General features: G+C 58.3%; 88 protein-coding genes, 14 pseudogenes and 1 riboswitch (1 of these 103 running past the window's edge). Of the genes and pseudogenes, 61 read left to right on the top strand and 41 right to left on the bottom strand.

Annotation, left to right across the window (positions count from 1 at the left end; translation table 11 throughout):
- The 4 genes from SB753_RS29070 to SB753_RS29055 form a co-directional block, all read right to left on the bottom strand.
- On the bottom strand, positions 1–177 hold the 5' end (the start) of the coding sequence (locus SB753_RS29070) for a sulfate ABC transporter substrate-binding protein (protein WP_410803175.1). 852 nt of this gene lie to the left of the window's left edge; 177 of the gene's 1,029 nt are visible here — the first part of the coding sequence; its start codon is at positions 175–177; its stop codon lies off the left edge, out of view.
- A gap of 511 nt (positions 178–688) precedes the next feature.
- Positions 689–1,846: an N-acetylmuramoyl-L-alanine amidase gene (locus tag SB753_RS29065; protein WP_410803173.1), complete on the bottom strand. Its 1,158-nt coding sequence runs from the start codon at positions 1,844–1,846 to the stop codon at positions 689–691.
- A gap of 97 nt (positions 1,847–1,943) precedes the next feature.
- A complete protein-coding gene (locus SB753_RS29060; RefSeq protein ID WP_410803172.1) occupies positions 1,944–2,963 on the bottom strand; it encodes a sterol desaturase family protein in 1,020 nt (339 codons plus the stop codon).
- A gap of 15 nt (positions 2,964–2,978) precedes the next feature.
- Positions 2,979–3,974 (bottom strand): beta-propeller fold lactonase family protein, encoded by a 996-nt coding sequence (locus SB753_RS29055; RefSeq protein WP_410803170.1) that lies wholly within the window; start codon positions 3,972–3,974, stop codon positions 2,979–2,981.
- A 919-nt stretch (positions 3,975–4,893) separates the two neighbouring features.
- Here SB753_RS29055 and SB753_RS29050 point away from each other — a divergent pair.
- The 3 genes from SB753_RS29050 (at position 4,894) to SB753_RS29040 (ending at position 7,698) form a co-directional block, all read left to right on the top strand.
- A complete protein-coding gene (locus SB753_RS29050) occupies positions 4,894–5,382 on the top strand; it encodes a MarR family winged helix-turn-helix transcriptional regulator (protein WP_410803168.1) in 489 nt (162 codons plus the stop codon).
- 176 nt (positions 5,383–5,558) lie between these two features.
- Positions 5,559–5,993 carry a tautomerase family protein gene (locus SB753_RS29045; protein ID WP_410803166.1) on the top strand — a complete coding sequence of 145 codons (435 nt, stop codon included), beginning with the start codon at positions 5,559–5,561 and terminating at the stop codon, positions 5,991–5,993.
- A 40-nt stretch (positions 5,994–6,033) separates the two neighbouring features.
- Positions 6,034–7,698: an MFS transporter gene (locus SB753_RS29040; RefSeq protein ID WP_410803164.1), complete on the top strand. Its 1,665-nt coding sequence runs from the start codon at positions 6,034–6,036 to the stop codon at positions 7,696–7,698.
- Between the two features lie 388 nt (positions 7,699–8,086).
- Here the strand turns inward: SB753_RS29040 and SB753_RS29035 are convergent, their stop codons facing one another.
- Positions 8,087–8,422: a hypothetical protein gene (locus SB753_RS29035; RefSeq protein ID WP_410803162.1), complete on the bottom strand. Its 336-nt coding sequence runs from the start codon at positions 8,420–8,422 to the stop codon at positions 8,087–8,089.
- A 209-nt stretch (positions 8,423–8,631) separates the two neighbouring features.
- Positions 8,632–8,720, top strand: a riboswitch (glycine riboswitch).
- 140 nt (positions 8,721–8,860) lie between these two features.
- Between SB753_RS29035 and SB753_RS29030 the strand changes: the two genes are divergently transcribed.
- From SB753_RS29030 to SB753_RS29020, 3 genes are all read left to right on the top strand, one after another.
- A complete protein-coding gene (locus SB753_RS29030; RefSeq protein WP_410803160.1) occupies positions 8,861–10,114 on the top strand; it encodes a D-amino acid dehydrogenase in 1,254 nt (417 codons plus the stop codon).
- 23 nt (positions 10,115–10,137) lie between these two features.
- Complete coding sequence (locus SB753_RS29025; RefSeq protein ID WP_410803158.1) at positions 10,138–10,509, top strand: DUF779 domain-containing protein; 372 nt, start codon at positions 10,138–10,140, stop codon at positions 10,507–10,509.
- 454 nt (positions 10,510–10,963) lie between these two features.
- The gene (locus tag SB753_RS29020; protein ID WP_410803156.1) at positions 10,964–11,596 is read left to right on the top strand and encodes a cation transporter; all 633 of its coding nucleotides are present in this window, start codon (positions 10,964–10,966) and stop codon (positions 11,594–11,596) included.
- A 462-nt stretch (positions 11,597–12,058) separates the two neighbouring features.
- Here SB753_RS29020 and adh read toward each other — a convergent pair whose 3' ends face one another.
- Positions 12,059–13,579 carry an aldehyde dehydrogenase gene (gene adh, locus SB753_RS29015; RefSeq protein WP_410803231.1) on the bottom strand — a complete coding sequence of 507 codons (1,521 nt, stop codon included), beginning with the start codon at positions 13,577–13,579 and terminating at the stop codon, positions 12,059–12,061.
- Positions 13,580–14,123: 544 nt separating this feature from the next.
- Here adh and SB753_RS29010 point away from each other — a divergent pair.
- From SB753_RS29010 to SB753_RS28990, 5 genes are all read left to right on the top strand, one after another.
- Positions 14,124–14,960: an AraC family ligand binding domain-containing protein gene (locus SB753_RS29010; protein WP_410803154.1), complete on the top strand. Its 837-nt coding sequence runs from the start codon at positions 14,124–14,126 to the stop codon at positions 14,958–14,960.
- Between the two features lie 83 nt (positions 14,961–15,043).
- Positions 15,044–16,141 carry a threonine aldolase family protein gene (locus tag SB753_RS29005; protein WP_410803152.1) on the top strand — a complete coding sequence of 366 codons (1,098 nt, stop codon included), beginning with the start codon at positions 15,044–15,046 and terminating at the stop codon, positions 16,139–16,141.
- Between the two features lie 280 nt (positions 16,142–16,421).
- Entirely contained in the window at positions 16,422–16,946 is a 525-nt protein-coding gene (locus tag SB753_RS29000) for a pyridoxal phosphate-dependent aminotransferase (RefSeq protein WP_410803230.1), read from the top strand.
- Positions 16,947–17,683: 737 nt separating this feature from the next.
- Entirely contained in the window at positions 17,684–18,799 is a 1,116-nt protein-coding gene (gene asd, locus SB753_RS28995) for an aspartate-semialdehyde dehydrogenase (RefSeq protein ID WP_410803150.1), read from the top strand.
- A gap of 368 nt (positions 18,800–19,167) precedes the next feature.
- Positions 19,168–20,322: an IS110 family transposase gene (locus tag SB753_RS28990; RefSeq protein ID WP_410803149.1), complete on the top strand. Its 1,155-nt coding sequence runs from the start codon at positions 19,168–19,170 to the stop codon at positions 20,320–20,322.
- A 376-nt stretch (positions 20,323–20,698) separates the two neighbouring features.
- Here the strand turns inward: SB753_RS28990 and SB753_RS28985 are convergent.
- Positions 20,699–22,272 (bottom strand): IS3 family transposase gene (locus SB753_RS28985; protein WP_410803147.1). Its coding sequence is split into 2 segments (ribosomal slippage): positions 20,699–21,804 and positions 21,804–22,272, totalling 1,575 coding nucleotides; the frame shifts between segments, so codons are not numbered across the junction.
- 216 nt (positions 22,273–22,488) lie between these two features.
- On the opposite strand from SB753_RS28985, the gene SB753_RS28980 reads away from it, so the two are divergent.
- A protein-coding gene (locus SB753_RS28980) for an IS5 family transposase (protein WP_410803228.1) occupies positions 22,489–23,260 on the top strand; the annotation gives its coding sequence in 2 pieces (ribosomal slippage) (positions 22,489–22,799 and positions 22,798–23,260; 774 coding nt in all).
- A gap of 39 nt (positions 23,261–23,299) precedes the next feature.
- On the top strand, positions 23,300–23,698 hold the full coding sequence (locus SB753_RS28975) for a GNAT family N-acetyltransferase (protein WP_410803145.1): 399 nt from the start codon (positions 23,300–23,302) through the stop codon (positions 23,696–23,698).
- Between the two features lie 486 nt (positions 23,699–24,184).
- Here the strand turns inward: SB753_RS28975 and SB753_RS28970 are convergent, their stop codons facing one another.
- From SB753_RS28970 to SB753_RS28955, 4 genes are all read right to left on the bottom strand, one after another.
- Entirely contained in the window at positions 24,185–24,970 is a 786-nt protein-coding gene (locus tag SB753_RS28970; protein WP_410803143.1) for a sulfite exporter TauE/SafE family protein, read from the bottom strand.
- Positions 24,971–26,593: 1,623 nt separating this feature from the next.
- On the bottom strand, positions 26,594–28,078 hold the full coding sequence (locus SB753_RS28965; protein WP_410803141.1) for an efflux transporter outer membrane subunit: 1,485 nt from the start codon (positions 28,076–28,078) through the stop codon (positions 26,594–26,596).
- A 12-nt stretch (positions 28,079–28,090) separates the two neighbouring features.
- Entirely contained in the window at positions 28,091–29,305 is a 1,215-nt protein-coding gene (locus tag SB753_RS28960) for an efflux RND transporter periplasmic adaptor subunit (RefSeq protein ID WP_410803139.1), read from the bottom strand.
- Positions 29,306–29,320: 15 nt separating this feature from the next.
- Positions 29,321–32,512: an efflux RND transporter permease subunit gene (locus SB753_RS28955; RefSeq protein WP_410803137.1), complete on the bottom strand. Its 3,192-nt coding sequence runs from the start codon at positions 32,510–32,512 to the stop codon at positions 29,321–29,323.
- A gap of 453 nt (positions 32,513–32,965) precedes the next feature.
- On the opposite strand from SB753_RS28955, the gene SB753_RS28950 reads away from it, so the two are divergent.
- The 3 genes from SB753_RS28950 (at position 32,966) to SB753_RS28940 (ending at position 35,895) form a co-directional block, all read left to right on the top strand.
- The gene (locus tag SB753_RS28950; protein ID WP_410803135.1) at positions 32,966–33,520 is read left to right on the top strand and encodes a c-type cytochrome; all 555 of its coding nucleotides are present in this window, start codon (positions 32,966–32,968) and stop codon (positions 33,518–33,520) included.
- A gap of 96 nt (positions 33,521–33,616) precedes the next feature.
- On the top strand, positions 33,617–34,849 hold the full coding sequence (chrA, locus tag SB753_RS28945) for a chromate efflux transporter (RefSeq protein ID WP_410803133.1): 1,233 nt from the start codon (positions 33,617–33,619) through the stop codon (positions 34,847–34,849).
- 614 nt (positions 34,850–35,463) lie between these two features.
- Positions 35,464–35,895 carry a response regulator gene (locus SB753_RS28940; RefSeq protein WP_410803131.1) on the top strand — a complete coding sequence of 144 codons (432 nt, stop codon included), beginning with the start codon at positions 35,464–35,466 and terminating at the stop codon, positions 35,893–35,895.
- 59 nt (positions 35,896–35,954) lie between these two features.
- Here SB753_RS28940 and flgB read toward each other — a convergent pair whose 3' ends face one another.
- From flgB to SB753_RS28900, 8 genes and pseudogenes are all read right to left on the bottom strand, one after another.
- Positions 35,955–36,446 carry a flagellar basal body rod protein FlgB gene (gene flgB / locus SB753_RS28935; protein ID WP_410803129.1) on the bottom strand — a complete coding sequence of 164 codons (492 nt, stop codon included), beginning with the start codon at positions 36,444–36,446 and terminating at the stop codon, positions 35,955–35,957.
- 133 nt (positions 36,447–36,579) lie between these two features.
- Positions 36,580–36,918: a flagellar hook-basal body complex protein FliE gene (gene fliE / locus SB753_RS28930; RefSeq protein ID WP_410803127.1), complete on the bottom strand. Its 339-nt coding sequence runs from the start codon at positions 36,916–36,918 to the stop codon at positions 36,580–36,582.
- Between the two features lie 421 nt (positions 36,919–37,339).
- The gene (locus SB753_RS28925; RefSeq protein ID WP_410803125.1) at positions 37,340–37,618 is read right to left on the bottom strand and encodes a DUF4148 domain-containing protein; all 279 of its coding nucleotides are present in this window, start codon (positions 37,616–37,618) and stop codon (positions 37,340–37,342) included.
- Positions 37,619–37,727: 109 nt separating this feature from the next.
- Positions 37,728–38,009 carry a DUF4148 domain-containing protein gene (locus SB753_RS28920; protein ID WP_410803124.1) on the bottom strand — a complete coding sequence of 94 codons (282 nt, stop codon included), beginning with the start codon at positions 38,007–38,009 and terminating at the stop codon, positions 37,728–37,730.
- A gap of 628 nt (positions 38,010–38,637) precedes the next feature.
- Positions 38,638–39,115: pseudogene (locus tag SB753_RS28915) on the bottom strand (IS110 family transposase); the annotation flags it as partial.
- Between the two features lie 383 nt (positions 39,116–39,498).
- On the bottom strand, positions 39,499–40,920 hold the full coding sequence (locus tag SB753_RS28910) for a heavy metal sensor histidine kinase (protein WP_410803122.1): 1,422 nt from the start codon (positions 40,918–40,920) through the stop codon (positions 39,499–39,501).
- Entirely contained in the window at positions 40,920–41,597 is a 678-nt protein-coding gene (locus SB753_RS28905) for a heavy metal response regulator transcription factor (RefSeq protein WP_410803120.1), read from the bottom strand. Before SB753_RS28905 ends, SB753_RS28910 begins: the two co-directional genes overlap by 1 nt.
- Before the next feature lie 1,221 nt (positions 41,598–42,818).
- Positions 42,819–43,973, bottom strand: coding sequence for a porin (locus SB753_RS28900; protein ID WP_410803118.1), 1,155 nt, complete (start codon positions 43,971–43,973; stop codon positions 42,819–42,821).
- 410 nt (positions 43,974–44,383) lie between these two features.
- Here SB753_RS28900 and SB753_RS28895 point away from each other — a divergent pair.
- Positions 44,384–44,631, top strand: a pseudogene (locus SB753_RS28895) (integrase core domain-containing protein); the annotation flags it as partial.
- Between the two features lie 283 nt (positions 44,632–44,914).
- Here SB753_RS28895 and SB753_RS28890 read toward each other — a convergent pair.
- Complete coding sequence (locus SB753_RS28890; RefSeq protein WP_410803117.1) at positions 44,915–45,856, bottom strand: LysR family transcriptional regulator; 942 nt, start codon at positions 45,854–45,856, stop codon at positions 44,915–44,917.
- A 329-nt stretch (positions 45,857–46,185) separates the two neighbouring features.
- On the opposite strand from SB753_RS28890, the gene SB753_RS28885 reads away from it, so the two are divergent.
- From SB753_RS28885 to SB753_RS28870, 4 genes and pseudogenes are all read left to right on the top strand, one after another.
- Positions 46,186–46,827, top strand: a complete 642-nt coding sequence (locus SB753_RS28885) for a LysR family transcriptional regulator (RefSeq protein ID WP_410803115.1) — start codon at positions 46,186–46,188, stop codon at positions 46,825–46,827.
- An 8-nt stretch (positions 46,828–46,835) separates the two neighbouring features.
- A complete protein-coding gene (locus SB753_RS28880; protein WP_410803113.1) occupies positions 46,836–47,168 on the top strand; it encodes a LysR substrate-binding domain-containing protein in 333 nt (110 codons plus the stop codon).
- A gap of 727 nt (positions 47,169–47,895) precedes the next feature.
- Positions 47,896–49,029: a porin gene (locus SB753_RS28875; RefSeq protein ID WP_410803112.1), complete on the top strand. Its 1,134-nt coding sequence runs from the start codon at positions 47,896–47,898 to the stop codon at positions 49,027–49,029.
- A 669-nt stretch (positions 49,030–49,698) separates the two neighbouring features.
- Positions 49,699–49,959, top strand: a pseudogene (locus SB753_RS28870) (transposase); the annotation flags it as partial.
- Between the two features lie 552 nt (positions 49,960–50,511).
- Here SB753_RS28870 and istB read toward each other — a convergent pair.
- Complete coding sequence (gene istB, locus SB753_RS28865) at positions 50,512–51,261, bottom strand: IS21-like element helper ATPase IstB (RefSeq protein WP_410803110.1); 750 nt, start codon at positions 51,259–51,261, stop codon at positions 50,512–50,514.
- Positions 51,262–51,277: 16 nt separating this feature from the next.
- A pseudogene (istA, locus tag SB753_RS28860) lies at positions 51,278–52,827 on the bottom strand (IS21 family transposase).
- Positions 52,828–53,249: 422 nt separating this feature from the next.
- Here istA (SB753_RS28860) and SB753_RS28855 point away from each other — a divergent pair.
- Positions 53,250–53,900: pseudogene (locus SB753_RS28855) on the top strand (IS110 family transposase); the annotation flags it as partial.
- 48 nt (positions 53,901–53,948) lie between these two features.
- On the opposite strand, the gene SB753_RS28850 reads toward SB753_RS28855, so the two are convergent.
- Entirely contained in the window at positions 53,949–55,523 is a 1,575-nt protein-coding gene (locus SB753_RS28850; RefSeq protein WP_410803109.1) for an integrase catalytic domain-containing protein, read from the bottom strand.
- A gap of 128 nt (positions 55,524–55,651) precedes the next feature.
- On the opposite strand from SB753_RS28850, the pseudogene SB753_RS28845 reads away from it, so the two are divergent.
- Both SB753_RS28845 and SB753_RS28840 read left to right on the top strand, forming a co-directional pair.
- A pseudogene (locus SB753_RS28845) lies at positions 55,652–55,948 on the top strand (transposase); the annotation flags it as partial.
- Positions 55,949–56,217: 269 nt separating this feature from the next.
- Positions 56,218–57,231 (top strand): IS110 family transposase, encoded by a 1,014-nt coding sequence (locus tag SB753_RS28840; RefSeq protein ID WP_410803107.1) that lies wholly within the window; start codon positions 56,218–56,220, stop codon positions 57,229–57,231.
- A 425-nt stretch (positions 57,232–57,656) separates the two neighbouring features.
- Here the strand turns inward: SB753_RS28840 and SB753_RS28835 are convergent, their stop codons facing one another.
- Positions 57,657–58,028, bottom strand: coding sequence for a HEPN/Toprim-associated domain-containing protein (locus SB753_RS28835; protein WP_410803106.1), 372 nt, complete (start codon positions 58,026–58,028; stop codon positions 57,657–57,659).
- Between the two features lie 756 nt (positions 58,029–58,784).
- On the opposite strand from SB753_RS28835, the gene SB753_RS28830 reads away from it, so the two are divergent.
- The 4 genes and pseudogenes from SB753_RS28830 to SB753_RS28815 all read left to right on the top strand — a co-directional run.
- Entirely contained in the window at positions 58,785–59,294 is a 510-nt protein-coding gene (locus SB753_RS28830) for a hypothetical protein (RefSeq protein WP_410803104.1), read from the top strand.
- 963 nt (positions 59,295–60,257) lie between these two features.
- On the top strand, positions 60,258–60,734 hold the full coding sequence (locus tag SB753_RS28825; RefSeq protein WP_410803102.1) for a hypothetical protein: 477 nt from the start codon (positions 60,258–60,260) through the stop codon (positions 60,732–60,734).
- A 260-nt stretch (positions 60,735–60,994) separates the two neighbouring features.
- A pseudogene (gene istA / locus SB753_RS28820) lies at positions 60,995–62,301 on the top strand (IS21 family transposase); the annotation flags it as partial.
- A gap of 458 nt (positions 62,302–62,759) precedes the next feature.
- Positions 62,760–62,930: pseudogene (locus tag SB753_RS28815) on the top strand (XRE family transcriptional regulator); the annotation flags it as partial.
- A gap of 727 nt (positions 62,931–63,657) precedes the next feature.
- On the opposite strand, the gene SB753_RS28810 reads toward SB753_RS28815, so the two are convergent.
- Positions 63,658–64,218 (bottom strand): hypothetical protein, encoded by a 561-nt coding sequence (locus tag SB753_RS28810; RefSeq protein ID WP_410803100.1) that lies wholly within the window; start codon positions 64,216–64,218, stop codon positions 63,658–63,660.
- Positions 64,219–65,035: 817 nt separating this feature from the next.
- Here SB753_RS28810 and SB753_RS28805 point away from each other — a divergent pair.
- From SB753_RS28805 to SB753_RS28785, 5 genes are all read left to right on the top strand, one after another.
- Positions 65,036–65,716 (top strand): hypothetical protein, encoded by a 681-nt coding sequence (locus SB753_RS28805; RefSeq protein WP_410803098.1) that lies wholly within the window; start codon positions 65,036–65,038, stop codon positions 65,714–65,716.
- Entirely contained in the window at positions 65,713–67,680 is a 1,968-nt protein-coding gene (locus SB753_RS28800; protein WP_410803096.1) for a hypothetical protein, read from the top strand. The genes SB753_RS28805 and SB753_RS28800 overlap by 4 nt, the downstream gene beginning before the upstream one ends.
- A gap of 11 nt (positions 67,681–67,691) precedes the next feature.
- Positions 67,692–68,765, top strand: coding sequence for an ATP-binding protein (locus tag SB753_RS28795; RefSeq protein ID WP_410803094.1), 1,074 nt, complete (start codon positions 67,692–67,694; stop codon positions 68,763–68,765).
- Positions 68,766–68,798: 33 nt separating this feature from the next.
- On the top strand, positions 68,799–70,157 hold the full coding sequence (locus tag SB753_RS28790; RefSeq protein WP_410803092.1) for a hypothetical protein: 1,359 nt from the start codon (positions 68,799–68,801) through the stop codon (positions 70,155–70,157).
- Between the two features lie 247 nt (positions 70,158–70,404).
- Positions 70,405–71,829: a hypothetical protein gene (locus SB753_RS28785; RefSeq protein WP_410803090.1), complete on the top strand. Its 1,425-nt coding sequence runs from the start codon at positions 70,405–70,407 to the stop codon at positions 71,827–71,829.
- A 440-nt stretch (positions 71,830–72,269) separates the two neighbouring features.
- Here the strand turns inward: SB753_RS28785 and SB753_RS28780 are convergent, their stop codons facing one another.
- Positions 72,270–72,566 carry a helix-turn-helix domain-containing protein gene (locus tag SB753_RS28780; protein ID WP_410803088.1) on the bottom strand — a complete coding sequence of 99 codons (297 nt, stop codon included), beginning with the start codon at positions 72,564–72,566 and terminating at the stop codon, positions 72,270–72,272.
- Positions 72,567–72,760: 194 nt separating this feature from the next.
- Between SB753_RS28780 and SB753_RS28775 the strand changes: the two genes are divergently transcribed.
- The 5 genes and pseudogenes from SB753_RS28775 to SB753_RS28755 form a co-directional block, all read left to right on the top strand.
- Positions 72,761–73,174, top strand: a complete 414-nt coding sequence (locus SB753_RS28775; protein WP_410803086.1) for a hypothetical protein — start codon at positions 72,761–72,763, stop codon at positions 73,172–73,174.
- A gap of 160 nt (positions 73,175–73,334) precedes the next feature.
- Positions 73,335–73,997 carry a type IV toxin-antitoxin system AbiEi family antitoxin domain-containing protein gene (locus SB753_RS28770; protein ID WP_410803084.1) on the top strand — a complete coding sequence of 221 codons (663 nt, stop codon included), beginning with the start codon at positions 73,335–73,337 and terminating at the stop codon, positions 73,995–73,997.
- 585 nt (positions 73,998–74,582) lie between these two features.
- Positions 74,583–75,026 carry a hypothetical protein gene (locus SB753_RS28765; RefSeq protein ID WP_410803082.1) on the top strand — a complete coding sequence of 148 codons (444 nt, stop codon included), beginning with the start codon at positions 74,583–74,585 and terminating at the stop codon, positions 75,024–75,026.
- 303 nt (positions 75,027–75,329) lie between these two features.
- Positions 75,330–75,644, top strand: a complete 315-nt coding sequence (locus SB753_RS28760) for an IS3 family transposase (protein WP_062608513.1) — start codon at positions 75,330–75,332, stop codon at positions 75,642–75,644.
- A pseudogene (locus SB753_RS28755) lies at positions 75,641–76,273 on the top strand (IS3 family transposase); the annotation flags it as partial. The gene SB753_RS28760 and the pseudogene SB753_RS28755, both read left to right, overlap by 4 nt.
- Before the next feature lie 38 nt (positions 76,274–76,311).
- On the opposite strand, the gene SB753_RS28750 reads toward SB753_RS28755, so the two are convergent.
- The 4 genes from SB753_RS28750 to SB753_RS28735 form a co-directional block, all read right to left on the bottom strand.
- Positions 76,312–78,393, bottom strand: coding sequence for a recombinase family protein (locus tag SB753_RS28750; RefSeq protein WP_410803079.1), 2,082 nt, complete (start codon positions 78,391–78,393; stop codon positions 76,312–76,314).
- Positions 78,390–78,683, bottom strand: a complete 294-nt coding sequence (locus SB753_RS28745; protein WP_143055850.1) for a hypothetical protein — start codon at positions 78,681–78,683, stop codon at positions 78,390–78,392. The genes SB753_RS28750 and SB753_RS28745 overlap by 4 nt, the downstream gene beginning before the upstream one ends.
- Positions 78,684–78,694: 11 nt before the next feature.
- A complete protein-coding gene (locus tag SB753_RS28740) occupies positions 78,695–79,156 on the bottom strand; it encodes a helix-turn-helix domain-containing protein (protein ID WP_410803077.1) in 462 nt (153 codons plus the stop codon).
- A gap of 209 nt (positions 79,157–79,365) precedes the next feature.
- Positions 79,366–79,635 (bottom strand): DUF5372 family protein, encoded by a 270-nt coding sequence (locus SB753_RS28735; RefSeq protein WP_090839195.1) that lies wholly within the window; start codon positions 79,633–79,635, stop codon positions 79,366–79,368.
- Positions 79,636–79,658: 23 nt separating this feature from the next.
- On the opposite strand from SB753_RS28735, the pseudogene SB753_RS28730 reads away from it, so the two are divergent.
- Both SB753_RS28730 and SB753_RS28725 read left to right on the top strand, forming a co-directional pair.
- Positions 79,659–79,862 (top strand): annotated as a pseudogene (locus tag SB753_RS28730) (integrase core domain-containing protein); the annotation flags it as partial.
- On the top strand, positions 79,859–80,662 hold the full coding sequence (locus tag SB753_RS28725) for a porin (protein ID WP_410803075.1): 804 nt from the start codon (positions 79,859–79,861) through the stop codon (positions 80,660–80,662). The pseudogene SB753_RS28730 and the gene SB753_RS28725, both read left to right, overlap by 4 nt.
- Before the next feature lie 570 nt (positions 80,663–81,232).
- Here SB753_RS28725 and SB753_RS28720 read toward each other — a convergent pair.
- Complete coding sequence (locus SB753_RS28720) at positions 81,233–82,090, bottom strand: LysR substrate-binding domain-containing protein (protein WP_410803073.1); 858 nt, start codon at positions 82,088–82,090, stop codon at positions 81,233–81,235.
- An 81-nt stretch (positions 82,091–82,171) separates the two neighbouring features.
- On the opposite strand from SB753_RS28720, the gene SB753_RS28715 reads away from it, so the two are divergent.
- On the top strand, positions 82,172–83,557 hold the full coding sequence (locus SB753_RS28715) for an FAD-dependent oxidoreductase (RefSeq protein ID WP_410803071.1): 1,386 nt from the start codon (positions 82,172–82,174) through the stop codon (positions 83,555–83,557).
- 81 nt (positions 83,558–83,638) lie between these two features.
- A complete protein-coding gene (locus SB753_RS28710; RefSeq protein ID WP_410803069.1) occupies positions 83,639–84,559 on the top strand; it encodes an alpha/beta fold hydrolase in 921 nt (306 codons plus the stop codon).
- A 71-nt stretch (positions 84,560–84,630) separates the two neighbouring features.
- On the opposite strand, the gene SB753_RS28705 is transcribed toward SB753_RS28710, so the two are convergent.
- From SB753_RS28705 to SB753_RS28690, 4 genes and pseudogenes are all read right to left on the bottom strand, one after another.
- Positions 84,631–84,912 carry a hypothetical protein gene (locus SB753_RS28705; RefSeq protein WP_410803067.1) on the bottom strand — a complete coding sequence of 94 codons (282 nt, stop codon included), beginning with the start codon at positions 84,910–84,912 and terminating at the stop codon, positions 84,631–84,633.
- Positions 84,913–85,201: 289 nt separating this feature from the next.
- A pseudogene (locus SB753_RS28700) lies at positions 85,202–85,963 on the bottom strand (porin); the annotation flags it as partial.
- A gap of 47 nt (positions 85,964–86,010) precedes the next feature.
- Positions 86,011–86,100 (bottom strand): annotated as a pseudogene (locus SB753_RS28695) (hypothetical protein); the annotation flags it as partial.
- A 186-nt stretch (positions 86,101–86,286) separates the two neighbouring features.
- A pseudogene (locus SB753_RS28690) lies at positions 86,287–86,517 on the bottom strand (IS110 family transposase); the annotation flags it as partial.
- A gap of 574 nt (positions 86,518–87,091) precedes the next feature.
- Between SB753_RS28690 and SB753_RS28685 the strand changes: the two are divergent.
- The 3 genes from SB753_RS28685 (at position 87,092) to SB753_RS28675 (ending at position 92,280) form a co-directional block, all read left to right on the top strand.
- Positions 87,092–89,230, top strand: a complete 2,139-nt coding sequence (locus SB753_RS28685; RefSeq protein WP_410803065.1) for a hydantoinase/oxoprolinase family protein — start codon at positions 87,092–87,094, stop codon at positions 89,228–89,230.
- On the top strand, positions 89,227–90,933 hold the full coding sequence (locus SB753_RS28680) for a hydantoinase B/oxoprolinase family protein (protein WP_410803063.1): 1,707 nt from the start codon (positions 89,227–89,229) through the stop codon (positions 90,931–90,933). Before SB753_RS28685 ends, SB753_RS28680 begins: the two co-directional genes overlap by 4 nt.
- A gap of 264 nt (positions 90,934–91,197) precedes the next feature.
- Positions 91,198–92,280, top strand: a complete 1,083-nt coding sequence (locus SB753_RS28675; RefSeq protein ID WP_410803061.1) for a helix-turn-helix transcriptional regulator — start codon at positions 91,198–91,200, stop codon at positions 92,278–92,280.
- On the opposite strand, the gene andR is transcribed toward SB753_RS28675, so the two are convergent.
- Positions 92,264–93,229 carry an anthranilate 1,2-dioxygenase regulatory protein AndR gene (andR, locus tag SB753_RS28670; RefSeq protein ID WP_410803059.1) on the bottom strand — a complete coding sequence of 322 codons (966 nt, stop codon included), beginning with the start codon at positions 93,227–93,229 and terminating at the stop codon, positions 92,264–92,266. The two genes, SB753_RS28675 and andR, sit on opposite strands and share 17 nt — an antisense overlap.
- Before the next feature lie 211 nt (positions 93,230–93,440).
- On the opposite strand from andR, the gene andAc reads away from it, so the two are divergent.
- The 4 genes from andAc to andAa are packed head-to-tail and all read left to right on the top strand — an operon-like array spanning position 93,441 to position 96,740.
- Entirely contained in the window at positions 93,441–94,712 is a 1,272-nt protein-coding gene (gene andAc, locus SB753_RS28665; RefSeq protein ID WP_410803057.1) for an anthranilate 1,2-dioxygenase large subunit AndAc, read from the top strand.
- A 13-nt stretch (positions 94,713–94,725) separates the two neighbouring features.
- Entirely contained in the window at positions 94,726–95,199 is a 474-nt protein-coding gene (gene andAd / locus SB753_RS28660; protein ID WP_410803055.1) for an anthranilate 1,2-dioxygenase small subunit AndAd, read from the top strand.
- Positions 95,200–95,209: 10 nt separating this feature from the next.
- Entirely contained in the window at positions 95,210–95,533 is a 324-nt protein-coding gene (andAb, locus tag SB753_RS28655) for an anthranilate 1,2-dioxygenase ferredoxin subunit AndAb (protein ID WP_410803053.1), read from the top strand.
- Complete coding sequence (gene andAa / locus SB753_RS28650) at positions 95,523–96,740, top strand: anthranilate 1,2-dioxygenase system ferredoxin--NAD(+) reductase (protein WP_410803051.1); 1,218 nt, start codon at positions 95,523–95,525, stop codon at positions 96,738–96,740. The genes andAb and andAa overlap by 11 nt, the downstream gene beginning before the upstream one ends.
- A gap of 42 nt (positions 96,741–96,782) precedes the next feature.
- Here andAa and SB753_RS28645 read toward each other — a convergent pair whose 3' ends face one another.
- Together SB753_RS28645 and SB753_RS28640 are read right to left on the bottom strand one after the other, a co-directional pair.
- Positions 96,783–97,595 (bottom strand): aspartate/glutamate racemase family protein, encoded by an 813-nt coding sequence (locus SB753_RS28645; protein WP_410803049.1) that lies wholly within the window; start codon positions 97,593–97,595, stop codon positions 96,783–96,785.
- Positions 97,574–98,608: an ABC transporter substrate-binding protein gene (locus SB753_RS28640; protein ID WP_410803047.1), complete on the bottom strand. Its 1,035-nt coding sequence runs from the start codon at positions 98,606–98,608 to the stop codon at positions 97,574–97,576. Before SB753_RS28640 ends, SB753_RS28645 begins: the two co-directional genes overlap by 22 nt.
- A gap of 436 nt (positions 98,609–99,044) precedes the next feature.
- On the opposite strand from SB753_RS28640, the gene SB753_RS28635 reads away from it, so the two are divergent.
- The 6 genes from SB753_RS28635 (at position 99,045) to SB753_RS28610 (ending at position 106,624) form a co-directional block, all read left to right on the top strand.
- Positions 99,045–100,196 carry a porin gene (locus tag SB753_RS28635; protein ID WP_410803045.1) on the top strand — a complete coding sequence of 384 codons (1,152 nt, stop codon included), beginning with the start codon at positions 99,045–99,047 and terminating at the stop codon, positions 100,194–100,196.
- Between the two features lie 178 nt (positions 100,197–100,374).
- A complete protein-coding gene (locus SB753_RS28630) occupies positions 100,375–102,108 on the top strand; it encodes a thiamine pyrophosphate-dependent enzyme (protein WP_410803043.1) in 1,734 nt (577 codons plus the stop codon).
- 73 nt (positions 102,109–102,181) lie between these two features.
- Complete coding sequence (locus SB753_RS28625) at positions 102,182–103,717, top strand: protoporphyrinogen/coproporphyrinogen oxidase (protein WP_410803041.1); 1,536 nt, start codon at positions 102,182–102,184, stop codon at positions 103,715–103,717.
- A gap of 110 nt (positions 103,718–103,827) precedes the next feature.
- Positions 103,828–104,877 (top strand): ABC transporter substrate-binding protein, encoded by a 1,050-nt coding sequence (locus SB753_RS28620; RefSeq protein ID WP_410803039.1) that lies wholly within the window; start codon positions 103,828–103,830, stop codon positions 104,875–104,877.
- Positions 104,878–104,927: 50 nt separating this feature from the next.
- Positions 104,928–105,710 (top strand): ABC transporter ATP-binding protein, encoded by a 783-nt coding sequence (locus SB753_RS28615; RefSeq protein ID WP_410803227.1) that lies wholly within the window; start codon positions 104,928–104,930, stop codon positions 105,708–105,710.
- Positions 105,707–106,624: an ABC transporter permease gene (locus SB753_RS28610; protein ID WP_410803037.1), complete on the top strand. Its 918-nt coding sequence runs from the start codon at positions 105,707–105,709 to the stop codon at positions 106,622–106,624. Before SB753_RS28615 ends, SB753_RS28610 begins: the two co-directional genes overlap by 4 nt.
- A gap of 118 nt (positions 106,625–106,742) precedes the next feature.
- On the opposite strand, the gene SB753_RS28605 is transcribed toward SB753_RS28610, so the two are convergent.
- Together SB753_RS28605 and SB753_RS28600 are read right to left on the bottom strand one after the other, a co-directional pair.
- Positions 106,743–107,372, bottom strand: a complete 630-nt coding sequence (locus tag SB753_RS28605) for a UbiX family flavin prenyltransferase (protein ID WP_410803035.1) — start codon at positions 107,370–107,372, stop codon at positions 106,743–106,745.
- Positions 107,369–108,709 (bottom strand): UbiD family decarboxylase, encoded by a 1,341-nt coding sequence (locus SB753_RS28600; RefSeq protein WP_410803033.1) that lies wholly within the window; start codon positions 108,707–108,709, stop codon positions 107,369–107,371. The genes SB753_RS28605 and SB753_RS28600 overlap by 4 nt, the downstream gene beginning before the upstream one ends.
- Before the next feature lie 265 nt (positions 108,710–108,974).
- Here SB753_RS28600 and SB753_RS28595 point away from each other — a divergent pair, with 265 nt between their 5' ends.
- The 6 genes and pseudogenes from SB753_RS28595 to SB753_RS28570 all read left to right on the top strand — a co-directional run.
- Complete coding sequence (locus tag SB753_RS28595) at positions 108,975–110,171, top strand: helix-turn-helix transcriptional regulator (RefSeq protein ID WP_410803031.1); 1,197 nt, start codon at positions 108,975–108,977, stop codon at positions 110,169–110,171.
- A gap of 191 nt (positions 110,172–110,362) precedes the next feature.
- The gene (locus tag SB753_RS28590) at positions 110,363–111,790 is read left to right on the top strand and encodes an aldehyde dehydrogenase family protein (RefSeq protein WP_410803029.1); all 1,428 of its coding nucleotides are present in this window, start codon (positions 110,363–110,365) and stop codon (positions 111,788–111,790) included.
- A gap of 86 nt (positions 111,791–111,876) precedes the next feature.
- Positions 111,877–112,131 (top strand): hypothetical protein, encoded by a 255-nt coding sequence (locus SB753_RS28585; protein WP_410803027.1) that lies wholly within the window; start codon positions 111,877–111,879, stop codon positions 112,129–112,131.
- Positions 112,132–112,211: 80 nt separating this feature from the next.
- On the top strand, positions 112,212–112,334 hold the full coding sequence (locus SB753_RS28580; protein ID WP_410803025.1) for a hypothetical protein: 123 nt from the start codon (positions 112,212–112,214) through the stop codon (positions 112,332–112,334).
- Positions 112,292–112,522, top strand: a complete 231-nt coding sequence (locus SB753_RS28575) for a DUF485 domain-containing protein (protein WP_410803023.1) — start codon at positions 112,292–112,294, stop codon at positions 112,520–112,522. The genes SB753_RS28580 and SB753_RS28575 overlap by 43 nt, the downstream gene beginning before the upstream one ends.
- Before the next feature lie 118 nt (positions 112,523–112,640).
- Positions 112,641–113,324 (top strand): annotated as a pseudogene (locus SB753_RS28570) (sodium:solute symporter family transporter); the annotation flags it as partial.
- A 39-nt stretch (positions 113,325–113,363) separates the two neighbouring features.
- On the opposite strand, the gene SB753_RS28565 reads toward SB753_RS28570, so the two are convergent.
- Complete coding sequence (locus SB753_RS28565) at positions 113,364–114,974, bottom strand: 3-(methylthio)propionyl-CoA ligase (protein WP_410803225.1); 1,611 nt, start codon at positions 114,972–114,974, stop codon at positions 113,364–113,366.
- Positions 114,975–115,343 lie beyond the last annotated feature (369 nt).

Below are 115,343 nucleotides of genomic sequence, written 5' to 3'. Positions count from 1 at the left end.
CCGGTACCAGGTAGAAAACAGTTTGTCATAAGCGGTGTATAGCTCTCGGGTCGGGTCATATGATACGTTCAGCAGCGTGGTCTCGGCGCTGGCGTGCAGTGATGCGAGCAGGCCGCCAATGAGTAACAGCACGCGTGCGGGGGAGGGAACGGAGGCAAGTATCGCAGTAAGTTTCATGTTGGATTGGGCGCAACGCGTGTGGCCGTCAGAAAAAGAAGGCCGAGCTTAAATCGCCCGATTGCCCCTCTCAAATCGAAAATGCGGGATTGCTTATGACGAGACAGGATTTGCGCAGTCGTAACATTTTCTTGACGTCACAACATCTAAAATCGGCTTCGCGAGAAGTTCGCCTTTGATTTGACAAGCGAAAGCGAATGTGTCGTTAGTCGCTGCGACCCTGAAGTGTCAACGGCCACTGGCGGGGTGTGGTGCCGTCTCTTGGGACGGCGTGCTCTCCTTCGGCACCAATCTGGAGACGCAGCCTTTTATGAAGAAGGGCGCGTTGCGCGCGGGCAACAGAACAGACAATGTTCTGTCTCCGTTCTATAGAGGGCGTACGTCGCAACGATGGTCGCTTTCGAGTGGGCCCGTGGGATTGCCTGACTTGGAGAACTACATGGTGCACAGCGCTGGCAGATCACGCGTCCACGGGCGCGTGAATTCGTTCAACGCGAGGATCGTCGAACGGTCAAACGAGTGATCGTTTGATCGGCGGCTTCGTTGAAAAATACTTCGTGATTCCGTCAAAGATGGCGTCCGCCATGCTTTGTCTATAATCTGCGCTCGTCAGCTTCCGCTCTTCTTCCGGGTTGCTGATGAATGCAGTCTCCACGAGGATTGATGGAATATCGGGAGCTTTCAATACGGCGAAGCCCGCCTGCTCTACGCCGATGCCGTGAAGATGGTTAATTTTTCCAAGAGAGTCGCGCACGAGTCGGCCGTATTTTAGGGAATCCGAAATCTGCTGCGTAGTGGACATGTCGTACAGCACTGGTGCAATGCTGGCATCGACGCCTTTTAAATCGAAACCGCCGATTGAGTCTGCAGCATTTTCGCTTTTTGCCAACCACCGCGCCGCATCGCTTGACGCACCATGTTCGGATAGTGCGAACACGGATGAGCCACGGGCGGTGGGTGTCGTAAAGGCGTCGGCATGAATGGAGACGAACAGATCAGCACGCGCGCCGCGTGCCTTTTTGACTCGGGTGCGAAGCGGCACGAAGAAGTCGCCGTCCCGAGTCATCATCGCGTCCATGTGCGGTGATGCGGCAATCCTGTCACGCAGGCGACGCGCGATGTCCAATACGACATGTTTCTCATAAGTGCCCCCGCCGCCGATTGCGCCGGGGTCCTCGCCGCCATGCCCAGGGTCAATTGCGACAATCAGCTTGCGCGTCTGCGAATCAGCTGTGCTCAATGTGGGTTGGTTCGAAATCGCGGCGGCCGGAGGGGCACTTTGCGGTGATGCCGGATACAGGTCGAGCATGAGACGGTAACCGTACTTCCCCGCCGGCGCAGCGGAGAACACCTTCGCGTTTACGGTGCCTTTCAGGTCTAGAACGACGCGAACGACGCTCGGCGTGAACTGTCCTATTCGGACCGCGCGAATGTGCGGATCGTTGGGTTGAACACGTGAGATTAACGCACGCAACTGCGGATCAAGCGAGAGGCCTTGGAGGTCTAATACGACGCGATCGGGCGAGGGCAGTTGGTGCTCCGCGACGTCTAACGGGCGCGTCGATTCGATCGTCACACGCGTATAGTCAGTAGCCGGCCATACCCGCACGCCCAGTATCGCCGGCATGCCACTGGCACGCGATACACCAGGAACCAAGGTGCCTAACATGACTGACGCGCCTAGCTTTAACCACCGTCGTCTCGCCGTGAGCGAACGTTTTCGAGCAGGCGCACACATTAATTGCATCGGCTTCATGGTATCTGTCTCAGTGGCTGCGCTTCATTTTTGAATTGAAGTGCGTTTTGAAGGAGAGGCTGATGCGTGCCCAGATGCGGGATAGCGCGAGCCACTGTTGCATCCAGACGCCACTACCGTACTCGCGGCCGCCGTGTGCGGAGCTCGAAAGCTGATCTGAAATACCGGTTGGTTCGATAGTGTTTTCCCATGACGCAGTTCGGAACATCATGTCCCACCAAGGAACCAGCACACCGAAGTTGCAGCCGTATGCGGTTCCGGTGTGCCCGTATTCCATTGCGTGATGTCGCCGATGAAATGAGGGGCTCACGATGATTCGCTCAAGCAGTCGACCATATGAAAGACGTGCATTAGCGTGCTGAATCGCTTGCAAGGTGTTGCCGAGCGCGACCAGAATGACAAACTGTCCGGGTTGCACTCCGATGAAAAGCCCAACGAAGGTGAAGAACGCGGATTGAACAATATCGTCGAGAAAGTGATTGCGGTCGTCGTTCCAAAGCGACATTTGACGTTGGCTGTGGTGAACTGCGTGCAATTCCCACCATAGCCCAAATCGATGCTGCCAACGGTGGTACCAGTAGCCTAGAAAATCGAGCGCCACAAGATAAATCGCGAAAGAGACTAGCGGCTCATCGGTTACGCCAGGCCAGATTTCATCAATGTTTAGCGTCCAGATGTTGCGTACGGTCATCCACGTCTCAATATGGTTGATGACTGGTTGCATCCAGATAAAAAACAGCGCATTGACCACGCCGATTTTGGCAATCCACGTGTACCAGACGTCGGAACGCAGGGGCTTGCGATCGTGCCAATGTTCGACCGGACGCCATGCCTCCAGCGGCCGCAGAACAATGTAGGTTATTACGATCTCAAGCACGCCCACAACGGACCAGTACAGTGCGTCGTACGTGTCTTCGTCGTAGTCCATCAAATGAAGGTGATACAACAGTGGCTGCGCAAGATAGATGTAAAGATCTGTCTGCACAAGGCCAACGAATCGTAGGAAGTAGAGGCCGATGTCATGTGCCACGTCGTAGTCCTCGGTTCAGTCGGGATTGGGCGCATAGACGGGCGCACGATCGCCCATATAAATACCATGTGGCGATCGTCCGACTTCGATCGTGGAGACTAATTTGCGCGTGCTTAGGTCAATCACGCCGACGTGGCGGGAGAACCGAAACGTAACCCAAAGATGACGGCGGTCGGACTGCAATTCCATGTCATCGGGGCCGGGCATTAGTCCGGAAATGTCCCCGGTATTGCTCAACGTCTTATAGTCAAGAATGCTGATGGTGCTGTCCACGCGATTGGTCACTGCGACGTGCGTGCCATCGTCGAGGGAGCGAAAGTTGTGTGCCCCACGGCCCGTGTGGATCCTTTTAACAACGCTTCGGGTTTGCGTGTCCACTACGGTGACATCGTCCTCGCCGGTCATGCCGACAAGCAGGAACCGGTTGCCGGGCACCATCCAGAGCCCAGCTGGATCGCGACCGACTTGAAGTTTCCACAGTACCGTTTGAGTGAATAAGTCGATCGCAGCTACCTCACCGGATTCTTGAAGCGACACGTAGACCGTTCTGTTGTCGAGTGAAAACGTCATATGACTCGGCATTTTTCGTAGACGCACATGCTTCGCGAGCGTGAAATGCGAACGGTCATAATGGTAGATATCGACACGGTCAAGGCGAAGCCCATTGGTAACGAAATATCTGCCATCAGGAGAGAATCCGAGTTGATAAGGGTCTTCCATGCCCTGTAACCATCCGCGCACGGTGCCAGTATGCGGGTCAAGAAACATGAGATTATCTGAGATCGAGTTTGCGACGATTAGTGTTTTACCATCAGGCGTGATCATCAGATGGTGTGGCTCCTTGCCCGCCGACATCGTTGCGACTACTTTGCGCGAGGCTTCATCGATTAGGTCGATTTTCGCTTCGCCGGAGTCAAGTATGACGACGTTTTCAGCCATTGCTAGCGGAAGAGAAGTTAATAGTCCGAGGAGCAGAAGGATTCTGGAAAGGAGGAGAAAGCGAATCGACATGGAGAAGCTGCTGGTTATGGAGGATAGGTTCTGGATCTGCACCGCGGATGATCAAATTTCGCCTGTCGGTGAATGTTTAGGAATCCGGGACGGAGCGATTCTCCCACGCTAATTGCCGTTTGCGATATGACGTGAAAAATATCGACGTATTGACATTTTCTTGACAAATCCTCGTTTAATATTGCGGGCGGGGAGTCCATATGGATGGCAAATTGGACGCTCTATGCTTCACGAGCGATAGAACGAATCGGAGCGCCCTGCCGGATAGAACGTGTGGAGTTCTTGAAAAGGTGATGCGCTGTGAAAGCTAGGACTGTGCTGTCCCTAACACCACTTATAACGATTTGCAGCAACGAATGCTGGGCGTGGCGAATCTGCTCGCTTAGGAATGCGACGTCAAAGAAGCGGTTTTTATCATTACTCTTACTCCGATGACTGTCGAGGACGGCGTCGCGACGTCGAGTGCATGGGGATGGGTGACGCACTCGCTTGTGCTCGCGGGCTTTCCGTCGAATTGGCCGAACGGGACATTGATCGACGTCGAAACGGTTGCGTTACCCACGTCCTACGCACCGATCCGCGTCGGGAACAGCTTATCGGTGAGCAACATCGCCGACCTGATGCTGGCGATTAGGGGCTGCAGGGCCGTGAGAGCGTGATCGTTCGGAAGCGCACCGGCGACTATCTGATATGGGTCATGGACGTCCGCATATAAGGGCGAGGCGCCCGTTAGGAGGTAGCGGTATTTCCCGAGCTGACCCCGATCGAATCCGCGGTCCGGCGATTCGATGTTGCCGCCTGCTTGCGCCGCGCAGGCGATATTTGTTGGGCGAGCGGGGGCTGCCACAAGAGCCCGCGGACGCGTTGGTGGCCCGGCACAAACGGGCGTTGACTTCTCGGAAGATTCAGGCTATGGTAAATGCATATACATTTACCGCCGATCGTTCGGCAACCGCAAAGGCCAACCGCAAATCGTATGTTCACGGACTGCTATTGCACTCAGTTCAGACGTTCTGCAAACGCTTTGACTAGCGTTTACGACGAAGCTTTGAGGCCCATTGGCCTCAAGATCACCCAGTTTTCTCTGCTTCGCGCTCTTGAGAGGCTGGGTTCGGCGACGTTTAGCGAGGTAGCAACAGAGGCGGCTCTGGACAGAACTACGATCTCACGTAATCTGAATATTCTAATAAGTGCGGGGTGGGTGCAGGTTACTCCCGATACCGATGCACGATATAAACTGGCAAGCCTGAGCAAAGAGGGTGTGAAAAAACTGCGAAGCGCCGAGCCCTATTGGCGGGTCGCGCAGGCGAAAGTTGAAGCTGAAGTGCAGCGGTTCATGAGAGGGCCGGCGAATACCCGTCTCTTGGAGGCGCTGGAATCTCTGCAGCAGGTCAGTCCGCGCTCTTAGCCCTAAAGAAGGGTAAACACTCGTACGCGCACTCATTCGCATCATATAAGATGTATATACATCTATAAAGCAACGCCTTAATAGATGTACATACATCGGAACATGTGTCTTCATCGTAGTCTTTTCTGACGGTTAGATCCTCTTAAGTATTCGAACCATTTTGCAAGGAGAGATTCATGCCTACCTACGTGGTGTCTGCGGCCTCGGGCCGTCTTACGAAAGAAATGAAGCAAAAAATCGCGGACGGCATCACCCGTTCGCATACCAATGCAACGGGGGCGCAGGGTTTTTTCGCTCAGGTCATCTTTCAGGAAATTCAGCAGGGTGATCACTTTCTTGGGGGCAGTCCGTTGAAGTCTGAGCTGATCTTTATCCACGGCCACATTCGGGCTGGAAGGACTGCCGCGCAGAAGCGACAACTTCTCGAAGACATTTCGCAGGTAGTCGTTGAGGCTGCTGGTACACAAGGCCGCTCCGTGTGGGTGTACGTATCTGATTTGCTTCCCTCGCAGATGGTCGAATATGGCAAGGTCTTGCCGGAGCCGGGAGCTGAAGCGCAATGGCTTGAGTCGATGTCCGACGAGGATCGCCGTTATCTGCTCGGAATCTAGTGCGTAATCTACATAAGTGAACGGGCGAATTGGAGGGGACATGAGCACATCGATATACACCGGACAACCATCGAAAGGGATGAGACGCGAGGAACGAAAGATTGTGTTCGCGTCTTCGCTAGGCGCGGTTTTCGAATGGTACGACTTCTACTTGTACGGCTCGTTGGCCGCTATTGTTGGGAAGCAGTTCTTCTCCGGTGTCAATGAGACAGCATCGTTTATCTTTGCGTTATTGGCGTTTGCAGCGGGATTTGCCGTCCGACCATTTGGGGCGCTGGTATTTGGTAGATTGGGTGACCTTGTTGGGCGAAAATATACATTCTTGATCACCATCTTGTTGATGGGGGCATCGACGTTTGTTGTTGGCATCATGCCAAGCTACGCGACGATTGGTATCACAGCGCCTGTCGCGTTGATTGTACTTCGCCTGATTCAAGGGCTTGCGCTCGGAGGGGAATATGGCGGTGCTGCCACATACGTCGCCGAGCACGCACCCACTGGTAAGCGGGGTGCATTTACGTCGTGGATTCAGACTACTGCGACCCTCGGCTTCTTCCTTTCTCTCTTGGTGGTGTTGGGCGTAAGGCTGACGTTGGGCGAATCGAAATTTGCCGACTGGGGGTGGCGGATTCCGTTCATCTTCTCAATAGTTCTGGTTTCCATGTCGGTCTGGATTCGGCTCAGTCTTCATGAGTCACCGGTATTCCTAAAGATGAAGGCTGAGAATGCGACCTCCAAAGCGCCGATTAAGGAAGCATTCGGACAATGGTCGAATGTCAGGCTCGTTCTGATCGCGCTTTTCGGTCTCGTAGCAGGGCAGTCTGTAATCTGGTATGCGGGTCAGTTCTACGCTCTGTTTTTTCTGACCCAGACGTTGAAGGTGGAGTCGGTTACGGCGAACCTGCTCGTTGCTGGCGCTTTGGTTATCGGCACACCCTTGATTGTTCTGTTCGGATCGCTGTCGGATCGAATCGGGCGGCGGCCGGTCATGCTCACCGGATTCCTGCTTGCGGTGCTTCTCTATTTTCCACTATTCCATGGTTTGGCCCGCTATGCGAATCCTGCTCTCGCCGAGGCGCAGCAGCGCGCACCCGTGGTCGTGGTTGCGGATCCGGCGACATGTTCGTTTCAATTCAACCCGGTTGGCACCTCTGAGTTTGTGAACTCCTGTGATATCGCCAAGTCCTTCCTTGCCAAGGCGTCCGTGAACTACGAGAATCAAGCTGCACCAGCAGGTACCGTCGCTTCTGTGCGGGTGGGTGATCAAGTTATTTCAAGCTTCGAAGGGACGACCCTGAGTCCGGTCGAACGCAAGGCGAAGCTTAAGGAGTTTAATGGAGCGCTCGGCAGGCAGATAAGCGCAGTGGGATATCCGACCAGCGCTGATCTGAGCCAGATCAACTATCCAATGGTTATGTTGATGCTCACCGGCTTGGTGTTTCTCGTCGCGATGGTGTACGGCCCGATCGCAGCAACGCTGGTCGAGCTCTTTCCTACGCGGATCCGATACACCGCGATGTCTCTGCCGTATCACATCGGCAATGGCTGGTTTGGAGGTTTCCTGCCAACGACTGCGTTTGCGCTTGTTGCCGCCACCGGGAACATCTACGCGGGCATCTGGTATCCAGTGTCGATCGCAGCGGTGTCATTCGTCGTCGGTCTAATATTTCTCCCAGAAACGAAAAATCGCAATATCGAAGCATAGATGGAAAGGGCGACCGGGTTTGGCGGAATATGCTTCACTAGGCTTGGGTTGCCTGAGTACCAGTATGGGATCAGGTATACGCGCTTTTCTCAATCCTGAGGGGCGTAATGAACCGTCCTGAATAGCGAAAAGATACTCTCTCGTCGCATCCCCCGCAGCCAGGCCACGAGATGTGACAACGTCCTGTGTAATCCGCGTTGTGTACGTTGGTAGAGTAGGGAGATCGTTGAGGTTCCGACTTCGCGGTATTAGGGATTGGCACACGTCAAGTGTGCCAATGTTCTTTCAGCTCAATTTGAATACGCTATCGATCTCGACCGCGATACCCATGGGAAGGGTGTACACGCCGATAGCGGTTCGAGCCGGCAGCGGTTCGCCTTCAAATACACTAGACAAAACATCGCAAGCACCATTGGCGACTGCCGGATGCTGTTCGAAGTCGCTTGTCGTTCGCGAATACACGGTGAGCCGGATGCAGCGGCCTTATCTTCTCGAGACCAAGCGCTTCTTCGAGGCATGCAAGTGTCATTAGCATGGTTTGTCGAGCTGCGAAAGCTGCCTGCTCGACATCAATCGAGTCGCCGACTATCCCTTTAATCAGCTTTCCATCCAAAAAGCCGGCCATCCCGGATACATAGATGAGTCCATCCGCTTGGCTCACATTTGCATAGGCTCCAAACGGTTTGATCGCTTTCCTGAGTCTTGATTCGATGAGTTGATCCATAGTGTCTTGATAATGGTTTGGTTGGTATGCAATGAGGTTGTAGCGTGCGTGAAGGTCGCACCTTTTATCTTATATGAAACATTTATATATGAAGTCAAGAATAGAGAGATGGACTCGGAAGATTTCGCATTTCTACGCTTCATAAAAGCGATAGAGCTGAGAACGAATTTGCTTAGAATTTTTGTGTAGGATAGGGTGTAGGTGTTCGAAGATGTTGTGCGGAAGAGATCGCATTTTTGCGACGCCGACGGAGCAACCGCCCCGGAAACTCTCAGGCAAAAAGGACTGCGCAACGCGAACATCTGGAGAGTGATGCCTAGCGCATCCACCGAAGGGGAACTTCTCTGATACAGGGGAAGTGAAGCTCTCAGGTAACAGGACAGATGGGGCCTGGACGCCAGTTTTTTGGCGAACACTAAACCATCTGGATATATGACCATGCCAAAAGTCGCTGTGATCGGTGCCGGTATTACCGGCGTCACGACTGCCTACGCTCTCGCCCCGCGGGGATTCAACGTTACCGTTTTTGACCGTCATCGTTACGCAGCCATGGAAACATCGTTCGCGAACGGGGGGCAGCTTTCGGCGAGTAATGCTGAAGTCTGGAACAGTAGTGCTACGGTGCTAAAGGGGCTTAAATGGATGCTCACGAAGGAGGCTCCATTACTTTTAAATCCGTCGCCTTCGTACCATAAGTATTCGTGGATGGCCGAATTCCTGAAGCAGATCCCGCATTACGAAGCGAACACTGTGGAGACGGTGCGCATAGCACTACAAGCGCGAGAATACCTGTTCGAGATCGCGAAGAAAGAGAATATTTCTTTTGACCTAGAGCGGCGTGGGATTCTGCATTTCTATGCCGACCGAAAGGGCTTTGACGCGGCGGCCAAGGTAAATAGGCTCCTGCAAGCTGGAGGATTAGACCGTGAATCCGTATCGGCAAGTGAGATACGCAAGATAGAACCGACTCTATACGGCGATTTCTATGATGGTTTCTACACACCGTCGGACTCGACCGGAGACATACACAAGTTCACGAGAGGTCTTGCAGACGCGTGCGAACGCCACGGCGTCCGATTCCGGTTCGACTCAAATGTGCAGAATATCGTTCCTCTATCCGCGGGAGGTCTTCGGGTTGTGTCAACGGCGGCCGATCAAGAGCAAGTCGATGAGTTCGATCAAGTTGTGATCTGTGCAGGTGTGGGGAGCCGTGGATTCGCCTCGATACTGGGTGACCATGTCAACGTTTATCCGGTGAAGGGATACTCAATTTCGGTCTATCTTGATGACGAGGAGAGCAGGGCTGCAGCGCCTTGGGTAAGCCTTCTGGATGATGCAGCAAAGATTGTGACTAGCCGCTTGGGGGCTGATCGCTTTCGGATCGCTGGGACGGCCGAGATCAATGGCGTAAATCGTGACATCCGTGCTGACCGAGTCGCCCCACTCATCGCGTGGGCGCGAAAGCATTTCCCTGAGATGTCGACTTCTCGAGTCGTGCCATGGGCCGGCTTACGGCCGATGCTGCCTAACATGTTGCCGCGTGTAGGACGAGGCAAGATTCCGGGTGTCTTTTACAATACAGGTCATGGACATTTGGGGTGGACGCTTTCAGCCGCAACTGCGTATACCGTGGCTTCTCTCATGAGCCCAGTTGTTCACGATGCCGCGAGCACGGCGACGAAAGTAGCCTGATCTGCTTAATCAAGGAGTATGAGATGTCAGAAATTCCTCAACGAGTGACGGCGACCAAAGAAGCAATTGAGCTAATTCGAGAACTTAGCAAGAGACACGGGAGGTTGATGTTTCATCAGTCGGGCGGTTGTTGTGACGGAAGTGCGCCGATGTGTTTGCAAGAAGGTGAGCTTATAGTCGGCGACTCAGACGTTCGTCTGGGGGAGATCGAGGGCGTGTCGTTTTATATGGGGAAAGCACAGTACGAGTCGTGGAAGCATACCCAGGTTATCATCGACGCTATACCCGGGAATGGCGGAATGTTCTCCTTGGAGCGGGCGTCCGGACTACGGTTCCTGTCGCGATCGCGGCTTTTCTCTGAGGCGGAACTCGAATTGCTCGGCATTGTCCGATAGCTGCAACGGTCAGCGCCGGTTGAGACATCCCAAGAATCGGCGCTGGCGGTTGGTCGTTACCTGCATGGTGAAACGACAAATGAAACGTTGCGCTTTCCCGCCCGCGCGGTCCTCCCTGGATCGTTTTGATATCTGTTCTACGACCCATCGCGGTGTGCGATTGCAGCTATTGCGGACCGCATGCAGCATTTAGGCGGAGTGGGACAATGCGATACCTGCTCATGATGACGCCCTTCGATGACCGCCGGAAGCGGCTCGATGAGAAGTGCATCATCACCCCGTTGATCAGGGTGGTTTCATCAATGAGCAGCCGCGGTTATTCGGTATTCGCTTTGACGTAAGCGGTCTTTCAACTACATCGGTTGACTCGTACAGGCAAAAGGTGGCCGAACAACGTTCGGGTGAGCTCGACGCGCTCTATTGTAGACCGCGGCACATATTCGAGCTTGCATCTATGGAACATCAAACTGAGAGGCGGAGCGCGACCGGTCATTCCCAACGGAGTCAACTGCTGCGGCGTGGACTTGTTCTTGAGTACATCACTTTGGGATGGAACATCGCTGGGTTTGTGATTGTCGGGTTTGCTGCAATGGCCGCGCGATCAGTAGCCCTCGCAGGTTTTGGATTGGATTCCCTGATTGAGATATTCGCTTCCGTAGTGGTTATCTGGCATCTGACAAGTGCCCGAGGCAACAAGGAAAGACTCGCTCTACAGACGATCGGAGCTGCCTTCATCGCGTTGGCAGTCTACATCGTGGTTCAAACTATATTTGTGTTCGTCACCGGGGGACGGCCGGCAAGGTCGCCCGCAGGCATTGCATGGCTTACGGCAACGGTCATTGCTATGTTAGGCCTTGCACGCGGCAAGCTCGTCACTGGCCGTCGTCTGCACAACGCGGTGCTTATTGCGGAATCGCGCGTGACCGTCGTCGACGCCTATCTCGCAGCAGCCGTGCTCGTCGGTGTCGCGCTCAACACGGTTACCGGATGGTGGTGGGCGGATCCACTTGCCGGTATCTTGATCGCCTACTATGCACTGGTCGAAGGCGTCGCTCACTGGGAGGAAGGAAGATCGGGAGATGCCTGAGCAGACGCCGCTTTCATGCTTGCTTTTGGCCATATCGCTCGCGACCATTGCGGATGTCTCGGGACATTCCAAGGTAGAACCGTGGCGCAGTCTCGAACATCCGCGAAAGCGGGAGGCAACGGAGCCAGACAAGGTATCAATATGGATCGAGACCGTTGGTCTTTGCGGACTGGACCGGCGAGTAAGGATTCGCGCTTGCATATGCGTGGGCACCCGTATCGGCAAACAGGAAGCCCTTGCTCGCGCATGCTTGTAAAAGTCGCGCCGATTGTCCGAGACGCCCAACGTCATCTAGCTAGAAGGGACGTTTATGAAAGGCCGGCCAAGGTCGCGCGTAAATCATGTCAAAAAAGCGCCGGCGCACCTTGGGTGGTGCGCCGGCAAACCCGTCAGAGCGACGGTACGACTCTCCTCGTAGGGTCGATTCGCGAAAATCGACGATCAATCGATCGGCTCTTTGCTTCAGAAGAAGCCGAGCGGCTTATCGCTGTAGCTGACCAGCAGGTTTTTTGTCTGCTGATAGTGCTCAAGCATCATCTTGTGATTTTCGCGACCGATACCAGACTGCTTGTAGCCGCCGAATGCAGCGTGTGCGGGGTAAAGGTGATAGCAGTTGGTCCACACGCGTCCGGCCTGAATCGCTCGGCCGAGTCGATATGCCCTTGCGCCATCGCGAGTCCACACACCCGCACCAAGCCCATACAGCGTGTCATTTGCAATCGACAGCGCCTCTTCCTCGTCCTTGAATGTCGCAACGGATACGACCGGACCAAAAATCTCTTCCTGGAAGATGCGCATCTTGTTATGGCCTTTGAACACCGTCGGCTGGACGTAGTAGCCAGCGCTGAGTTCGCCTTCAAGGCGATTCTGTTCTCCGCCGATGAGACACTCGGCACCTTCCTGCTTGCCAATGTCGAGGTACGACAGGATTTTCGAGAGCTGTTCGTACGACGCTTGGGCGCCGATCATCGTATTCGGATCCAGCGGATGCCCCTGCTTGACCGCTGCGACACGCTTGATGGCGCGTTCGATGAATTTCTCGTAGATGGATTCCTGGATCAGCACGCGTGACGGGCTGGTGCAGACTTCGCCCTGATTGAGGGCGAACATCGCGAAGCCTTCGAGCGCCTTGTCGAAGAAGCTATCGTCGGCTGCGAGGACGTCTTCGAAGAAGATGTTCGGGCTTTTTCCGCCGAGTTCGAGCGTAACGGGAATGAGATTCTGGCTGGCATATTGCATGATGAGCCGGCCAGTGGTGGTCTCGCCCGTGAATGCCACCTTTGCTACGCGCGGGTTGGAGGCAAGTGGCTTACCGGCCTCAACGCCAAATCCATTGATGACATTGAGGACGCCAGGAGGGAGCAGGTCCTCAATCAGTTCGAGAAGCACGAGGATTGACGCTGGGGTCTGCTCGGCGGGCTTCAACACTACGCAGTTTCCAGCCGCCAGAGCCGGCGCCAGCTTCCACACAGCCATCAGGAGTGGGAAGTTCCACGGAATAATCTGTGCCACGACACCGAGGGGTTCGTGGAAGTGATATGCAACCGTGTCGTGATCTATCTCTGACAGTCCACCTTCCTGGGACCTAACGCATCCCGCAAAGTAGCGAAAGTGGTCAATAGCCAAGGGGAGATCTGCGGCTCGGGTTTCGCGAATCGGTTTGCCGTTGTCGATGGTTTCCGCGACTGCCAGCAGCTCGAGGTTCGCCTCCATTCGATCGGCAATTTTGTTCAGCAGGACGGCTCGGTCTGCCGGAGACACGATGGCCCATTTTGCTTTGGCCTTGTGGGCTGCGTCCAACGCAAGCTCTACATCCCATTCTTGCGAACGAGGAACGTCACACAACGGCTGGCCTGTGATAGGCGAAATGTTCGTGAAGTATTCGCCGCCGAAAGGAGCTACCCACTTGCCACCGATGAAATTCTCGTACTTCCGTTTGTACGGAAATGCGATCTGGAGATGTTGGAGCTCTGCATGATTCATGGAGAATTGCCTCACTGTAGTTGACTGGTCACGCGTCCGGGTTCGATCGCCCAGATGGTCAAACTGCCGGCCGGACACGTGCGGCATCGCGAAGGACGGGTGACGCGATTTGATCCAGCGGGGTGGCGCCCAGGGGAAAAGCGCCGACCGCAGTGTCTCGACCGCGAAGGTATGTTCGTTGGTTCCGGCTTTCGAAAAGTGGACAAAATTGCGGTTTTTGCGTTCAGCGGCAAACGCCAACGGGAGCTTGGGGATTGAGCCGCCATGAAATAAAGGGGCGCATCGGATATGCCACTTTCGAGAAGGATAGGCCGCAAGGCGCTGTGAAAGAGCCAAATGGATGCGGGGAAAGCTGTATTTTGACTGCTTGCGTTTACGCTCCCCGCCTCTAAAATATGTGTGGAATGGTTGTTGACCTATTAGATGTAGGTACAATCAAAGGGCCAGACTACGGCCACCGACGCCGAGCAATCGCTTGCATTCTGGGCGGTGACGCCCAGCATCGATAGGCGGGTGTTGGCCATTGAACTGTTTGGAACCGAATATGGGCGCGTCAGCTTCTTCACGATCGAATGTTGTCAAGCTTTGGCGCGAGCCATCACTGGCCGGTGCTGAGCTGCTCCGCGCCACCTATCGAACGCACCGGTTTCCTCCGCATGCACACGATGAGTTCGCTTTCGGCGTGATTGAGCGTGGCGCTCAGTCGTTCCTGAGCGGTCGCGGGCAAAGGGTGATAATGCCTGAGGGCACGATCTGCGTCGTGAACCCTGGACACGTGCATGAAGGCCGGCCAGCGACGGATGAAGGGTGGCAATACAGGATGATCTACATCCCAACACCCGCCCTCATGAATCTTTTGAAAGCTGATGGTGAGGACTTGCCGGGAAGCCTGCACTTCCGATCCAATGTAATCGATGATGTGCAGACGATGAGAGCGTTGTACGAAGCGCATGTCTGCTCTGAATCCGGTGACGCGACTCAGCTGGAAAAGTCATCGAGATTGGCCGTCGCGGTTCTGCAATTGGCGCGCCGACATGGCCATATGTCTCATCGACTTGTAGAAAGCTCACCGATACCGGGCGCCGTAAAGCGGGCCCGCGATTATATTGACGCACACTTAGTAACGAACCCGTCGTTGGAGATCATCGCCGAAGCTGCAGGGATGAGTGCGTTTCATCTGCTTCGCGAATTCAAAAAAGCCATTGGCGTCGCACCACATGCATATCTTGTACAAAGGCGGGTCGAGCTGGCCAAGCACCTCGTGTTGAAGGGTCACCCTCTACGACAGGTCGCAATGGAGATCGGCTACTGCGATCAAGGTCACATGAGTCGTGAGTTCAGCCGGTTTTTTGGTGTTTCTCCGGGAGTGGCGCGTCAGTGATATGCGCAAAATTATCCAAAAAGCCCGAATTTAGTCGGCGCAGACTCTGGCTACCGTAAACGATGCCCACCACGGAGCACAATATGATTGATTTGCGTAGCGATACATGCAGCCAGCCCACAGAGGAAATGCGCCGGGCGATCGCTTCTGCGGTCGTCGGAGACGATGTATATAGCGACGATCCGACTGTCAAAGAGCTTGAGCGTGAAGTATCTGATTTGCTCGGCAAGGAAGACGCCGTATATATGGTCACAGGGACGATGACTAATCAAGTCGGTATCCGTGCGCACACGGAACCCGGCGACGCTGTCATGTTCGACCAGAACGCGCACGTTTATATTCTGGAAGGTGGCGCTCCGGCCGCGTTTTCGGGAGTGTTGCCCCGCCTCCTGCCCGGAGTTCGCGGAGTCTTTACACCCGAAGATGTCTCCAGCGCGCTAGGTGTTCCACATCGGTTCTTCCCAAGCACGATACCTGCACCCGTCAAGCTCCTGTGCCTTGAAAACACTCACAACATTGGTGGCGGGAAAGTTTGGCCGCTTCAACAGCTGAAGGCGGTTTGTGATGTCGCGCGAGCGAGGGGCATTGCTCTTCATCTGGATGGCGCGCGGTTGTGGCATGCCACTGCTGCCACAGGTATTCCTGAGCGTGAGTACGCCAAGCACTTCGACACGGTCAGTGTGTGTTTCTCAAAGGGGCTTGGAGCGCCTATCGGTTCGGCGCTAGCAGGGTCTCGTGAATTTATCGAACGTGCGCGCCGGTTCAAGCAGCAGATTGGCGGTGGCTTTCGCCAGGCAGGAATTATCGCGGCGGGGGCCCTCTATGCGATGCGCAATAATCGCGATCGTTTGAAAGAAGATCATGAGCATGCCAAGCTCCTCGCGAAGGGTATTGCAGGGTTGCCTGGTATTTCTCTTGACGTTGCGACCGTCGAGACCAACATCGTGCGCTTCGGCGTTACGTCTTTGCCCGCCGGTGAATTTGTAGAAAAGCTGTATGCAAAAGGTCTTTACGTTCTTCCTTCAGGTGCGGACGCGGTGCGAGCGATTCCGTACCTCAATATCTCACGCAAACAGGTCGAGGAAGCGATCGACATTATTGCGTCGGTCGCGGAAGAGCATGCTGGGTCTGCTAAAGGAGCGGCATACGCGGTTGGTGCCTCGGCAGGGGCGGGTTACTGAAGACAGGCGGTAATCTTTTACACCGTAAGGCATGCGTTTTCGGGCGCATGCTTTTTTTTCGATGATGGTCTTGTCGTGTGTGTTCTTCGGTTGCCAACTGTCCGATGAAATAGATCGCGAGTAGTGTGGGAGAGCAGCGAATTTTCACCCCCAGAGCAAACCAAAGGACATCTCACATCCCGCAAACCTACGCGTCGAGGTGGAGATGCAAGGTGTTGCCATTGTACGGTGCGGCAGTGGTTCCGAAGCACTGGTAATCTGTTGATGTGGCGAATCGAAGATAGAGCCGGATTTTGAGGCGCTCGAAGCGCTGGTGACTCCGAATACCCGCGTGGTCTTTGTCAATACGCCGGGCAATCCGACGGGCGTTGCCTGGTCAAAATCGACGCTGCAACGACTCGCCCAATTTTCTGAAAGGCATGCATTGTTCATCCTCTCTGACGAGGTGTACGAAGACATGGTCTTTGAGGAGCAGCACGTAAGGATGCTCGAGGTCGCACCAAAGGAGCGGGTTCTCCTGGTTTCGGGAGTATCGAAGAGCTATTCGATGACGGGATGGCGAATTGGATGGATGGTCGCGCCAGTGGAGATCGTTGAAGCGGCTGCTGCTCTTGTTGAGCCTACAACTTCGTGTCCTCCTTCTCCATCGCAATATGCTGCGCTTGCGGCACTTCACGGACCGCAGGACGAAGTTGATCTGATGCGTCGAACTTATCGAGATCGCATGCTCGCCGTCCAGAAGCCTTTCAAGGACGCCGGCATCTCGCTCGCGGAGCCTAGCGGGGGGATTTTTTGCAATGGTTGACATCTTACGGTCCGGAATGGAATCTGACGATTTCGTTGAGGCATTGCTGTCGGAGAAAGGAGTGGCGGTAGCCCCGGGTGCAACATTCGGTCAGTCGTCAAACCATAGTATTCGTATTTCGTGTGCAACTGGTCTCAAAGACCTTGAGGCTCGTGTCAAGTCCACTATTGATTTTATTCGAGAGAAGGAACAGTCGTCGTAAAAGGACGTGCTGAGGCGCTGGTCGTCACAAGCCTAGCGCGACGCCCTTAGGCAGTCGACACTCAAAGCGAGTGTCTTGCGCCGGTCGTACGGATGGGTGCGGCCGGTTTTTTTGAGGCCCGTGAATCAGGATTGAAGGCTTACTACAGAGACCACGGCGAGTCGGGCGTATGACGCTTCACACACGAAGCGGAGGTGGCCGTAGCGAGTCGCTCACACGGTATCTGACTCGATAGCTTCGTTCGATCAATTTTAGCAATTTTATCCAAAAAGCACGTTGCAACGTGAGCGACGATCGCTCGATTCGGCGCGCCGCGGCATTCAACCTCATGCCACGAATGGCATGGAGATCCGGCGCCTCGCCTTGCCAAGTTGCGTAGTGGCGAACTCATGCACAGCCCGAGTTGTAGTTGGGATAGTTGATCGATTTGCAGTGCAGTAGTCGAAGATACCTGTCGTGAGCTTCAGAAGAATATGGATTTGCAACGTGATGACATGCGCGGACATTCTGGAATCGAACTTGGAGAGCTTTGGACATGAAAAAGGTTGGCTTGGTTGGATGGCGGGGCATGGTCGGATCGGTTCTTCTCAAGCGGATGCGTGAGGAAAGCGACTTTGGAATGTTTGAGGCCTATTACTTCAGCACCTCCGCAGCGGGCCAGCCATACCGAGACGTCCTCGGACAAGAGCATGCCCTCCTTGATGCTAGTTCGATTGAGCAACTGGCCGAAATGGACATCGTGGTGACGTGCCAAGGTGGATCGTACACGCAGGCAGTCTATTCCAGATTGCGCGATTATGGCTGGGACGGGTTTTGGGTTGATGCGGCATCAGCGAAACGCATGGATGACGACTCGATTATCGTTCTGGACCCAGTCAATCGCGTCCAGATCGAATCGGCAATTGCTTCGGGCGTGCGCAACTACATCGGTGGAAATTGTTCGATCACGCTTTCGCTTGTAGGTCTTGCCGGATTGTTCAAGGCTGAACTGGTTGAGTGGATGTCGGTCATGACCTATCAGGCTGCTTCTGGGGCGGGAGCGGCACACGTCCGAGAACTGCTGCAACAGATGGCGACGCTCTCCGACCGTACTCGAGAGATACTTCGTGACCCGATGACACCTACTATCGACGTACTTGACGAGGCGCGTCGGGCATGGGTAGACCAAGATTTTCCAACCGCAGAGTTCGGCGCTCCACTCGCCGGAAGCATTATTCCCTGGATTGACAGCGACCTGGGAAATGGAGTTAGTAGAGAGGAGTGGAAGGGCGAGGTCGAAACCAACAAGATACTAGGCCTTACGCCAGGCACCATTCAGGTCGATGGGCTTTGCGTGCGGGTCGCTGCGCTTCAAAGTCATTCTGCAGCCATCACGTTCAAGCTCAAAGAAAGCAGAGATATCGAGGAACTTGAAGGCCTGATTGCCGGTGCGCACGAATGGGTAGAGTACGTGCCAAATAGGAAGTCGGAATCGGTCGACCGACTCACGCCTGCCTCCGTAAGTGGATCCTTGAAGGTTGCCGTTGGTCGCCTCCGAAAAATGGGAATTGGCGAAAATGTATATGGCGTTCTCACGACAGGGGATCAGCTACTATGGGGGGCGGCGGAGCCTATTCGCCGCGTGCTGGCGATCCTTCTTGCCACGGTGTGAGCCACTTGAGCTCTTTATCTGGTCCTTTATCTAGGTGGTGATGGCGGCGTCGGTCGAGTCGGGCGAGCGGGGGCACTTGTCGGGATCATGGCAACGGCCGATTCGCACTATTCGAGGCTTGGATAGAGGCATGCCGTGCTTACTAGAAGCCCACCCGAGCGCATCACCCAATGTGGAAGTCTAGGAGACCTGGTAACGCCATGTCTGTGTTGAGCAATGAGTTACAGTTGAATCTAAGAAGCTGTTGCGAAATTAGGTTCTGGGGGCGGAAATTTTCAAGCTAGATCCTATGCAGTGCGGGGCCACTCGACACGCACCACGCTGATCATAAAATCAGTCCGTGTGGGCCTTACTCAAAGGAGAGGATCATGCGCACAGATCAGGCAGACATGACGCATTTCGAACTGCTCGTGCTGGCAGTGTCGCTCGAACTGGCGGCGGCAAAGTGGAAGGTCGCGCTGCACGACGGCCGGCGCGACAACCCGGCCGTGCACACCGTAGCGGAGCCACTGGCCGCATCCCGTCTGCAGGCCGTGCTGACCCTGATTGGGCAGCACAAGGAGAAGTGGGCACTACCAGCGAATGTACGAGTCGTCGTCAGCTATGAAGCGGGACAGGACGCGTTCTGGATCTGTCGTGCGCTGCAGGCTCACGGGATCGAATGTCATGTCGTCGATCCCGCGAGCATCCCGGTTGAGCGCCACAAACGGCGCGCCAAGACCGACCGGCTCGATGCCGTCAAGCTGGTCATCAACCTGCGTGCCTGGCTACGCGGCGAACGCGGACGCATGCGGGTAATCCGGGTGCCGTCACCGCAGGACGAAGCATCCCGCCATCTGATGCGCGATCGCGGGCAACTGCAGAAGGAAGTCCTGCAGCACCGCGACCGCATGCGCAAGCTGCTGGTCACGCTCGGTTGCTGGGATGAGGTCGACGGCAGGAAGTTCGCCGGCCGGCTCGCCCGCGGCGAGCTGCGGTGTCACGACGGCGCGCCGCTGCCAGCAGAGCTCCGCGAACGGCTGCTCCGCGAGTGTGAGCGACTGACACTCGCGGAGCAGCAACTGGCCGTACTGGAGAAGACGCGCCAGACCAGTCTGCCCGAGCCTGCGCGAGAGCGGATTGCTCACCTCACGCGCCTAAACGGCATCGGCCCCGTTGGCGGCTCGAGACTGGCGTTGGAACTATTCTGGCGACAATTCAGTAACCGGCGCCAGGTCGGCGCATGCGTTGGCCTTGCACCGCAACCCTTCGACAGTGGCGAGAGCCAGGTAGATCAAGGCATCAGCAAACAAGGCAACAGACGCGTGCGTGCGCTGCTGATTGAGATGGCGTGGTCCTGGATCCGCTACCAACCCGCGAGTGCGCTGACGCAGTGGTTCAATCACCGTACCCAAGGCACGGGGCCCAATCGACGGGCGCGTCGCATTGCGATCGTCGCCGTGGCGCGGCGTCTGGCGATTGCGCTGTGGCGCTATCTGAAGGACGGTGTGATTCCCGCAGGAGCGCAACTGAAATCCGCATAAGTCGTCACAGTGCTGGTCGCAGCAGACCTGATCAACGATGTGAGGTGAAGCAAATATGGTTTGAAGCGAGCATGCCCGTAGGCGACAAGGGTTGCACAAGCGGGCAACCGATTCTCTAGATGGGGCATGCTCCCGGTCATGATGCCGGCGTAACGCGCGTATAGGATGCGGCTGGCTTCACGCCAGCGGATAGAAGTTAGTGAGACGTCAGGTCTCACGGGCGCAAGGATCGACTTCGAACCATTGCAATTCACCGGCAACGCAGCGGACTCGTTGTTCGCGTTGGCCCAATATCCATTTGTTGATGATCAGCCGCCCCCGCCAAATAGCTTGACAAAGGACTACTCATAGAAGTTGTCGCCTCAACGGTTAAATTTCAGGCGGCCTTCTTCTCCCGGTGACGGTTTGGGGCGACGTCCTGGTTGTCGCTTCGATCCGGGTTCAGGTGCACTGCATGTACCCGCTGCCAGTTGCGTGTGGGGCCTTTCCATCGCAGCGGGTTGCGTTGCCGTGCAGTCTCATAAAACGTCGCTCGTCGATCCAGAATGTCCTGATCGAGGTTGGCATGGCGCTGCGCCGGCGTCACGAACTGGATCGCGCTGTGACGATGCTCGTGGTTGTACCAGCGCACCAGCGCGCCCACCCAGGTGCGCGCGGCGAGCAGGGTGTCGAACGCCTTTAGCGGGTACGCAGGCCGGTACTTCAGGGTCTTGAACAGAGACTCAGAATAAGGGTTGTCGTTGCTCACGCCCGGGCGACTCAACGATGGCATGACGCCCAGTGCCTGGAGGGTGGCGAGCATTGTCGCGCCTTTCATCGGGCCGCCGTTATCCGAATGCAGAATCACCTGGTTGGGCCGTACCGCTTCGCGCGCGCAGAGGTCCCTGAGGACTTCGCCGGCCAGTACGCTGCTTTCCTCGGCATAGACCTGCCAGCCGACAATCTTGCGACTGAAGACATCCAGAAACAGGTACAGATAAAAATACTGTCCACGGATCGTCGTCGGCAAATACGTAATGTCCCAGGAATACAGCTGGTTCGGCGCATCGGCGCAAACCGAACGGGGTTTGCTGCGAGCGTGGGCCGGCCGCTCGCTGCGCCGGTGGGCGAGTTGCTTCTCGGCCTTCAGTACCCGGTAGAACGTCGATTCGGAGGCGATATAGCGTTGCTGATCTGCCAGTCGCGGCACGATCTGGCTTGGCGGCAGATGACCGAATTCGGCCGAGTTGGCGACCGCCAGAAGCTCGACGCGCTCCTCGGCAGAGAGCTTGTGGCGCGGCTCGTGATGCCGTAACGTGCGCCCATCTACCGCGTCAGGTTCGCCCCGATGCCAGCGTTGAACTGTCCGCGCGCTGAGCCCCAGAATCTTGCACGCGTGCGCCTGCCGAGCCCCGGCCAGGGTCGCCTCGTTGATGAGGCCGATCAATGCCTTGCGCTCTTCAGGGGACGTCATTCGGCCTCGTCCCCGAGGAGCGCACGGTACTTTTTTTGCAGCATCATTAGCGCCGCAGCTTCGGCCAGCGCTTGCTCCTTGCGTTTGAGCTCACGCTGCAATTGCACATTGGCCTGCTTCAGATCCCGTACTTCCTGGGCGCTCTCCCGTCGGCTACCGGCTGCGCCGCCAGTGCAAAAATCCGCTCGCCACTGCGCGAGATGATGAGCAAACAGGCCGCGTTCCCGACACCAGCCGTTCAATGCTTCGTCCGCCAGGCCGTGGCTCTCCTGCAAGGCCATCAGGCGTTCTTCCAGCGACCAGTCTTCCGGACGTCTTGCGTGTCCAGAACTCGAACTCCGGTTCGCGGCGGCGGTGCCTCTCATCCAATTCCTTAATGTCAGTACGTTCACGTTCAATTCGTCGGCCACGGCTCCAACCGTTCGGTTCCCGCGCTGCAGGACCTTCGAGAGCGCCTGCTCCCTGAACTCAACAGAATACGTTTGTTTCGTCTTCAACTTCTACCTCTGACTCTTCTTGATAAGAAAATTCAGAGGCGACAACTACTATGACGCCGGGGGGGGGCTGTTAACTTTCGTGGCTTGGCGTTAACTTTCTGTCTTGTTTTGCCTGACAGGAAGCGATGCCTAAAGAACTCATAGACGACGAACTGTGGTCACTCATCGGGTCGCGGTAGGGGCGATGGGTAACCATCGTCCCTACCGCGACCACTCATCGAACCACTTCTGCCTGCGCGAGCACCTCGCAATCGGCAATATGCGGGGCGCAAGCCAACACCCGACCGTGCTGTACTGACGGGCATCGTGTTCGTACTGCGCTCAGGCATCGCGTGGAATCTCCTGCCGCAGGAGATGGGGTGCGGCTCAGGTACTGCCTGTTGGCGACGGCTCGTCGCATGGCAGGAAGCAGGCGTCTGGCAACGCATCCGCGAAACTCTGCTGGCCGGACTTCGTCGTCGCGGCGAAATCGATTTGTCGCGAGCGCTCGTGGACAGCTCCTCGATTCGCGCCATGCTGGCGGGAAAAAACCGGCCCCAATCCCACGGACCGGCGCAAGCTCGGCAGCAAACACCACCTCATCGTCGACGCGCAAGGCATCCCGCTCGCGGTCATCCTGAGCGCAGCCAATCGACATGACATCACCCAACTCGATGCACTCGTCGAGGCAATTCCACCTATCAGAGGCAAACGCGGGCGCCCCCTGCATAAACCACAAATCGTTCAGGGCGACCGGGGCTACAGTTCCGAACCACATCGGCAACGTTTGAGAGAACGCGGCATCACGCCGGTGCTCGCAAAAATCGGCTCGTCCCACGGAAGCGGTCTTGGCAAAACGCGTTGGCCAGTCGAGCGCTCGATTGCATGGCTTCACTCGTTTCGCCGGCTGAAGATTCGCTACGAACGCTACGCTTATGTTCACGAGGCCTTCCTGTCTCTCGCTTGCGCTTTGATTTGCGGGACGCGTCTCAACCCCTTGTTTCACTAATTTCGCAACAGCTTCTAAGTCAAGCCATGATCAAAGACTGTGAATTCATGCGAGACCTTAGATCTGGGGATACGCTTCGGATGCACAACGCCAAATAGCTTTCGAATTCGAACACCGTGCTGTACAGGAGGCGGCCAGTGCAGCCTCAAGATATCTCAGCTTAGCAAAAGCGGTAACGCGGCCGTAGGATATGTTGCAGTCGATAAAAACGAATCGGACTGGCGAGTGCATCAGATACACGTCGTCCCACAGATGCGTTGCCGAGGCATAGGAACTCATACTCTGAAGCGGATTCAGGTCGACGCACGGGTTGCTGGCGCAGACGTCTCTCTGTCAGTCTTTCGCAATAATCGCGCTTACAGTCTGTACGAGAGACTAGGGTTCGTTATGTATCAGGCTACGGAGTTGGAGCTTCAATTGCGGTGGAATAGGGGATGAGTTAGTCGCGCGGGGCGGCATCCGGCTTTCGGATCTGCCATTGTCCTTTCCAAGGATGTCCTCGTCGCACTCTCAACGTCCGCTAACTTCAATCCGACGTGACTATGGCTCACGACGACTGTTAATCTATGTGGGTCCGATTGAACTCAGGATAAGTAGAGTGATTCTGTGTGCGCCCCCAACTCAAGGCGCTCGGCACCCTAGCAGTTACTGCTGCACTCGAGTACGGAGCCATTAGGAAAGTCTGCAGGAAACCAGGAACCGCGCCCACCTCACTTTAGCATCGACAGGAAGCAGATAAGTCAATCAAACTGCCCGGCTTGTACGCGAAGGCGTGCTGAGCCGCGGTAACGCAGACCGTAGTCCAAGTCTTGCAGACTGGCGATTTGTATAATCGCCGTAACCGTTCCTGAAAAGCAAACAGCATATCCGTGGATGCATATTGGACATTGAGGTCCAACTCGTGAGTGCGATCGGTGCAGCGGGCTAAATTAGGCTGCGGGCACTAGTGAAGACCAGCCTTGCGCCGATCGCCAGCAGAACTGTGAAGGAGCATCGCGCGAAAAAAATCGAATCGAACCGGCGGTTTGCGTGAAACCCCGCATATGTGCCGACTAACGCGACCGGTAGCAGTAGCGCGCTTGTGATTAGCGTCCTTTCGTCGAAAAGGCCCAGCGTCGAAAAGCTCACCAGTTTGCACAGATTGACCGCCGCAAAGAATGCTGAGGTCGTGCCCGCGAAGCAGCGGTTGGTCAGACGGAAAGGCAACAGATACGTCGTCAGTGCCGGCTCGCCCGCGTTCGCAAGGAAGCTGGCAAGCCCGGAGACCGTACCCCATGCGAGGCTCACCGCCATGCGAGGTCGAGCCGGGGCGTCTGCATCGCGCGAGGCCCGGCTAGGGGCGAAGAAGCCACGACGCAGCGCGTAATCGACGGACATCAAGCCAACGCCGAGCCTCAGCCACACTGGATTGATGTGGTCAACCACCAAAATTCCGAGCCCCGCGCCGACTAGCGCGGCTGGAATTGCGAACCGCAGGATCGGCCAGCTCCATTCGCCACGGTAATGCCAGAGCGATACAAAGTCTGTCAAACACAAAATGGGTAGCAGAATCGTCACCACTTGGGTGACCGGAAGGCTAAGTGCCATCAATGGCACGGCGACGATGCCGAGCCCGAGTCCGAGGCCGCCTTTCGACAGACTGGACAAAAAAAGTGCGGGAATGCCCGCGATGTAAAACACGACGTTTGTGACCAACGCGACGTGCGGCATGATGTGGCTCGACATGCATAAGTGAACGTAGGCGCCATGGTACTTCAAAAAGCTGAAATGCGAATTATTCTCACAATGGAGGTCGATGCGTCAGACTCCTCAGGCGATTTAGATGACGCGTGAGTCGCATGTGCCAGAGACGCTACATGGCGTCATCACCCGTTTCTGACCGCTTTGCGAACACTGCTCAAGATCTCACCGAACGGCCACCGCGTCGCTCCGCACGGCACAGAAAAATGCGCCCGCGTTCGTCGTCGCGACCATGCTTGCGGGCAGGGAGCCTGGTCGGCAGGTTGAGTACGCCAAGTATTCCTCTGCGCCGTGTTCGCCGCAATGCCAAAACCGCGTGACGCTCGGGCCCACAACATCCTCGTGTCGCGTGGAATTCTGTATTGCAAAAGCCGGAAAAGTGACTCTCCGGGAAGTTCATCTAAATCCCAGATGAGAGAATCAAGACTTTGCTGAAATGTAGCGAGAGTTCCAACAGGCGCACGGTCATCAATGTCCGAGCAGTCGCCGTCCAGCGGTAAGATCCGGATAAAAACCAACTTAACCTTTAAGGCGATCCGCGATCGCCTTCACGACGCGTGCGTCCTTTGACTGAACGACGCGCTACGCACGTTTCCGTAATTGGTGCCAGTTCGCAATGCCGAGGCTGGGCGAAGTTGCGTATGCACTGATCTCGCATTGTCAGTTTCGAGCACCGGAAAATTTCTGCACGGTTGGACGGTTGCTGTCGAAATTCATGAGGCACAAATGCGGCTTCTATTGATCGAAGAAGATAGGCACACCGCTGCAATGCTTGTTGAGCAATTGCGCCGTCGCAGATATACCGTTGATTGGGCGCAAGATGGACGTGCGGCTGAGCTGTCGCTTAGCAATGGCGTTTACGATCTCGTTCTTCTGGAACTCGACGTTCCAAAGCAGGGTGGATTTGCACTGCTTGTACGTGGTTGGGATACCGACTCAGGACCGTTACGTGACACCGTTTGGGGACGACTCCTCCGTTAGCAGCTGTCCGTTGTCGTCTGGCATGCGCGCCACCACGCTCAGGTACCGGTGAACTAGAGCAAGCTACCGTCAACCGCTGACTGATGAAGGGTGGACGAGTCTCTGGTGCTAAGTTGCTAGAGTGGTAGGTTTTCCTTGACGTGTTCTACTCATACCGATGTTGAGAATGCAGACGCTCACTCTCCTAGCAATACGGGCGCGGCGGATTTTTCAGGTACTGCTTTTCGCTCGGTCGCCGCACTGCGTTGCAAGAGGATATCGGAAAATTCAGTGTTCGCGATCCAGCATTGCGTCTGTGAGCCGAAAATCCCTTTTTACTCTCATCGAAAGACATCGTGCACGGTCTAAGATAGAGGCAATCCGTCGCGAGTTGCTTGTGGCTCACACTGTCAACGCTCCGTGGCATAAGCCGGAGGGGAGGGACGGCCGCCAAGGTTGTGGTAGCGAGTTCTCCCGACTCGATGGCGGAAATAACGTTCGAGCGGGTACGCCCCGTGCGACGTCTGGGCGGTGGCAGCACACGACTGCAGCTTGAGTGGCGCTCCAAGGCAGTCGTCAGTGACTTCCTGTTGTTCTAGGCAAAACCGAATTCCATCGGCGTGCAAGCAGTGTTCACTGGCGGAGTTGGTATGCGGTGGTCGTTGCGTGATCGCTTTGAGGCGCTAGCTCGGCGCGGTCCCATCCGCCTCCCAATGCTTGTAGCAGACGTACGCTTGCATCAAGTCGTCTGCCGGCGATTTGTTCTTCGTTGCGTTCATTCTGCAGCGCGATTGTCTGAGCCGTTACGATATCCAAATAGCTCACTGCACCTGCTTGGTATCGATTCGAGGTCAGCTTGAGTGAAAGCTGAGCAGCCGTAGTTGCCCTTCGCTGGCTTAGCGATTCGCTGGCGAGTGTGTGCAGCGCGGTCAGGTTGTCGTCAACCTGCTGGAAGGCCGTAAGGATGGTCTGGCGATAAGATGCCACGGCTGAATTGTACTGGGCATTTGCGCCCCTCAGCGTTGCGTCGCGACGGCCACCGTCAAATAGGGTGCCAGCGAGTTGCGAGCCCAGCGACCAAAAGAGGCTTGGAGCAGTCAGCCAAGGTGCAAAAAAGGTGCTTTCGAGCCCCGCAGATGCAGACAATGTCAGGTCAGGATAGAAGGCGGCATGCGCCAAGCCAATCTGGGCATTTGCCGCGGCGACCCGGCGCTCCGCTGCGGCGATGTCTGGGCGACGCTCAAGCAGAACGGATGGGACGCTCGCGGGAATCGATGGGATCTCTGCGGGATCCACTCGCGGCGCGATAGAAAACGTCGAGGAAGGAACTCCAATCAGCGTCGCGATTGCGTGTTGAAGCTGGTCACGTTGCACATCGATATCGCTATCTGCCGTTCGCGCGCTTTCCAGCTGCGTCTGCGCTTGTGCAACTGCCGAAGCGTCAATAGCGCCGTCTGTAAGTTGTTGCTGCAAAATCCGGAGCGCGTCGTCGTAGGCCTTCACCGTATCGTCGAGGAGCTTCTTCTGACGATCGAGTGAACGGAGATCGAAATAGTCAGTGGCCAACTGACTCGTAACGGAGAGTCTGACCGATTCCAGGTCCGCTTGGCTGGCTTGTGCGTTGTCCTGCGCCTGCACAGTGGCATCTTTAACCCGGCCAAAGATATCGGGTTCCCACGAGGCGGAAGCACCGACTGAATAATCGGGAATCGTCTTGCCTGCAAGGGAGCGACCTACAACATTCTCTGATGTGCGATATCGCTGTTGGGCAACACCGGTCGTGATGGTTGGAGCATACCCGGATCTTTGATAGTCAGTCATCGCACGCGCGGCTTCCAGTTGTGCGATTGCACCTCGCACGGTCTGGTTTGAGATGTTAACGCGAGATTCGAGGCGATTGAGCATATCGTCATGGAAAATTTCCCACCATGGGCCACGCGGCGCGTTATCACCAGGTTTCGCGTTGGACCAGCCGGGAGTAGCGCTCGTCGTCGCAAAATGTTCCGGAATATCAGTTTGCGGAACACTATACCTGGGCAGCGCGGAGCACGCCGCCAGCCATGTAATGGAATAGAGTATGGCGACTCTGCTGAGAGGAGAAAAGCGCGAAGAGAACATAATCGAGCTCGCCTATGCCTTTTCGTTTGCTGTTGCTTTCGACTGCATCCGGACAGTTTCCCCGTTCGCGATTGCGTCCCCCGGGTTATTAATTACGTGGTCCGTTGCGGCGATGCCAGTCGCAACTTCAACGTAGGTGCCGAAGTCGCGTCCGATAGTCACTTTGCGAAGCTCCACGTTGTTCTGGGCGCCGACGACGGCGACTATTACGCCGTCGGGCCTAAAGAGCAATGCGCTGACCGGTAACTGGAATGCAGGAGAAGTGGTCGTGAGGGCCACGTGCACCTGAGCATAGGAACCCGGCTTCAATGCACCATCAGCATTATCGATATCGACTTCGACATGCATGGTGCGGCTCACCGGGTCGATCGCGTTTGAACTGCGTGCGACAGTGCCTGCGAACCGACGGCCTGGATACTGCTGCGTGCTAAGCCAGACCTTAGTCGCAGGAGATATCTTGCTGGAGTCATCCTGGGGCACGTCGATGTATACCCGAAGTCGGTCGGTCTGTACGATATGGAAGAGTTCGCCCGGCATCGTCGCGAGCCCAGGTGTACCGCCAGCCGTTACCAGAGCGCCGACCTGTACATTACGAACAGTGATAGTGCCACTGAATGGCGCCGTTACGGCCTGGTAACCGACCAGCTCTTGGAGGCGGGCCACGTTTGCCTGCGCCGCTTGCAGCGCAGCCAGTTTGGCGGCTGCATCGCTCGTTTTCGAGTCTGCGTCCTGTTGTGCGACCGACTGTGTCTGCAACATCGTGTCCCACCGCTGAGCGGTAGTCTTCGAAAAGTTGTAGTTGGCCTGCGCGGTGGATTCATCTGCACGGGCCTGTTTGAGTTCGGCGTCGAGCTCAGGCGTATCAATCTGTGCGAGCGTCTGGCCCGCCTTTACTTTTGCGCCGATGTCGGCGAACCAGTGTTGGACGTATCCGCTGGTTCGCGCATAGATTGAAGCATCGGCCCACGGCGTTACCGATCCCGGCAGAAGCAGCTCTTGGCTCGAAGGCGCCCGCGTGGGTAAAACGACCGACACGGTGGGTTCGCGCTGCAGGTCGACCTGCGCAGCCTGTGCGCTGCGTGCCGCGATACGCGGAATGATCCCGATGGCAAGCAGTGCGATGGCAACGCAGCTAAGGCCAATGACCACCGCACGTCGACGCTGTGTAGAATTCTTTGGCCTCTCTTCTGCGGTCTCACCAAGCTCTGGAGAAAGGTTCTCGTTCATTGGAAAGCTTCCTTTTTAAGAATGCGTGGCAGCGTTGCCGAGCCTGTTAGCGCGCGACTCGCGGTGTTTTGCGAGCCAGCTGTGGACCATGCCAAAGACGACGGGCACAAAGATTAGTGTCGATAATGTACCGATGGCCAAACCACCGATAACCGCACGACCCAATGGCGCGTTTTGTTCCCCACCGTCGCCAAGTCCAAGTGCCATTGGCAACATACCGATCAGCATTGCAAGCGCAGTCATTAAAACCGGCCTGAATCGGTTAAACCCGGCATCGAGCGCGGCTGCCAGAGGAAGCATGCCTTTTGCGAGTGACTCCCGCGCCGTGTTAATGACCAGAATGCTGTTTGCTGTCGCGATACCGATACAAAGAATAGTTCCAGTCAACGCCGGTACGCTCAACGTCGTCTGTGTCACGAACAGCATCCACGCAATTCCGGCCATGGAAGCCGGCAGACCACTGATGATGATGAGTGGATCAAGCCACGACTGGAAATTGACGACCATCAGGAGATAGACCAGTGCGATTGCAAAGACGAGACCAAACGCGAGGCCGCGAAATGATTCGCTCATCGACTGGACTTGGCCGCGCATCACAATCGACGACCCGGGCGGTAGCTGAGCACGTGCAGCGTCAACAAGCTTGGTTACGTCAGTTGCGGCCCCTCCAAGATCGCGTCCTTGCGTAGACGCGAAGATGTCGAGAACCGGTTGCACGTTGTAGTGAGAGACAACAGCCTGTTGCGTGCTCCGCGATGCCGTTCCCAACGTACCAAGCTGGTTTTGCGGGTTTGCGCTAGAGGGCGTCGTTACGGGAATGTTCGCAAGCGTTTGTAGAGAATGGATGTCGTACTGTGGAACTTGCGCCATCAGCGGGTAGCTCACGCCGTTTTTCGGGTCGAGCCAGAAGTTCGGCGTAGTTTGCGAACTTCCTGACAGTGCGATCAGAAGGTTTTGCGCGACATCACGTTGCGTCAGGCCTGCCTGTATCGCCTTCGTCCGGTCAACATTAAGGTTGATTGTTGGCTCGTCGCCTGGTTGCTGGATTCGCGCATCCACGAGACCGCGCACGCCCCGCATTTCACTGAGCAGGCGATTTGCAACAACGCGGTTCTCCTTGAGCTTGTTACCGACAATCTGAACGTCAATTGGGGCTGGCAACCCAAAATTCAAAATCTGGCTAACGATGTCGGCAGGGAGAAACGCGAAGGTAACGCTCGGAAACGCGGTCGAGAGAGCGTCGCGCAATTGCGAAACGTAATGTGCGGTTGGCTTGTGGTCCGGGGTCAGCGTGATGAGCACATCCGCATCTTCCGGCCCGACAGGGTCGGACGAGTCATAGGTCAGATTGATACCGCTCACCGGTACTCCGATGTTATCGAGGACAGCTGCCTGTTCGTTGCGCGGAATGACGGAGCGAATCTTCGCTTCGACCTCGTCAGTAATGCGAGCCGTCTCCTCAATCCGTGTGCCGGTTGGCGCGCGAAGATGCAGTCGGATTTCTCCCGTATCAACGCTCGGAAAGAAGTCGCGGCCTGTGAAGGGCACCAGAACAAGCGATGCGAGACAAACACCAATCCAGACGATAACAAAGCGACGCCGGCTCGCGATAGCACTGCTGAGCAGGCCGCGATATCGGTCACGCAAGTGCTCAAATCGGGCCTCAAATCCTGATTGGAATCGTCTCAGTGTACCTGCGATCCCGCGCGCCGGCGGCGCGTCGGTGCGGCGGGCGCGCAACAGATACATGGCGAGGGTCGGAATTAGCGTCCGCGAGAAGAAGTACGATGCACACATTGCGAAAACGACCGCTTCTGCGAGTGGGACGAAAAGATATCGTGCTACGCCGGACAGCAGGAACATCGGAACAAAGACGATGCAGATGGACAACGTGGAGACGAAGGTCGGGACTGCAATTTCGCCGGAGCCGATGAGAATTGCGTCGTGTAGAGGTTCACCACGCTCTAGGTGGTGCGTGATGTTTTCGATTGCGACGGTGGCGTCGTCAACGAGGATGCCCACCGCAAGCGCCAATCCACCAAGCGTCATGATGTTGATCGTCTGGCCAAGTGCAGCCAGTGCAGTGAGCGACGTCAGGACAGCAAGGGGAATTGAAACGGCAATGATAAGCGTGGCGCGCCAGCTACCGAGGAAAAGCAAGATCATGGCCGCCGTCAGGCATGCCGCGATCAGCGCTTCTCGAACCACGCCGGAAATCGCCGACTTCACGAACACTGACTGGTCGGAGAGAGGCGTGATTTTGAGGGCGCTCGGAAGGCCTGCTGCGATTTTGGGCAGCATGTTCTTGACCTGCTGGATGATGGTGAGTGTCGAGGCGCTCCCAGTCTTTTCGACTGTAAGCAACGCGGCTCTCTTGCCATCAGCGCGCACCATGTTTGTCTGTGGAGCATAGCCATCAATCACATGCGCGACGTCCCGAACGTAGACTACACCGCCGTTTACGGTCTTGATAGGGAGGTCGTTCAGAGCCGCAACGGTCTGCGTGCTACCGTTCATTTCGACGTTGTATTCGCGAGATCCAATCTTGGCCGTGCCGCCTGGCAGGATCAGGTTCTGGGCATTAACTGCATTGACCACGTCGATTGGAGCAAGACCTTTGGCCTGTAACGCTTTCGTATCGAGCTGGACCATGATCTGGCGAATCTTGCCGCCATATGGGAGCGGGACCGCGGCGCCTTGCACGGTTGCAAGCTGTGTGCGAATAAAGCTGTTGCCGAGGTCGTAAAGTGACTGTTCGGGCAACGTCGAACTCGACAGTCCCAACTGAAGAACGGGAACCGTCGACGCATTGTAGGTGATGATGTTGGGCGGGAGCGTACCCGGCGGCAGAATGCGCAAGATTGACGCGGAGTTGGACGAAGCTTCTGCTATCGCACGGTTGATGTCTGCTCCAGGGTGAAAGAAGACTTTCACGACTGAGACACCATTCAATGACTGAGACTCGATGTGCTCGATATCGTCCACGTCTGACGTAAGGGCTCGCTCGTAGTTCGACGTAATACGATGCGCCATGTCCTCGGCTGAAAAGCCGTTGTACGTCCAAACGATACTCACAACAGGGATGTCAATATTCGGGAAAATGTCCGTGGGCGTGCGCAGTACAGCTAGAGGCCCAATGATGAACAGCAGGACAGCGAGGACAATGAAGGTATAAGGTCGTCGCAGCGCCAGGTTAACTATCCACATGATGCTCCCTAGATGAGTAACGCAATGCCTCGCGTTCGCTCTTTGGGCAGCAGCGAGGAAGTTGCGAGTATCCGGGTGGTGGATTTACCTGATTCTGACCTTGAGATTACAAATTTGACATCTTTCGCATATAGCCGGCGGGATAGGTCTACAAGCGAGAGATCTGCTAGGCGCGGCTTCGCTCTGCTGCCGTCGGGACGAAGATCGCCGCAATGTGCTGAGTTGCTTCACGCCTTAATGGGCTTCCCAACTGCCGGGCCTTAAAGATGTCAATTTTGTAATCCCCTGGCAAAGACGCGGTAATCTTGCCGGGCCCAGAATAGCACCGTCTCGGGAGGAAGTCCCTCTGTACTTTCCGGGGGCGCCCGGCGAACGATTCGATTGCGCCTAACCTTGGCTCAACTGCGCCGCGTGTTCGGAGGGGCGAGCCTCAGAATAGAAAGCTTCATTTAAATGTCGAAAGAACGCGAAACCTCTGGTAGCCACGTACGGACGATATTTGCCACGTTATGCCTCGCGGCAGTCGGTGCTGTGGTGGTTGCATCCGGCGTCATCTATTCCGGTGTATATGACGTTTCCGCTGCATCGGGACACAACCCGGTCGTTGCATGGGTGTTGCATGCGACGTACCAACAGTCACTGCACCGGCACGCGGTCGGGGCCGTTGTACCGTCAGACTTGATGGACGACTCGAACATCAAGGCGGGGGCTGAGCTATATCGTTCAACCTGTGCTCAATGTCATGGAGCGCCTGGTGAGACGCTCAGCCCGGTCGGACAGGGAATCTTGCCGCTAGCACCCAAACTTCTCAGCGCGACTCGCCGAAACAATCCTCCGATCATGTTCTGGGTGATTAAGAACGGGGTGAAGATGACAGCGATGCCTGCGTTCGGAAAGACGTGGGACGACAAACAAATCTGGCAGATGTCGGCGTTTCTGAACAAGGGCCGCGGCATTTCCGCCAAAGACTATGCGGCGCTTTCGGCGGGTGCCGGTCCGGCGAAATAGGGCAAACCTGGCGCCGGCAGGCGATCATTCGGCACAGGCGGCAGTGTTGTCTTGCCGGGGCACCGCACAAGGGCGCGTTCTGCAGAACGGGGTTACATGGAAGCTGAAAGTCTGTCTCCAACGCTGCCGCGGCGGGGTAACGTCACCGAGGTTTTCCTAACGTTTCTAAAACTAGGCCTTACCAGTTTCGGTGGGCCTGTTGCGCACATTGGCTACTTTCGCCGGGAGTTTGTTGAACGTCGCGGATGGGTAAGCGAGGTGATGTTTATCGATCTCCTCGCGCTGTGCCAGTTCCTTCCAGGTCCCGCAAGCAGCCAGCTTGGGTTCTCTATTGGACTGATCAGGTCTGGCTGGTTCGGGGCTGCGGCAGCATGGACGGGATTTACGCTTCCATCTGTTCTGCTCATGCTTGCGTTTGCTATCCTGGCGCCCGACCTAGCGGGACCGTTCGGTCAAGGCCTTACCCACGGCCTGAAGCTGGTTGCGGTGGTCATCGTTAGCCAGGCTGTATGGGACATGGCCCGAACGCTATGTTCAGATCACCGCCGGGCCGCCGTAGCGCTCGTAGCGATGGTTATCCTCGGCGTTCTGACGACCGTCTATGCTCAACTACTTGTGATCGCCGTCGGCGCGACACTCGGATTGCTCATTTGCCGTGCCCCTGTTCGGGGGGGAGTACGCGGGAGCTTCGAAATGCGTGTGACTATAAGCACGCGCGCGGTCGGTTTGCTGGCGCTAACGGTTTTTGGCATCCTTTTTGTCTGCGCAGCCAGGTTCAGCACGGGGCACGACGGTCTTGCTGCGCGGATGTTCTACGTTTTCTATCGCTCAGGCGCACTCGTTTTTGGCGGCGGTCATGTCGTGCTGCCCCTGCTGCAGCAACAGACGGTAGCGACGGGTTGGGTGCCCGCGATCCAATTCTTAGCGGGATATGGTGCTGCGCAGATGATGCCGGGTCCGCTCTTTTCATTCGCGGGCTATCTCGGGTGGATCATGGGCGGGGCTCAGGGGCACTGGGGCGGGGCCTTGCTGACGACTGTCGCGATTTTCCTTCCGGGCCTACTTCTCGTTGTCGCCGCCTTGCCTTTCTGGCAGCAATTGCGAAGGATGCCCTCGATAGGCGCCATGCTCGCCGGCGTGAATGCATCCGTCGTGGCACTTCTGGCGACGGCGCTTTATTCGCCGATCTGGACGAGTGCGGTCGCCACAGGAGTTGATTTTGCAATTGCTTCGGTGGGTTTTGTGCTTTTGATCCGCTGGAAACTAGCGCCAATCTATATTGTCGTCGGTTGTGCATGCGCAGGTATGATTGAGTCAGTTTGCAGATAGCGGCGGCGCGATCAGACAATGTCGTAAAATCGAACTTGGATAGCGTCAAGCGGCACGGTCGGTCGCGTTGCCTCACCGGGATGACGTGACTCGCGGGTAATTGTCACTCTCCGGTTGTCTTGCGATGAAGGCTGGTTCCGCGTAGCAGCACCGGCCTTCATCGAGCGCGCAAAACTGCGCAAGTAGTCTGCGTATGGTTGCATCCTGCACCGACGCTGAACGCACGATGTGCTTAGGCGGCGTCAGGGCGCTTTCATGCCGTTCGCACCATGACGTCTTCGATTTCAGCTTGAATGTAGGCTGGAAGAAGTTGATGTACAGACGCGGAACGGTTTGCGTAGCCTCGCGTTTACGTAACCTGCCATACGCGACGCGATGTACAACTGATCCATTCTTCTGGTGAGCCGCGCTTGGTTATTTTCTGTACGCACGTGAGCGTGTCAGCTCGATACCCGTTGCATTGCAGAAGGTGAATATCGCTTCGTCCATAAAGGCTGTATCGACTCGCTTCTGACGTTCAACGCTTCACTGCAGGTGCTCCGCGGCCCGCATGATGCATACGCATGAACTTCTATACGAAGGTCTGGTAACGGTTCGCCGCAACCAGGACTACGATGGCGGAGAAGGGTGGCTTTGCAGTCATTGAGGGCAAACACGGACGAACTGAAAGGTCATCGCGTGACGGCAAACCATTGATATCAATCGTCGACGATGACGAGTCAATCCGCATCGGGACCGCCAGCCTTATTCGGTCGCTCGGATTTGCGGTCGGTAGCTTTCCATCTGCAGAAGCGTTCCTCAAGGCAGATGAGCCTGACCGTTCGTGTTGCATGATCTCCGACGTGAAAATGCCAGGTATGAGCGGTTTGGAGATGGTCCGCCGCCTGAGGGCGCTCCCGTGCCTGTTGCAAGTGATTTTTGTATCGGCCTGGAATCTCGAGGAAGTTTGCCGTGAGGTGATTGCACTGGGGAACTCAATTATCCTAGTCAAACCGCTCGTAGCAGAACGGTTGTCCGTTGCACTGGAGACCGTTTGGGACAAGTGATAAGTTGCTGTGGCGGCGGTGCACGCTTGTGCCGATTTTGAATGCGCTGACGCTGAGTCTTATGAACCGCCTGATGTAATTGCCGCCAGCAGCGACTTAATTTGCCCCGATACATCAGTGATAAGTGACTCGAAATGCAGTGAGTTGTCAGCGAACTGGACACGCTCGATATCGAGATCAACGGTATTTCCGTCGAGCGACGGCTGAACCGGTGTCCTATACAGCACGGGTCCATAGGCGTCTGCTAAACCGCCCGTCGCTACAAGCTTTACGTTTCCCTGCATATGTCCATGCTGTGTCAACGTCACACCGCCTTGCGTTGTTACTGTCGCAGCAGAGGTAAGTGGTAGTACACTTGAAGTGTTCAGGGAAGCTGTCGGGCTTCTCCCCTGAAGTGAATGCGCTAGGGCGGAAGAAAATTCGACGTCGCGGGCCTGATAGCCAGGAGTGTCGGAATTGGCGATGTTCGATGACAGCAATTCCTGTCTGTACGCGCGGACATTGAGCGCCTGTTTGTCGAACTCGAATGCGGCATCGATCTTATCTAACACTTTAAGCCTCTCACCAGAGATGACATGCTGCGTGACACGCAAGGACCCAAAAGCAGGTATCGCCTAAAATGTCCCGGGCGCCTGCGCTGGCGAGCGAACCGTGATGGACGATATCGCACAGAAAGCAGTCTCATTACAACGGAGTCTGCATGATGTCGGTGTATGCGCTGACCAGCTTGTTGCGGATCTGCAGTGATTCTTGAAATTTGATTCCTGCCTTCGCACCATCGACGACCGCATCGTTTAGCGAGACGTTGGATGCTCCCAGCTGGAATGCCTGCATCTCACCGCGCGAGGCTGCCTGACTTGCACTTATCTTGGCGAGCGACTGCTGCAATAGCGTCGCGAAGTCGATAGACCCGTTGGCCGCTGGATTCGGTTGATCAGGGGCTAACGCCGAAGGACCAGCTGCTTCGGACACGAGTGTCCGCATTTGCTGCAATGCCGATACAAACGGATTGACCTGTAGCATATTGAGTTTTCCAGAGGGCTTAATCGGGGTCTGTGAAGAGAAACGCACCGAGTGCACGTTGCCTGTCGAGCATTACCGAGGTGCGCGTGTGCAATGCATTTTCGGCGAGCTTATATGACGGGAGTCGAGCAATTTGATTACAAGTTTGTCAATTTGTTTTCCGGCGCCCTGTTCCAGCTTGCGTTGTGTTCAGGATGCACTACCGACGGTCGCTAACTGCCGGAGATCGAAGAAGTGGTTGGCTCGAAAGCGACCGTGAGCGTTGTCTCAATACGGGAAATACTCATAACTCATGCGATCAGTCCTCGGCGCGCCTCGAAAATTCCGGGCCCGCACGAGACGTGCGATCAGGTGGGACTGGTCAGATACTTCTCTCAACCGGTTCGGTTTGGCATCCGCCGCATGTGTCCGAACCGTGGCCTCATTCGGCGAATGTGCCGTTTGCGGGCATAGCGGGGCCCATTCCATTGGAGCTACCCGCCTGCTCGGAGCCATGACGGATGGCGTAGATGGCCTTGTTTCGCGCAATAGTTCTTGCGCTCGGCGGGTAGTCGTTATGAGTTGGCAGCAATCCTTGAGCTTGGGCCTGAATCAGTTCCTGATTTACTTGTTCCCGCGTGAAACCACTTGTTTGAGCAAAGGCATGACCTGCGAAGGTGACAGCAAACGCGGCGAGAATAAATTTCGCGGACTTCTTCATGGTTGCTTCCTCGTATTAACTTTCGCGCACTGTAGCGACGAAATTTCGGATTTGAACGATACGCGCAGCGTCTCCTTGGCGCGTCAGCCGGAGTCGAGCCAAGTTGATGTTACCGGGCACTGGACGCGCTCTGTCCGGGATTCTGGGTAGCGGAGGGGACGGAGGAATAGGACGCTTTGTGTTGGTCCAGCGCTGCAACGTTCGCTTCTGCGTCCTGAATCGGCTGCGGATAATTAAACTCTTCGGAGACCGGTCGGTACCCGACAGACTCGAGCCTCGCAAGCTCGGATTGCACTTGCGCTCGAGTCGGCCCCACTCCTTGAGTCTGCGCGAAGCAAGCGAGCGGTGACAACGATGCCGCGATCAAAACGGCGGAGATTTGCTTTTTCATGGCTGATATCCTCACAGTTGCGGCGAACATGTGATGGAGGTCACAATTGAATCGCCTTGGATGCACCGATTTACTCTGGTGTTGACGTGTATTGTGTGTGCCGCAGACTGTCGAGATTCCGTCGTCTTGATTACATTTTTGATAACTACGCGCAGGGCGGGCGCGATGCACAAAAGTGACAGGGTGGTCTGCCCGGAAACGGACTATATAGATGTATCACGGGACGCACCGACGGATGAGGGAGCGTCAAGCGGTATGCGCAACAGCCCGGTATAGAGTTCCAAGGTCAAGCTGAAAAGACCGAGCGGCACAAATCGTTGCGCAGCAGGTATGAATCGCCCAGCGGACAGCTGCCGCGCTTACTGGGAACAGCAAGAAACCAACATGAACCAACCGGCATCTTGTTTCTACCTCCTTGTGTTGACTCGGACCATTCCATAGTGGCGGAACGTGCTATCGCATGCATCGATTCATCCACCTGTGCGTTCAGTCTTTCTGACCTTGCGAAGATGGACGCTCGCCGGCACTTTCCCCTGGTTTCTTCGGCGGAAAACCTGGGTATGTGGGAAAGCCGGCCTGCCCGCATCGTTCCTGATTAGTTACAAGCAGCGACTGTCTAGGATCACACGGGCAGTCGCTCGGCAACCCCGTTCCAGTACCGCAGGAATCGCCTTGTCAAGAGCAGCACGGCTCCTGCCCATCACCTCACCGTACTCCGTCAACAATCCACGCAGGTTGTTGACCTGCATCGTGCGAAATTTGATGAGTTGCTGGCGCATCCGATGCAGCGCCAACATCGCCTGCTGTGTCTCGGTCTTCACCGCTACCGGCTTGCTAGGTTGCTGAACGGCCAGCCAAATCGCGCGTGCATCAGCAGCATCGTTCTTGTTTCGAATGTTGAAAGCCTTGGCAAATTCAGCCGATGTCAATTTCACTTCATGCCCCATCTTAAGTAGTCCCGATGAGGCACGGCGCACGGTTCGCAAAGTGCTCAAGAAACATCGCCCGCTTGATCGGCTTGTTCACGATCTCTCCGGTTTCCGGATCAACGTAGTGCACCGGGTAACCTGCTTGGCGATGTCAACGCCTACGGCCATACTATTCATCGTGGATCCTCCAGTCGCCGGGAAATGCTTGCATTTTCCACCTGGGCACATCGATGCCGTTAGCCTGTGAGAATCTCCGTCCTCAGCTCACACATTCACGGGTGGGACGCGTTCATCTCATTCTTAAGTTACTGCCGAGATCGTGCTGATTGGTCGATGGTCACAATGCACTGCGACCTTTTGTCTCGTCACGGAGGAGAGTGGTCTTGGCGGACTAAGCAACGATTGTATTAGGCCGGAGGTTGGAGTGCGGTTGTCTCATCGACTGGCCGTTCATATAAAAACTGGAACGCAGCGATCCGGCGAGCGGTTGGTCACAGTCCAGATTGCGCGCGCCTTCCCTTACTTAGAAGCGAGCGCGCCGCGGGTCTTCGTCTCTGGTCTTAGTTGTGCGCAGCCATGGTAACCGGGAATAGCAGCACGAAGCGCGTGCCATGCGCGTCGCTTTCCGCGTAGACACGACCGTGATGAAGTTCCATGATGGTTCGGACAATGGCAAGTCCGAGACCGGAAGAGCCGCTGGCGCTAGCGGGTCCGCCGCGAGACGGGTCTCCGCGATAGAACCGGTCAAAAACACGTTCAAGCAACTGTGGCGCGATGGGCTGTCCATCGTTTTCGACGCAAAGGCGCATCCAGTCGGCATCCCGGTTCGCCGATAGCACAATGGTTCCTTGTCGGGGCGTATACCTCACGGCGTTCGCGAGCAAATTGCTTACCGCACGTCGAAACAACTCTACATCTGCTGTCACGAACCCAGTGCCACTAACAACGATGGTTACGCCAGCGTCATCCGCAAGTCCCTCAAAATATTCCGCGATTCGCCGCAGTTCCGCGATCGTATCGAAATCCCGCATGTGGCGCGCAAATTGAGGGTGTTCAGCGCGGGCGAGAAACAACACGTTCTCGATCATACGGGACAGGCGGTCACATTCTTCAAGATTCGAACCAAGCAGAGTTTGATATTCCTCGGCCGAGCGAGTGCGCGCCAGAGCGACTTCTGTCGCCCCCCGCAGGTTGGCCAAAGGTGTGCGCATGTCGTGTGCAAGGTCTGCGGTCAACTGCGAAAGATGCTGGAAGCTCCTTTCTAGTCCGGCTAACATACCGTTAATTGAAGCGACAAGCGGGTCGAGTTCGCGAGGCAAACGATCAATCGCAATGCGCGTATGGAGCTTGTCGGACGTAACTGTGGACGCGCTCCTTGTCATTTCGCGCACCGGCGTAAGTGCTCTCCGAACCAAGTAAAATGCCATCAAAAAGGCCACAAAGACGCCTATGGCACCAGCCGCCTGGAGCCTATCCCGATAGTGATCAAGCAGCAGCCAGCGGTCCCTCATATTTCGCACAATTTCGATTTTTGCAATACTACCGTCTTTCAGTCGTGCGTCGGCTCCGAGCATTCGATACGGCTGGTCCTTCTGCTCTTTTAGCGAAACTATGGCGTTTTCAGTGATCTGAGCATCAGCAGGTACGGTATCGTCTGGAAGGGATAGGTTGGCAACTGTATTGTCGACGTTGTGCTGCACGAGAACCTTTCCGGCCGAATCAAGCACCCTCAACGAAAGCGCGGCATTGCCAAGGACCTGGCTCTCAAGACGCTCGCGATATTGTTGGATTTCGGAGATATCTAGCAGTTCATTGGCTAGCCGCCGAGTGTGGCGTGCTGAAAGGACGATATCCATGTCGTCCTGCACGCGGACTTGTCGTTCCAATGCGTAGTAAACGAAACTTCCGACTAAACCGAACACGGCAAACGTAGTGGTCGCAAAAGCTAGCGCGAGGGTGGTCGTTAGCGAACGCGGGCGCATTAGTTTCGCTCGATGGAATCGATCATATATCCAACACCGCGCACGGTGTGGACGAGCTTCACTTCAAAACCGTCGTCTATCTTCGCGCGTAGCCGCCGAATAGCGACTTCGACCACATTAGTATCGCTGTCAAAATTCATGTCCCAGACATAGGATGCGATTTGCGTACGACTGAGAACCTCGCCTCGTCTGCGAGCGAGCAATTGCAGAAGTGCGAATTCTCGTGGAGTAAGGTCGATGCGGCGCCCGCCTCGTCGTACCCGGCGCCGCGTGACATCTACTTCCAAGTCACCAAGGGAAATCAGATCGGTCTCCCGCGGGGGGCCGCGCCTAGCGAGCGATCTGACTCGGGCTAGAAGTTCGACGAACGCGAAGGGTTTGACGAGGTAATCGTCGGCCCCCAATTCGAGGCCTCGGACTCGATCCGCGACGTCGTCGCGCGCGGTCAGAAATAGGACGGGCGTCGACTTAGCCTCTCGCAGGCTGCGGATGACGGTCCAGCCATCCATTGACGGAAGCATTACGTCCAGCACGATGACATCGTAGTCATCTTCCTTTGCCAAAATAAGGCCTTCCGCACCGTCGCCCACCACGTCGACGAGATAGCCTGCCTCTTCGAGCCCTTTCTTAATGTACGCGGCGGCCTTTAGCTCGTCTTCGACAACCAATATACGCATCTAGAATTCTCTGCGATAACAAGTATCCATGCGTCGAATTCTACGCATATCGAGCCTCTGCTGAATTACAATTCTGTCATTTTGTGCCGCCCCTCGGCAAATCATGCAGTTCCCTCAGAGCGGGCTTCTGACAGGCTCCGCAAAAACTGTTTATTGGTGAAACCGCGCACTTATGTTCCATCCTAGCCTGCAGCAACCATAGCTGCGCGGCAGGCGCGTGTCCGTCTGAACTCTTGCGCATCGAATTTTATGACCGTGAAGTGCACAGACAAAAAAAGCCCGGCTACTGCCGGGCTTAAGGACAGTCGCTACCACCAACTGTCTGCGTGGACGGAAAATGTTGATGATTTATGAAACTGATCTATCAATGCTTGAATTTTGCGCATGTATAGCCGCACGAGATGGCTGACGGAGTCGATTATTCTCAGCATGGAACTGAACGAGCCACCCCCAAGGGCAATCTTCCGCGATGACTAGATGGTCCGCCGGTTTGTCATTCGATGGCCATGCAATATAGGTTCCTCTTTCCGCTCGGGAAAACGCTCGCTTCGCACCGTTTCTGACCGCAAGCCAAAGAAGAGTGGATATGCCAACAATGACTGCTCTGAAAATCCCGGTGTTTAACAGATCGGGCTTACCAATGGCAACGATCACAATAAAAACGAGTAGTTCCGAGACCGCGACAATCATGCCATACAAGACGAGGTTTGCTCGGACCATTGCGATCGTTACGACGACCCCGTTACTCATCGAAATTCCATTTGCGCGTATTGAGACATAAACAATGTTCGCCGAAGGGACGGCTCGCGGCAAGGGTTCGTCCAGGAATGCTGTATTTCTCTGCCGAGCGGGGATAGATGAATCATCCCTTCAGAGCTTCAATGGAGCTGAGGCATCGATACTAGTCCGTTAATTGCCCCGTGCTACCGGTCGGCTCACAACTGTGCGCCCGGATGCAGATCCATCAGAAGTCTCTAGCGTATGGGAGAAAGCTTATCGTTTCCGTAGCGGGTGAGGCGGGTATCGAAACGCGAGCCGTACGGGGGCATTGCACGAATCTGTATAGGCAGCCGAATGTCAGTCCACACGGGGCATTCGGCGCGGGAAGGTCGGAAGGAAAGGATTAACGATCCTGCGGTGAATTCCTGCTCGAGGTTACCGCAGAATGCTTCGCACCAGGCACTGCGCTAGGTGCGAAGCGTGCCACCGGTCGACTAGATGTTAAAAAAGATGCCGCATCGCGACGCGGCTGACGAATTGATTGCCGTTTGAGGACGGGGCAGCGGCACCGGTAACGTACCCTTGGTCGAGGGGAGCCGCAACCGCACCACCGCCAAACGCGTGTTGGTACATCCCTTGGACGTAGACGTCGGTGCGCGGCGATAGAGCATAATCTGCCATGACGCCGAACTGGTGCCATTTCGGCGTCGAATTACCTGCGTCGCTGTCGAAGTGAGCGACGGTGTAGTTATACATAGCACCCGCAAACACGTTCTTCGTGAACTGGTACTTGAAGTTCAACTCGAAGTTGTCGAACTTGAGCGAATTTGCCGTGTTCGCGAAGTTGCCGACGTATACCGAGCCAGTCGCGTTGTTTAGATCGGTATGGGAGTAAACGAAGCCAACGGTTGCTGCTTCGAAAAGGGTGTAGTTAATCCCTGCACCCCAGACCCGTTGGCGGCCAGCAAAGAAGTTGGTGTCGTCAGTCGCGAGAGAGCCAGTCTGCGTCGCGCCGGGGTTATTAATCTGCATGTAGGCCGCAGCCGCCGAGAACGGCCCCGTGACGTACTGAGCGCCCAAGCTGTAAGACCGGTTATTCGAGAATCCGCCGGCCTGATTGCTAAAGCCGTACAGTCCGCCGAAAGTGAAGCCACCATAGTTGTTGCTTGTGTACTTCACTGAATTGTTCAGGCGGAACGAGTTATCAGTGTTGTCATTGTCATAAGGGTGAGAAAGGAGATAGCCTGCCCAGTTCCCGTTGGCGGTAAGCGGCGCGAGAAAGTCGACAACGGAATCGTACTGTCGCCCCACCGTGAGCGTACCGTATGTGTTCGAACTCAAGCCGACATAAGCCTGACGGCCGAACATCCGACCGCCCTCTCCAAGTTTGCCGCTGTTCACGTCGAAGCCGTTCTCGAGCTGGAACAATGCCTTCAGGCCACCGCCGAGGTCCTCGTTTCCTTTAACGCCCCACCGGCTGCCTTGTGCATACCCGCTTGCCAACTCCTGATTCGAATGGCCGCCTACGTTATTTGTGTAGTCGAAACCTTCGTCGATCAATCCATACAGCGTTACGGTCGACTGCGCAAAAGAGGACAGCGGAAAGGCGAGTCCAAGGGCGCTAAAAATTACGGCGGGAAGAAGCTTCTTTTTCATTTACGGGTCCGTTGAGTGGTCTTGATAAACATGCACTTTCACCAATCCGTTCCAGACGACGGTGTGCATGGCGACGGACTGTAAGGGACAAAAAATTGTTGCAGGCATGAAAAACTGTTTTTCAGGTATCTCGTTGCGTCTGCGTGACATACTCGCGCCGGAGAGACTGGCAGCCTCGCTTGCTAATACCTGATCGCGGCGCGACCTAAAGACTTGGGCCTTCAGGCCGAGCTGAAAACACGTGCAAGCGTTAGCCGCGAGATTACGGTATATATATAAGACCCGAACGTACGCACCTTGATACCAAACGAACATTCGCCGCTCTGAACCAGGCGTATGGTATCGAGACAAAGTTGAGCAAGCTGATCGCTGATTGGCCGGTGTTTGGCTCTCGATCAGCAGCTTCCATTTTGATTCAGATGGACAACGGGCCGGAGTTTCTCAGCAAGGCGTGATGCGCGCACAAGCACATGGCGTCAAGCTGCAGTTCATCCGTCCAGGCAAGCCAGTTGGAAACGTGCACATCGGGAGCTTCAACGGACGACCGCGCGAAGAATGTCTAAACCAGCACGCGTTCGTGAGTCTCGACGATGCACGCAAGCGAATCGAAGCATTGCGCACGGACTACGACTCGGTGCGCCCGCACAGTGCCTTGGGGAACTGGCGCCGGATCAATTCGGGCAACTCGATCAACCGACTACCGGCGAGCCCACTAACTTACGAATGGTGCGCTCGGCGGGGTCAGGTCACAACCGCTCGCTTAATGGTGCTCATATCCGTACACCCAGACTTCGTGCGCGGGAGTAACGGCGGCCCTGCTGGAGGACACGGCGTTGCTGCCGTTGTCAGTGGTGCGCCGACACTCCGGATTGGCAAGCCACGCCGGATGGCGAGGCAACGCTCGCGCGTCGTACCAAAGCAGATGTCGGACGCGAAAGACCTTATGGGCAAAGCGTCTGAGTAGACAGCGATCCTTGTCGTTGCGACGGTGCATCGCCGAATTCCTTACGGACGGCAAAGTCGATGAACGTGCGTACCATGTGGGTCGCATAGCGTTGACCGGCGTACAACATCCAAACGGTTCGCTCGCTACCCTCCAGATCGAATCCGTTCAGCACGGTTGTTAGCTTCCCAGTCCTTAGATGATCCTGGACAAACATGAACGGAAGCCTTGCGATGCCCAGGCCGTCCAATGAGGCGCGAAGGATTGCACTTGCGTTTTGAGCGGCAAGGAAAGGGGCCAGCGTGACTCTGGTGTCGCCAGAAGAATCCGTGAAGGTCCAGTAGCGCATAAGCGATTCACCATCTAGAAGAATGTCGTGGTCGGAAAGCTGCCTAGGAGATTCTGGGACTCCTCTACGTGCCAGATACGAAGGCGAAGCAACGATTACATCCGTTGTGCGCCCGATCGCCCGACAAATCAACGATGAGTCTCGTAGCTTGCGTTCGATCATGATGCAAACCTCGAAGTCCTCGGGCACAATTTGAGAAGCCGTCTCATAAACAGTCATATCAAATCCCACCAAAGGGTTTGAAAGCCGGAACTCTGCTATTAGCGACGGCAGGCCGGTTGACGCGAAGAACGCCGGGACAGCCAGCTTCAATCGCCCCGCCGCTGAACGCGACTCTGCGCGCACTCTATCCTCCATCTGCTCGAGCTGTAGAAGGAGATCGGAGCAGCCTTCGAGATAGGTCTGGCCAGCGGGCGTCAGCGAAACGTGCCGTGTGGTTCTATTTATGAGCCGAAGGTTGAGATGCCTCTCAAGGTTGGTGAGACCGCGGGTGACGGCGGAATTTGAGATACCAAGCTGCCGCGCAGCGTCGCTAAAATTCAGACACTGTGCAACCTTGGAAAAAATGCGCATGGATTCGAACTGATTCATGTCGGCCAGAGATTCTCGGGTCCCGTGAGCATGAGAGTAAGCACGTGACGGCATACGAACGATTGCATTACAAAATCGTTATCTGTTGACAATGTACCAGTGCTACGAAGGTAGCCGCATTGGGATCAGACCTGTCGGTCATGCAGATGCAGCGGCACCCGAGGAGAGATCTTTGTAGAGCAAGGCGATCGGTAAAGATAACGATTTTGTAATCGAATCGACTGTGTTGTGAAAACGCTTATCTGTACGCTTTCGAGTTCTCGGCCGCAATGTACATGTTGTGTCGCTGAAAAAGACGCATTTGCTTCCGATACCGATATCACAAACCCATGAACCAGCTTGCCTCGATTCGAATGTTTGCTGCGGTTGCTCAATGTCTGAGCTTTGCAGAGGCAGCAAGACAGCTTGGAGTGTCCAATTCGGTTGTCACTCGAGGAGTCGCGCTGCTCGAGACTCATCTCGGTGTTCGTCTTGTCAACCGCACGACCAGACACGTTTCGATGACACCGGCGGGTAAGCAGTATCTCTCATGCGCTCTTGATTTGATAAAGCTTCTGGATTCGATGGACGAGTGTGTTGCCGATGTTTCTCGACTACCAGCGGGCACGCTCCGGATATCGGCATCGGCGCCATTTGCATCGACCGACCTCCCTCAGCTACTCGCCGAATATAGAAGCATCCAGCCGCGTATAGACTTCGAGCTGTCCGTCTTCGAGAATCTGTCCGAAGTTGACCCTACGGGGTTCGACGTCTGCTTCAATGCATCGAGACGGCTCGACGATTCATCATTAGTATGCAAGCCGATTGCCCGAACTTGTGACGTGATTGTTGCGAGTCCTGGGTATCTGGAACGTCACCCGGCACCTCGAACGCTCGAGGATCTGCAGTTTCATGACGTACTTCTGGCTTCTGATACCCAAGTCCCTACTGGAAATTTCGGGACTCGAACGGAACTCAGCGTGTTCCCGTAAAGCCGGTTATGAATCTCCAGAGCACGATGGTTTTGAAAAGAGCCGCATGTACCGATCTCGGCGTCGCGAGGCTTCCGAAGTCGGTCATTGCCGAGGAGCTATCTAGCGGGACCCTACGTCCTCTTATGACCGAGGTCGAGCTCCTGGAGAATCAGTGGACGGTCTGGCTCTTGTATCCCGGTCAGCCACATATGTCTCTCGCTCTCCGAACATTCATTGACTTTACAGCGGACCACTATCGGAACACGCAAGTGACGAGAGAGAAGGTCGCAGAGGGCGTGTATTCGTATTCGGTACCCCGGGACGCTGGACAGCGGGAACTGCTGTGGAGTGCATTGTGATGTCCCGCCATGACATAGTCTCCGGAGGTTAAAAGTTAAGCTGACGGACGCAAGATACGTAGCTTGCTTAAGGAATTGAGCCTCCCAGCGGTCAAAACGTTTGATGACGTTAGTAAGTCGATACGACGTTCCAGATCCGCATTGCGCTTAACAGCAGCAGAACTTTCATCACGTAAAGTAAATATCGCCTTGCGCTGTCTAACTGCGCAGTCTTGCGCCGCAGTTGACGAACGTTGCTCACGGAAAAGGCAAGTCATCCTACCGTGTGGGAAGGCGGTAGGGACGTGACGCGTCTTGACCGTGACTTGGCATCTTCGTCTCCTCTATAGCGAGAACGCCCTTGGCAACAGCCTAGAAAATTCTCGTTACCCTACCCGACGCAAACCGAATGTGCGACGCAATAGAGTGTCGGCACCAGAAAATCATTGAAGAATTGATCGAAGCAGCGCTCGGATATTGCCCCGTGGCCGCTTCAGTTTTCGGATCTGTTCAGAAAAACTGAATTTTTGCGAATCGGGTGATAGGCGACTAAAACAAGACTAGCATTCACGTCGCCTCATTTCGCACGGGATGATGCTTCGCAGGGGCATGTCACGTCGCAGTTTAGTCGGAGGAGGACCGCACACACGAAGTCGAAGTAAAGCACATCGTTTCTCCGGTCATCGACACTTCCTCTTAGACCGAGTCGCGATCACACGACACCCAATAACTTTCGGAGAATGAATTGATGAAAAAGACACTGTTTGCCTTTTCCGCTGTTTGCGCACTTACAGGGACAGCGCACGCGCAAAGTAGCGTCACCTTATATGGATTGATCGATGCTGGGATCACGTATACCAACAACCAGCACGGCCATAAAAACGTTCAAGCGACTAGCGGCGACGTGAACGGCTCGCGTTGGGGCGTAAAGGGCGGCGAGGATCTGGGCGATGGATTGAAAGCTATTTTCACTCTGGAAAATGGTTTCAATATCCAGAACGGCCAACTGGGGCAGGGCGGCCGGATGTTCGGTCGACAAGCCTTCGTCGGGCTGTCCGATGACAAGTATGGTACGGTTACCCTCGGTCGCCAATATGACTCTGTCGTTGACTATCTTGCGCCGTTGGCGCTGACGGGCACGCAGTACGGCGGTACTCATTTTGCGCATCCTTACGACAACGATAACCTTGATAACTCGTTCCGGGTGAGCAACTCGGTCAAGTACCAGAGTCTGGATTACGCCGGTCTGAAGTTCGGGGGGCTCTACGGATTCTCCAATCAGGCGGGTGGCTTTTCGTCCAACCGTGCATACAGCGTCGGTCTGTCGTACACCTATGGTCCGCTGAAGGCCGCAGCTGGCTATTTGCAGCTTAACAACGCAGGTTCGACATTCTCCGGCGGCGCCGTTAGCGATGACGCAACGTTCTCCGCTAGCGTACAACGGACGTTCGGCGCTGGGCTCAACTACGCGTTTGGGCCTTCTGTTGCAGGTCTTGTTATTACGCAGACAAGCCTGACATCTCTCACAGGCATTGGGGCATATGCTTCCGGCACGAGTAAAGGTGTTGCACTTGGCGGTGACACTGCGCGATTCACCAACTTTGAGGTGAATGGTCGTTACAATCTGACCCCGGCATTGGCGCTCATAGGTGCCTATACATTCACAGATGCTCGCCTCACGGGTGTCAGCCCGAAATACAATCAGGTTAGCTTGCGTACTGATTATTCGTTATCCAAGCGAACAGACGTTTACATTGAGGGGGTATATCAACATGTCGGTGGAACCGGCAATTCCGGCATCACTGCTGACATTACGGGCCTTTCTGCGTCTTCGACGAACAGCCAAGTAGCCGCAACCATTGGCCTGAGAACTCGCTTTTAATTTGGAATCTTAGCAAAGCTTGCCATCAGTTTGAAGTTGGCATGCTTGCTTATGCGGCTCCGCCGTGCGAGTGCCAACGGCTGCACCAGCTAAGGCCTCCCGCCTGAGCGGTCTCGCGGGTCGGCTCGCTTAGAGCTGCGGACCGCGATGGTGGGACGCTCCGGCAGCACCGAGCGAATTGCGGGGCGATTACACAAAAAGCTCCGCTCCCTTTGCGTTGGCGGCAGTAATTTCTCGCGCGTGGATGCGCTCAGGCTCATCCATTTTGCTGCGGTGGCCGGTTAATGTCCAGCCCTGATGGTTCGGCGCAGATACAACGCTCAAGATCAATGCACAAACGCGTGCGGTCTGACTGAACGCCGACATCACTGCCTGCGTGGTTGATGAATGCAATGGCGTTCACTGGCACCAAGCTCGTTGTGTCTCCGCTCCTTGCCTTCATAGCTAGGATGATAGCCAGACCGACGGCAACGCTGCCGGAGACCACGGTCGGCGTCGGCGCCGACGAGGTCTTGGCGTGAAAGGTCACGTCATCCAGAAACAGACCATGCCGATCTGCAGACGATTGCGACGTTACCTCGGAGAGGTGGCCGCGCAAATTCGGACGGTCGGATAAGTGGAACGCTCGGGGCCTGAGCCGGCGATAATGCCGACAAAGGAACCAGAAAGATGACGAAGAGAACCCGACGAACGCACTCAGCCGCGTGCAAAGCGAAAGTGGCCATGGCGGCGGTCAAGGGTGAGCGGACGCTAGCCGAATTAGCGCAACAGTTCGACGTGGACCCAAACCAGATCACCGAATGGAAGCGGCAGTTGCAGGAACTTGCCGCCGACGTGTTTGGTGCAGGCGGCACGGTGTCGAGCGAGCCGCAAGTCGACTTGAAGGAGCTACATGCGAAGATCGGCCAGCTCACGCTGGAGAACGATTTTTCATATGGCCTGTTTTTGCAAGGAGGACGAGCGTACCTGTCGCTACCGCGATTTCGAACGACAACGTATCCGACCTGATTGGTAACGCGACACATAGCTTTTTATCGACGATGGATCAAGCTCATATCCGCGGGCTGATTACCGCATTTCTCCTTTCCGTCACGGGGCGGCCTCGCTCTTAACCACGGAGATCACGCAGTCGCGTGCTCAAAAAAAGCCTCGAGGGCTCCCCACTTCGCGCCCAGTGCCGCGTTACCGATCAGGTGGAATATAAAGGTTTCGCGATAGCAGTTTCGTATTGAATAAATCGATGAGGATCTATGGAGATGTTCAGACTGTCTGAAGTCGCGTTCCGATGTCCCAGATGAATCCGCATAGTTCACCCGCGATTGCCGCACACGTCTTGTTCTGGTGGAGACCTCGTGCGCGAAGCCGACGAAATCTGTGGCAGAGCTGCGGATTTCGGGGAAGGCGAACGCTCGTTTCGGTGAAGTCGAACAAGCTGGAGGGCGGTGCTGCGAGGTGCATGGATTGTAGCGTGAGTGTTCGGGATCAGGCTACGCCATCATCGGGTTTATTCTTTCGGCGCATCGAGTCGCCCTTCAGCGGATGCTTGTGGGCCTGATGCACGAGGCGATCGAGAATGGCGTCAACGAGCGTCGGATCCTGTAGCCATGCATGCCAGTGTTCGAGCGGCAACTGGCTGGTGATGATCGTCGAGCGTGTGCCGACGCGATCGTCGAGCACCTCGACCAGATCGTTGCGCGCGCCAGAATCGAGATCCTGCAGGCCCCCGCCATCAAGTAATAAAACGTCCATATTTGCGAGTTGCGCGAGGCGTCGGGTGAAGCTGCCGTCACCATGTGCGATCTTCAGTTCCTCGAACAGGCGGGCAACACGCACATACAGTACCGAGAAGCCTTGCCGGCAGGCTTGCTGCGCGAACGCGCAGGCGATCCATGTCTTGCCCGCGCCGGTCGGCCCGCTGAGGATGATGTTCTGGGCGTTGCGAATCCAGTCACAGCCGGCGAGCCTAGCGACGACGCGCTGATCAAGTCCGCGGCTCTGCCGGTATTCGATATCTTCGATGCATGCCTGCGGGTTCTTCAACTTTGAAGCCTTCATCAGGCGTTCGAGTCGTCGCGTGTCGCGCCATGCCAGTTCACGATCGACGACAATGCCAAAGCGCTCTTCGAATGACAGGCTCGAACTGGCGGTGAGCGAGACCTGCTCCTTGAAGGCGCGCGCCATGCCGTCGAGCTTGAGGGCTTTGAGCTGGGAGAGGGTTTGCTGCATCAACATACGTGACCTCCTTGGGTCAGTGGTAATAGTCGGGGCCTCGCACGTTCTCGTGCTCGGGTGAATGCCATTCGGTGAGCTGTAACGGGAGTGCAGGTTGCCGATCCAGACCGGACTTGAGAATCGAGAGCACCGAGCGGCGCGTTGGCGAGCCAATGACGAGCGCGCGCTGGCAGGCGATTTCGAGACGCTCCTTGCCGTACTTGCGAGCGAGCCCCAGCAGGCCAAGGCAGGCCCGGTAGCCCATTTCGGGATGCGGGCGGTTGGTCAGCAGGTGGTTGACGATGGCTTGAGCGCCGGGGCCGATCGAGGCGCCCCAGTTCAGAAGGCTACCCGCGGTCCATTCCATGTGGGCACGATGGGCCGCTGGCATGTGCTCGGGCTGAGTTGTGTGCTTGCCTTTGAGCCGACTGCGTGCGTGTGCGGCGACACGCTTGCCGCCGTGCAGGATCTCAACGCCATGACGGGTGACGCGAGCGTAGACTTCCTGACGAACCAGACTGTGCGGCACGCTGTAATAGTGGTGGTCGACCTCGACGTGGTAATCGATGTTCACGCGGCACTTCTGGAACGTGGCGATCTCGTACCGACGCGCAGGCAGTGCACGCAGCGCCGGCTGGTCGAGCCGTTCGAACCATTCCCGGCGATTGCCCTCGAGCTTCCTGAACGGGCGCTGGTTCAGGTCGGTGATGAGCTTGCCGATCGCTCTGTTCAGTTCGGCAAGACTGAAGAAGCGGTGATTGCGCAGCCGGGCGAGAATCCAGCGCTCGACGATCTGTACGCCGACATCGACCTTGGCCCTGTCCTGTGGCTTGCGCGGCCGCGCCGGGAGCATCGCGGTGGCATAGTGGCTCACGAAGTCCTGCGTAGTTCGACCGAGACCAGGCTCGTACCGGTCAGGCTTCGCATTAGCGCGCGGGGGTTGTCCGGGACGAGCAGTTCAGGAACGCCGCCACAGAATTCCATCGCGTCGATCAGGCCGCCGATCCAGTCCGGCGTCGTCTCCGAGCGTGTCGCACAGGCATACGTGTAATTCGATGCGCCAAGCACAGCAACAAAGAGATGGGCCTGGAAGGCAACCCCGCCGTCGCGAGCGAGGATTGGCATGGTCTGTCCGGCAAAGTCGGCGAACACCTTCTCGCCGGCGCGGTGCTGCTGACGCATTGAACGCTTGAGCGTTTGCGCCCCAGTCCTTGTAGCGCTGACAGAATTGCGTGTAGCGGTACGTGCGCCCGCCGGGATGGGATCCAACGTATTCCTCCCAGAGCAGTTGCAACGTCACGCCCTTGCGGCGCAGTTCCCGGTGGATCACGTTGCAATCTGGCTCGACCCGCTTCGCTGGCGCCGGCGACGAAGCCGGCGACAGGATGCGCCGCTCAAGCTCATCCTCTTTCAGTGACTCGGCCGCAGCCCAATCGAGCCCTGCGGCAGTAGCGAGCTGAAGGTATTGCGTGATCGTCCCGAGGCCGACGCCGAGCGCGCCTGTACCTGTCGGTGCGTGAGATTGCATGCCCACTTCAGGCGGAGCACTTCCTTGATTCTGCGCATGGTCGTCCGGTGAGCCGGCATCGTCGATAACTCCCAAAGGGAGCTACCTTAATGCCGACAGATTGGTCCATACGCAGCACCGCCATGATGAAACCGACGATCCGTTTCGGTTTGCCGAACACTCATTCCGGGAATCCGAACAGGTGTTTCGGCAAATCGAACAACCGTTTCGGAACACCAGCGTCTTTGTTCGGCTTCAACCGAAACGCCTGTTCATCTTCCAGCGAAAATCCTGTTCGACATTGACCCGCGTAAGGTTCATCTCGGTCTCTCCTGGAGTCAAATGGCACAGGTCGTAACGACTCGTCAAGCTTAGTGCGTTTGCATCGCATCCGCCGTTGCTAGGCCAATTCCCTGACGGGACCATGGCGGGAGGCGTTCATTTCATTGATCAAGGACGTTTTACGACTTAAATTTGACGGCGGTTTGCCACGGGCGAGGTCATCAACAAGCCGATAAAGCGTACGAAGCTTCTCGAGCACTTTGCGAATCGGGCCCCATGCCTTATCGGCATGAAGGCATGCGGCGGTTCGCAGCATTGGGCGCGACAACTGGTGGCGCTAGGGCACGAGGTCAAGCTGATGCCAGCGGAATTTGTAAAGGCCTTTAACATCCGTAATAAGAACGACGCAGCAGACGCTCAAGCGATATGGCTCGCGTTGCAGCAGCCGAGCAAACCGGTAGCCGTAAAAACCGAGGCGCAGCAGGCAATCTTGGCGCTACACCGATTGCGCCAGCAGCTGATCAAGTTCCGCACTATGCAGATAAACTGCCTGCGCGGACTCTTGACCGAGTATGGTGAGGTCACTGCACGAGGCCGCCTTGCACTCGATAAGGCAATGCCCGTGATATTGGCGCGCGTTTCTGAACGGCTTCCACTCGCGCTCATTGTTACGCTGCGGGAACAGTGGGCCGCGTTATCGAAAATCGACGATCAAGTGTCTACGATTGAACGGCGACTTCAACAAGCCGCTAATAACGATAACGGCGTCAAAGCGATTACTGCAATACCCGGCGTCGGCACGTTGACCGCGACTGCAGCCGTCGCCTCGATGGGTGACGTGCGTGCCTTCAAATCCGGACGTGAGTTTGCTAGATAGCGTCAAGCGGCACGGCCGGTCGTGTTGCCTCACGGGATGATGTTACTCCCGGCTAATTGTCACCGACGAATCGTTTGTTGGTGAAGGCTGGCGCTGCGTAGCAGCGTCAGCCTTCACCACATCGGTGTCGGAGCCGCTGAGTATTCGGGTCACCAGTTCCCTCGCTCGATCTGCGCGCCACACTTTTACCCGGCGCTGCAGGGTGCGCAGATGAGCGCCGGAATACAGGACGGGAGCCATCGCGGTGAGGCGCTCAGATAGCTGCTTCACTGTAATGTTGGGCTCGGTTTCGAGCCATTCCAGTATCTTGGGCCAGGTATTTTCGAACGGATCTTCCCGAGTACGCCAGTCATGTGGGACGCGCGCTTTGCGGTGATGCGTCGGTCGTATCTCGCCGGCCTGCCACGCTGTCCCGAGACTCGACAGGAAATCCGAGAGCGGGACCTCGGTTGCTGTCGTCGCCGGTGCGGGCAGACCACCGGAAGCGCTGCATTGCGCAACCCGCTGTTGTGCTTCGCGAATTCGATGCAACAAATCCAACGGATCGAGCCTACGAAACCGCGCGCGAAGGCTACGTTTTGTCGTCTCGGGAATAGATGGGGACCGCAGGACGCGTTCAAGCGGCGTCAACGGAGCTTCATAGCGCTTCGTTACCTTGGCGCCGTGACGAGTCTTCGATTTCAATTTGAATGACGGCTGAAAGAAGTTGATGTACAGCCGTGACACTTGATAAAGAGAGGCAAGCGTTTCGGTGGCTTCAAGACCTCGTAACTTGCCGTAGCCCACGAGACGACGTACGACGGAGCCATTCTTCTGCTCAACCCACGCCTGATCGTTCTTCTTATAGGCACGAGAACGGGTCAGCTCGATCCCCGTTGCTTTGCAGAAATCAAAGACAGAAGCGTTCATGAAGGCGCTATCGTTATCACAATCCAGGCCGCGTAGCGGAAACGGCAAGGCAGCGCGAACCTGTTCGACGTGCTCAAGAACGAACGACGCGCTGCGAAACGGCATAGCGAGACATTCGGTCCAGCCCGTGGCGATATCTGTCATCACGAAGCTATGTACAAAGTCACCGTCAATCTTGGTGCCCCCGCAATGCTCAACGAAATCGACCTCCAGATAACCGGGTAGCGGGTTGTTCCAATCGGTGAAGGTCCGAATGGGCACTGCGCGGCGAATCGCATTGCCGATTCCACCAGCTCGGCGGCGCTGGCCGCTGAAAGCTTGCTCGCGCACATCCCGCAGAAGCCGATCAATGGTAGCGGCGCTGATCTGCTTGAGCCGCTGGCGCAGGTCCTTCGATAGCGACAGATGACCATGTCGTGTCATCGAGTCGATCAGCGTTGGGATGAGCGCCTTCAGGCGCTTGCCGCAGATCCGGTCGGCGGCCTCCCATAGCAGGATCAGCGCGGCATGAACGTCATCGTCATAGCGTCGCTGTGGGCCCGGCTTCGCCTTCAGCGGCTGCTGCTCTCGGCAAAGCACTCGAATTGCGTGCTTACGATGATAGCCCGTCAATTCAACGAATTCGTCCAGGATCTGCCGCTTGCCGTTCCGTTCAGAACGGCGGTACCGCTCGCCGACTGCCTCGATCAATTCCCGTCTTGTTGTCATGCTGAGCCGCCTCGTCATAAGTCGCCCCCGCCAGCCGTCTGACAGGTAGCAAAATACTTGAGGCAACGAGCCTAGCTCGGTAACAAAAAACCTGAGTCAATGCGCCGGCCAAAACAATTGTCGCTGCCCAGTTTGCCGCCTGGATTGGCTTGGTGCCCCGGCAGACTGCTTCCGGCGGAAAAGTGGTTCTTGGGCGAATCAGCAGACGTGGCGACACGTACTTGCGCACGTTGCTGATACATGGCGCGCGAAGTGTCCTGTACCGCTACAAGCAACCTAATCCGTGGCTTGAGCAGATCAAACAGCGCGGGCCGGCAAATGTAGTGGTTGTCGCGATAGCAAACAAGATTGCCCGAATAATTTGGGCGATTCTCAGCCATGGCTGCCCTTACCAACAGGGGCACGTCAGTACTAGACCCGCCTAATCGAGAATTCGTCGAGAAGACGGCGTTAGTGTAAGCCCGCTTGTCCAAAGGTTGCGTCGGCAGTCGAAGCGATGACGAGATAGGTCGGACCGGTACTCGCCGAACCTGAATGCGCATACGAGCTTCAAGCTCGCTTGATCAAAGAGGCGCGAGTAAGCGAATTTCATCGGGGCCCGCAGTGTGCATCTTGCACTGCATCAAGGCTGATGGTATGGACTCTCGCCCCCTCCGGGGCGCACACTACCGGAGCCACTTTCGGGAGATTCGAGATGCCTACGCTAACCATTGGTCTTGATATTGCGAAGAACGTGTTCCAGGTTTATGGCGTCGATCGCGGCGGCAGACCTGTCATACAGCGGAAGCTGCGCCGAGCAGATGTGCTGAGGTTCTTCTCGAAACTGGAATCGAGCCTGATCGGCATCGAAGCGTGCCACGGTTCACACTTCTGGGCTCGCGAACTTACCTCACAGGGGCACACAGTACGCCCGCTGCCGACGCAATATGTGAAGCCATTTGTGGTCGGCGGCAAGAACGATGCGAACGATGCTTCAGCCATCTGCGCTGCGGTGTCACGACCGGGTATTCATCCGGTACCGATCAAAAGCGCCGGACAGCAATCATTGCAGTCGGTTCATCGGATGCGTGAGCGGCTCGTTCATGAGCGAACAGCGAAGTCAAACCAGATACGGAGCATGTTTGCCGAAGAGGGGTTCGTCTTTCCGATAGGCATCGTCCAGTTAAGGCAGGGTATCGTGGCTCTAATTAACGATGCCGACGCTCAAGTCACCATTCTGCTTCGCCGGCTTGGTTCGATGTACCTCGAACAGTTGGCAGCGTTACAGCGATGGATCGACGAACTTGCTTCTGAGATTGCCGACATATTCAAACGCAATGAAAGCTGCCAGCGTCTCGCTACGATACCTGGGATCGGACCGCTTGTGGCCACCGCACTGTTCAGCGGGGTCGGAGATCCGCTTCAGTTCAAGAACGGGCGGCAGTTCGCAGCGTGGTTGGGTCTGACACCCAGGCAGCGATCAAGCGGCGGCAAGTCAAAACTGGGTGGCATTACCAAACACGGCGACACCTATCTCCGCACTCTGCTGGTCCAGGGAGCGCGGGCGGTGATGCGCTTTGTCGGGCGTCATGATGACCGGCACAGTTGCTGGATCAAGGCCGTGATGCAACGCCGCCACGTGAGCGTCGCTGCAATCGCTCTCGCGAACAAGACGGCGCGGATAGCGTGGGCAATATTGACCAGTAGTGACAGCTTCAAGTTGGCATAACCGCCCTGTAACGCAGCGAGACACCTTCACTCCATCCACGATTGCGCAAGAAGCGGCAAAGCATGGCGAACCGGTCGGACCGGCGCTTGCATATCCGGCGGCTGCGTTACGAAGCCAAGAGGCCGATGAGGAGCAAGCGCGCAAACTTCCATGATGGCTCGTGCCGAAGGCAGGCACATCAAAAGCCGAATGTACGGACGCAGTCGAGACCTTCGAAATGCACACCGATCTTGCTCATAGGCGGGAGTCCATGTACGGATATACAGCAGCAGTCCATCTACCTTTCAGCGTGCACTTCTGCTTCGCAAATGGGAGGCGTTCATATACATGCGCATGTTCATCCGGTGCGCGGGCATCGTCTCTCCGGCCAAAGCCGGCGAGCATAGCCCGCGTGGTTGATGTCATGCGCAACGCCAATCCTGCCTTCAGGTCCGCTCGGTCACGTTTCCGAAATGACCGGTCACGTTGCCGAAATCGTCGGTCACCATCCCGAAACGGCCAGTCACGTTCGTCCGAAATACGCAAAGTGACGCCCGCCTGCGAGCCTCGGCGCGTTGGGCGGAGGTGTATCGTCGTATGCAGCAGCGCGTGCGAAAGTAGGATTCTGTGCCCTCTGCGGAAATCTTCTGCAACGTCCTCAGGTACTCCAGCTCCAACGCAGTGCGGTTATAGACTGCTTCTGCAAGGCGTTTGCACATGACAGCAGCGGAAGTGACGTACACGTATCCCCGGCGGTCCATCGGCCGAATGGCTCGGTCTTCGCGTTTGAATCGCCATCCGCGGTAACTGGTCTGCATGGTCTTTAGACCACAGCCGTTAATCGTAATGAATGCGCTGGGAAGGCCCATAATTGATTTGCGTCAGGTATTCCGGACCGGAGTCCGACGTTGAGTCTTGACGAAACGGTATAGATCTGTTCATCAGTTCAATAAACGATAGCATGTGAATTGGGGGCTGTGAGGCGTTTTGGGTTTATTTTTCAATTTGCGGTTATTCTTATTAAAATGTCTTAATAAATGAGCGCTGTTTTCTGGCATGTATCGTCTTGACACTGAGGCGCCGTTCGGGCTAGTTGGGAAGACCCGCTGACTTGATGGCAGGGAGTCGCCTGTTACGGCGTGTCAGCGGCGGTCGGCGCGACGCGGATGGCCCATCGAAAGGCGCGGAGGTCCAGTCGTGTCCTCACGCTGCACTCCCTTGGTAAGCTTCACAGCTGCGCCGACGACATTCCCCGCCTTGGCTAGCGGTACCAGACGGCCAGTGTTCGCTGCGACGCGGTTTAAAAACGGGGCCATAACGTCTGCAGGCGCAAATTTTTTAGTGGTTGAAAATCACAGATAAAAATAAATCTGTTTTTAAAAGCATCCACCTTAAATCGGAAAGAGTCGTGCTTTGTCGCTTGTCTAGCCCAAAATTCGAGTGATATAAACCTGTTCAGACGTCTGCTGGTTGACACCGAAAGCCTGTATCCGATTTGATCTTTCGGCCAATGGTGACGACAAATGCGCCTTTAGGGTATTTCCAAAATCTATCGTATTTACAGGGGTGTTTTAATGAGCGGTCCCGTTTATTTTGTTGCGTGTAACTTGAAGAAGGTCGACCGCGAGGTGGTGAAAGCGGACCCGAAGTATGACGTGATAGTGCACGTAGTGACGGAGTCGAATCCGCACTGCCCGTGCATCACGGAAGGCATGGAAGAGGGCGCCATGTACCGGTTCGACGAGTCCAGTTGGTACCGCGTTGCTGACAGATGGAGGGAGTACGTGGACTGGGTTGTTAAGCCCTCAACGCTGGTTGGTCTTGATGGCGACATGCCTGAACAAGACAGCACAGTCGCGTTCCGCGACATTTTCCCGTACGGCCGCAGCGTCTCGGGAACGTTTGGTCCGGTGATGTCGAAGAAGCTCGCTAAAGACTTCGCTCTTTGGGACGAACGCGCGAGGGCTCTTGGTGCGAGGACTTTTACTACTACGGAATGGTCCGCCACATGTTCGAGATGGCTGCTAAAGGCGGCGCATGCTGGCTTCAGTCTTGGTGATTTCCCCGCAAATGGCACTTCCTGATGCGCCGCCTTTCGCCCTCCGCGTGTTCACACCAGGATTTTCGCCGCGCGGTCTGCTTCTGCGAAGCTGGCCACGCAGTGATTTACGCCTTGGGGCGGCCTCCGTCTATGGCCTTGCGGTTGCGCCGGTGGGGAGCGATTCGTGGACTACCGTGGACGAAAGGGCGCTGTGATAGAGGGCGCGGCTGGGGTATGCGAGCCGTGTGACAGCCCGTGGCTTGCGATGTACCTCACGTGGGACGGCACAAGCTATCGAGCTAACCCGGGGGCAGTTCAATCACGTGCATGGCTCTGTGGCGAAGTCGCTTGGCGCGGCGCGAGGTCGCCGGTTCCTCGCCGAAGTAAGGCGCTCGGCGCGTCGGCGTATTTGTGGCGCTCTGGCGGGACCTATCGCTGAGGCGCACTACGAGAACCCGGAGTTCAATGTCTGGGAGGCTGAAGGATGGGTAGATCCCGAAAGCGACGTCGAGAAGGCTACCGGACTGGCTCAGCTTCTACCGTACCGCAGAGAATTTGAGCATGCGCGTGATGTGACATGCGATGCGATGCGTCGGCCGGGCATCTGGTCGCGAGTCACCGCGCTGGCCGACGAATTGGAGCGAAGCGGCAGTATGTATGCTGGCGCAATAGCCGGAATTTCTTCCGCAGCCAGAAGCCGACTGGCCGCCTTCCGGGGCCGCCAGGTGGCGCGATCTGTGTGCTCGCGAGCAGATCGAACCGGGTCACACGAGTCACGTTTCGGCTATACCGTTGCGTTCCGTTCCAATGTATGCGGGCTCTTGGCGGACGGCGGCGCAGAGCGCTGTCGCAGAACAAAAGTCGAAAGCGCTTTGTTCATTCGCGGATGCGGAAGCTTGCGGCGGATCCGGTTGGCGTCAGTTAGAGCTCAAGTTTTGTCACAACCAACAATGCGCGGCTGGCCAGTCCGCTAGCGCTTTCAACTATTCATTTTGAGGAGCAGGCCGTGAGTGTCTTGTTTGCAGCGGGGAAAGGGCTGAAAAGGCTGGATGGGGCAGTCAACTATGATCTCGATGAAGGAGACGTCGACGATATCATTACCGTCCCTGCGTGGACCAATTTGCCATATCTGACTGAGGGGCTTGAAGTCGGCGCTACGTACAAGTGCTCAGAGCAATGCTGGTTCTCCTTTGGCCGCAGGTTCTTCTTCTATGAACAGCTTGCGCGGCTTGCGGATTTCGCCAATTACGAGAAGAGGCCGCCTAGTGCCGACCAGACAGGGCCGTTTCGGGAGCTCTTCCGAGGAGGCGACTTCTTTGGGCCGGTCGTCTCGGCAAAGCTTGCCGCTGACTTCGCTTACTGGGAACCGCTTGCGCGAGCGAGGGGCATGCTTGATGAGTCGTTCTACGAGCACTACGATCGATGGAGCGAAATGTTCAAGTTCGCAGCAAACGATGGGGCATTGTGGCTTCGGGCCTCTTGAGCGAAAGCGGCTCACGTGTTGCACGTCAAAACACGGCGCTTAAGCGGTTAGCTTGGACAATCGGGCATCTCGAACGACGCGTCGCTGACGAAGATGCCTTTTTTGGACGGCGACAATCATGTTGGCCGGTGTAGCGGCGGAGGTTTTGGCCGGTGATGTGGAGTCAAAGGCGGCGTAGCCGCCGAAGGGGACGCATCACCGGCGGCGCCGAGTCGGCTGGGTTCTACGATGGCTGATCGAATAAAAAAGCGATCAGCTACATGTCTGGAACCCGCATTACCGACCAACAGGTTCGCCTCTACATGTCTAAACGCAAACATCACTCGCAGGAGATCGCCGCAGCGAAGGCTGGCATCAGCGTACGCAGCGCCCGGCGCATAGAAGGAGACGCCACGATGCCTTCCCAGAAGCAGCGCGGCTACTGGCGCTCACGCCCCGACCCGTTCGCTGACGTCTGGGACACCGAAGTCGTTCCGATGCTTGCAAATGCGCCGCAACTTCAGGCGATCACGATCCTGCGCAAACTGCAGGACGATCACGCCGGACAGTATCCCGACAGCACACGCCGCACACTTGAGCGGCGCGTGAGGCAATGGAGGGCGATGTCCGGTCCGCCCAAGGAAGTCTTCTTCCCCCAGCAGCATGAGCCCGGCGTACGCGGTCTGTCCGACTTTACCGACATGGCCGGAGTGCGCGTGACGATCGCTGGCATCCAGTTCGATCACCGCCTGTATCACTTCGTGCTCGCGTTCGCACGCTGGGAATACGTCGACGTCGCTGAAGGCGGCGAGAGCTTCGAGGCCCTGTCCATGGGATTGCAGAACGCCCTGTGGCAAGCGGGCGGATGTCCGCGCGAACATCGCACCGATAGCCTGTCAGCGGCGTTCAGAAACCTCGCCGACGAAGACGACTTCACGGCACGCTATGCGGCGCGGCTTGAGCACTACGGCATGCACGGCACGCGCAACAATCGTGGCCTCGGTCACGAGAATGGCAGCGTTGAATCGTCGCATCGCTATCTTAAAGAAGCCGTCGATCAGGCGTTGATGTTGCGCGGTCATCGAGACTTCGCCGATCGTGCCGCCTACAACGAGTTTCTGCGCGAGATCGTCATGCCCCGTAACCGGCGTAACGCGGCGGCGTTCCGCCTTGAGCGCGAACAGCTCATGGATCTGCCGCCAAGGCGCACGACCGACTTCGTAGAGGAAGAAGCGCGCGTCACACGCTGCAGCACATTCACTGTGCGCGGCATTCTGTACAGCGCGCCATCGCGCCTGATTGGTCACCGTCTGAAGGTGCGCGTTTATGGTGACCGGCTTGACTGCTATCTGTCCGGCGCACTGGTGCACAGTACCCCGAGAGGCTCGCTGCCGGCGATAACCGTCGTTCACTGGATTACCGACACTTCATCGAGAGCCTCAAACGCAAGCCACAGGCCTTCAAGGGACTTGCGTTTCGCGACGAGCTGTTTCCGCGTGAAGCCTATCGCCGGACCTGGGAACAGCTGGAGGTGCGATTGGCGCAACGCGAGGCGTGCAAGACGATGGTCGGATTGCTCGAGCTCGCCGCTGGCCTGGCGCACAAGACTCAAGCATGGTCGTCAGCATCCGGCGGAGGCTGCTAGTGTCCACGATGGTCTTTGTTCGCTCTCGCGGCAATGCCATTGGCGCGTTCCTATACCTTCGGCCTCACCCAGGTTACCCGTTGAACGCGGGTAGGGCACCGTAGGAGAAACAGAGCACGTGCTTAAAAAAAATCAGTCCCTGGCAACCGGTAGTGGCCGGCTTGCGTTACCACTTTTCAAACCCTAGCGGTTCACAAGTTAACTTGTAGAGATATGCCGAGCGGAGAAGGCTCGAGAGTTGAAGTTAACTTTCTGCCGCTACGGACCGTCAGTGAATGCTTCAAAAGTACCGAGGTTCTGAGGGTCGTTTAATCGATTCTACGAATTTCGACATAACAAGCAGATTTACGATATTCGCAGGATGACGAAAAAGTAGCCCGCCACGGCTATTCGGCCGTCGCCTGCGAGATGCGCGGCGACGAGTAGATATTCCGCAAGACCAGCTCGGTATTCAGATCGGTCTGGACGAAGGTACCGCGAGCGCGCGGATGAGTCGGTACGAAACGGGCATGCACGAACCACCGTTTGGCATTGCACTCAAACTGACCCGTGCGCTGCGCGTGCCGACCGCTTAAGCGCGGGGAACTAAATTTCATACTTTTCGCATAGTGAAAACCTTGCTTTGCGGGCATTTCACGGCTGTGAGGGCAAAGGAAGAAGGATTGGGTATTGAGATTACTTCCAGTTTTGCGGAACTAAATATGTGACTTTCCTGCTTCTGGAACTAAGTTTCGTACCTTTATGAGAGGCCAATGAGTCAGGTAAGCGATCGAACCGTCCCTTGTGGAAGAGCCCCTGTGGGACAGTCCCTGGCGAGAAGGTAGACGCCCTGTGTGAGCCGCTGCAACCACCCGGAGCTGGCCATGTTTGCCGCGAGTACAGCGCTGATCCTCATATCCTTAGCGCGTCGATAGCATGACCGTGCAGGTTTTCACGCAATATCTGGCGGGCGCCAAACTCGTCCAGCCTCGAGCTCATGGCCGAACACCAAGGTGCTGCCGCTCTGGCCGAGGAACGTCACTAAGCCGTCTTGCTGTCTTTATCATTACGTTGAAATTCACCGCTACCGTCGCCCCGACACCGTCGCTCGACTATCGAGACTTGTCAGGTGATCCCGTTCCGAAGTATTCAGCGGTGAGGAATCTGGCCCGGAACCAGGAGCTCCGGCAGTCCGCGCAAGACGTTCTTGGTGTCACCTTGTGTCACGCTTGCCTTCGAAGTCAAAAAGGCTTCGGGTTTTCCCATTCTGCGCGCCGGCGGGACACGACGCAGTGGCCTGGTTGCGAACCGGGTATCTGGTCAACCGTCCGAAGTATGGCGCTGTCTGCCAATGCATTTGCTTACCCTCCTGCCGTTTCCGAGGTCAACCCTTTCAAAATACTCATCATAAGCGGGAAGAGGTGGCGGAGATGCCAGAGGCTTTTTGAGCAGTTCCTCCTCAACTCGCGCCTTTGGCCATTTGGCGTCGATGAACGGACAAAAATATGCAGGGCCAAGGTTCTCGTGGTAGGCGTATGAAAAGAATGCTCTCGCCTGACCATGCACTACCTCGGGGATGAATAGGAAGGCAACGTCCTCGGGTTCGAACATCAAGTTGCCAATATGGCGCCACTCTCTCTCCCATTCATATTCGTACGAAGTCAACCCATACACGCCGGTTGCATCGATCATCGCAGTGATTCGCCAGACTGGATGATCAGGGTTGCCTTCGCCAATTTTCATCAACTTCTTCGGTACCGTGTGTTGTTCGCCGCCATTTCTCGCGCGTACCAGATCGGACCACCGCCACGCTTCGAGATGAATTGCCTGGAAAACCCAATGCCGTAAGTTGAACGGCTGCGCTCGCTCAAGCGCAGCCATTCACCAGGAGGTATCTCACTGAAGCCAACCACACGTTGTTGAGCGGGGTCGGGGGCCTCGTTTCTGCCGATCCCGAACGCTCCACCCGACTTAAGGCGACCGGTGGACAGGACGCTCATAATGGTCCAGTAGCTGGAATCGGTAGCGCGCGTCGCCATAATCGTACTCCTAAACATTGTATGAGTTCTGCCATTCCCCTTTGCGAAGCGGACAAGATAATCGGACATGTCAGTCCAGCGGCTAGGATAGTCGGTCGACATCTTTTTCATTGCGTTTCAGGCTAGTCGTGAGGACTGGCGGGTGGGTACACCCTAGGAGTCGGGACATTTTTTAATAAGGTAGGTGGCCACAGTTTTCAGCGCGGGGAAAGGGGGCGCAAACTGTGCAACGCCCGCCGGCCGGCGTCCCTTCATCCGACCAACCGGAGAATACCCGGCGAGCCTTGGTTAAGAGATCTAGCGAAATGTGCCATTGCAGGGATGCATGGCACATTTCAACGCCGGCCTGTACGTTTTCACCGTGAAAACACACGCGACGCCGACGTCACATTTCAACTCCAATATGCAGACGGCCCGGTTCAGAATGGAACCGCCGATTTCGAAACCGTTCGCGGCTCTAGTCGCGACGAGCATGTATTGATTTCACGATGGCGTAGCCGTCGGTGGGTGGAGGAGGGCTTCCCCATTGTGGTCCTCTGAAGCTCGGTCATCCGCACTTCCATCCAGGAACTAAATTTTGCGCCTGACTAGAGAGTGACCTAAACTCGTCAAGCATATCTAAGTTGGGCCGCAGTAGATTGCATCCATCTGGAGGTTCGATGTCAAAGAGTCGCACCTTGCCGTCAAGACAGCGATCGAATGTAATGCGCGCGTATCGCTCACGTGGCAAAACGAATCGAAACATAACGCTCGTCTATAGCCTCAAGACGAATCGTGACTGGATCATCCGCAGCGATCGTCATCTCGTGCATTGGGCTATTTTTCTCGAGACGAATCCTGAAGTCCGGACCTTTAATCTTGATCTTGACGACGCACCCATAGGAAGCTCTGGTAAGAACCGCGGACTGGACTTTGATGCAGAAGTGGAACTGTCCTCCGGTGCGAGTGAATACCATAAGTTTCTGTTCGGCGAAATCGGGTTGGACAACTGCGTGCAGACAGATGTTCTCCCCAATGCCGGTCGAAAAACTGTGCGTACTTTCGTCGAGACAGATTTTTCGGGGCGTGGCCAGGAGGCAATAAGGTGGCTGAAGGTTCTTGCCTACTGTGCAGCCATACGCGATGAACAGCAGACTGAGGCTAGTCAGGTTGCTATCACAGTCATGCGCGGGCTCGGCCATGGGGTCATTCGCGACGTAACTGAATCGATGCGCGATTTCGATTCCCAGATCGCTCTCGGGGTCATTTCTCGAATGGCTGTTTTGGCCGACATCGGACTTGATCTTTCTTCCTCGGGATTCACATTGTCATCCTCGTGGGTTTGGAGGTCAGGTCAATGAGATGGTCGAAGAGCGTCGCACGTGCAGAAGCGCCACCGTTAGACGAATGGCCCAAGCTCGATTATTCCACCCTGTCAAAGGAGGATAAGGAATTCATCGAGAACAGGGAGCTGGCCGTCCGGATGCTCTTTCAAGGTGCGAAATATACTGATATCCGCGACGTGACGGGAGTGAGCAAACAGCAGACTATCCAGATAACAAAGATTTGTCTCACAAGAGCTAGCGACGGGCGGATTCTGGGCTTTCGCGGACTGCTCCCCTTCACGCGGACGAGCCGAAATACTCGCAGGAATGAGATAAAACCAAAACGGAGGGATGAACAGGGAGGGATGGCATGCGCCCTGCAAGATGCACTCGCACGCTATCCGGACCTGGAGAAGAAGCTGATTGCACAGGTACGCAAGGAGAAGAAGGAGGGCTTGATACCGGAATTCAAGATCAAAGGCTCCCATCTACATCGCCTTTTCCTTAACGAACTAGAAAAGTACGACCAAACCAAAAGTGGCTGGCCCTTCACCGCAAAATATAGGGGGATCAAAAGTGTCGTTCGTTTCATGCGGGATCTGCTAGATAGGAACCTGGGTGATGCTGTGCGTGCGCGCGGCGGGAGCGACGCGAAGGCGCATTTCGCGACAGGGTCCGGCATCTCGCCGATACTTCCCTTCTCGGATCCGTTCGATGCGGTTGAGATCGACGCGCATCATATCGATGCACTCTTCACGGTCGTCTTCAAGACTCCGATTGGCACGGAGGTCGAGTCTGTCCTTGAGAGGCTTTGGTTGCTTGCTGTGGTGGAACGTGTTTCTACCTGCGTCCTCGCTTACCGCGTTGTATACCGGACAGAGGTGACGGCCGTCGACGTCGCGGGCGTGATCCGTGACGCGATATGCAAGCGATGGGTGCCGAAAGATTTAACGTTAGGAACATTGAAATATCCACCTGGTGGGGGATTTCCGAGCGGCTTAATACCCGAAGCGGAGGGAGCTCTCTGGACGGTAACGCTATTAGACGGTGCGCTGGTCAATCTCTCAAACCTGATCCATGACAGTTTCCGTAAAGACACCGGTTCGATGGTGAACTGGGGCGCCCCGGCTCACTTCGAGCGTCGCCCGAACATCGAGCGGACATTCAAGCAGATAACTGACAATGTTTTTCTCCGTCTACCTTCCACGACTGGCTCCAATCCGAAGTCGGGACGAGCGGCGGATGCCGCCGACGCAGCCAAACGGTACCGGATTCGTGCCGACGACATCGACCAGTTGCTGGACGTAGCATTTGCCGCCCACAATGGCTTGCCGGGTCAGGGAAACTTCTATAACTCTCCGCTCGAAACGCTTCGGCAATTGATAAGTGGGCCGTCGCCACCCGTAATGGTCAGAAAGCTCCCGTTGTCGGGGAGCACCCGTGTGCGTTCGTTGCTTCGGCGGGAAGTGCGAAAGGTGCGTGGCGGCATCGAAAGTGGGCGCAAACCCTACATCCAGTACGAGAACGCGCTTTACACGAATCCTGTCCTGAGCATGAGCGGAGCGCTAGTCGGGAAGGAATTGACGATCTACATCGACGAGGAAGACCTTCGTAGTGTCAGGGCATACACATCGAACGGTTACGAGCTGGGTGTTCTATCCGCAACGCGCGGATGGAACTTGACGAAACATAGCCTCGCCACCCGCCAGGCCATATTCCAGCTGGTTAGCAGACGAATTTTGATCCTGAGTGAGTCGGAAGATCCGGTTCAGGCATACCTGCGCTACCTGGCACAGCAGGTGGAGAAATCAAGAAAAGCGGGAAAGGGCTCTGCGAAAGACGCAACCAACCTCACGCGCGTCGCAAAAGACGCGGGGGAAGGGATCCCTGCTTTGGCCAGTCCGGATTCTGCGGTGTCAATACAGGCCGTAACGCCCGGGGGGCCACGCCTCCGGCTCGTTCCACTGTCCGGGAAGCGCTACAAGGTAACTAATCGATAAGGAAGGCTGCCATGTCGACACCAGCAAGCGAACGGCCTCGAAAGACATCAGCGCGTAAAGCAGCTGACGACATGCAATCCTCTGAAAAAGAAGCGAGCGAAAGTGCCAGGTCCCCGTTCGACGGGGCCTCGACCGAAGCAATCCCGGAGGCGGTGCCTTCCTGGTCGATTGCGCGACGTGAAGAAATACTCACTGATCACCCCGTCTCACGGGGGCAATACACAATCCCAACACCGATGTTGATAAACGTGCATGAAGAGGCGCGCGAACGGGTGGGGGCGCGCAGGACAGGTATTGTGTTTACCGGAGAGACGCGTGCTGGCAAGACTACTTGCGCAACAAGCATCAAAGACTATCTGGCTGAAGAATTCAACAAGATCTATGTCGTGATGGCCAGTGCACGACACTCATTGAGGCCGAAACAGGGGCTGATGTCACGCCTGATTCTGGAGGGAAGCGGACACGTACTGGCTGCGCGGCGTGACCCTGAGGCACTTTTGCGTAACGTGATTCTTGACGTGATGACTAACGTTTCCAATCTGGGAGGAGACCAGTTTGTTCTGATACTTGACGAGGTCAACCTGTGCAACGAATCGGACTTCGGGGAACTGCTCGAGATTCACAATATTCTCTGCATGAAAGGCATCACGATGACGACGATTTCGTTCGGGCAACCAGAGATTTTGCACCTGATTTCCGCGCTTGCGCTGAGTAATCAGAGACAGATTATTGCACGCTTCTTCAGAAAACCAATTCAATTTCAGTGCTGTAATTCAAAGCAAACGCTCACCAGGATCTTACAAAGTCTTGATGAGGAGACTGAATGGCCGGAGGGTTCGGGATGGAGCTACACTTATTTCTTCTTTCCGGAGGCGTTCGAGGCTGGTTTTAGAATTCAGAATTACGGAACCGCTATCTGGAACGCCCTTGTCAACGCGGCGCCAGGGAATAAAGGGGGCTTTACCATGGAAAGCATAGTACTGACGATCAACGGGCTCTACCTTGGAAAGAAGGATGAGGATAGCAAAACAATGGTGCTTTCAGAGGAGGACATTGTGCAGGCAATCGCCCTGGCAGATCTGTGAACAGAAGCGACTTTTTTCGGTTGCCGACATCATATGCGCTTCCTGTCGTCACTCGAGCGGCTTACATGGAGAAATCAGGGCCCAGCCCCATTTGAATCCGCCTCAAATGTCTTCTTTAAAGTCATGGCGCTCAATTCGCTGACTTTTGGTGAGTTACGCGCCCTCATTCAAAGGGAAGAGGAGAAAATGCATGACTTCCCCTGGGCGCTGACGCATGGGAACTGGGTGAACTTCTTCCGCTATTCTTCCCTCTTGCGCGTCGATCAGGCTCGGCTGAAAGAAGGCTTTCTGGATTGGCTGGGTTTCGATTCTCCGAACGGAGGTTCAATTGGCTTCCGGCATTGCACCGAATGTCTCGGACTCAACTACCACTGCACGCTCTTTAACCTCGCAATCGTGACAGAATGTCCATGGCACCGATGCCCGCTTGGCAAAGGCTGCTACGCCTGCGCGGCAAGGCTCCAAACGAAGGGCACACCAAGATGCGCAACGGATGTACCTTGCAGTTGCGGAAGCGACTGGAGCTATCTGAATGAGCGGCCGGACGTCAACCTGGTGCCGACTGCGCTGGCGAACCAGATTGACAGTTACTGTCGACGGTTCGTTGGTTGGTGGGCGTATGTGAGACAGAATTCTCACAGCGCCTTTCCGCTGCTTGCGCCAATCATAGAAACGTTTTCGACACGATATCAGCGCAACGAACAGCGAGACATGGCGCTTTATTTCGCGGAAAAAATAGCGCCATTTCCGTCGCCGTGGCGTCATTCAATAACGCCGACCGCGGCGCGAATTGTCAGGCTGAATCGACCTGAGCAAGTGGAATTCACCCAAGAGAGTAAGAAGCAAAGAATGCAGGAACGACGATCGGTCCGGCGGTACATCTTCAAACGCTTCGTCAAGCCACATCGTCGATGCCTTCGGACGATTCTCAGCATGAACGAGGCTGAGGCCCGACCGAAGTATTCAAGCGTGTTTTGTAGCGTTTGCATTGCTTACGTGGCGTGGCTCGGCCCCCAGGCTCGAATGCGGGAGACGTGGGGTCAGGCGACGTCCGGCGAGACGAACGCAGAACAAGCGGTGTTTGAGAGACTCGTGAGCACCCGCTCGGACGATTGGGGAAGGTTCGCCGAACAGGCATTGATGGGCTTTCTGACAACTTGGGCCAGCGTCGAACGTTTCGTGTCCCATCCTAATCTGCATCACTATCTGCATAACTACGTGAACGTAACCGCTGGTGTGTGCGCCGATCTGAGATGGACCGCCGACAGGCGGCACGTCTTTTTCGAAGGCACTTCAGGCAGCGAGACCTCGTCGGTGGGATTTCTGCTCATGGATGAGGTCGAACTGGAGAAGCGTGCCAGATGTCGGTGCCAAGCAAGAGAGGCAAAATGAGATGTGGTGAGGAATCTTATTGGATTTTGTAATGCCACTTACTTGGCCGACGGCGGACTTTCAGCGGAGCTGCGGCGAAATTGAGCATAAGATACTACGCGCGTTTCGTATCGAATTCCTATTTCAGCGTTCTATCCGGGCAAAACTGGGCTACATTGCGTTTCGTGGAGCTGACGTCGGAGCCATTGGAAGAGAGACGGGTAGCAGCTGCGAACCGATCGCATGATTGTGAAAAGGATGAACTTTGATGAGGAAAATGCGGGAAGGAGCCGACGGCACTGCCCGTCTGACCTGGGATGTCAGGGCGCCGGCACTGTTTGAATCTGCCTGGAACATCCTGATCAAGATCCAGCTGCTGAATGCCGTTGGCTTTGAGGAAATACAACGGATCGGAGGGATTAGCTTAGGGGAAGCCGACCCGCATCGGTTGTTTCATTCACCAGCAGACTGGGACGTCCCCCATATCGCATCTTTTTTGCACGTCGATCCGGCCCGGTTTCGCACCGCCTTCCTTGGGTCCCTGGGTTTCCCGAGGCGGGAAGGAGCGAAATACGCAGTACGCCACTGTCCAGATTGTAGTGCGTTGAACTATCACTGCACACTGTTCAACCTGCCTCTGATATCCCGTTGTCCCTGGCACGGTAAAGATTTGACGCATGGCTGTGCGCGCTGTGGATGGTTGCCGATGCGCTGGAAATGGCGCGCAAACGCAGAGTTGCTCAAGTGGAGGTGTGGGCATTGCGGTCATTCCATTGATCTGGGTGTTAACCTGCGTGTCAAACGCATCCTAGCTGAGAAAGAAGACGCAATTAGTACGCACTGTCAACGGATGGTGGAATGGTGGCGCAAAGTTCGAAAGGCAACCGGCGATGCACCGAGCTTGTTAAATGCGCTAGCTTGTGAAAGCCAACCGTTCAACTATCAGTGGATGTGGCGACTCAACTGGGCAACGGGTGTATGCGCTCCGCCCGCCGACTGGGGCGTGGTTCCTCCTGCGCTGAGTGGGGGCGTGCTCGTGAGACTGCCTGGAGAAGGTCTACCACAGTGCAATAGCCGCGAATGCCTGGAGGCACATCGATTGGTTCGAAAATCCATCTTTCGGCGCTTCATATCAGGTCATGCAGAATGCTTCTCCGAGCTGATGGCAATGGGTCCGTTCGAACGGATATCGCTGGACTGCTCTGCCATATGTACTCTATGCGTGGCCTTCCTGAGCTGGCGCGCGGCCCACGAGAGACGGCTTCCATCTTCTGAACGGCAGGCAGATCAAATGCCTTCGCCGCCCTTGCGGGGAGTTACCCTCTCAGGGATTTCGTCGAATGGCCAGTATGACGCTATGCTCGGTTTTTTGAACTTTGTCCGGATCTGGGCACAGATAGAAGAGCAGTCATCGGTGTCCGCGTTCCGGATCATTGCTTCGCGTGGAGAGTCTGAGCCAATGCTCATTCCGCATGTCGTTGTGAACGGAGCGCGCGAGCAGGTCGTCTGCGTGATTCCCCGTGCTGCCGATCTCTTTGAAATTGCGACGAAACGATGTACGAAACGGCGCTCGGGTGATGTACCGATGGCACATCCTGTCGGCTGGAACACGGTGATTGACGAAAAGGTGCTGTTCGCAGCTCGTCACCATCAGCCCCACTATAGAAACTCGTACCATCATATTTACGTTTGAGACGGGTTTTTTTCGGTTTCTATTCCCGCGCCTGCAAACACTCGAGGACGCGGCATGAATCGATGAGGAAGCTGATCTATGGCGGTCAACTTCGTCGGGAATGGGGCGGGTGGCATCGTCCTATGCTCGTATGAGCAGAGACGCGCTGGAAATTTCGTCCGGTAGGTGCATCCGGATTCGGAAGCCGATGAGCGCGTGGCTCCCGTCACTCCGAACTTTTACGCCCCGAAACGACTTGCGAAGAGGTGTCAATTTCATGCCAACGGCATGGACATACGAAGGCGGAGGCGTTGCCGTATACACATATCGAATTCTTTGCGACCGACGGCCCGTTCGACCGCCTCCGGGAAAGGCGAGGCATTAGCGAATAGCGGGCGGAGCGCGGATCGGTCGACTGTGAGAGGAGCAGGGAACGTCCACGGACGCAACAGCGAGCAACGCTAGTCGCGCGCGGTATCGTATTTCTGAAGCCCGGCAATCTCAGAGCGCACTAATTGTCCCAACTCCCGAACTTCCGGAGGCGTCAGGTCGACTGCGTATGCATAGAAGAGCACGCTGAGAGGATGCACGCCTATCGCCCGTGCGATTTCGTCGAGCTTGTCTAGCGTAGGCGTCTGCTTTCCAAGCTCGAGCGCGCTTAGATAGGTTCTGCTTGAGACGCCAAGACCGTCCTGAGACACGCCGCGCATTCTGCGTGCTGCCCTCAGTCCGCGCGCGAGGCCAAGACGAAGCGTCATCAGTCATGTTGGTGAAATTGAAGACGTAACTGTCGTTGGATGCACATAATTGCGCTACAATTGATAATGTGCAAAATGTAACAATCGGCCAATTTATGCTTGCAGGGATTCGCTCGGCCCGGAGGGCTGTAGCGCAGGGCATTGCGCTCAGCGCTGTGATGCCGGTAATTTCAGTCCATTGATTTCTTGAAAAGATGCTGCTCACAAAATCTCAGTGGGAGACGCCGTTCCGGACGAGGCATGACCCGTTCAATCGTTGGCGCCTCGCTGGCATCAACCATATCGCTACAACGTTCCTGGTACGCGCTGCGGGAACGCGGCCCGACGATCCGGATGGTTATTCGTTTATCGTCGCCGATCCTTCGATCCTTGTTTCAGTTCTTGAGGGGTACGGCGCAACAAAGCCTCGTTTGCTGGCAATCGACTGGGAAACGATGGTTCCGGTTTCGAGCCTGTGGTCGTACCTGTGCGGCGATCATCGATCGAATTTTCTCGCCTATGCGGATGCGCATGGCCGCCTGCGAGCATGCGAGCCTCACCAACCTGATCCTCTTGAAGCGAGCAGCAAGGTGCTTGTCTGGGCGCATGCTGATGAAGACGCGGCCTAACCCACAGCTTATGCATAGGCATGGTCGACGCGACTGACGGGCGTCTCTGGGAGCGGCGTCTGAGCTGGCGCGAGACCGCAGGAGCGGGGGCAGCCCGGGATTGTGAAGCATGAATCAGTGTATCGGCGTGTCGTCAGAGATGATCAACTGAGGAGCCGGCATGCAGGACGCAACCGAAATCGTGCAGTTCCTCATGGATTTCGCGCCACGGTCGCAGCCGGTAGGCTTGCGCTACTTCGCGGAGCTTGAAATCGACGCACGTCAGGTCGGCGAACTCGTCAAACAAGGGTGGTTGCGGCAACTGTCTGACGACGCTTATCTGCTACGTGGAGACCAGCCAGGCGTTGATGGCACGATTGCCTATTTGCAGGCATACACTTCAAATCTCCACGTGGGAGGAAGGACCGCGCTTGAGTGGCACCGAATGATGCATCATCTGCGCTTCCGCGACCGGATTGATTTATGGGGGCGCGGATATTGCAACGTTCCTAGCTGGGCGGTGGAAAGACTTGTGTGCTCCTACTATTCCCTGGCTCTGTTCGATGCGCGGATGGGCGAAGGCTACGGATTAAAGCCGCTTGCGTGGCGCCATCCCCAGGTGCTGGTTTCGGTCCCGGAACGTGCAATTCTCGAATACGTGAGTGTCTCGCTGGACCTGATATCGATAGAAGACGTGAGAGATGTCATTGGGAGCCTGAGAAACATTCGGTTGAACGTTCTTCAGGAACTGGTCGATTGCTGTTCACGAAGAGACGTAGTATGGGGGCTGAAATTTCTCGCGGAAGATGAAGACCTAGGCTGGGCTCATCAGTTGCGCGTCTGAGCACTGTGGTGCGATGGCAGCAGTAATCGTGTCCCGAGTACGGCTTGAAAATCCGTGGAGTAGCTCGTATATCCGTTTGGACGTCGACGTCGTTTGCGGGCTTTGGGAGCGCTACCGAGAGTGGCGTTAGCAGTTCGATCGAAGGCTTATTCGAAGGGATCTGGACGAATATTCGGTGGTCGTCGGCTTAGAGAAAGCCGACACAGTTTTCGGGGCCGACACCGCCGAGCCACCTCTCGTACGCGTGGTGATCCGCGTGGCAATAGCAATCGGTTCCGCGATATTTTCACGCCTGGGATAGGGATGCGATGGATCTTCGAGTAAATGATGTCTGCTCGTGGTGATCTCGTTCACCGAGGAATCGTGCGAAGTGCATAGATACGCGGAGGACCGGAACGTGCGACGGAAGAGCGGTTTGTCGGAGCCGCCTGGTTAGATGCCGTCGTCCTGAGTAGCAGGACGACTGGTGTGAGAGCGAAAACAGCCGGGTTGGCCCGGAAACAGGGTTGAAATTTTCGTCATTCCCCACCGAGGCCGCGGTCGCCTCGTGTACATCCGAGACTCAAGATACGTCGGAGTTGCTCCATGACAGACCATCCCGAACATAACCTCACCGCGACGCAGGCCATCGGGTTCCGTGACGAGCTGCTCCGACAAGGGTGGCCCGACGCTCGTCATGTTGCTGAACTGGCGGGTTTTTCGACCGAAGAGGAGGGCACCGCGTACGCAATTCAGGCCCGAGCGACAGGCGCTTTGCTTGGTGTCTGGTCTGAGTTCCAGCATCGGTTCATCTATCCGGACTTCCAGTTCAATCGATTGGGCGCCATCCGGAAGCACGTTGCTGAACTTCTCGCCTTCCTGCCGCCGAACAACGAGGATCGCGGAGGCTGGCGACGTGCTTTCTGGCTCTATTCGCCGCATCCAATGCTGGGCGGGCAGACGCCGGCAGACGTGTTTGCGAACACTCCGGTTCGCGCGATCGAGGTCGCAAGAGTTGAATTCCTAGGCGATCCCGGGACGGCCTGGTGAACCTCCGGCCGGGATGGGAGCGACGGCGGCTGCGGTTCTCGCTGGGCCTGCATACTCCTCTGATCAGGACGACCCTCAGATCCTTCAGCGAGTCGTGGCAGTTGTTGGAGACGCAGGCGAGGCGTACGCCGTGCGGGGGTGCGGACGTGTGCGGCCGCCACTGTTCGGCCCGGATGGCTGCGGCTTGCATTTGCGCTTGGGACTGGTCCGACTGGCGCGACGGATGGACCTGAGCGGAGCGGAGGAACGTCCTGAGATTGACCCGCAAAAACGGACGCCTCCTGTTGAAGAGGAGGTGCCGAAATGGGCAAGCATCGTACGCCGTACCCGGCGGAATTCCGGGCGCAAATGGTTGAGCTGGTGAAGGCCGGGCGCACGCCGGAGGAACTGGAAAAGGAGTTCGAGCCGACCGCGCAGACCATCTATAACTGGGTGGCGCAGGCCGGGCGTGACGCGGGCACGCGCCACGACGGGCTGACCACCGCCGAGCGGCAGGAGCTTTCGCGGCTGCGTCGTGAGAATCGGCAACTGAAGATGGAAAGAGACATCCTCTCTCACGCAGCGGCCTGGTTTGCCCGGGAGACGGGAGCCGTATCGCCGAAGGATACGGATTCATGAGAGCGAACCGGGCCCGCTGGCCCATTGCCACGATGGCACGGCTGCTCAGGGTCTCCACGAGCGGCTATTACGGGTGGCTGGCAAGAGAACCATCGGCGCACGCATGCAGTGACGCGCAACTGCTGGGGCGCATCCGCACCCTGCATGCGAGCTCGCGCGGTACATACGGTGCGCCCCGTATTCATGCGCAGCTCGCGCGTGAGGGCGTGCATGTCGCACGCAAGCGCGTAGCGCGCCTGATGCGCCTGGCGGGGCTGCGCGGTGCGAGCCGGCGGCGCTCGCCCCACACCACGCGGCAACGCGCAGGGGCCCGCCGTGCCCCCGACCTGGTGCGTCGGCACTTTAGCGCCGATGCCTGCGATGTACTGTGGGTGGCAGATGCCACGTACCTGCCCACCGGTGAAGGGTTTCTGTATCTGGCGGTGGTGCTTGATGTGTTTAGCCGGCGCGTCGTCGGCTGGGCAATGTCAAACCATCTGTACACCGAACTGATGCTGCGGGCACTGGACATGGCGCTGACCCAACGGCGTCATGAAGGTGTGATCCTGCACTCGGACCAGGGGTCCCAGTACACGTCCATTGCCTTCGGGCGGCGTTGCCGCGAGGCGGGCGTACAACCGTCGATGGGCACAGCCGGCGATGCCTATGACAAGGCTTGCGTTTCACACTACACCTCCTTGCGGCGATCAGAGACGACGTCGGGATGGCGACGCCGGCAGGACAGCTTGACGCCCATCGCCTTTCTGGGCGAGTCAGTGCCCGGAGGGTCGTACAGGCACTCGTTCTTGTCGCTGTAGGCGTGACCGCGGATGAGTCCGCGACGGTTCCATATCTTCACGCTCGTCGGCGTGACGTGCAGCGCGTCGGCCATCTCCTGCAGCGTCAGGAGACCCGCTTCGCGCAACCGGTCATAGCGTGGCTTTAGACAGTAGTTGCGCTGCAGGCGTGCGACCATTTTTGCATTGAAGGGCCTGCCCGTGCCCGACGGGGCGCCACGTTCGTTCAGGATATTCGCGATCTGCAGGACAGTATGGTGATTGAGCAGTTCGTCAATCTCCTCGATCACCGTGGCGGGGGTGACCCATCGCTGCCACGATTTCAGCGGCAACGGCAGGCTGAGGGTCCGGTGAGCGCCGCCCTTGAAGCGGATCTGTGCGGTAACCTGCTGGTCCCGGTTCAGGGTGACGTCTTCCAGAAGCAGCCTGATCATGCGTTTGCGTTCCCGGTCAGGGGTGGCGGGGTCCCGCCATGGCCGGGGGAAGTTGGACGCCAGCGAGACGATGACGGCGCGCTGCTCGTCCGTCAGAATACGCGCGTCCTGTTCACGCCGACGCTGATATTCCTCGTTAGCCTCAGTCAGCGCTCGCAGCTTATGGTTCCAGTCAGCCTCAAGTGAGTCGGCGACCAGGCGGTTCTCCGGATCGCAGCGCATGTAGCGGCGCTGCGCCAGATCAGCTTCATACTGGGCGCGCTCCACCTGCTTGTGACGCAGACAGTCGGCTTCTTCGATGCGGGACTGGAGTTCGCGCTGAACCGCCAGACTCACCTCAATGGCAAGCGGGTTGAGCGCCTCGACGAGCAGCTCGCCAATGGCCTCGTCGATGGCAGCCCCGTGGATGCGCTGGCAGACTGGTTCGGCCTGCTCAATGCCTTCGCGCTGACAGATGTACTCGGGACACAGGCAGCCCTGGCGGCTGTGGTAACGAACCGTCATGCGGTTCCCGCATCGACCACAGACCACGACTCCCTGAAGAAGTGCTGGACCCTCACGCGGCGCGCCTCGGCGCCGGTCGGCTCCGATCGCCTGTGCGCTCTCATGCAAACGCTTCTGATTCTGCTCATACTCTTCCCAGGACAGATAACCGGCATGGGCGCCCGGAATCAGCGTATCCCACTGGTCCCGCGGGGCGCGAATCACACGCGTGCGTCCATCGACTGTCTTGCGTGTATGGGTGCGACCATAGACGAAAGCGCCTGCATACCTTGGGTTGTGCAGAATGCGCACTACCTGGCTGTGTCCGAGGCTGCCCCACAGCAATTCGCCCTTGTGCGGACCTTTGCAGCACCGTCGCGGAAACGCCAGCTCGAGATGATGCGCGGCGCGCGCGGTAGCCATCGCCGATCCCGTACCTCGGAAGGTGTCGAACAGCCACCTCAGGCAGTGCTGGACCTGCTGGTCCGGATCGAGAACGACCGCGCCCGCGGCGTTGTACTCGAAGCCGACGGGCAGGCGCATCTGCAGTTCACCGCGCCTCGCTTTGCTTAGGATTCCTCCTTGAAGGCGCGCCCGCAGCACGTGCAATTCGGCCTCACTCATGGTGCCCTTGAGCCCCAATAACAGCCGGTCGTTGAAGTGAGCAGGATCGTATACGCCATCCTCGTCAAGGATCAATGTGTCGGTGATTGCGCAGATCTCGAGCAGCCGATGCCAGTCGGTGGAGTTGCGCGCCAGGCGCGACACCTCCAGGCCGAGCACGATACCGGCATGGCCCACGCCAACTTCGGCGACCAGACGCTGGAATCCTTCGCGGTCCGCCGATGACGCGCCGGACTGGCCGAGGTCGCTATCGATCACAATAATGCGGTCCTCGGACCACCCCAGGGCGACCGCCCGTTGGCGCAGTGCATATTGGCGCTTGGTGCTCTCGGTATTCTCGAACACCTGACGCAATGTGGATTGCCGGATATACAGATAGGCGTTGCGCTTCAGATGGCTCGCCTGCACCTTCTGATGAGAATCGCTCTTCATGCTGTTGCCTCCTGACGCCGGTGTAAAAGCATTGAAGCCAGAATCAACGTCGCCTCCTGATGCAGCGTGAAGGGAACGATCTCTGCCTCACCGGGCGGCGGCTGCCGCCGTACAACCGTGGTCGCGCACTGGGCCCATGCCTGCATCCACGCTCTCATGCCGCTGCGCATCAACAGCACGAGGCCTTGGCCGCGAGGAATCTCGCACGGCAATCCAAGTGCCTGTTGCCTCAGATCTTCATAACGGGAGATCAGTCCGTCATTGCACAGCGCACGGTCCGGAGTGGACACGGACGGTTTCGTTACGGTTTTTTTTGGCGCAGAAACTGTCGTTGGATACTGCGCGGATGAACCTGTACGCCGAAGGTCTGGTGCACCAGACTGGCCAGTCGCTCCGCTCGCACAGTCGGCTCTGCAACCCGCGCCCGGTTCAGAAACTCCATCACCGCCGGGGTCAACTTGTGGCCGCTGCGCGGCCCAGTCTTCTGCGGAATCAAAGCGGCCAGTCCGCCCTGTTCGAAAGCCGTCTGAGCCTGATAGAACGACGGGCGGGAGAAACCGAATGCCTTGGCCGCTTCGCTGATCGGCCGCTTGTCCACGCGCACCGCGCGCAGCATCTCGTACTTGACCTGCAGCAGATCGTAGGAATCGAAGAACTCGCCCTCCCGAAACAGCGGATGCGTCACGGCATCGGGGCGCGGATTGAGGCTCGCCTGCTGCCGCAGCGCGCGGTGCTTGTCCTCTTTGCGTCGGTCTGTCGCCATGCACAAACTCCAGGGAAAGCGGCCAAATCAGTGTAAATACAATTATGTACCATATATCTGAATATGCAAGTCCAATGTCTGGGATATTTGCGGAAATATGGCCGACATAATGCAATTATATCGACGACCAAGGTGACCGTGGAGAGCGCTACCTGGCATAGTTAACTTTACATACGCGGCGTATTTGGCTTTACACGTGGTCGCGCTGTTCACGGCTCCAACGTGGCGATCAAACGCCCCAGTTCAAGCAGCTCCTCCACGCGAAACAAGGCGCGCCCGGCAGCGACGACGTTGAATGGGTCCTCGCCGACGACGCTCGTCCAGCTGGCGGGGAGCGCCCGCAGTCGGCCATTCGCGTCGTGAAACCAAACCCTGTCCTCATGCCAGTTCTTGGCGTGAAGGACCAGTTCGAATTCTTGCAAATGAAGGGGATGGTACGGATGAGTGACCTGAAAACGTCGGCTTCCAGCGTCACTCACGGGCGCAGTTGTCTGCGGACTCCAACGTGTTCGTCGAACGAGTGTGGCGAAGCGTCAAGTATGAGGAGGTGTATCTGAAGGCATATGAGTCGGTCAGCCACGCCCGGCGCTCAATTGGCGATTACATCAATCTGTACAACCAGAGACGACCTCATTCGAGTCTGGAAGACCGCACGCCGGATGAGGCATACTTCGCGACACTGCCTGCGATCAAATCGGCAGCATGAACGCCCCGGTGGTTCCACTTAAAAATCTCGGGACCCTGTCCGAACAAGCGGCGCCACCTCTGCCACCCGGTGGTATCGATGGGCTCGACTCAACACTGCGAGTAAACAATTCGATTGTCTATACCTCACCCGAAATGCAAGGATTAAAATTCAGCATGCAGTATGGCGTCGGGGGCATTGCTGGGTCCCTGGGATCGGGAAGCACCATTGCCGCAGCTGCGCGGTATCTCAGGGGACCACTGTCGCTCGCCACCGGTTATGTTCGAATCACCAACGCCGATAGCGGATCGGGCGGGTTTTCGTCGTCGTCGAGCGCGACATTTTTTACGTCGGTAATCAACCAGGGTTATCTTTCGGCCCACACCATTCAGCAGATTGTTGCGTACGGTAATTACCGTTTCGGAAATCTGACAGTCGGGACCGGCTACGCTAACGTAGCGTACCGCCCGGACGGGAAGTCGTCGTTTGGATCTTCTGCCATCTTCAATATTTATGGCGGTCTGGCAGCGTATCAGTTCACTCCAGCGTTCAGTCTGGCGGCGGGATCGTCATTCACGCGGGCGTCGCAAGCAAATGGCATTACGGATGCGGCGCGGTATTTTCAGTGTTCGTTTCAGGAGAACTACAGCCTCTCGAAACGGACCACCATTTATCTGTTGCAGGCCTATCAGCATGCGCGGGGAAGACTCCAGGATCCGCGGGAGAAGGGAACATCGTTCAGGCCTTGCCGGCGATCGGCGACTCGCAGAACCTTACTCCGTCTTCAACAGCTAACCAGTTCGTCGGTATGGTCGGTATAACCACCGCATTTTAGTACCCGTCCTTCATTCATCGTCAGCAGCTTTTTTTTGCATTTGAGTCGGCCGGCCTTTGCCTGGAGCGTCAGTCTGGTTCCACGGCGTTGGATAATGAGGCAGTTTCAGCAGATTCAGTTACCTGTTAAAGGCGGCGTATCTGCCTCGCACTAACGTGCAACCGCAACGCGACGTGGCTCTGCTGCGCATCACCGGCAAGTACCTCGAACGGCCGCACATACACGCGGATGGCAGGACGTGACGCATCTATTTTAACTACCATCGACGATGGTGACCTGCAACTTGCCTAGCCCGCGTTCCGAGAAGCGCAAACGCGCAATGTCGCACGAGCGCTTATGGATTTGCGCGGGGGTTCGCCGGCAGCATATCGCCAGGCGTCGGAGTGGCCGGATCAAGCGGCTGATCCGGCTTCGTAGCTGATGGGACGCGGCGTTCACGCTGCAATATCGCCTTCTATCTATCATGTGCAGAACGTCGTCGGGGACGTTTCAGAGATGCGGTAAGAAGGAGAGTCGATCCGCCTCCCATCCCACGCTTCCAGCAAGACTTTCCAGACTACTTGGAACGAGGGATCGCGCTGATGAGAAAGTCATGCAGCAATGTCACTGCCCGCGTACGCTGCATGTCTGCCTGGAGAAGCCAGACGTCGACACGAGGCAAGGGTGGCAAACCGTCCTTTGCGCCCAGAACACGAAGCCGTTTGTTGATCGTGTGCTCGTTGAAGATGCCCACAGCCAGCCCGGCTTTGACCGATGCCTCAAGCGCTGCGACGCTACTGCTGCAATAAGCCATCCGCCAGGGGATCCCGGCGTTGTCGAGTGCCCGCGTACCCCACGCCCGGAGTAACCCTCCTTCCACGCCGAGCGCAAGCGGCAACGGGGACTGTCGATGCACGTCAACTTGGCGCGAGACGGCCCAGACGACGCGTGATCTTGAGAGCAGGGTGCCCGGAGCCGAGCCCGCTTCGCTGATACCGACTACGAGGTCATATTCGGTACGCAGCTGTGTCCGCATCACGCCTGCGGCGCCCGTATGAATCTCGACCAGCACCTCCGGATATATCCTGCAAAAGCGGGCGACCAGTGCTGGCAGCACAGCGACCGCGTAATGTTCGATCGCGCCGATACGCACTCGGCCTGCGACGGTCGTCTGCTTAACAGCATCGAACACCTGATCGTTCAAAGCGAGCATTTCGCTTGCTGCGGTCATCAATTCGCTGCCTTCTGCAGTCGGCACCGCACCGGTCTGTTTTCGGTATAGGAGCGTGCATGCAAGTTGTTCCTCGAGGCGTCGGATCTGCATGCTAATGGTCGACTGCGTACGAGACAGTGCATTCGCGGCCATCGAGAACCGACCGGTTTCGACAACCAAGACGAACGCGCGCAACGCGTCGAGATCGAGAACACGATTCATGGCCGTTGCCCGCGTCCGGACGGGGGATGTGGTTTGTTTGCGCCGTCGGAGCATCATGATTGTTGATGGGGGATATCAAGATTGATTGATTGCCTTGATTCTACTCGTGTCGCAAACTGCATTCACCGCCGTCATGAGAAGCGAAATGGACGGCGGCAATACATCAGAGGCAGATTAATGGCAACTTCGGTTCACCAATCCAGCAATGGTGGCGCGTCCAAGGTTGAGCGTTTCGACGTCGTGGTAGTCGGCGGCGGCGCGGGCGGCGCAGCAGCGGCGATCGCCTCGGCGAAGCTTGGGGCGAAGACCCTACTTGTCGAGCGCTATGGATTTCTGGGCGGCGCAGCCGCAAATGCGCAGATTCTTTCCTACTGCGGCTTCTATACTCCGCACGATACACACCAAAGGACGATCGGTGGAGTAGGCTGGGAGATTGTGTCCGAGTTGCAGACGCTCGGCTTCGACACAAGTCCGGTCCGCTCGAAAAGCGGCAACTGGATCATCATGCTCGATGTCGAGGCGATCAAATACGCGTTTGACAGGCGAGTCGTCGATGCGGGCGTAGATGTGCGCCTGCACACCCGGATGGTTGATGTGGAGCGCGTTGATCGTTCGCTTGCGGCGATCACGCTGGCGGATCACTCGGGCCTACATCGGGTCGAGGCGCATGCTTTCGTTGACGCGAGCGGCGAGGCGACGCTATCGGCCTTTGCCGGCGCCGAACTCCAGGGCGGCGATCGCGGAGTTGTCCAGCCCGCATCGCTTCCGATGGTGATCGACGGCGTGCCCCTGGGTGTCACGCTCGACCGCGAGCACATCGGGGAACTGATCAGTCAGCACAACCAACGCGCGACGCTGCCCATTGAGCGACTCGACGGCGGCGCGCTGATGAGGCTACCAGCATCAGGGAACGTATGGTGGATGGTTGTGGATGTAGCGACTGATGGCGTTACGAGCCGGGATCTCTCGCGCGCGGAAATCGAAGCCCGGCATCAGGCATGGAGCTTGATCAGCATGTTGCGCCGGCACCCCGGTTTTGAACGCGCGCACCTTGCTTCCACCGGGCCACAGCTTGGCATTCGGGAAAGTCGTCGGCCTCGGTCGCGCCACGACGTGACAGGAGACGACGCGCATACCGGGCGACGGTATGCGAACGCGATCGCCAGGGCGAGCTGGCCAATGGAAATACATGATGCGCCAGGGCGCACACGCTACCTCTCGATCGGTGGAGAAGGTTTCTTCGACATTCCGCATGGGGCGGTAGAAGCCGAGTCTCTCGACAACGTTTGGCTGGCGGGGCGCGTCGTGGGCAGCGACAAGGAAGCGTACGGATCAATCCGCGTGATGGGCACAGCGTTCGCAACAGGCCACGCGGCCGGCGTATGCGCGGCGCTGTGGGCAGACGGCCACGTGAGAGACAGCGCGTCGGTACGCAACGCCCTCGAAGGTCAGGACGCCATCATCTAAAGAGCTGCAGTTTTTTACCTGGCGATTTGGGCGTAGGCTCCGATCGGAAGGCTATTAACGAATCTCAAGGAAGCAGGCAAAATGCAGAAACACACGAGCAATACGGCACACGGCTTGGGATGGTTTGAAGGTTTTTCGCCGCTGGCTGTGGACGCCGGCGGTGTGACGTTTCGCGGAGTCATTGGGGGCTCAGGGCCGGCCGTGCTGCTGTTGCACGGTTATCCGCAAACACACGTCGCCTGGCGGCGCGTGGCCAACACGCTGGCGCGGACGTTCACTGTTGTCGTCCCGGATTTGCCCGGGTACGGCGCGAGCCGCGTGCACGATGCGAGTCCCAGATGGACGAAGCGTCGTGTCGGCGACGCGCTGATTGCGCTGATGGATGTGCTAGGTCATTCGAGTTTCGCTGTCGTCGGACATGATCGTGGCGCGCGTGCTGGTTACCGTCTCGCGCTCGATCACCCCGGTCGTGTCCATGCATTCGCGTCATTGACGGTGATCCCAACGCTAGATGCCTTCGCTCGCGCTGACATGCCGTTCGCAATGAACGCATGGCATTGGTTTTTTCTCGCGCAACCGGCCGATCTTCCAGAACGCATGCTGTCCGCAGATCCCGATGCGTTCCTTGACGCCGCCTTGATCAAGATGACGGGCGGCCTCGACAGGGTTGAGCCAGCCGCGCTGGAGGCGTATCGTCACGCGTTCCGGCAGCCTACCGTGCGTCTCGCGATCTGCGAGGACTATCGATCGGCGGTCGAGGAAGATCTACGGTACGACAGTGAAGACCGGGGAAACGGGCGCCGGCTCGCATGCCCGGTCCTGGTGCTGTGGCCTGAACGTAAGGGAAGTCCTGCTCAAGCAACGCCCGTTGACATCTGGCGCCAATGGGCCAGCGATGTGCAGGGACACGCGATCCCGGGCGGCCATCTCCAGCCCGAAGACTCACCGGAACATGTTCTGGCAGCGCTTTTACCGTTTCTGACAGACGCTCGTCCATCTTAATGTCTCCTGGCCTTGCGTGTATCGGCGAGTTCCACTCAGCGAGCACGCTGCGCTCGGACAGCAGCTCTTCTTCATGACGTCATCTTAGCCCACGGCTCAACTAACGTGACAGAGCCCTCCCGCGCTGTCAGGCAGTTCGTCGCCGATAACGCCGACGTCTGAGCCTGATCCGGCTGCCGGGCTATTGTCTCGAACTGAACCCGGACGAACTCCTGAATCAGGGCGTGAAGACCATTGCGTTCGGCAAGAACCGACCGACCAGCAGGGCGGAAATGATGGGCACCGACCGCCGGCACCTGCATCGTCGTCAGAAGGAGCCGCATGTGATCCGCAACTTGTTCAAGGAAAAACATGTCCGACACGCCGCTCGATCAAGTACGCACTATTTGATGCTCCCGTAAGATAAAGGTGCATGCACGGTTCTGACGCGGGGCGCTATGTAGCAATGCATGACGGCTATCCGAAAAGACCGGACGAAGGATCTGCAGCTTTGGATGGTAATGCGTTCGTGTTGAAACGGATGGTGTGACGTCGTTCCGAGCGCTGCAGGCACCAGCAAAGGCACATCGGCGAGAACGTTGTGTGTCGCGCGCGAACCCGGCGAGTCGGCGCGGATCGCGACCCGTGTCGCCGCGCCCGTAATCAGAACCGATGAATCAAGCCCACGCCGACCGCGACCTGGCTGCGCGCCGATGACGGCGTGTTGCTCAAGCCGTCACCGATCGACGCGGTCGCGGCAATCACGCTGCCGCTCGCCGAGAGCGTCTTGCCGTTCGCACGCTGATAGGCCTGTACCGCGTAAAGGCCGGTGCGCGCCGAGAGTGCATAGTATTGCGACAGGTTGAACTGTCGATATTGAGCGGCATTTCGGATGCCGTTTGACTTGGTCGCGCGTGTGTAGCGATAGCCGGCGGCCAGGTCCAGCGGCGTGGCCAGCTTCCAGTGCAATACTGCGCCGGCGGTATTGAAGGTCGCCCGGTTTGAGAAGGCCGAGCCGGTCCCCGGAGTGTATTGCACGTTCGAGTAGGTCGCCGAGACCTCCCACGCGGCATTGAACTTCCAGCCGCCCGCGACTGCGAAGCGCTGCTGTGCCGCGGCAGTCTGGTAGCCGTTGTTGATCGCCGATACAGAGGGCTGCGTGCCGTTGTTGCTCAGCGTGGAGTTCGCGCCCCACGCGCCGCCGCCTTCGGTCGAATTGTTGATGCGCTGGAAGCCCGCGCCGAGTCCGAACGGCCCGTTGCGATACTGCACGGCTGCGCTCCAGGTCGAGCCGCGATTCACGCTCCCCAGTACGCCGCCGAACGCGTACAGTCCGCTGACGGTGAAGCCGCGCCACAGCGGCGAGGTATAGACCAGCGAATTGTCCACGCGGTAGGTGGTATCGAACGAATCGAGATCGCCTGGGAGGTTGAGCTGTTCTGCCACGAGAGGCCGGTATCGACGATGCCGTACAGCGTAACGCTGCTCTGCGCGAACGCGCCCGAGGCCGCTAACGGTGCGGCCAGAAACAATGCATGGCTAACAAATTTGGTTTTTTTCATGTGCGAGTGGCGTGATGGAGAGAGGGGACGTATGGTTTGTCGGTGTGGCGCACAAATGCACGGACGCGGCAACTGCGGCACCTGCGTCATGCGACCGGCTGCAGGTTACTGATGACAGCGTTATGAACAAAATGAATTATTTGGATTTGCAAATATGCGAATTACCGAAACGTAAAGAAGCCTGTGGGGCGCCATAAGTTTGACTGTATGGCCGTGCTGCTGGAACACGCGGGCCCAGTGATGAGCACCGGAGCACGCTTCCATCCCGATGAGGCACGCTGGCAACTGCGCGATCAAGGTCACCAGTTGATCGCGCGGCACACGCGGCTTGGTCAGGATCGCTTTGCCGGTCTCGTCCACACCGTGAACGGCGAATACATTCTTGGCAAGATCGATTCCGATAGTGACAATAGGCATGGACTTCCCCTCTCGCTGGGGTGGATGAACGTTCGCAACTTCATCTTGGCACATTGATGCCGACTCGCGGCTTCCGCCGCAGCCTCGGGGCGGGGAAGTCCCTTTCATTCTCTAGCAAAAACCAGGAAACCCTGAGCGGCACGGGCAAACCGCCGTTGCGGACATCGCAGCCCTCGCGCTGCTCACGAACAAAGCGTGCTGTCCGTTTTGCGGACGACTGCTGTCCAGTAAGTCGACACCTGTGGCAGGACGGCCCAACGAAAAGTTCGCGCGACGCGGCATGAGGATGTGGCATCAGCATCTGCCGTTGGCGCTGCACAAGCACCGGCTCCGGACGAAGGCGTACGGTTCGAAACATACGATCGATGTACTACTCTTGGCATCGCCCCAGACCGGATCCGTCGATCACCGGGCCGATTCCAAACCGCTTCCGCCGCAGTGCGATGCCATCGAACCAGCAAAGCCAATATCGAACGCCAAGGTTCCGATATCCAACGCCGCCGGACATTCTTCCATGTATCGTTCGGGCAATCGTCGCGCATCCATGCGGGACCATCACTTGCCCGAACATGTCATGAACCAATCAGCGGAATTCGAGCCGTCCTTGCTTAAATCGCGTCTTGGCGTCGACATCGGCGGCACCTTCACCGACTTCGTACTCGAAGCCGGCGGCCGCCGCTATACGCATAAGCGCCTCACCACCACCGACGCCCCCGAGCGCGCCGTGCACGAGGGCATCGCCGATCTGCTGCGCGAAGCCGGCATTGCCGCCGACCGTCTCGACGCGATCATTCACGGCACCACGCTTGCGACCAACGCGGTGATCGAGCGCCGTGGCGCGCGCACGGCGCTGCTGACCACGGAAGGCTTTCGCGATGTCATCGAAACCGGCTTCGAGGCGCGTGCCGATCACTACGATCTGCGTGTGCGGCAACCGGCGCCGTTGATCGACCGCGATCTTCGCTTCACGATAGCCGGCCGCATGAGCGCACAGGGCGAAGAATTGCAACCACTCGATCTGGCTGCGCTCGAAGACATCGCGCGGTCGCTCGAAGCGCGTGAGATCGAAAGCTTGGCGATCGGCTTCATGCACAGCTATCGCAATCCGCGGCACGAACAGCAGGCGGCTCGCTGGCTCGCCGCGCGGCTGCCGCGTCTGTCGATCAGCTTGTCATCCGACGTATCGCCCGAGGTGCGAGAGTTCGAGCGATTTTCGACGACGGCGGTCAATGCTTACGTGCGTCCATTGATGCATTCCTATCTGACGCGCCTTGCTGCCGCGCTCGGGGGCATGTCGATTCACGCACCGCTGCTGCTGATCACGTCCGACGGAAGTCTGTGCGATGTCGATACGGCGTGCCGCCTGCCGGTGCGTCTGCTCGAATCGGGGCCGGCCGGCGGGGCGCTGATGGCCGCGCATATCAGCGAGTCGCTCGGCCTTTCGCAGGTGTTGTCGCTCGATATTGGGGGCACCACGGCGAAGCTGTGCTTCATCGACGAGGGCCGCCCGCATATGTCGCGTTCGCTTGAAGTCGCGCGGCTGTATCGCTTCAAACCAGGCAGCGGCATCCCGCTGCGTATCCCGGTGGTGGAGTTGTGCGAGATCGGAGCGGGAGGCGGGTCGATTGCCGGTGTCGATGCATTGGGACGCGTGCAGGTCGGCCCGGTTAGCGCGGGCTCGATGCCGGGGCCGGCATGCTACGGCCAGGGCGGCGAGCGTGCCACGCTGACCGACGCGCACCTGTTCGCCGGCCGTCTCGATCCTGCCTGGTTCGCCGCCGGCACGCTCACGCTCGATACCGAGGCCGCGCGCCGCGCATTGGAGTCGGACATCGCCGCGCCCCTGAACGTCGACACCGATGCCGCGGCCTATGCCGTCGCCGAAATTGCCGACGAAGCGATGGCCTGCGCCGCGCGGGAACACGCCATCGAGCTGGGAAAATCCGTCGCGGGACGCACGCTGGTGGCGTTTGGCGGCTCGGCGCCGCTGCACGCCGCGCGGCTCGCCGACAAGCTCGGCATCGACCGTGTAGTGATTCCGACTGCGGCGGGCGTCGGTTCGGCGTTTGGCTTTCTGCTCGCGCCCGTCGCGTTCGACGCGGTTCGAAGCCGGATCGAGGCCCTCGTGCAAGTCGACGTCGAAGCAGTGAATGCGCTCCTCGCCACGCTGGAAGAAGAGGCGGCGTTCATTGTCAGCAAGCTCGTGCAGCGCGACTCGTGCAGCGTCGACGTCACGGTCTCCATGCGTTATCGCGGCCAAGGGCACGAATTGCAGATAGCATTGCCCGCCGCGCGGCTCGATGGCGACGCCCACGCGATTCTGCGCGAGCGGTTCGAAGCGGTGTATCTGGCCCGCTTCGGGCGTCTCGTGCCACGCGCGCCGCTCGAAGTGCTGGGCTGGAGCGTGCGCGTCAGCGAGCCGCAACGCAAGCCGCGCGCCGCTTCGACGGGCCGCCCCGCGGCTACGATCGCTGCCGGAACACGGCACACACCGGCTGCCGAACGCCAGATGCTCGACCAGTTGCGTCGCGAACGCGTCGCCTCGCATTCCTATCGTCGCGACCAGCTTGCGAACGGAGCATTCGTTCGCGGACCGGCCGTGATCGCCGATCGTGAAACGACGGTGGTCGTGCCGCCCAATTTTGACGCACGCGTGGATGCGAACGGCCATCTATTGCTGGAGCGCCGTGCCACATTCAAGGAAAACGTATGAACGCGCCGCACGATATCGGGCAGGACACGCTCGATCCCATCCGTTTGCAGGTGATCTGGAATCGCCTGATCGCGGTCGTCGAAGAACAGGCGCGTCTGCTGATGCGCACCGCGTTCAGCCCGACTGTGCGCGAAGCCGGCGATCTGTCCGCCGGCCTGTTCGATGCGCGCGCGCGTCTGGTCGCGCAGGCGGTGACGGGCACGCCCGGCCATGTCAATTCGATGGCGGCAGCAGTCGGGCATTTTCTGCAAGTGTTTCCGCTCGCCACCATGCGTGCCGGGGACCACTTCATCACCAACGATCCGTGGCTCGCCTCGGGACACCTGCACGACGTGACGGTCGTCTCGCCGGTGTTTCGCCGCGAGCGGGTCATCGCGTTCTTTGCGTGCACCTGCCATCAGGTCGATATCGGCGGAATCGGCCAGGGCCCGGACGGGCGCTCGATATTCGAGGAGGGCCTGTGCATTCCGCGTCTGCCGCTCGCGCGCGCGGGCGTGATCAATAACGATCTTATCGAGATCATTCGTGCCAACGTCCGCACGCCCGACGAAGTGGAAGGCGACATTCTGTCTTACCTCGGCGCGAACGAGACGAGCGCCACGCGACTTCTGGCGACACTCGACGAGTTCGGCGAGTCAGACATGGTTCGCGTGTCCGACGCGATCATCGAATGTTCGCGCACGGCGATGCAACAAGCGATCGAAAAATTGCCCGAGGGACGCTATCCCTACGCCATGCAGATCGACGGATTCGATACGCCGATCGACCTCGTCGCGACCCTCGACGTACGCAACGGCCGGGTCGGCGTCGATTTTTCGGGAACCTCGCCCGCCAGCCATCGCGGCATCAACGTGGTGCTGAACTACACGCGCGCCTATGCCGCGTTCGGGGTGCGCGCGGCGGTTGCGCCGGACGTGCCGAACAACGCCGGCTCGCTGGAACCGCTCGACATCAGCGCGCCGGAAGGTTCGATCCTCAATGTGCAGCGACCGTGGCCGGTGTGCGCGCGGCATATCATCGGCCAGTTCCTGCCGGACGTGGTGTTCGGCGCGCTTGCCGGCGTGCTGCCCGACCGCGTGCCGGCCGAAGGCGCGTCGTGTGTGTGGGGTGCGCAACTGCGCGGCGGAGCGGCGACGTGGATGGCGGCGGGCGAAGCATTGCCGGACGAGAGCGCGCAAGACCAGCCGCGCGCTTTCGAAACGCTGTTCTTCAACAGCGGCGGCTCGGGCGCGCGGGTCGGCGGCGATGGCATGTCCGGTACCGCATTCCCGAGCGGCGTACGGGCGATTGCCTGCGAGATCGTCGAGTCGCTGTATCCGGTCGTGGTCTGGCGCAAGGAATTACGCCCGGACAGCGGCGGTCCCGGACGCTGGCGCGGCGGCCTCGGGCAGCGGCTCGAGATCGCCAGCGTAGACGGCGCACCGTTCCAGTTCTTCGGCATGTACGACCGCATCGTGCACCCGGCGCGCGGCCGCGATGGCGGCGGCGCCGGCGCGCCGGGCGCGGTCATGCTGGACGACGGCACGCCGATGGCCGCGATGGGCCTGCAAACCGTGCCCCGCGGGCGTCGCCTGTGTCTGGATCTGCCTGGCGGCGCGGGCCTTGGGCCGGCGCATGAGCGAGCGCGCGAGGAGGTCGCGCGCGATGTGCGGCTCGGCTATGTGAGCGAGTGCAACGCCGTCGCCGATTACGGCTTGCGTTGATGGCTCGCGTCGAAACGCGCGCGGGTTCGGTCGCGCGTAAACCAGGCGACCGGATGCTTTACGTAGGAAATCCGCTCTTTGTGGGCTCGGCGCGTGGGATGCGCCGTTCGCGCGTCGGGCAAATATTGGCGATGCGTGGCGGGTGACTAGAATCGTCCTACCTGTACGACGATGGAACCGCGCCGCGCGGCCGCCTTCATGGACCGACTTGCCAGGCTCCCTGAGCCCTCGCTTTCACCTGCCGATTTACCTTCTGATGCGCCCGTGCAGACGTCAGGCGCGCCGGTCGACGACGCGCTCAGCGGCCTGTTCCGCACCGCGCTCGCCCATGCGGGCGCGCCGCTAAGCGAAGCGTACCGCCGCCTGAGAGAGGATTCACGTTGTATCAGTGCGCCGGCAATCGGCCTATACGGCCGACGGGTCGCCGTGCCGGGCGACGCTGACGAAGGCTGGTGGAAAATGATCTCGATCCGCGACGAGATATTCGTGGCGATCTCCGAATGCCGGTACGCCCGCGCACGAACCGAATGCGTGCCGCCCGAAGGCTTCGTCGAGTTTCACTACCTCGTGACCGGGCCGGCCCATGTTGGCGTGGATGGCGACGACGCCGATTCCGTGCAGGTCGAGGCGCCGAACTTCATCGTTTGCCATCAGGGTGCGGGATTGCCCTATCAGATCACCTGTCCGCAAGGACCGCGCCGGGCGCTAGGCCTGTACGTGTCGTCGCGCTATTTCGCGCGGCTCGTCGACGCACTCGGCGTGGAGGGCGAAGCGATTCGCGGCCGCCTTGCGGCAGTGAAGGACGACGAACTCTACAACGTGCAGATGCGCTTGACCCTGGACGCGCTGCAGGCCATCGAACAACTGCTTGCGAGCGCTCACGAAGGCGTGCGCGAACTGCTGTTCGTCGAGGCGAAGTGCATGGAGATTCTTTACGCCAGCGTAGGCGTATGGGCCGACAGTCTGCGCCACGGCGCGCCGGACGGCATCCTCTCTTCGCGTGATCTGATGCTGATGGAACGCGCGCGGATGATGATCGATGCGGACCTGCAGAAAAGCATGACGATTCCCGATCTCGCGCGCGCGGTCGGCACCAATGCGTCGAAGCTCAAGCGCGCGTTCAAGTTTCTGCATGGCGTGACCGTGTTCGAATACAGCTTGCGGCGGCGCATGCACGAAGCGCTGCGGCTTCTGGCGGATGAACGGCAGTCTGTGGGCCAGGTGGCGGCTGCAGTCGGGTATCAGCATCAGACGAGCTTCACGACCTCGTTTCGCGACTTTTACGGCTTCGCGCCGAAGGACGCTCGGCAACTGCGCGGCGCCGATCGCGCTAACGCCGGCGGATAGTCTGCGACGGCGACTCGCCAAAGCGCGCCTTGTAGCTCTGCGCAAAGCGTCCAAAGTGGGTGAAGCCGCAATCGAGTGCAATGCTCGCGATACGCAGGTCCGCGGACGTCGCGAGGATGATTTCACGAGCGCGTTCCAGCCGGATCTGCCGCAGATAGTGCATCGGGCTGGTCCGGCGGAAGCGCAGGAAGCCGTCGCATAGCGTGCGCACCGGAACGCCCACCGCCTCGGCGATGTCGGCGAGCTGCAATGGCGAACCCAGCCGGGCGATCATTACCTCCTCGGCGCGGCGGACGAACCCCGGCATGATGCCCGGGTGTGCAATGGAGGTAGCCGGGGCGTCGCGCTCGGCAGACCCGGCCGCGAGCAGATTGACCAGCAGCGACTCGACGTGCGCGCCCACGCGAGCATTGCCACACGCGCTGGCGAGCAGGTCTGGCGAACTGGCGATCAGCTTCAACTGGTCTTGCCATGCGCGCATCGCGCCGTTCGCGAAGCGTACGAGCGCGCCGTCCGGTTCCGCGCCGAATGCGGCGTCTTCAGGCAGGGCGGCGGGATCGATACGTAACACGAGCTGCTCGCAATCGGGCGAGAGTTTCGCACTGAACGGTTCACCGGGAGCGCGAACCACGCCTTGCCGGTCGTTGACTTCAATGGTCCGGCCCGCCGCATTCACCTCCGCGCTGCCGGAAACGCAAAACATCAGCAGGTAATAGCCGTCCACCGCTTCGACATCGACATGCATGCCGCTGCCGAAGCCGATCGTGCCAATACCGAGCCGGCCGATCTTCACGAAATCCATGTGCGAGCGCCCGCTGCCGTCGCCGAACGGCGCAAGCGAATGGGGCTGCATCACGCGCGAGATGAGTTCACGCGTCTCGTCCAGGTCTTTCGACTCGAACAGACGATGCTCGCGCAGCGCGCGCGGACGGAAATCGGAGCGGGTCATGACGGTGAAGGATACGGTGCCACGTTCCGGCCGCAACGGGCCGCGTTCAGAAAACTGCCTGAATCGGACAGACGGCGCGTGCACTGCCAGAAGCGGATAGCACCGTTATTCTGGATCTCCAAAAATAAATCCGCAGCCGTCAAAAAAGCTGTTTGCAAGCGGCAATCCCCTCATTCAGGCAGCACCCCAGCGATCTAGCGGAGTCATCAGCATGGAAATGGCCGAAACGCCCGTGCGCATTACCAGCAACGTGGATACGGATCACGTCGTGTTCCCGCACGACGACGGTTCGCGCGTGCCCTACAAGGTATTCAGTTCGCAAGCGGTATACGAGCGCGAGCAGGAACGCATTTATCGCGGCCCGACCTGGAATTTCGTTGCGCTCGAAGCGGAAATCCCAAAGCCGGGCGATTTCAAGAGCACGTTCGTGGGCGACACGCCCGTGGTCGTCACGCGGGTCGAAGACGGTTCGCTCGCGGCATGGGTGAACCGCTGCGCCCACCGTGGCGCTTCGGTGTGCCGCAGGCCACGGGGCAATGCCGCGTCGCATACCTGCGTATATCACCAGTGGAGCTTCGACAACAGCGGCAACCTGCTCGGCGTGCCGTTCCGTCGCGGGCAGAAAGGCATGAGCGGCATGCCGGCCGACTTCGATCCGAAGAACCACAGCCTGCGCAAGCTGCGCGTGGACAGCTATCGCGGTCTGGTGTTCGCGACGTTCAGCGAAGAGGTCGCGCCTTTGCCCGACTATCTGGGCGCGGAAATGCGCCCATGGATCGAGCGGATTTTTCACAAGCCGATCGAATATCTCGGCTGCACACGCCAGTATTCGAAGTCGAACTGGAAGTTGTACTTCGAGAACGTGAAGGACCCGTATCACGCGAGCATGCTGCATCTGTTCCATACGACCTTCAATATTTTCCGCGTCGGCATGAAGGCGCGTTCGATACCTGACGCGACGCACGGGTTGCACAGCATCATCACGGTCACGAAAACGGGCGAAGACACCTCGGCGGCATACAAACAGCAGAACATCCGCTCGATGGACGAAGGCTTCTCGCTCGAAGACGATACCGTGCTCGGCCATATCTCGGAGTACGAGGAAGACACGACCAACCATATCCAACCGATCTTCCCGCAACTCGTGATCCAGCAGATCCACAACACACTGGTTGCGCGCCAGTTGTTGCCGAAAGGCCCGAATAATTTCGAGCTGATTTTCCATTTTTTCGGCTACACGGATGACACGCCGGAACTGCGCGCGCTGCGCATCAAGCAGGCGAATCTCGTCGGGCCTGCGGGCTATATCTCGATGGAAGACACCGAGGCCACCGAACTCGTGCAACGCGGCACGATTCGCGACGGCGACGCGACGTCGGTGATCGAGATGTCGCGCGGCAATCCCGAACAGCAGGACACGGTGATTACCGAAAGCCTGATCCGCCGCTTCTGGGTCGGTTATCAGCGATTGATGGGCTATTGATCGGGGGACGCACATGGAAGCGATAAAGCTGTGGTTCGAATTGCACATGCTGCAGAACCAGTACATCAGCAATCTCGACAACGACCGGCTCGAAGCATGGCCGACGCTGTTTACCGAGGACTGCACGTACGAAATCGTGCCGAAGGAAAACGCCGACATGGGATTGCCGATCGGCATCATTCACTGCACAAATCAGCGCATGCTGCGCGATCGCGTGGTGTCGCTGCGTCACGCCAATATCTACGAGGAGCATACCTATCGTCATATGACCTCGGGTCTGATCATCGTCGACGAGAAAGACGGTGCGATTGAAACGGAGAGCAGCTACGTAGTCGTGCAAACGCGTGCCAACGGCGAGTCCGACGTGTATCAGGCGGGCAAGTATTACGACTGTGTGGTGCGTACGCCCGAGGGGCTGCGCTATCGGAGCAAGCGTGTGGTGTACGACACGTCGCGCGTGCAGACGCTGCTCGCCACACCGATCTGAAGGAGCGTATATGGAACAGACACTCGATAGCTGGCAAACCATCGGCACGCTTGACGATTTTGCCGAGGGCGAACCGGCGGCCATTGTTGCCGGCAACCGGCAAGTCGCGATTTTCCGGCTCGGCGACGACGTATTCGCGTTGAACGATCTATGTTCGCATGGCCACGCGCGTCTATCGGATGGCTACGTGGAAGACGGCTGTGTCGAATGTCCGCTGCATCAGGGGCTGATCGACATCCGCACCGGCGCGCCGCGATGCGCGCCTATCACCGAGCCGGTGCGTGTGTTCCCAATTCGCGTCGTCGATTCTCGGGTCGAGATTCATGTCGACTGATCGGCACGTGATCGTCGGTGCGGGCCATGCCGCGCGCCGCGCCGCGGAAACGTTGCGCGAGCGCGATCCGCAGGCGCGGATCGTAATGCTCGGCGCGGAGCCGCATGCGCCGTACGACCGCCCGGTGCTCTCGAAAGATGCACTGCTCGCAGAAGGTGGCGAACAGAAGGCGTTCATTCGCGGGCCGGACTGGTACGCCGCAAACCATATCGAGTTGCGGCTCGGGACCACGGTCGAGTCGATCGACCGTGCGCGCAACGAGGTGTGTTTGCACGACGGCAGTTCGATCGGGTATGACAGGCTGCTGCTTGCAACCGGGTCGCGTGTGCGTGAATTCGCCGGCGCGGTGGACGAACGTGTGCCGCTTTACTACGTACGTACGCTGGCCGATTCTCTCGCGTTGCGCGCCGCGCTCGCGTCCGGAAGGAAGGTCGCGATTCTGGGCGGCGGTTTCATCGGGCTGGAAGTTGCCGCGGCGGTAACGCAGCTGGGCTGCGAGGCGACCGTGATTGAACCGGCGGCTGCGCTGCTGCAACGCTCGCTGCCGCAAGCGGTGTCGCGCTTCGTCGCATCGCTTCATACGCGGCGCGGGGTGACGCTCAGGCTCGGCGAAACGCCGTCGCGCGTCGGCTACGAGAATGGCCGCGCGCTGATTGAAACGGATCGCGCGACGCTTGCGGCGGATATCGTCGTGGTGGGGATCGGCGTGTTACCGAACGTCGAACTGGCGCGCGAGGCAGGGTTGCAGGTAGATAACGGCGTCGTGGTGGATGCGCAGTGCCGCACGTCCGACCCACGCATTTTCGCGGCGGGTGAAGTGACGATGCATTTCAACCCGCTGCTGGGTCGTCATGTTCGTATCGAGTCTTGGCAGGTGGCGGAAAATCAACCCGCGATTGCGGCGGCCAACATGCTTGGCGATGCATTGGAATACGCCGAGCGGCCGTGGCTCTGGTCCGATCAGTTCGATTGCAGTATCCAGATGCTCGGCACGATCGAATCGTCGCACACGCTGATCGTGCGTGGTGACGCTGAGAACGGGCCGTTTTGCGTGCTCGCGCTCGACGCAGACCGGCGTTTGCGCGCGGTCGTTGCGATCGACTCGGGTCGGGATATGGGCGCCTGCAAGCGGCTCGTCGCGTCGGGCAAGGTGCTCGATCCCGCCTTGCTTGCCGATCCCGACGTAGCACTGCGATCATTGCTCTGATGCAGGCAGTGCGAGTCGCGCCCGCACTGCTTTAATACCTGTCTACGACGCGGCCTGGAACCGCCGTGGCCTCAAGCCCGACTGAAACCATTCGACCATCGTCACGATATCGAACACCGGTACACCAAACCGCTCGCTGATCAAAGCCGAGTAGGGCGCGAAATTGCTGCATTCGCTGACAATCGCGCCGGTTTCCGGATGCGCGCGGAAAAGACGCTCAGCGCATTCGATAAGGTCATCGGCCTGCTCGTCGAAATCCACCCTTGGTGCGTTCTCCAGATTGTTGCGGAAGAAACGGCTGTCTTCTCTCAACCCGGCTATGGGCAGATCAGCCGGCGCGTTCGCGGCCAGCAGATGACGCGGCGTGAGCGAAGCGGCGCGCGCTGTCAGGATGCCCACGCGCTGGCGTCGCGGCAGCAACATGGCCAGGGATGGAATCTGCAGCAACGCCGATGTGGCGACCGGGACGGTGCAGCGCTCTGTCAATGCCTGCTGGAATGCCACTAGAAAGCCGCAACTCGTCGCGATGCCGTCCACGCCGAGATCGACGAGTTGCTGCGCCGCTTCGGCGAAGCGTTCGATAAGCGGCACGGCCGCCTTCGCGTCGCCGCTCGTGGCGGCCATGATCTGCGGACCGGTGATGCCTGTCATCAGGCCGTATTGCACCGGAAAGGGCCATGTCGCGCCGTGACCAATGTCGCCGGGCAAGCGCTGAAAGCCCGTGTCGAGCATCAGGATCCCGATGCTCACGCCATGTATCGTGCGGCGTCGCGCGCGCAGCGCGCGCGCTTCGGAGGCGATTGCCGCGTCGGGAAGCGAGTGCGTGATCATGGTCAATTGACGAAGCAGTTGCACGCGTCGAGCGCGGCCGGAATCGGCAGACCGAGCGACGCCATCTTGCGGCGGTTGATCAATTCCTTGTAGTCGGCGGGCACGGCCCGATACACCGCCATCGACGACGGTTTGACGCCCTTGAGCATCTGCAGCGCCATGTCGGCGGCGTGCGCGCCCTGTGATTCGTAGCAAGGCGCATACGCGACGGCAATGATGTCGCCCTTGCGGATCAGTTCGTGCTCCGCGCTCAGGATCGGTACACGCATATGGTCGGTGATCGAGGCGACTGCCGGCAGCGAGGACTGGATCAGACTGGAGCCGATCGCATAGAAGAAGTCGATACCTTGCAGCGTGCCGGCGCGTTGTGGCACGTCGACGGTAGAGTCGGCCGACGTCGCGACCATCTCGAGGCCCGACTTTGCGGCGGCCTCCTTAAGGCTCGCGATGGCGGCCACGTCGTTGACTTCGCCGGCGTTGTACAGCACGCCAAACTTTCTGGCCTTGGGAAAGACCTTCTTCGCAAATTCGAGCACGGCGTTGTAGTCGGTGATGCTCGACGTGCCGTTGATGCGACTGCTGCCGTGCTGCCAGTCGGGCACGATACCGGCCTTGACCGGGTCGGTGACCTGCGAGAACACGAGCGGCGTGTCGAGATTGCCGACATTGCGCACGGCGGCCTGCGCGACCGGCGTCGTGACCGTGAGGATCACGGAAGGATGCTGCGCGACGATTTGCGCCAGCGTCTGCGGAATCAGGCTGGGCGTGAAATTGGCGTCGCTGTACACATAACGCACGTTTTTGTTTTCGACGTATCCATTCGCCTGCATTTCATCCTTGAAGCCCTGGATGGTGCGCGAGAGCGCGGGGTGCGGCCCGAAGTTCGCGATACCCACGACGATCGGCGCCGCGGCCGTGGTCTGTGCGTGGGTCGTTGCGGCCATGAGGCTGCCAAAGCCTACCGCGGCAGATAGCAATGCGAGCGTCGTGCCGCGGCGTCGGGCCATCTGTTGAACACACGCGCTGAGCAGTTTCATAACGTATTTGCCTGAAAAATGAGAGAGAGGGAAAGGGAAAACCCGCGGCGCCACTACGCCGTCGTGACACGTTCATTCTGGGCGCGCTTTCTTTGCCCGCCCATGTCGCCAAAATAAACAGTTCCGAAAGCCTATCAATTCAAGCTTCTGGCAACGTCCGTGCCGCCGGCAACGTCGCGTCATGAATGAAAGATCCGGGCCGAGACCGCACTGCAAAAGCGTAGACGCGGTGCGCATTGACAACGTTTTGCGAGACCGTGCTCTAGTGAAGCGATTCAGAATTGAAGGAAAACGGGTCTAACTATTTTGAGGACATTGCCACTGGTTTGCGCCGTTCCTAGTCTTCGCTCTGGCAACCGCGTTGCGGTACCGACGCGTTCAACATGCTACGAACGGTAATTCCCGCAAACTATCGATCCCTCTACGGACCATCCAGATGAAACGTATCTGCACTACGGCGCTGCTTTGTTCCCTTGCGGCTGCCGCACATGCTCAAAGCGCACCGGGCTCCAGCGTCACCCTGTATGGCGTGGTGATGTCAGGCCTGATCTACTCCAACAATTCGCTGAAGGGCGCGTCGATCGGCACGGCGAACGGTCCCAGCCGCTGGGGCTTCAAGGGCGTCGAGGACCTGGGCGGCGGCACCAGGGCAGTGTTTGTTCTCGAAGGCGGTTTCAATCCGAACACCGGCACGGCGGCGCAAGGCAGCCGGGAATTCGGCCGCCAGGCGTATGTAGGTCTGGCCCACGGCCGCTACGGCACGCTCACCTTGGGCCGGCAGTACGACCTCACGCAGGACTGGCTTGCCCAGTATTCTTCGCCGCTGATGTGGAATGGCTATACGGCGACTGTCGGCGACAATAACAACTTCAACTATCAGTTCCGCACCAATAACTCGGTGAAGTACGTGTCGCCTTCGTATCGTGGCTTGCAGGCGGGGTTCATGTACAGCTTCGGCGGGGTGGCCGGCAGCTTCGGCAACCAGAGCGCGATCGGCTTCGGCGTGAACTACGCGCAGGGCCCGCTCAAGCTTTCCGCGGCATACATGCGTATGAATCACCCAGCTTCGGCCGCTAGCGAAGGTTTGTGGAACACCGCTTCGTTCGCATCGATCTCTCCGAACTCGCCGACGGTCTCCTATGCGATTGCGCCTTCGAGCATGGAGCTTTACGGCGCAGGCGGCCAGTACGCCTTCTCCAGGGACACCTTCGCGGGCATTGTCGTCACGCATAGCCGCTTCGACGATCTGGGCGTCGCGCAACTGGGTCTCACGCACGGCCGCGCCAGCTACACCAACGTCGAAGCAAACGTGAGCCATTATTTCGCACCCGATTATCAGGCTGCCATCGACTACATCTACACCACCGGCTCGATCCAGCCGACTGACTTCAAGCCCCAGTATCACCAGATCTCGCTCATCAACAACTACTTCCTGTCCAAGCGTACCGCGCTGTACCTCGACGGCATCTTCCAGCTGGCGGCCGGCGACGCGCAGCACGCCAATATCGAGTACGCAAGCGGCTCGGGCGGGGCTTCGTCGACCAGACGTCAGGTAGCGATAACCGCTGGCATTTATCACCGGTTCTAATGACGTTGACTGGCGGCAGCAGTTCGTCCTGCGAGGCGATACCGCTGCAAGCAGGTGACAGGCAAGTATCAGGTCGGTAACAGGCAGGCATCGGGCAGTCATCAAGCGAGACAGGCGCGCGCCATATCACGCAAAAGGAGTTGTATTTCATATGAGTTGCGAGCCCACAGCAGGTTCAGTGCATCCCCCGGCAGCGGCCGCGTCCGAAACGGCGGCGCACGGTCATATCGAGCGGGTCAGCGGTGCGCGGATCGTGGCGGAAGTGCTGGGTGCCTATGGGGTGCCCGCGGTCACGTTCATTCCGGGCGAAGGCATTCTCGAAATCGTCGATGCACTCGCGTGTCACACGCCGCGGATCGCACTCGCCAGCTTTCGTCACGAAGCGGGCATGGCGTACGCGGCCCAGGCGATAGGTCAGTTGAGCGGTCAGCCGGGAGTCTGTCTGGCCGCGCGCGCGCCCGGCGCGTTGAACACCGCGCTCGCAGTACATACCGCTTTCACGGATAGCGCGCCGATGATCCTGATTGTCGGGCAGACGAGCCGGGCTGTATCCGGCCGCGAGGCGATGCTCAATGCCGACGACTTCCAGCGCGTGTTCGGCCCGCTCGCCAAATGGGTGGGGTTGATCGACGCGCCCGAGCGCATCGGCGAGATGTTCGCGCGCGCCTGGCACGTAGCGCTGAGCGGACGACGCGGACCGGTGGTGCTCGTCATACCCGAGGACGTCGCGCAGGCCCAAGCGCGACTCTCCACCCCCGCGCTGCCACGGTTGCCCACGCCGTCCATTGCGCGTGCGGACCTCGGCCGCCTGCGCGGCATGCTGCAATCCGCGCTTCGGCCCATGATCATCGTGGGCGGAACGGGCTGGCAGCGTGCGTCGCTCGAAACGCTCGCGGCACTCGCTCGCCGGCATGTCGTGCCGGTGGCGACGACCTACCGGCGGCGCGATCTGATCGATCACGACGATGCCGTTTTCGTGGGCGAAATCGGCATCGGGATCGATCCGGCGCTGGCCCGACGCGTGCGCGAAGCCGATCTGCTGATCGTGCTGAACGGCCGCCTCGGCGAACTCAACACGCTCGGCGAAGGATTCAAAGGTTATGCGCTGATCGAACCCGATGCCGGTCGACGCGGCAATGCTCAGCGCCTCGTTCACATTCACGCCGACGCAGGCGAGCTGAACGCTGTCTATCAGGCCGATCTCGCGCTGCTCGCGCAGGCGGACGCGGCGGTCGATGCGTGGCAGGAGGCAAGCGCAGCCGACGCTCCCTGGTGCGATCCGCAAGCGCTCGACGCACGGCGCGGGTGGCTCGGCGCGCTGCGCGCCGAGCGTCTTGCGTACGTGACGGGCGGCCGCTGCGAAGGTCCGCTCGATCTGCGCGCCGTGTACGCCACGCTCGACGCCACGCTGGACGACGACGCTGTCGTGACTTCGGGCGCGGGCGCTTACGCGATCTGGCCGCAGCGCTATCTGACCCACCATCGGCCGGGCACGCAGTTGGGTCCCAAAAGCGGCGCGATGGGCTATGGGCTTGCTGCCGCGATCGGCGCGGCGCTGGTACTCGAACCTGCCCGGCAGATCGTCGCGATAGCGGGCGACGGCTGCCTGATGATGCACGCGGAAGAACTTGAAACCGCCGTGCGGCTGGGCATTTCGCTGCTTGTGCTGGTGGTGAACAACCGCGCATATGGTGCAATCGACGGAGCACAGCGGCGGCTTTTCGGGCGCACGACCGGTACCGAGCTCGGCAACATCGATTTCGCGGCTTTTGCACGCGCATTCGGCGTGAAGAGCTGGGCGGTCGAGGAGACGGTCGCTTTTTCGCCCGCGCTCGACGCGGCGATCGCGGAGTCCGGAGTCAGGTTGATTGAATTGTGCGTTCCGCGATCGGTGGGCAAGCCGCTCGCGTGATGCATTGCGGCCCTGCAAAGGCCGATAAACGCCGCTCAAGACGGTCTTTTTTTGTACTTTCCCCGGCAGTCTCATGAAAGCAATCGAAAATCCTGTATCGGAGCATGGTGTGTTCGGCGCATCGGCGCTGTCACGCAATCCGGCGGCGCTGCCCGCGGCCATCGCAGAGGCCTTGCCGGGCGTGCGGAACGCTGCAACGGCGCCATCTCGCGGACAAGCTCACGTGATCGTCGTAGGCTCCGGCATCGCCGGTCTGACCGCCGCTTACCGGCTGCATCGGGCGGGACTGCGGGTGACCGTGCTCGAAGCGAATGACGTGGTCGGCGGCCGCATGGGCGACCGGCGCGTTGGCGATGTCGCGTTCAATAGCGGCGCGCGTCTCGTGTATCCGTTCGGCGGCGCATTCAACCAGCTCATTGCGGATCTTTCGCTTCACGACGTGCTGATTCCGTTGCGCCACTTGACGGCGCAATGCGTGTCGTCCAGCGGCAGTCATACCATCGAGCTGATGCCTTCGATCCGCTCGCTGGCCACGCCCGGTCTGCCGATGCGCGAGCGCTTCGCGCTGGCGGGTCATGCGCTGCGGATGCGCGCGCAACGCAGCCGGGTCGACCCGGATTGGGCGATGAGCGCAATCGCCGACGATCCCGCCGCCGATCGGCAAACGCTCGCGGAATACGTCCGCGATGCGATCGGACCGCAGGCGCTCTCCAGCATGGTCGAACCGGTGTTCCGCTCGACCCGCGGCTTCAACCCGGAGACGCTGTCCGCGTTGTTTTACCGTTCGACCGTGCCACACCTGATCGGTGAAGACACCGTCTATACGCTGAAGGGCGGTATGGGCTGCGTGTGCCAGGCTTTGGCCGCGCGGCTCGATGTGCGTACGAATGCACCCGTCGCTTCGATTGAAGCCGTCCAGCCGGCCGCGCAGGAAGAGTCAGGCGGGGCGGCGCGGAGCACGGGTGACGTGCCGGCGCTCGGCCGGCGGTTTGCCGTGACGCTGCGTGACGGTGAGGTGCTGGCAGCCGACCACGTGGTGTGCGCGACCGAGGGCTCGCTCGCGGCGGCGCTGGTCCGCAAGCCGCAGCGGGCGGAGCGCGAGATGTTCGACGCGGTGCGCTATAACGCGCTCGGTGTCGTTCATTATGGTTTGTCGCAGCCGCTGCCGCCGTTGCTGCAGTTTGCAGCGCGTGGCGCGCCCAGCCGCATTTCGACGTTTCAGCAGTTGCCTGCTGCGCCCGGCAGTGGGCGCCCGCTTGCGCAGATCTATTGCCAGTTGACGCCGGAAGCAGCGGAAGAGGCGGAGCGCCGCGGCCTGACCAACAACCTTGATGCCATGCTGCGCGACGAACTGCGCTCACGGATTGTCGATTTCGACCGCCATGTGAGCGCCGTCGTGAATCAGTGGATTCCCCGCAAGTTGCCGGTGTTCGCGCCGGGCTACGGCGGGCGTTTGCAGGCGTTCTGGCGCTGGCAGGAGGAGGCCGCGCGCGGCGCGGAGCGCCCGGTCGTCTACTGCGGCGACTGGACCTCCCAGGCGCTGCTTACCGGCGCCTGTGCGAGCGGCGAACGTGCCGCGCGGATTGTGCTGTCACGTGAGCAAAACTAGGCAAAACGGACCAACTTTTAGCGAAACGGCATAAGCCGGGCGCGAAATAAATTCGCCCACGGGTTCAATGCTACAAATTCGCTACCCCATCCACGCTACGGAAAACCAGAATGAAGGGCTCAATCCGCACCGTCCGACGCCAGCCAGTTGCGCGGCACGCCATCCGGGCCGCGCTCGCCGCCATTGCCGTTTTCGCCGCCTTGGCCGGCTTTCTTGCGACGCCGGCCAAGTCGGCCTCGACGCAGGCACCCGCAGGTGCGCCGATAACCATCGGCATCGCCAATCTTGGACCGCATCCGTCGCTGGCCAGAACGATCCAGGGCTTCAAGGACGAAATGGCCCGTGAAGGTTACGTGGAAGGCAAAAACGTGAACTACGCGTACAGCGATGCCAACTTCACGCAGGCGCTGATGCCGCAGATGTTCTCGCAAATCCTGACGAAGAATCCGGCGCTCATCCTCACCGTGACCACTTCCGTTTCGCAAGTGGCGCGCGCAGCCGTGACAGACCGGTCGATCCCTCTGATCTTCACCGAAGTCACCGATCCGGTCGCCGCGGGCCTCACGCCGGACTGGCAGCACGGCAGCGACCGCTTCAACGGCTCGTCGGACCTGCAGGATTTCGATGCCGTGCTGGCGTTCGCGAAGAAGCTGCTGCCCGGTGTCAAGTCGTTCGGCTCGCTGTACAACCCCGGTGAGGCGAACGACGTCGTCACGACGCACGCGCTCGAAGCCGCCGCCAGGCGCGCCGGCCTCGAATTCAAGCCGGTCAGCGTGGATAGCGTGAACGACATCACGCAACGGGCGCAATTGCTCAACGGCGTGGGTTTTGTCTACATTACCGGCTCGAACCTCGTGCAGTCAGCGATTCCCGCCGTCGCGGCCAGCATGCAGCGTATGAAGGTGCCTGTGATCAGCTCGGAAACCGAAGCCATCAAGAAAGGCATGGCGACGGCTTCGTATGCGGTCTCGCTGCAATCGGTGGGCGCGAACGCGGCTCGTGTCGCCGTGCGCGCGCTGAAGGGCGAGAAAACCACCGCAATGCCGGTCATGCTTCCAGCCAGGACCGATTATGTGACCCAGATCAGCCGCAGCCAGTTTGCAAAACTTGGCCTGACGGTGCCCAAGTCTTTTGAGGATTGCACATGCTTCATCGACTGAAAGACCATCGGACGGCAAAGGTAACGACCATGCGTGAGAAACACATACCCATGCTGTCCGTGGAACAGATCAGCAAGACCTTTCATCCGGGCACGGTAGACGAGCGAATCGCGTTGACCGATGTTTCGTTGAAGCTTCAGGCGGGTGACTTCGCCGTTGTCGTGGGCGGCAACGGCGCCGGCAAATCGACGTTTCTCAACATGCTTGCCGGTGAAGTGCTGCAGGACTCGGGCGTGATCGCCATCGACGGAAAGGATCTCACGTCGCTGCCTACGCACCAGCGCGCAAGGTACATTTCACGTGTGTTCCAGGACCCCTCCGTGGGTACGGCAGCCGCGCTGAGCCTGGAAGAAAATCTGGCGGTCGCCAATCTGCGCGGGCTCAAGCGTGGCTTCGGACGCGGCCTTACGCGGTCGCAATCGGACGCGTTCCGCGAACGGATCGCGTCGTTCGACCTTAACTTGGAGAAGCGCATGAAGGCGAAGGCGTCGCTGCTTTCGGGCGGCCAACGCCAAGCGCTCTCGCTGCTGATGGCCGTGCTGCAGCGCCCGCAGCTTCTGCTGCTCGATGAGCACACCGCGGCGCTCGACCCGCGCACGGCGGCGATCGTCATGCGTGTCACCGAGCAGGTGGTACGTGAAACCGGCCTCACCACCTTGATGGTGACGCACAACATGCAGCACGCGCTCGATTACGGCAATCGCCTCGTGATGATGCGCGACGGGCGCATTGTCGGCGATCTGACCGGCGACGCCAAACGCGCCATGACAATGGAGAAGCTCATGGCAACCTTCAATGAAGAGCCAGCATTGGCACGTACGGTGAACGCATGAATCTGATCAATGGTTTTATCGGCCTCGTGCCGGTCGGCATGATGCAGGGATTGACGTATGCGTTGATCGCCGTCGCCATCATGATTCCGTTCCGCATTCTGAACTTCTCGGACATGACGGGCGAAGGCGCGTTTCCGTTCGGCGCATGCGTGTGCGCGAAGCTGCTGATCGTCGGCTTCGATCCGGTCATGGCGCTGTTGGGAGGCGCGCTCGCCGGCTTCGTCGCGGGCGTGTTGACGGGCTACATCCATGAGAAGGCGAAGATCAATACGCTGCTCTGCGGCATCCTGGTGTTGTCGATGCTGTACTCGGTCAATATTCGCGTGATGGGTCAGCCGAACTCGGCGCTATTTGCCTATTCCAGCGTGTTTTCGTGGCTGCCGGATGCGGGCGGCGGTTATTTGCCGCGCATTCTCATGCTGACGGTAATCGATGCGGCGGTCGGCGTGGGCGTGTTGTGGTTTCTCGGCACGCAACACGGTCTCGCCATGCGTGCAATCGGTTCGAGTCCGTCGATGGCCAAAGCCCAGGGCATCAACGTGAAGGTTTATACGCTGATTGGCCTGGGTCTCGCCAACCTGTTCGCCGCGCTCGGCGGCGCAATGCTCGCGCAAAACCAGGGATTCGCCGACGTGAACATGGGCTTTGGCGTGCTCGTCAATGGGCTTGCCGCGCTGTTGCTCGGGGAAGCGGTGGTGGGCAACCGTTCGATGCTGCGCCAGGTGCTCGCGCCGATCCTCGGCTCGATCATCTACTTCCAGCTCATCTCGATCGTGCTCGCCATCGGCTTCCAGCCTTCGGATCTGAAGCTCGTTACCGCGCTCTTCGTACTCGTCACGCTGCTCTCGATGGCGGCGCGCAAGAAGCGCGGCGGCAACGGCAGGAAAGCGTCGGCGGTCGCCGCGAGGGCGTAGTTTCATCGCATCTGGCCGGGCACGTGTTAACGGAGCAAAGTCAAAGGCCCGGAACCTTGATTCCGGGCCTTTCCATTCCTGCTATTTCGCATCAGGCAGGCAAGCAGCCCCGTTCACATCAACGCGACGCGAGCGATACCGCAAGTCCCTGCCAGCGTGCGTACGGTTTGTCTGACGCGATGCCCAACTGATCGAGCACCCGCATCACCGTATAGTCGATCATCGCGTCGATGCTGTCCGGCTTTGCGTAGAACGCGGGCAGTGGCGGCATGACGACTGCGCCCATCTCTGCCGCAAGCGTCATGTTACGCAGATGAGCCAGCGTCAGCGGTGTCTCGCGCGCAAGCAGAACGAGTTTGCGCCTCTCCTTTAGCGCGACGCTTGCCGCGCGGGCAACGAGATTGTCGTCGAAGCCGTGCGCGACAGCGGCCAGTGTTTTCATCGAACACGGTGCGATCACCATACCGTCGTGATGGTACGAGCCGCTTGCGATGCTGGCGCCCACTTCGTTCTGGTCGTGATAAACGTCGGCAGCATCGCGTAGCGCGGCGCGGTCGCAACCCGTTTCGTCGGCCAGGGTCATCCAACCCGCGCGCGACACGACCAGGTGCGTGGTTGCACCACATGCACGCAGCGCTGCCAGAAGCCGCACCCCGTATATCGCGCCAGTCGCGCCCGTGATCGCGACCACGATGCGCCGTTGCCGTTCGCCCGCGCCGCCGTCATGACCGTCCATGCGCGCGTTCATGACGCGAGCCGCGAAAAATGCGGCAGATAGTCGTCGAGCACGATCTGCTGCATGCGGGGAATCGACTTGCGCTCAAATTCGGCTTCGCGTCCCCAGGGCTTGGTGGCGTCGAGTGCGAGCCGGCCCCAATGATCCTTGTGCGCGTCGCGGTAGAAGCCCGGTACGTCGTGCAGCACCATCGTGCGGGTGTCTGCGCGGCCTCGCGTGAGAAACGCCCATATGACCTCGTCCATATTGTAGATGTCCACGTCTTTGTCCACCACGATAACGAGCTTGTTGTAGTCGAGGTGCGAGCCAAGCGCGGCCAGCAACGCATGTTGCGCGTGCCCTTCGTATTGCTTGTCGAGTTTGATGACCGTGTTCATCACCGTGGGACGGCAACTCACGTCGAGCACACCGCGCACCTGGCCCGCAATCGCCTTGTAGATGCGTGCGGCCGTAGCGGCTTCGAGCGGACGCAAATCTTCGTCGGAGCCGCAGATCAGCCCCTGATAGACGGCACCCTCGCGCCAGCCGACGTGCGTGACTTCGAACACGTGATTGTCGCCCACCTCGACGTAGTAACCCATGAATTCACCGAACGGACCCTCTGGCCGCTTCACGTTCGGCAGGATGCGCCCTTCGATGACGATCTCCACCGAAACAGGGACATCGATACCGACCGTATAGGCGGGGCGCACGGCGATGGGGCCGCCGCGCATGGTTGCCGCCAGTGCCAGTTCGTCGGCGTCCGGAGGCAGCGATACGCAGGCACTCATGAATATTTCGGGGTCGGCGCCGAGAAGGATGACGGCTTCCAGTGCTTCGCCGCGCGCCTCCGCACGCTGCTGGAACTGTGCGAGATCATGGCTGCTGCCCAGACGGATTCGCAACTCGTTGTCCGAGACCACCATTGAACGATGAAACGACAGGTTGCTGCGCCCGCTGTCGGGGTCCTTCGCGAGAAAGACTCCGGCGGTGACGTACGGTGCGCCGTCACGCTCGTGATGGGTCAGGACCGGCAGATCGGAGAGCTTGCCGGTGACCCAGTCCGCAGGCGGCGCGACGCGTTCTACCGGCGTGTCGAGCTGAGCGGCGAGTGAGATTTCTCGCGTGAGACGCGCGCAGAACGTTTCGTTCTCTTCACAGCGAATAATTTCGCGCAGCCGGTCGTGGTCGGTATAGAGGTTGAGCAGAACGGGCAGACGGCTGCCGCGTACGTTCTCGAACAGCACGGGCCGCGTTGTTTCCTGCTGCAGACGGCGCGCGACGGCGGCGACTTCATGGCGCGGATCGACTTCGCGAGTCACGGTCAATAGTTCGCCGCGTGCGCGCAGCCGGGAAAGGTAATGTCTCATGGTAAGGCGGACCTCATGGGTAAGAGCTTGTCGCGGCTATTGCCGCGTGTGGGCTACTTATACCTGCGCCAGATCGAGGGGGACATGGGCGATCGGGACACCGATCTAGGCAAAACGGTTTTTTATCGGCGACACGTGTCACCGGGCCGCGGAAGTCGGGAACGCACTAGGGGCGGCTTTTTTTTGATGGGGCAATAATAGGGACGTCTGCGATGCGGTCAATCGCATAGTCAGTTCGCCAGGTTCTCTGGTTCTGGAGTCCGATATGCCGACGCTTCCTGGAATGCCCGCGGGTCTGCCGCGAGGCCTCTTTCGCACCTCGCTAGCCGGGCAGCAATCGCGGCTCACCGAAGCGTTCGACGCGCTGCGCACGCGGCCGGATTGCATCAGCGTGCCGGAATTCGGCCTGTATGGCGCAGTTGTTCCGGTGCCGGGTGATGCGGAGGAGGGCGTGTGGCGCATGGCGAGCATTCGGGACGAGATTTTCATTGTCGTGTCCGACTGCAACTACGCGCATAGCCGCTCGGAGAGCGTGCTGCCCGAGTCGTTTGTCGAGTTTCACTTTTCACTGTCGGGTCCTGCGAGTGTCGACTTCTCGGACACAGGCAATCTCCAGGTCAACGCGCCCAATCTGCTGGTGTGCCGCCAAGGCGCGGACGTGCGCTACCAGGTCACGTGCGGACCGGGCCCGTGGCAGTCGGTTGGGCTTTATGTCACGCAGCGGTATTTCGACAGGCTATTGCGCTCCCTGGGCGGCGAAGCTGATCGAATCCGCGCGGAATTGGCCGCAGTCGGCTTCGATCAGATCTATAACCGGCAGATGCCTTTCAGTGTGGAAGCGCTGCATATTGCGGAGCAGTTGCTTGCGTCGCCGTATCGCGGCGCGCGCCAGATGCTATATCTCGACGGCAAGTGCACGGAGATCCTGTGCGCGTGCATCGAAATGTGGCTCGCGCATCTGAATGCCGACAAACCGGGTGAAACGCTTTCGGCGCGCGACTTACGGCTCATCGAGAAGGCACGCGAAATGATCGTTGGGGATTTGCGGCACGCGCCGACCATTCCGGAACTGGCTCGTGTCGTGGGCACGAATGCATCCAAACTCAAGCGCGGTTTCAAGTTTCTCTACGGCATGACGATTTTCGACTATGGACATCGTTGCCGGATGAACCATGCGTTGCATCTGCTGGTCGATGAACGTCAGCCGGTGGGGCAAGTCGCACTTGCGGTGGGTTATCAGCATCAGACGAGCTTTACCGCGGCATTTCGCGACTACTTCGGCTTTGCGCCGAAAGATGCGCGCCGTCTCGCGAGTCCGCTTAGTCACGGACCGGTCATTTCGCATACCGCGGCAAATGATATGTCTCAATGCGGCAGCGAGCGCGTGCGCCAAATCGCGCGGCAGGCTGCGGGCCACGGCGTGAACGAAATCGCGGAAAAGACGGCGCCGGAACAACGTTGACGCGCCACCTGCATTTGCGCGACGCACTTTGATTTAGGAATTCGGCCGGATTGCCTCGCGCATGGTACTCGTTGTGTTTCTGCGTTGCTAGCATCGGTCATCGTCAAACAGATCGTGTGTCTGAAGCACGGCTCGCGATGTCCGAATGACCCGCTTCTCGCGGGCAATACCACGCAACGAAAGGAAACACGATGGCATCTATCGCAGTTCGCAACCCTCGCACCGGCGAGCTTGACTATGAAATCGACGATATGGACGCAGCGCGCATCGGCACTCTGGTGTCCGCCGCTCGCGAAGCGCAACACGCCTGGGCACAGGGCGGTCTGACGTATCGCACGAAGGCGCTGCTTGCCTGGGCCGACGAGCTCGAAAGGAATGGAGCGGAAGTGGTGGCGGCGCTGTCGATCGATACGGCTCGCCACCGCATTTCCGCGGAAGAGTTGGGTGCGGTGATCCACTTCATCCACGGTTTCTGCGAGCATGCGCCAACCGTTCTGGCCACGCCGTTCCGCAAGCTGGAAGCGCACCCGGATATCGTGTTCAAGGTTACGTACGCGGCCTACCCGGTCGTCGGCATAATCAGCCCCTGGAACTTCCCGCTGGTGCTGTCCTTTATCGACGCGATCGCCGCGCTGGTCGCGGGAGCCGCCGTCATCATCAAGCCGAGCGAAGTGACGCCGCGCTTCATCGAGCCGCTGCGCCGGAGCATCGCGGCCGTGCCGGCGCTCGCGAGCATCATCACGCTCGTGACAGGCGGCGCGCAGACGGGCGCGGCGATCGTCGCGCAGTCGGACGCCGTGGTATTTACCGGCAGTGTGCCGACCGGCCAGAAGATTGCAGTCGCGGCCGCGCAGGCCTTCATTCCAGCGTTCCTCGAACTTGGCGGCAAGGATGCGGCGGTGGTGCTCGCGGGTGCCGACGTCAAGCGGGCCGCGACCAGCATTCTGCGCAGCGCGCTCTACAATTCGGGGCAGGTCTGCTATGCGATCGAGCGCGTATATGCGCACGATTCGCTGCACGACGCACTCGTCGAGGAATTGCGTACCCAGGCGGCCGCATTGAAGCGCAGCAACGCGGCGGGTGACGGCGGCCACTACGGTCCGATGATTTTCGAGAAGCAGGCGGCCATCATAGACGCCCAGCTGGACGATGCGGTGAACAAGGGCGCGTCGATCGTGCTCGGCGGCAGGAGTGAACGAATCAACGGCGCTGTGTGGATCGACCCGACCGTGGTAACGAACGTCGACCACAGGATGACCCTCATGACGGAAGAGACATTTGGTCCGATCGTGCCCGTCATGCGCTTTAATGATGATGCTGAAGCCGAACGCCTGATGAACGACTCCATGTTCGGATTGAGCGGAGCGGTGTTTGGTCCTGACACACACACGGCCGGCGACTTCGCGACGAAGATGGAGGCGGGCGGCGTCAGTATCAACGACACGGAATTGCCGCGTGTGATGATGTTCGACGGTGAGAAAACCGCGTTCAGGAAGTCGGGCATGGGCGGGTCGCGTTATGGCGCGACGAGCATCATGCGGTACGTTCGCAAGCGCGCGCTGCTCGCGAACGAGGGAGAGGTTGCGTCGCTCGACAAACTTGCGGAAAACGCGGGTTAAGCCCGTTGGTTGATGGGCGCGCGCGGCCAAGGAATTCCTCTTCCACGGGCGCGAAAATGAGCGCCGATCAAGTCCGCGACGCCGTTATGGTGAACCGCGTCGCGCCGCGAGAATCGCTGCGCGACGAAACGATGGCACTGGCCCGCAAGATCGCCGTCGGCGACGCCTTCGCGATCATGCTTGTCAAGCGCTCGATCAATCGCGGACTCGACATGCAAGGGCTTCGTGCAGCAATAACCGCGCATTTCGACGCGCACCAGCTTAGCCATCTTTCCGAGTCCTTCCAGCAGCGCCGGAAAGAAGGGTTGTCGCAATCGATCGCGCGCGGCAAATCTATCTAGCTCGCGTTCGCCGATCGCGTTGCAAATACAAACATGACGGTCAGCGCATTCGCGCCTGACGCTCTGGACGAGACATCTTGATGAACAATCTGGAAATCGCCGAGCGCACGAATCAGCACGCGCTCTTCAAGGAGCTCGTCAGTCGACGCGCGCGACTGGTGTGGTCGCTGATGCCGATCGGTCTGATCGCGTATTTATCCTGATCGCGCTGGTCGCGTTCTGGCCGGGTGTTGCGGCTACCCGTCGAACGCGGCACAGCCAGCCCGTCGGCGTCGTGCTGGCGGTGGCAATTCTCGTGCTCGGCTGGATCCTCACTTGGATCTACGTGCGCAAGGCCAGCAGCACGTTCGATCGCCTGAGCGCGCATCTTCTCGACGAGGTGGCGCGATGATCGGAGATTGCATAAAACACATTGGCATCATGTCCGTTTGCGCTGCTCTCGTCGCGCTGTCGCGCGACGCGCGGCAGCGCAGGCAGCCAGCGGCCGGACGTTGAATGCGACGGCCATCGTGATCTTCCTCGCGTTCGTGGGCGTGACGTTCGCAATTACCTGGTGGGCCGCGCGGCGCACCCGCACCGCGAAGGATTTTCTTTCCGCGGGCGACGGCATCAGCGGTATGCAAAACTGGCTCGCGGTCGCGGGAGACTATCTGTCGGCGGCGACCATGCTCGGCGTCGTGAGTCTGGTCTACGCGCGAGGCTACGACGACTTGCTCTACTGCGTCGGCTTTTTCGTCGGCTGGCCGGGGATGCTGCTGCTGATGGCCGAACGCGAGCGCAATCTCGGCCGCTAAACCTTCGTCGACATCGTCGCGTATCGCCTCGATCACGTCGGGGTGCGCTGCATGGCGGCGATCGGCTCGCTGACGGTGGCGTCCTTCTATCTGATCGTGCAGATGGTGGGCGCAGGCGAACTGGTCCAGCTGATGTTCGGCCTGCCATACAACTACGCGGTGATTGCGGTAGGCGTTCTGATGATCGTGTACGTCACGTTCGGCGGCATGCTTGCCACGACGTGGGTGCAGCTCATCAAGGCGGTGCTCATCATGTTCGGTGCGACGCTGCTGATGATTCTCGCGCTCGCGCCTTTCCGCTTCGACTTCGAGACGCTCGCGCAGCAAGCGGTGCAGGTGCATGCGGGCGGCACGGCGATCATGGGTCCGGGCGGTCTGTTTTCCGATCCGGTCTCGTCCCTGTCGCTCGCACTCGACCGCATACCGATAGACTGCCCCTCAGCGATGTCCAAATTGCTGCCTCAACGTGAGCTTATTCACTTTTCCCGTTGCCGTAAAAGGCAGAGACTCCACAAATCTCACGTCGTCCGGCAACCACCACTTGGCGACCTTACCCGCAAAAAACTCGAGCAGTTGTTCGACAGAAATCGAACTACCATCTTTGCGCACTGCTATTAAGATAGGGCGTTCGTCCCACTTCGGATGCGCCCGACCAATGCAGGCGACGGCCTCGATTTCCGGATGGGAGATTGCGATATTCTCCAAGGCTATGGAGGAAATCCATTCGCCGCCCGATTTGATAACATCCTTGCTGCGATCCGTGATATGCAGGAAGCCATCCTCGTCTATAGTTGCCACGTCTCCTGTGGCGAACCACCCGTCACTGAGAGCAGAAGCAGATGCGCCGAAGTAGCGTTCGACCACCCAATGTCCTCGAACCATCAGTTCCCCGCTTGTTCGCCCGTCACGTGGGAGTTCAGCTCCGTCGGGTCCGACCGTTTTCAGTTCGATCCCAGGCACGGCTCGGCCCTGTTTCGAGTCAGTCAGCAACTGTTCTTCGGGCGCTTTTTCGCCGTAGCCCCTTGAGGGCGTGCATACCGTACCTAACGGTGAAGTCTCCGTCATTCCCCATCCATGCACGGCGCGAATCCCAAGCTTCTTGAAGCTTGCCGCGAGGCTCGGTGGACAGGCGGCACCTCCGACGATTACCCGTTGAAGGGTACTACATGGCCTTCCGGTACGTGCAAGATGCTCAACGAAAGCAAGCCATACTGTCGGCACCCCAGCAGACATCGTGACGCCTTCCTCCGCAAAGAGCGTGGACAGTGATTCCCCATCCAGCTTGGCGCCGGGAAGGACAAGCTTAGCCCCCACGAGCGGAGCCGAAAAGGGGATGCCCCACGCATTAACATGGAACATTGGGACGACAGGCGCGACGGTATCTCTGGTCGAAAGACACAACGCATCGGGCAACGCTGATGCGTACGCCATTAGCGTAAGCGACCGATGTGAATACAACACACCTTTCGGATCGCCAGTAGTACCGGACGTATAGCAGAGCATCGCCGCGCGTTCTTCACCGAAGCTTGGCCAGGCGAAGTCTGGCGCATGTTGCGCAATGAGTGACTCGTAGCTTTCAAGCGGCACTGAAAAATCGCGAGGCAGCGCGTCCTCGGAACACAACATGACCCACTTCTCGACATTCCGACACTTTGGCGCTATCTGTTCGACCAGCGTCGCAAACGTCGCGTCAAAAAAGACGTATCGATCCTCGCCGTGATTAATGATGTACTCGATTTGTTCGGGAAACAGGCGAGGGTTGATCGTATGGCACACAGCCCCGATGCCGCTCACCCCATAGTAGAGCTCCATGTGCCGGTAGCCGTTCCACGCCAAGGTGCCGACACGATCACCGGATCCAATACCGCGCTTAATCAAGACCTGGGCTACCTGCTTGCTGCGGACGTGACAGTCTTCGTAGTTGTAGCGATGAATGTCGCCCTCTACGCGACGGGACACAATGTCGACATCAGAATATTGCCGAGCGGCCGCCTGAATGATCGACGAGAGCAGCATGGGGAAGTGCATCATCTGGCCTAACAGCTCCATGTATTCGACTCCTAAACAGCGCAGTTTTATTGCCAACAAGATGGAATGAGGCATACGAGGCGCCTGAAGGGGAATGGCCGCGTACGATATTTGAATCGTTGGTTCGCAAGGTTTGTGAACCAGCATGGTTCACGTAGTGCTGCATCTCACTGCGTGGGCCGCGTAGCTAACCCAAGGCTATCGCGAACGGCCTTCACGCCATCGACGCGCTCCTCGCCGCCTGTACCGCGAGAGGAATCTGACTGGCTTCCTCGACCACTCCAGACAGGATAATGTTGCTAAAGCTCAAAGTCGTCTGCGCCGCCCGTGCCGACCGAACCAATCAGCAATGGCACCCTGGCGGGCACAGTGTTTCGCAACAGGGTGGTG

This window comes from Paraburkholderia sp. SIMBA_053 (genome assembly GCF_046534895.1).
GTDB lineage: Bacteria > Pseudomonadota > Gammaproteobacteria > Burkholderiales > Burkholderiaceae > Paraburkholderia > Paraburkholderia caledonica.
The sequence above is the reverse complement of the archived record's forward strand: the minus strand, read 5'-3'. Positions and strand labels throughout refer to the sequence as shown.

What these genes read in the sequence shown, in the direction of transcription:
- SB753_RS29065 (WP_410803173.1), bottom strand. Translation starts at nt 1,846, where the DNA reads ATGTTAGGCACCTTGGTTCCTGGTGTATCGCGTGCCAGTGGCATGCCG.
- SB753_RS29055 (WP_410803170.1), bottom strand. Translation starts at nt 3,974, where the DNA reads ATGTCGATTCGCTTTCTCCTCCTTTCCAGAATCCTTCTGCTCCTCGGA.
- SB753_RS29050 (WP_410803168.1), top strand. Translation starts at nt 4,894, where the DNA reads ATGCATATACATTTACCGCCGATCGTTCGGCAACCGCAAAGGCCAACC.
- SB753_RS29045 (WP_410803166.1), top strand. Translation starts at nt 5,559, where the DNA reads ATGCCTACCTACGTGGTGTCTGCGGCCTCGGGCCGTCTTACGAAAGAA.
- SB753_RS29040 (WP_410803164.1), top strand. Translation starts at nt 6,034, where the DNA reads ATGAGCACATCGATATACACCGGACAACCATCGAAAGGGATGAGACGC.
- SB753_RS29035 (WP_410803162.1), bottom strand. Translation starts at nt 8,422, where the DNA reads ATGGATCAACTCATCGAATCAAGACTCAGGAAAGCGATCAAACCGTTT.
- SB753_RS29030 (WP_410803160.1), top strand. Translation starts at nt 8,861, where the DNA reads ATGCCAAAAGTCGCTGTGATCGGTGCCGGTATTACCGGCGTCACGACT.
- SB753_RS29025 (WP_410803158.1), top strand. Translation starts at nt 10,138, where the DNA reads ATGTCAGAAATTCCTCAACGAGTGACGGCGACCAAAGAAGCAATTGAG.
- SB753_RS29020 (WP_410803156.1), top strand. Translation starts at nt 10,964, where the DNA reads ATGGAACATCAAACTGAGAGGCGGAGCGCGACCGGTCATTCCCAACGG.
- adh (WP_410803231.1), bottom strand. Translation starts at nt 13,579, where the DNA reads ATGAATCATGCAGAGCTCCAACATCTCCAGATCGCATTTCCGTACAAA.
- SB753_RS29010 (WP_410803154.1), top strand. Translation starts at nt 14,124, where the DNA reads ATGGGCGCGTCAGCTTCTTCACGATCGAATGTTGTCAAGCTTTGGCGC.
- SB753_RS29005 (WP_410803152.1), top strand. Translation starts at nt 15,044, where the DNA reads ATGATTGATTTGCGTAGCGATACATGCAGCCAGCCCACAGAGGAAATG.
- asd (WP_410803150.1), top strand. Translation starts at nt 17,684, where the DNA reads ATGAAAAAGGTTGGCTTGGTTGGATGGCGGGGCATGGTCGGATCGGTT.
- SB753_RS28990 (WP_410803149.1), top strand. Translation starts at nt 19,168, where the DNA reads ATGCGCACAGATCAGGCAGACATGACGCATTTCGAACTGCTCGTGCTG.
- SB753_RS28970 (WP_410803143.1), bottom strand. Translation starts at nt 24,970, where the DNA reads ATGCCGCACGTCGCGTTGGTCACAAACGTCGTGTTTTACATCGCGGGC.
- SB753_RS28965 (WP_410803141.1), bottom strand. Translation starts at nt 28,078, where the DNA reads ATGTTCTCTTCGCGCTTTTCTCCTCTCAGCAGAGTCGCCATACTCTAT.
- SB753_RS28960 (WP_410803139.1), bottom strand. Translation starts at nt 29,305, where the DNA reads ATGAACGAGAACCTTTCTCCAGAGCTTGGTGAGACCGCAGAAGAGAGG.
- SB753_RS28955 (WP_410803137.1), bottom strand. Translation starts at nt 32,512, where the DNA reads ATGTGGATAGTTAACCTGGCGCTGCGACGACCTTATACCTTCATTGTC.
- SB753_RS28950 (WP_410803135.1), top strand. Translation starts at nt 32,966, where the DNA reads ATGTCGAAAGAACGCGAAACCTCTGGTAGCCACGTACGGACGATATTT.
- chrA (WP_410803133.1), top strand. Translation starts at nt 33,617, where the DNA reads ATGGAAGCTGAAAGTCTGTCTCCAACGCTGCCGCGGCGGGGTAACGTC.
- SB753_RS28940 (WP_410803131.1), top strand. Translation starts at nt 35,464, where the DNA reads ATGGCGGAGAAGGGTGGCTTTGCAGTCATTGAGGGCAAACACGGACGA.
- fliE (WP_410803127.1), bottom strand. Translation starts at nt 36,918, where the DNA reads ATGCTACAGGTCAATCCGTTTGTATCGGCATTGCAGCAAATGCGGACA.
- SB753_RS28925 (WP_410803125.1), bottom strand. Translation starts at nt 37,618, where the DNA reads ATGAAGAAGTCCGCGAAATTTATTCTCGCCGCGTTTGCTGTCACCTTC.
- SB753_RS28920 (WP_410803124.1), bottom strand. Translation starts at nt 38,009, where the DNA reads ATGAAAAAGCAAATCTCCGCCGTTTTGATCGCGGCATCGTTGTCACCG.
- SB753_RS28910 (WP_410803122.1), bottom strand. Translation starts at nt 40,920, where the DNA reads ATGCGCCCGCGTTCGCTAACGACCACCCTCGCGCTAGCTTTTGCGACC.
- SB753_RS28905 (WP_410803120.1), bottom strand. Translation starts at nt 41,597, where the DNA reads ATGCGTATATTGGTTGTCGAAGACGAGCTAAAGGCCGCCGCGTACATT.
- SB753_RS28900 (WP_410803118.1), bottom strand. Translation starts at nt 43,973, where the DNA reads ATGAAAAAGAAGCTTCTTCCCGCCGTAATTTTTAGCGCCCTTGGACTC.
- SB753_RS28890 (WP_410803117.1), bottom strand. Translation starts at nt 45,856, where the DNA reads ATGAATCAGTTCGAATCCATGCGCATTTTTTCCAAGGTTGCACAGTGT.
- SB753_RS28885 (WP_410803115.1), top strand. Translation starts at nt 46,186, where the DNA reads ATGAACCAGCTTGCCTCGATTCGAATGTTTGCTGCGGTTGCTCAATGT.
- SB753_RS28880 (WP_410803113.1), top strand. Translation starts at nt 46,836, where the DNA reads ATGAATCTCCAGAGCACGATGGTTTTGAAAAGAGCCGCATGTACCGAT.
- SB753_RS28875 (WP_410803112.1), top strand. Translation starts at nt 47,896, where the DNA reads ATGAAAAAGACACTGTTTGCCTTTTCCGCTGTTTGCGCACTTACAGGG.
- istB (WP_410803110.1), bottom strand. Translation starts at nt 51,261, where the DNA reads ATGTTGATGCAGCAAACCCTCTCCCAGCTCAAAGCCCTCAAGCTCGAC.
- SB753_RS28850 (WP_410803109.1), bottom strand. Translation starts at nt 55,523, where the DNA reads ATGACAACAAGACGGGAATTGATCGAGGCAGTCGGCGAGCGGTACCGC.
- SB753_RS28840 (WP_410803107.1), top strand. Translation starts at nt 56,218, where the DNA reads ATGCCTACGCTAACCATTGGTCTTGATATTGCGAAGAACGTGTTCCAG.
- SB753_RS28835 (WP_410803106.1), bottom strand. Translation starts at nt 58,028, where the DNA reads ATGCAGACCAGTTACCGCGGATGGCGATTCAAACGCGAAGACCGAGCC.
- SB753_RS28830 (WP_410803104.1), top strand. Translation starts at nt 58,785, where the DNA reads ATGAGCGGTCCCGTTTATTTTGTTGCGTGTAACTTGAAGAAGGTCGAC.
- SB753_RS28810 (WP_410803100.1), bottom strand. Translation starts at nt 64,218, where the DNA reads ATGGCTGCGCTTGAGCGAGCGCAGCCGTTCAACTTACGGCATTGGGTT.
- SB753_RS28805 (WP_410803098.1), top strand. Translation starts at nt 65,036, where the DNA reads ATGTCAAAGAGTCGCACCTTGCCGTCAAGACAGCGATCGAATGTAATG.
- SB753_RS28800 (WP_410803096.1), top strand. Translation starts at nt 65,713, where the DNA reads ATGAGATGGTCGAAGAGCGTCGCACGTGCAGAAGCGCCACCGTTAGAC.
- SB753_RS28795 (WP_410803094.1), top strand. Translation starts at nt 67,692, where the DNA reads ATGTCGACACCAGCAAGCGAACGGCCTCGAAAGACATCAGCGCGTAAA.
- SB753_RS28790 (WP_410803092.1), top strand. Translation starts at nt 68,799, where the DNA reads ATGCGCTTCCTGTCGTCACTCGAGCGGCTTACATGGAGAAATCAGGGC.
- SB753_RS28785 (WP_410803090.1), top strand. Translation starts at nt 70,405, where the DNA reads ATGAGGAAAATGCGGGAAGGAGCCGACGGCACTGCCCGTCTGACCTGG.
- SB753_RS28780 (WP_410803088.1), bottom strand. Translation starts at nt 72,566, where the DNA reads ATGACGCTTCGTCTTGGCCTCGCGCGCGGACTGAGGGCAGCACGCAGA.
- SB753_RS28775 (WP_410803086.1), top strand. Translation starts at nt 72,761, where the DNA reads ATGCTGCTCACAAAATCTCAGTGGGAGACGCCGTTCCGGACGAGGCAT.
- SB753_RS28770 (WP_410803084.1), top strand. Translation starts at nt 73,335, where the DNA reads ATGCAGGACGCAACCGAAATCGTGCAGTTCCTCATGGATTTCGCGCCA.
- SB753_RS28765 (WP_410803082.1), top strand. Translation starts at nt 74,583, where the DNA reads ATGACAGACCATCCCGAACATAACCTCACCGCGACGCAGGCCATCGGG.
- SB753_RS28760 (WP_062608513.1), top strand. Translation starts at nt 75,330, where the DNA reads ATGGGCAAGCATCGTACGCCGTACCCGGCGGAATTCCGGGCGCAAATG.
- SB753_RS28750 (WP_410803079.1), bottom strand. Translation starts at nt 78,393, where the DNA reads ATGAAGAGCGATTCTCATCAGAAGGTGCAGGCGAGCCATCTGAAGCGC.
- SB753_RS28740 (WP_410803077.1), bottom strand. Translation starts at nt 79,156, where the DNA reads ATGGCGACAGACCGACGCAAAGAGGACAAGCACCGCGCGCTGCGGCAG.
- SB753_RS28725 (WP_410803075.1), top strand. Translation starts at nt 79,859, where the DNA reads ATGAACGCCCCGGTGGTTCCACTTAAAAATCTCGGGACCCTGTCCGAA.
- SB753_RS28720 (WP_410803073.1), bottom strand. Translation starts at nt 82,090, where the DNA reads ATGAATCGTGTTCTCGATCTCGACGCGTTGCGCGCGTTCGTCTTGGTT.
- SB753_RS28710 (WP_410803069.1), top strand. Translation starts at nt 83,639, where the DNA reads ATGCAGAAACACACGAGCAATACGGCACACGGCTTGGGATGGTTTGAA.
- SB753_RS28705 (WP_410803067.1), bottom strand. Translation starts at nt 84,912, where the DNA reads ATGTTTTTCCTTGAACAAGTTGCGGATCACATGCGGCTCCTTCTGACG.
- SB753_RS28685 (WP_410803065.1), top strand. Translation starts at nt 87,092, where the DNA reads ATGAACCAATCAGCGGAATTCGAGCCGTCCTTGCTTAAATCGCGTCTT.
- SB753_RS28680 (WP_410803063.1), top strand. Translation starts at nt 89,227, where the DNA reads ATGAACGCGCCGCACGATATCGGGCAGGACACGCTCGATCCCATCCGT.
- andR (WP_410803059.1), bottom strand. Translation starts at nt 93,229, where the DNA reads ATGACCCGCTCCGATTTCCGTCCGCGCGCGCTGCGCGAGCATCGTCTG.
- andAc (WP_410803057.1), top strand. Translation starts at nt 93,441, where the DNA reads ATGGAAATGGCCGAAACGCCCGTGCGCATTACCAGCAACGTGGATACG.
- andAd (WP_410803055.1), top strand. Translation starts at nt 94,726, where the DNA reads ATGGAAGCGATAAAGCTGTGGTTCGAATTGCACATGCTGCAGAACCAG.
- andAb (WP_410803053.1), top strand. Translation starts at nt 95,210, where the DNA reads ATGGAACAGACACTCGATAGCTGGCAAACCATCGGCACGCTTGACGAT.
- andAa (WP_410803051.1), top strand. Translation starts at nt 95,523, where the DNA reads ATGTCGACTGATCGGCACGTGATCGTCGGTGCGGGCCATGCCGCGCGC.
- SB753_RS28640 (WP_410803047.1), bottom strand. Translation starts at nt 98,608, where the DNA reads ATGAAACTGCTCAGCGCGTGTGTTCAACAGATGGCCCGACGCCGCGGC.
- SB753_RS28635 (WP_410803045.1), top strand. Translation starts at nt 99,045, where the DNA reads ATGAAACGTATCTGCACTACGGCGCTGCTTTGTTCCCTTGCGGCTGCC.
- SB753_RS28625 (WP_410803041.1), top strand. Translation starts at nt 102,182, where the DNA reads ATGAAAGCAATCGAAAATCCTGTATCGGAGCATGGTGTGTTCGGCGCA.
- SB753_RS28620 (WP_410803039.1), top strand. Translation starts at nt 103,828, where the DNA reads ATGAAGGGCTCAATCCGCACCGTCCGACGCCAGCCAGTTGCGCGGCAC.
- SB753_RS28615 (WP_410803227.1), top strand. Translation starts at nt 104,928, where the DNA reads ATGCTGTCCGTGGAACAGATCAGCAAGACCTTTCATCCGGGCACGGTA.
- SB753_RS28610 (WP_410803037.1), top strand. Translation starts at nt 105,707, where the DNA reads ATGAATCTGATCAATGGTTTTATCGGCCTCGTGCCGGTCGGCATGATG.
- SB753_RS28605 (WP_410803035.1), bottom strand. Translation starts at nt 107,372, where the DNA reads ATGAACGCGCGCATGGACGGTCATGACGGCGGCGCGGGCGAACGGCAA.
- SB753_RS28600 (WP_410803033.1), bottom strand. Translation starts at nt 108,709, where the DNA reads ATGAGACATTACCTTTCCCGGCTGCGCGCACGCGGCGAACTATTGACC.
- SB753_RS28595 (WP_410803031.1), top strand. Translation starts at nt 108,975, where the DNA reads ATGCCGACGCTTCCTGGAATGCCCGCGGGTCTGCCGCGAGGCCTCTTT.
- SB753_RS28590 (WP_410803029.1), top strand. Translation starts at nt 110,363, where the DNA reads ATGGCATCTATCGCAGTTCGCAACCCTCGCACCGGCGAGCTTGACTAT.
- SB753_RS28585 (WP_410803027.1), top strand. Translation starts at nt 111,877, where the DNA reads ATGGTGAACCGCGTCGCGCCGCGAGAATCGCTGCGCGACGAAACGATG.
- SB753_RS28580 (WP_410803025.1), top strand. Translation starts at nt 112,212, where the DNA reads ATGAACAATCTGGAAATCGCCGAGCGCACGAATCAGCACGCGCTCTTC.
- SB753_RS28565 (WP_410803225.1), bottom strand. Translation starts at nt 114,974, where the DNA reads ATGGAGCTGTTAGGCCAGATGATGCACTTCCCCATGCTGCTCTCGTCG.